Raw genomic sequence first — 112,708 nt, 5'->3', positions numbered from 1 at the left:
AAGATGTGGATGGGTGTCACCCGAACTGGAACAGGTCAGATGTGGTTCCGGATCGCTGACGACGCCCCGGTGAAGACCGGTCAGCGCACTGACGAACACGGGCATCGGTATCAGACCATCGGTAACTCGGCATGGTTCACCAACCTCGACCACGCCAAGCGTCACGAGGAGATCATTCTCTACAAGACGTACAGCCCTGAGGACTACCCGAGCTACGTCAATTTCGACGGCATCGAAGTCTCCAAGGTGGTTGACATCCCGATGGACTACCCGGGCGTGATGGGTGTGCCGATCACGTTCCTTGGGAAGTACAACCCAGACCAGTTCGAGATCCTCGGTACCAGCCTCGTACTGGCCTCTCCGATGTCGGAGTTCGCACCGAAGGGTAGCTACCCGCAGGGCGGCCCGAACTTCTACCTCAGCAACGGTGACGGTACATATCGTCGCACCTACGAGCGTCTCGCGATCAGGAACAAGCAACTATGAAGATCGAGCTTCAGCGCATCAAGGTCCGCGACTTGATCGAGGGCTATGAAGACAACGACGAGCTGGGCGTCCGCGCTTGCGGGGGCAAGCTCGACGTGCGTCCGCCTTACCAGCGGGAGTTCGTCTACAAGGACAAGCAGCGTGACGCCGTCCTGGAGACGCTGCGCCGGGACTTCCCGTTGAACGTCATGTACTGGGCCGTGATCGATGAGCCGGGCGACGATGGCGTCGAGTACGAGATCATCGACGGCCAGCAGCGAACCATCTCGATTTGCCAGTACGTCGAGGGTGACTTCTCCATCGAAATCGACGGTCACCAGCTCGCCTTCCACAACCTTCAGAGCGACCAGCAGGACCAGATCCTCGACTACGAGCTCATGGTCTACCTCTGCGAGGGCACCGATTCCGAGAAGCTCGACTGGTTCAAGACGATCAACATCGCCGGCGAGAAGCTCACAGACCAGGAGCTCCGCAACGCCGTCTACCACGGGCCATGGGTGACCGCTGCCAAGAAGTATTTCAGCAAGAACGGCTGCCCTGCCTACGGCATCGCCTCGGACTACATGTCCGGAACGCCAATTCGCCAGGACTACCTAGAGACGGCCATCGAGTGGCTCAACGACGGCAAGATCGATGAATACATGGCTGCCCACCAGCACGACAAGAATGCCAACGAGTTGTGGCTGTACTTCAAGGGCGTCATCGACTGGGTTGAGACGACGTTCCCCAAGAAGCGCGCGCCAATGAAATCGGTCAAGTGGGGTCCGCTGCACAAGCAGTTCAAGGATGGCAGTTACGATCCTGCCGATCTGGAGCTGCGGATCGCCGAGCTCATGGGCGACGTCGACGTCAAGAACAAGCGCGGGATCTATGAGTTCGTCCTAGGTGGCGAGGTCGAGACTAAGCTGCTCGAAGTTCGTGTCTTCGATGAGAGGACCAAGCTGGCTGCCTACGAGAAGCAGACCAAGCAGGCAGAAGACGCGGGAGTCTCGAACTGCCCCATGTGCGCCAGCGGCACGAACAACAACGCCACGCGCATCTACAGCTACGGCGAGATGGACGCGGATCACGTCACGGCATGGTCCAAGCATGGACCCACCAATCTCGGAAACTGCGAGATGCTCTGCGTTCCCCACAACCGCTCCAAGGGCAACAGGTAGCACTGTGGCGGACGCGGCAGAGGCCACCCAGAGAAACGCGATCAGCGTCGAGGTCTCCCGGATCCACGAGAGCGCCATCTACTCGGCCCAGGGCCAGCTGGAGGCGGCGAAGTTCTGGCGGGGGTTGCATTGGACGCTCGGTGCTCTCGCTGCAGCCTTGAGCACTGCCGCTGCTGTGATCACGTTCGCTGCAGCGGGCCAGGTGGCCTCCGGGGTCTTGGCTGTTCTGGCGGCGATCACCGCTGCGTTGATGACTGGTGCCCGCCCTGACAGGCTCGCAGAGCGTGCCCAGAGCAGCGGCAACGACTACACCTCTCTTCGCAACGATGCCCGTCGGCTGCGCGACATTCAGATGCCCGTGGATGCTCTGCCCGAGCTTCGCAACTCCCTCGCACAGCTTGCTGAACGGGAGTCCGATCTGAACCACGCCGCCGATCCGATCCCGCGTCTGGCGTATCTGCTCGCCAAGCGGAACATCGAACGTGATGGCGGACAGCGATTCAAGGTCGATGCTGCATGACCGAAGCAACAGCGCAGTCGACGCTGGCGTCGATCATCAAGGCCATGACGCCCGACGAGGACGCACGGGTCGCAGCTGCCAGCCATCGGTCTTCCATCGAGGCGTGGCTTGAGTCGGATCTCAAGATCGTCCGGATGCGCGAGACCGGCTCGTGGCACCACGGCACTGCCATCAGCAATAGCAGCGATGTCGATTACTTCGTGACGATGCCAGGGCTGAGGCCGACGAACTCTTGGGATGCGTTGGAGCAGCTACGGGCATCGTTGGCTCGGGGGCTGCCAGATTGCCTCGTCCATATCGATCGTCCAGCAGTTCGGATCACCTACTTCGACGGCACGCCCGCGGTGGAGATCACGCCGGCCTACTTCAGGGAAACCGACGACTATGACATCCCCGATCCCAGCGGAACCGGCTGGATCCGCAGTAACCCTGCCGTCCACCTTGACTATGTGAACAAGGCTCAGAAGGCGACCGATGGCCGGGCGAAGAGCTTGATCCGCCTCGTAAAGACCTGGAAGGCCTGGAACTCTGTCCCGCTCGCCTCGTTCTATCTGGAGATGCGTACGGCTCAATACGCGCTGAGCAACTCGATCATCATCTATGACTGGGACCTGAGGGACTTCTTCAAGGGTCTCACGGGTGATGGCCTTCGCGATATGAATGACCCCACCAACTACGGGCGTCGGATCGTGACCGGGACGAGCAGCTTGGCCGAGTCGATCATGGCGAAGTACGCAATCGAAGAGGCGGCACGCCTAGCAGCGCTGGCGAAGGACGCCTCCGACGTGGGCGATCATGCCAGCGCCGTTGCCCACTACGTCCGGCTGTTCAATGTGCAGGGGTAAGTGACTGTCTCGCGAAAACTCGCCAGCTCAGCTCTTGTCGTCGCTGAGGATCAGCGGCGTGAAGCCGCCCAGGGCTTCCGGCGACGCGCACACCATGTATACCGGCAGTCCGAAGCCCAGGCACTGCAGAAGCTCGTCTCGGTCGTGCCCGGTGTTCCAGTCCCCAGTCAGCTCGTCGCGCCCGGGCAGAGCGCCGCAGTAGGGCACCAGATCTACTGCCGGGCCGTTCGGGTACAGGTGGTGGACGACGTCGGCTGTCCTGGCTGCGCCTGTGCTCATGCCAGCCATCCTGCCAGCAGCCTCCGACACTAGATCACCGTTGGCCTGCCTGCGCTGCATGCTCCTGGGCATCCAGCACCGCCTGGCGGGCATGCTCCGCCCGGTCGTCGATGAAGCTCTGGCACGCCGCCTTCATCGCTGCCGTGTCCTCGATCTGCAGGATCCCCCAGACCTTGGCCTGGCCGATGCGGATGTGGCGCACGAAGCCCTGCGGGGTGCTCACCTCGATGTAGACCTCTTCGCGGCCGGAGTCCTCCGTGCGCAGCACCAGCTTCATCTCAGCCGGCGCATCCTCGGCAATGGGCCTGGAAGCAGCCCGCATGGCCGCATGGCCGATGTTGGTCGCGTTGACGCTGAAGAACCCGCCGATCATCGTCGCCTCTCCTCCTCGAACGGGTCGCCGATGCTCTGCACGCCGTGCCTCGGGCAGACGAATGCGATGCGCACGCCCAGCCCATCGGAGCCGACGCTGGGATCCGGCTCGCAGTCGCCGCCGCACTCGGCGCAGGTGCGGTAGCCCTGATCCTTGGGCGTGCGGATCGGTACGCCGTCCAGATCGCCGAGCTCGTCGTACTCCATGGTCATGACTCTATGCGTCTTCCCTTTCGCAGTGCCGGACTCGCACTCGCTCAATACACCGGCAGGCGGGCAGGTCGCGATGAGCGGCGTCTCCCGATCACGTCTGCTTGTGCTTCTTGTCCTCCACCACCTGGATCCCGTTGGACCTGAGCTTGGCTACGACTTGCACGAAGAGCTTCTGGTACTCGGCCGCGGCGTAGTGCTGCAGCCTGATCCGGACCGTGTGCTTGCCGTCCTTCGACGCGGCCCCCGGGACGTCCCGCGGTTCCTTGACCCGCAGCACCAGCGCCCGGTTCAGATGCTTTCCGTCCCACAAGAGCTGCGCCTTGGCGCTATTGATGTACTGGACCGCAGTAGCACCCTTGATCATTGCCCACGGGATCACGTGGCCGCCGCGGACGATGACGCCATCCTGGCCGAGCTCCAGGTCGATCGCGTCGTCGCCGGTGCGCATCGCCGCGGGGATGCTGGTCACCAGGCCGTACGCGCCGAAGACCAGGCCCACGGCCCCGAGGATCAGCGGCCCGGCGCTGAACCAGATCTCGGCCTTGCGCACCGTCATCTCAGGCAGGTCGTTGACCACCAGGTAGATCCCCAGCACGAGCAGCGGCACGCCCAGGAGCACCAGGATCGCGCTTCGCCGAATCCTCGGCCGGTGGTGCGCGCTCGTGCTGATGAAGATCTGTACCTGCGCCCGGTGCGACGTGAAGTCCGTCATCTGGTCAATGCCTTCTGGTCGGTTCCATGAACCGGCAATTCTACGGAGCCCGGACGCCGGGCCGTGGTCGCGATGTCAGCTCCTGACCCGTCGGCGGCTGTGCGCCATCCGCTGTCGTGTTGGCTCTAGGAGCCCACCGGAAACAACGGATTCGGAGGACGCTTCGAGTCCTTCGGATACTTCTCTGCGTATTCCCGCTGGATCTCCGGCGGCAGCTCGAGCCACAGGATGGCCACGGCTTCCCAGAACTGCTTCCAGCACTCCGCCTCGGTCGGTCGTTCGTTGCGGTCGCCATCTCGTCCTGATCCCCGTTCAAGGGCTCGACTCTACGTCGAAGGACGGACGATTATCGGGGCTCCGTGTGGTCTGTGAGGCCCTCGAGATCGCCGGCGTAGGCCCGATGCACGTGCCACCAGCCCTCGGCTTTATGTACGTCGACCACCAGCGATCGGCCTTCCTCGTCGGTGCCTTAGTGCTCTTCAGCGCCAACAGAGCTGTCGGCGCTCTGCTGGCGCAGTGATTCGGTTGGCCAGGGATAGCAAGGAACCTATGGATGATCCACGCTGTTCGCGGCTCGGAATAGCGACGTCTCGTCAACCTCCGTTGCGGCCCTGGCAAGGGTACGTTGAGGTCATGGCAATCGGGGTTCCTAATGGATGACGGGCAGACCACATTCGGCTTTGCACTGACGGCCGAGCAGTGGCAGGACGAAGCCGACGAACTCATCTTCCGCATGACTACCGGAGCGGCCACGATCGCTGAACTGAAGCGATTGCAACAGTTGCTTGAATACCGGATGCATGCCCTGCGCACTGGACATCACGTTGCCGAGCAAGCTCCATCGGTCACGAACCTTCCGCCTCGGCTGAATGAGCTGATCGGTGAGGTCGTGATCTGCTGCGCTGTCGCCGAGGAACATGCGAGCGAGTTGCTACAACTACGCAGTGGCGACCTCGACAAGGCCGTCGATGGGTTCGGATCTACTAGCACCAGGCTGCTCAGAAAGCTCAAGGGCAAGATCCCCGACGAGTTGCACGAGCGCTTCACGGATGCATTGGACTTCCGTCATTACATCGTCCACGGCGTCTACGTCGACGCGAAGTTCCTACTGGGGAAGCAGAACGCCTTCTCGCAGGATGGATACGTCGCGATGAAACAATCGTTCGGCAATGATGTCCCCGGATATACCGTCCGGTACATCAACGAGGCCGAGCTGGTCGGACTGCGAGATCGGCTCACGAGCATCAGTGCTGAGCTGTCAACGCTGATCTCGCAGGCGATGGATGGCTTTGGCGGGGTCGGCCCAGAACGCGCCGCCCAGTAGACGCTCGATCGAGCACGCCGCCACCTGCGGGCGGGACTTCAGGTGTGCGGAGTAACCGCGAGGGATTTGCAGCCTGCCTGCAATTGCTCATCACCGGGGTCACTCGATGCGTCGAGGTTCACGCCCAGCCCCCTTCGATTGGCGTTGTGCTTGTTTGCGGCGTGACTACAACCTGTCACCTACCCCTGCAGCAGTCCCGTTTTCCTCGCGTCGAAGTGAGCTGCCAGCATTTCGTGCCACGCGCTCGCGGGTACAGTTCAGGTGTGTCTGAGTTCTGGTCCTTTGCGCTACCCGCCCTGTCGGCGCTGGTCGGTGTCGTCGTGACTCAGGGGGCGAATATCGCCTTGGAGCGGCGTCGGGGCAAGAATGACGCTGAACAGCATGCGCGAGACGAGGCCTCGCAAGTAGCCCGCGAGGAGCGCGAGGAGCAGCGAGCCGAGATTCGCGAGCTAATGGATCTATTCACCCGGTTTCGCGAAGTGGCGATCGGCGCGAGTGGCGAAGATGCTGTCTACGAGTCGATCTGGCAGCGCGAGTACGCGTCAAAGGTCGCTGGCGCGGTCGTGCGCATTCGCGACTACGCGGCCGCTGTGGGAATCAACACAGCTTCGCGCGCCTTGGCGAACGCGTCTGCAATCGCGCGATTTCGGCGTGAGTACACCCAGGACAGTGCGGAAGGCGCTCTCGGGGTCGTGTTTGAAGCAGTTGACCTCGCGCTCGACAGCATGCACGGCGCCTACCATGGCATCAACTTCGCGGCTGGAGCTGTTGAGGGGCGTGCGCATTCGCTGAGCAATGACGAGACTCGTGCTGCGCTGACATATCGAAGGTCGTGAGGAGCGTCGGTGTACGCGATGCGGGCGTGGTTGCGCGCGATCCGTGAGGAGCGCGGGCTGAGCCTCCAGGAACTGTCTGAACGGTCCGGCGTGGGCATTGCGACGCTTAGACACATGGAATCCGGGGAACGTGGCGACTGGGCGGACGGCCTGAGGGCGTGGCACCGCGTCGGCGGAGCGCTTGGATACGACGCAGCCGAGTGGTTCGGCCCGCTCGATGATTGATACACCTCACGCCGCGGTCGCGCGTTACGCTCCAGCCATGACGTTTGAGGGTGATTCGGAAATGGCACTTGCGATCTCGGTGGACATTCTGAGTAGCTTCCTTCCAGCCATATTCGGGGTGGTTGGAATCATGTTCGGGGGGTGGATGACCGCAAGAACTAGCCTTCGTTTGCGCCTCATCGAAGTGCAAGAGGATGAATCGAGCGAGTTTCGACAGTTTCGGGTCCGAACTATTACGGCGGTTAACGAGCTTGGCATAGCCACCAGCCGTCTGGTGCAAGACTGGGGCTCTGTTTTGGATCAGATCCGGCAAGCCTTGCCAGACGATTCATCGCCGGAAAGCATGCCGCAAGCCGTGAAAATTTCCATCAGATCGGCCTCCGATGCACTAAGCGAGCGAGTCAAGATTGCAACGGAAGCATGGCGAGTCACGCTCTCGGAGGCACAAGTTCACGCGGATGTAGAGGTCTCTAACAAGATAATTGAGATTGATAACACGCGCGCAAAAATTGTCGACGCGTTTAACTCGGTGCAGACAGATCAGAATTTGGAAGTCGCGCGTGCGGGTCTACGAAACGTGACCAAGCTAGATACGTATTTTCGTGAGGTCCTTATGCGTGAGCTCTATCGCGAAATGCAATTGCAGGATGCGAAATTCGTCGCGCGGCGATACCAGCTCGCGAGCACTCATCGAATCGGCGCCCTGACGCGCTACATCGCGAAGCAGAGCGTTAAGCGCGCTGAGGCAATTGCGAAGCGCCGTGACCGGGAACAGAGCGAACACCGTCAAGTGGTAGACGGCGGCTGACCGCAAGGCTAGGGCGGTCGGGCGCGATCCCTCAAAAATGCGCGCACGTGCGGAGGCCGACTACTACCTGCACACGGGGCTTTGGGCGATTTTGGGTAGGTGGGGGGGTGGGATCGACGACGATTACCCTGAGAATGTCATGACCGGGCTCGTCGTCGTGATCTGGGCCCTGGCTGGCCCGGCGCTCACGGGCGTCTTCGAGCAGGCCATCTCCCGCGTCACGGGCATGTGAGACGCATGCGGGACGAGCGCGGATCCGCGACGGTCGAGTTCCTCCTCGTGAGCGTGCTCCTCACCACGTTCACGCTGGGCGTGGTGCAGCTCGGCCTCGCCGCGTACGTCCGCAACGTCGTGCAGGACGCGGCGGTGGAGGCCGCCTTCCATGCCGCCCTCGCCGACGCGACCCCCGCCGAGGCGGAGGCCCGGGCGCGGGCGCTCGTGGAGAGGGCCGTAGGCCACGACGCCATCGACTCCGTCGCGTTCGAACGCGGCACATCGAGCGGCGTCGCGGTGATCACCGTGCGCATCGACGCGACGCTGCCGCTCGTGGGCTTCCTCGGGCCCGCGCGCGGGACGGAGGTGACCGCCCGTGCTCCCGCGGAGGTGTTCGGATGACGACGCGGAGCGCGGGAGCGCGTCCCTGGAGTTTCTCGTGGCGGGGCTCGTCCTCCTCGTGCCGCTCGTCTATCTTGTCGTCGCGCTGTCGGCCCTGCAGAACGCCGCCCTCGGCGCCGAGACGACGGCGCGCCTCGTCGCCCGGTCGGTCGCGAGCGGGGCGGCCGGGGCGCCCGAGGCGGTCCGCGTCGACGCGGCAGCCGCATACGGGTTGGATCCGCAGGCGGTGGACATGAGTGTCCAGTGCGAGAACGCGCGCGCCGCGTGCCCCGAGGCGGGCGCCATCGTCGTCGTCACGATCTCCACGCGCGTCGCGCTCCCGCTCGTGCCGGACGTGTGGGGGCTCCAGGACGCCGCGGCGGTTCCGATCGAGGCGCGCGCCGCCTTCCGCGTCGAGCGGGCGGCCGTGCCGTGAGGGCCCGCGACGACGACGGCAGCGTGCTCCCGCTCGTGGCCGGCTACGTCGCGCTCGCGCTGGCGCTCATCCTCGTGTGCGCGAACGCCACGTCGCTCTACCTCGCGCAGAAGCGGCTCGACGCGTCGGCCGATGCGGCCGCCCTCGCGGCGACGGAGGGGTTCGTCGTCGTGCCCTCGGGCGGCGGGGTGGGGATCCGCCTCGACGCGGAGCGCGCCCGGTCGCAGGCCGCCGACATCGTCGCGCTGTCCCCGGACGACGCCCGCATCGAGGCGCTCGACGTGACCGCGGGCGGGACCGCCCGCGTCGTCGTGGCCGCGCGCTGGGAGCCGTTCCTCGTCGCGGCGCTCGTGCCGGACGGCGTCTGGCTGTCGGCCACGGGCACGGGGCGCACGGCGCTGGCGGGCTAGCGCAACGCACCCGGCGGGCGCGAGCCGTGGCGCGGTACCCAGCGCCAGAATCCCACCGCTCCGGCGAGGCCGACGAGTCCCACGGCGCCGGTGGCGACGGGCAACGACGCGGCCGCCGTGAGCGCCGAGACGATTAGCGGCGTGAGGGCGGCGCCACCGTCGGTGAGGGTCCGCCACGCGCCGAGGAATCCCGCCGTGTTCTCGCGCGGGGCGACGTCGGCTCCGAGCGTCAAAAGCGCTCCAGAGGACAGCCCGTTGCCGACGCCGACGACGACCGCGAACACCCCGAACCACATCGCGGAGGTGCCGAGCTCGTGCGTGAAGGCCAGGCTGAAGAAGGCGGATCCCATCAAGACCTGGGAAGGAACCGTCGCCCAGATGCGTCCGAACCTGTCCATGACCTGGCCGCTCGCGTAGAACAGGGAGAACTCCACGGCGCCCGCGACGCCGACGATGAGCGCGGTGTTCGCGGAGTCGAGCCCGATCGAGAGGCCCCACAGCGGGAGGACGGCCTGCCGGCCCGCGCGCACCGCGGCGAGGGAGGCGGCCGCGAGCCCGAGGCGCGACAGCACGTGGCGGTGGCGCCAGATCGTGCGAAACAGCCCCGTGCGCTCGTCGGCGGGGATCGAGCCGGTCACCGGCTCGCCCGTGTCCTCCGCGTCGGCGTCGCGCGCAGCGAGGCGCTCTGCCGCCCGCGCCTTCTCCTCCGGATCGGGGCCGAAGGCGACGAGGAACGCGACCCCAAGGGTGCACGCGCCGAAGAACCAGAGCGTCGAGCGCTCGGATCCCGTCGCCCAGATGAGCGCGGCGGCGATGACGGGCCCCGTGAAGGTCCCCAAGCGAAAGGATCCCCCGACGAGGGCGAGCGCCCGCGCGCGCGACGCGAACGGCACGCGCGCCGTCATGAAGGCGTGCCGCGCGAGCGCGAACACCGAGGCGCAGCCGCCCACCACAAGCGCCCCGGCCGCCAGCACGGGCACGCCCGGGGCGAGGAGCATCGTGGCGATGCCGCCGAGTTCGACGAGCGCGGCCGCGATCATCGCGCGCCGCTCGCCCACGCGCGCGACGAGAGCGCCGGCGGGAATGTTGCCGACGAGCTGACCCACCACGAGCGCCGCGGCGACGAGGGCCGCGGTCGCGAGCGTGGCTCCGAGGTCTCCCGCGATCGTCGGGAGGACGGGGACGAGGGACCCCACCCCCATCGAATACAGCGCGGTCGGCGCGTAGATCATCGGCCAGTAGCGGCGGATCGCCTCGCGGGCTCCCGGCGCCTCATCGTCACTCATCGAGAGCCCACGCTAGCGCGCCGAGGCCCGGTCACAGCGGCGGCGCGATAAGCTTCGCTGGTCATGCTTGAACTTGATCTGTCCGCCGACATCCAGGCCCTGCGCACCACCTACGACACCATCTCCGAGGTGGTCGACGTCGAGACCCTGCGCGCCGAGGTCGCGCGGCTCGAGGAGCAGGCCGCCGACCCCGACCTCTGGAGCGATCAGGAGAACGCGCAGAAGGTCACGAGCGCGCTGAGCCACCGCAAGGCCGCCATTCGCAAGGTCTCGGGCGTCGGGCAGCGGCTCGACGATCTCGAGGTCATGGTCGATCTCGCGAACGAGATGGAGGACGAGGACGCCGCCGCCGAGGCGCGCGCCGAGCTCGCCTCCCTCGAGAAGGACGTCGCGGATCTCGAGGTGCAGACGCTCCTCGACGGCGAGTACGACGAGCGCTCCGCGGTCGTCACGATCCGGTCGGGCGCCGGCGGCGACGACGCGACCGACTTCGCCGAGATGCTTATGCGCATGTACCTGCGCTGGGCAGAGCGCCACGGCTACCCCGTGAAGGTCATGGACACCTCGTACGCCGAGGGCGCGGGCATCAAGTCGGCGACCTTCGAGGTCGACGCCCCCTACGCCTACGGCGTGCTGTCGGTGGAGGCGGGCACGCACCGCCTCGCGCGCATCAGTCCCTTCGGATCCGCCGACAAGCGGCAGACCAGCTTCGCGGCCGTCGAGGTCATCCCGCTCATGGAGGAGGCGAAGGAGGTCGACATCCCGGAGAACGACATCCGCGTCGACGTCTTCCGCTCCTCGGGCCCGGGCGGCCAGTCGGTCAACACGACCGACTCGGCGGTGCGCATCACGCACCTCCCGACGGGCATCGTCATCTCGATGCAGAACGAGAAGTCGCAGATTCAGAACCGCGCGGCCGCCATGCGGGTGCTCCAGACGCGCCTGCTGCTGCTCCAGAAGGAGCAGGAGGCGGCAAAGAAGAAGGAGCTCGCCGGCACGATCACGGCGAGCTGGGGCGACCAGATTCGCTCCTACTTCCTCTACGGGCAGCAGCTCGTGAAGGACCTGCGCACCGGCTTCGAGATGTCGCAGCCGGACCACGTGTTCGACGGCGACCTCGACGGCCTCATCAACGCCGGAATCCGCTGGCGCAAGCGGTCCGACGACGAGTGAGCCGGGCCCGTGGCGACCTCTGACGACGACGCCTTCACCTGGGAGGGCGACGACGACCCGACGCTGACGCCGACCGGGTCCGCGCGCGAACGCGCCGCCCGGCCGGCCCCGCCCGGCGCCGCGCTGGACGAGACCGGCGCGCACGAGCCGCTCGACGCGGAGGCCGAACCGGCCGCCGGCGGGATCGGCAACGTCGCCCTCGTCGCCTACGGCGTGCTCGGCGGGGTCTACGCGCTCTGGACGCTGGGATGGATCCTCGGCAGCTCGCGCCTGCGCGAATGGATCGAGCTCGCCACCGGCGGCGTCGCGGACGTGATCTTCCAGGGCAGCATGTATCTCGCGATGCTCGCGCCCCTCCTGTGGTTCGTCGCGGCGCTCGTGGCCACCCGCTCGCGCCCCGCATGGATCCGATTCGCGGCGCTTGTCGCGGGCGTGGTCGTCCTCGTGCCGTGGCCGTTCGTGATGGTGGGGGTGATCGGGCAGTGACCGAGGAACACACGCGCCGGAGCGGCACGCCCGGCTGGGTCGTGGCGACGATCAGCGGCATCGCGGGGCTGTTCTACGCCTACGCCATGTGGGCGGGCGTGTCCTACCTCGTCGTGATGGCCCAGACCGCGAGCGCGGCGGGGGGATCCCTCACGCCGTTCGCGTGGATCGCGATGGTCATGACGATCGCCCTGCCCGTGGCCCTGTTCGTCGTGGCTGTTCTGCTGGGCCGCCGCGCCGGGTGGTGGCGCCTCGCCCTCTACCTCGTCGTCGGCCTGGGCGTCGTCGCGGTCTTCTGGCTGAACGCGCAGGCGTACACGACCACGCAGGTGGTCTTCCAATAGCAGCCGTCCCGCCCGGCGCCCACGCGGCGCTAGGCTGGGGCCACGGTCGCGTGCCGCGCACGCGTGCCGTCCCATCGCAGCGTCACCCCCGAAGGATTCACCGTGTCGAAGCCCGTCGTCCTGCTCGCAGAACAGCTCTCACCCGCAACGATCGAGGCGCTCGGCCCCGATTTCGACGTGCGATCGGTTGACGGAACCGATCGCTCCGCGCTCTTCGAGGCGCTCGCCGAGGCGCACGCCGTGCTCATCCGCTCGGCGACGAAGATGGACGCCGAGGCGATCTCGCACGCGCCGCAGCTCAAGGTCATCGCCCGCGCGGGCGTCGGCCTCGACAACGTCGACATCAAGGCGGCGACGACGGCGGGTGTCATGGTCGTCAACGCCCCGACCTCGAACATCATCTCGGCCGCCGAGCTCACCTGCGGCCACATCATCAGCCTGGCCCGTCGGATTCCCGCCGCCCACGCGTCGCTCTCGGCGGGCGAGTGGAAGCGCAGCTCCTTCACGGGCACCGAGCTCTACGAGAAGACGCTCGGCGTCGTCGGCCTCGGCCGCATCGGCGCGCTCGTCGCGCAGCGCATGCAGGCCTTCGGGATGCGCGTCGTCGCCTACGACCCCTACGTCACGGCGGCGCGCGCGCAGCAGCTCGGCGTCGAGCTGCTGTCGCTCGAGGACCTCGTCCAGCAGATGGACTTCCTCACCATCCACATGCCGAAGACGCCCGAGACGACCGGCATGATCGGCGCCGCCGAGCTGAAGGCGATGAAGTCGACCGCCTACGTCGTGAACGTCGCGCGCGGCGGCCTCATCGACGAGGACGCCCTGGCCGCCGCCCTCGAGGCGGGCGAGATCGCCGGCGCCGGCATCGATGTCTTCACGAGCGAGCCGCCGGCTGACCGGTCGCTCACGAGCCAGGCGCGCGCCGTCGTGACCCCGCACCTCGGCGCCTCCACCGCGGAGGCGCAGGAGAAGGCGGGCGTGTCGGTCGCGCGTTCGGTCAAGCTCGCGCTCGAGGGCGACCTCGTGCCCGACGCCGTCAACGTCGCGGGCGGCGTCATCGACCCGTTCGTGCGGCCCGGCATCGCGCTCGTCGAGAAGCTCGGACAGGTCTTCAGTGGCCTCGCCCACGGCGCGCTCACGAGCCTCGAGATCGACGTGCGCGGCGAGCTCGCCGACTACGACGTGAGCGTGTACCGTCTGGCGGCGCTGAAGGGGATTCTCACGAGCGTCGTGAGTGAGAAGGTCTCCTACGTCAACGCGCCGGTCCTCGCCGAGCAGCGCGGCATCGAGTCGCGCCTGACGGTGGAGCACGACAGCCCCGAGTTCCGCAACCTCACGACGCTCACGGGAACCCTCGCCGACGGCACGGTCTTGAGCGTCGCGGGCACGCTCGCGGGCACGCGCATGGTGCAGAAGCTCGTCGGCATCAACGGCTACGAGCTCGACGTGCCGCTCGCGGACCACCACCTCGTGATGATCTACACGGACCGGCCCGGCATCGTCGCGGTGTACGCCGAGCAGTTCGGCGACAAGGGCATCAACATTGACGGCCTCCAGGTCGCGCGGAGCGCGAACGCCGAGGCGCTGTCGGTCGTCACGGTCGACTCGCGCGTGCCGGACGAGCTCGTCGCCGAGATCGGGCGCACGATCGACGCGCGCGTGATCCGCCAGATCGAGATCGTCGAAGACTAAGGACGCACACCCCGCAGGAAACGCCCCGCTCGCGTCCGGCGAGCGGGGCGTTTTCTGCCGGGGCGAGGGCCGCACGAGAGTACACAAGGAGCAGGACAATGACGATGCCGACGCCGACGGATCAGATCGCGACCGACGGCCCGCGCGCCGACTGGCGCGGCTGGGCGGCGCTCGTCGTGCTCATGCTGCCGGTGCTGCTCGTGTCGATGGACAACACGATCCTCAACTTCGCGCTCCCGGCGATCGCCCGCGACCTGGAGCCGTCGAGCATCGAGCAGCTCTGGATCATCGACGCGTATTCGCTCGTGCTGGCCGGGCTGCTCGTGACGGCCGGCAGCCTGGGCGACCGTCTCGGCCGACGACGGATCCTCCTCATCGGCGCGATCGGTTTCACGCTCGTCTCGGTCGCGGCGGTGTTCGCACCGACCGCGGGGTGGCTCATCGCCGCCCGCGCCGGCATGGGCGTCTTCGGCGCGGCGCTCATGCCGTCGACGATGTCTCTCCTCCGGTCGACCTTCCGGCAGCGCGATCAGCGCCGCGTCGCGATCGCCGCCTGGTCCGGCATGTTCGCCGCGGGCGGCGCGCTCGGCCCCATCGTCGGTGGGATCCTCATCGAGCACTTCCCGTGGCAGAGCGTCTTCCTCCTGGCCGTGCCGATCCTCGCGCTCATGCTGATCCTCGCGCCGGTCTTCGTGAAGGAGAGCAGGGATCCGCGGCCCGGCCCGATCGACGGGTGGGGGATCCTGCTGTCCATGCTCGCGCTCGCGCCGTTGGCCTACGGCATCAAGGAGGTCGCGGTCGCGGGCTGGGTCGGCGCCGCACCGCTCGCCGTCGGGCTGGTGTTCGGGTGGCTCTTCATCCGCCGGCAGCGGCGGATCCTGCACCCCATGCTCGACATGTCGCTCTTCCGCCGCCCGAAGTTCTCCGGGTCCCTCGCCGTGAACCTGTGCTGCATCATGGCGTACATCGGGTTCCTCTACTTCGTCTCGCAGCACCTCCAGATGGTCGTCGGACTCACCCCGATGTGGGCGGGCATCGCGCTCATCCCGGGCGCCGTGATGTCGATCGCGAGCGGATTCATCGTGACGCCCATCGCCCGTCGATTCCCGGCCTCGCGCGTCGTGCCGGCCACCCTCGTGCTGGCGGTCGCGGGTCTCGTGCTCGTCGCGGTCGCCGGCGCCCACGACCTGACCGCGCTCGTCGTGGCGTTCGTCCTGATGGGGGCGGGGACCGGCGCGGCGCAGACGGTGTCCGGCGAGCTGATCATCTCGTCCGCCCCGCCCGAGAAGGCGGGCGCGGCGAGCGCCATTAGCGAGACGGCGTACGAGTTCGGGGCGGTGCTCGGAACGTCGATCCTCGGCGGGATCCTCACCGCGTGGTACCGGGCCGCGCTCGTCCTCCCCCCGGGCGTACCCGCCGACATCTCCGCCGAGGCCCAGGAGACGCTCGCGGGCGCCGTGAACGGCGCGGAGGAGATCGGGGGAGCCCTCGGCGACGCGCTGCGCCAGGCGGCCACCTCGGCGTTCGACGGGGGCGTCGTCGTCACCTCGCTCATCGGGGCGGCCCTGCTCGTCATCGCGAGCGTCGTCGCGGCGGCTACGCTGGGACGGAGCCGGTCGCAGGCGTCCCGGTGATGGACGCCGTCGGCTCGCCCTCACCAGAGCAAGGAGAAGCATGTCGCGCGTCGTGAAACTGGCCGTCGTCCCCGGCGATGGGATCGGTCCCGAGGTAGTCGCCGAGGCCGAGAAGGTCCTCGACGCCGTCACCGCGGGCACCGACGTGGCGTTCGAAAAGACGCGGTTCTCGCTCGGCGCCGACCGCTTCCTCGCGACGGGTGATGTCCTCACCGACGCCGACCTCGCCTCTCTTGCCGCCCACGACGCGATTCTGCTCGGCGCCGTCGGCGGCGTGCCGAACGACCCGCGCCTCGTTGGCGCGAACATCGAGCGCGGCCTGCTGCTCGGTTTGCGGTTCGCGCTCGACCACCACGTGAACCTTCGCCCGACGCGGCTATTCCCGTCGGTGCCGGGCCCGCTGCGGGACCCGGGCGAGGTCGACTTCGTGGTGGTGCGCGAGGGTACCGAGGGCGCGTACGTCGGAAACGGCGGCACGCTCCGCGCGGGGACCCGCCACGAGGTGGCCAACGAGCTCAGCGTCAACACGGACCACGGCGTGCGGCGCGTGGTCGAGTACGCGTTCGACCTGGCCGAGAAACGCCGCGGCCGCCTGACGCTCGTTCACAAGACGAACGTGCTCGTGAACGCGGGCGCGCTGTGGCGGCGCGTCGTGGACGAGGTCGCGGGGGAGCACCCCGAGGTCGGCGTAGACTACATGCACATCGACGCGGCGACGATCCACCTGGTCGAGAACCCCAGCCGCTTCGACGTCATCGTCACCGACAACCTCTTCGGAGACATCCTCACCGACCTCGCCGGGGCGATCACCGGCGGCATCGGTCTCGCCGCCTCGGGCAACCTCAATCCGTCCGGCGAGTTTCCGTCGATGTTCGAGCCCGTTCACGGCTCGGCCCCGGACATCGCGGGCCTCCAGAAGGCCGATCCCACCGCGGCGATCGGCTCGGTCGCCCTCCTGCTCGATCACCTCGGGCTCGCGGCCGAGGCGCAGCGCGTGACGCGCGCCATCGAGGAGGACATCGCCGCTCGCACCGGCGCGGCCCGCACGACGGCCGAGATCGGCGACGCCATCGCGGCGCGCCTCACCGCCTGATTTCTTCTTTCCCGCGCCCCGCGCAGACAGGACACGTCATGACCCTTCCCGGATCCCTCCCGCTCGCCGCCCCCGATCGCCTCGCCTTCCAGGTGACCCGCAACTCCGCCGCCCGCTCGGCGGACGAGCGGGAGGCGCTCCTGCAGGACCCGGGCTTCGGCACCGTGTTCACCGACCACATGGTCGACGTCTGCTGGTCCGAGCGCGGCGGGTGGCACCGCCCGCGCGTCCAGGCCTACGGCCCCATCTCGCTGGACCCGGCCGCGGCCGTGCTGCACTACGCGCAGGAGGTCTTCGAGGGGATGAAGGCGTACCGCCACGCCGACGGCGGCATCTACACCTTCCGCCCCGAGCAGAACGCGCGCCGGTTCAACCGGAGCGCGAAGCGCATGTCCATGCCGGAGCTGCCGGAGCGCTTCTTCCTGCAGGCCCTCCACGAGCTCATTGCGGTCGACGGCGACTGGGTGCCCTCGGGTGCCGACCAGACGCTGTACCTGCGCCCGTTCATGTTCGCGAAGGAGGCGTTCCTCGGCGTGCGGCCGGCGAAGAAGTATGGCTTCTACCTGATCGGCAGCCCCTCCGGCTCCTACTTCACGGGCGGCGTGACGCCCGTGACGATCTGGCTGAGCGAGCGCTACGCCCGCGCGGCCGAGGGCGGCACGGGCGCGGCGAAGACGGGCGGGAACTACGCCGCCAGCCTGCTCCCGCAGGCGGAGGCCGCCGAGAAGGGCTGCGACCAAGTCGTCTTCCTCGACCAGCGCGGCAACGTCGAGGAGCTCGGCGGGATGAACATCGTGTTCGTGAAGAAGGACGGCACGCTCGTCACGCCCGACTCGGGGAGCATCCTCGACGGGATCACGCGCAACTCCATCCTCGAGCTCGCGGCGGATCGCGGGCACGCGGTCGAGCGCCGCGGCGTCTCGCTCGCGGAGTGGCGGGACGGCGTCGCCTCGGGCGACATCGTGGAGGCGTTCGCGTGCGGCACGGCCGCGGTCGTCACGCCGATCGGGCGGCTCATGGGCGAGGGCTTCTCGGACGACCAGCCGCAGGGATCCCTCGGGCTGTCGCTGCGCGAGGAACTCACGGACATCCAGTACGGGCGGCGCGAGGACACGCGCGGCTGGCTGCGACGCCTCGACGCGTAAGCGGAGCGCGGGCCGGGGCGGATGCCCCGGCCCGCAGCCGTCGCTAGGCTGATCGGGTGAAGATCGCCAGGTTCAGCCACAAGGACGCCATCCGATTCGGCATCGTCGACGGGACCGAGCTCGTCGTCCTCGCGGGGGATCCGATGCTCGCCGGCTTCGACACGACGGGCGAGCGGGTCTCGCTCGGCGACGTCGCTCTGCTGGCTCCCGTCATCCCGCGCTCGAAGGTCGTGTGCGTGGGGCGCAACTACCGCGCGCACGCGGAGGAGCTGGGCAACGACGTCCCCGCCGAGCCGCTGCTGTTCTTCAAGCCCAACACGTCGGTCATCGGCCCGGGCGACTCGATCGTCCGGCCCCCGCAGACGAGCGACACGCAGTGGGAGGGCGAGCTGGCCGTCGTCATCGGCTCTATCGCGAAGAACGTTCCTGCGGCCGACGCACATCAGGTGATCTTCGGCTACACGGTGGCGAACGACGTCACGGCGCGCGACCTCCAGGGGCCGGATCGGCAGTGGGCACGGGCGAAGGGCATGGACACGTTCTGCCCGCTCGGCCCGGCGATCGAGACCGATCTCGATCTCGCCTCGGAGCAGATCATCACGCGCGTGAACGGCGAGGAGCGCCAGCGCGGATCCTTCACGGACCTGATCTTCTCGATCCCCGAGATCATCGAGTATGTCAGCGCCGCGTTCACCCTGCTCCCGGGCGACGTGATCCTCACGGGCACGCCGGAGGGCGTGGGGCCGTTCGTCGCGGGCGATGTTGTCGAGGTCGAGGTGCCGGGCATCGGCGTTCTGCGCAATTCCGCGCGCGACGCGTGAGCGTGCCGGGCGGCGACCTCGCCGCCGTTCAGCGCCGCACGGTCCTTGTCCTGTCCGTCGGGCAGGTGCTCGGCGGCATCGCGACCGGCGTCACGATCTCGCTCGGGGCCCTGCTGGCGGCCGAGGTCTCCGGATCCGAGGCCCTGTCGGGCCTGTCGACGGCGGGCATGACCCTCGGTGCGGCGATCGTGGCGGTGCCGCTCGCGAGCCTCGCTCGCCGGGCGGGCCGGCGCCTGTCTCTCGCGACGGGGATGATCGTGGCGCTCGTCGGGATCCTCACCGTCGTCGCGGCGACTGCGATCGGCGCGTTCGTCCTGCTGCTCGCCGGTTTCGCGCTCATCGGTGCGGGGCAGGCGGCAAACCTCCAGTCGCGGTTCGCCGCCGCCGATCTCGCGACCGAGCGCACGCGCGGGCGCGATCTGTCGCTGGTCGTCTGGGCGACGACGGTGGGCTCCGTGCTCGGTCCGAACCTCACCGGGCCGGGGGAGTCGATCGGGCGCGCGCTCGGCATGCCGGAGCTGACCGGCCCGTACGTGTTCTCGATCGCCGCGCAGCTCGCGGCGCTCGCGCTGTACCTCGTTTTCCTGCGGCCGGATCCGCTGCGCCTTGCCGCTCAGCTCGCGCGCGAGGCGAGCGGGCAGGCGCGGGCGCGGCGCCCGGACCGTCCCGTCGCCGCGCGCTTCGCGATCCTCGCCGTGGCGGGCTCGCACGCGGTCATGGTCGCCGTGATGGCGATGACGCCCGTGCACCTCGCCAGCCACGGCGCGGCCCTCCACATCATCGGGCTGACGATCAGCCTCCACATCGCCGGGATGTACGCGCTGTCGCCCGTGTTCGGGCTGCTCGCCGACCGCGTGGGCCGTGTCGCCACGATTCTCCTCGGGCAGGGGATCCTTGCCGCCTCGCTCGTGATCGCCGCGCTCGGGCAGGACAACGCGCTCGCCGTGACGATCGCCCTCGTGCTCCTCGGCCTGGGGTGGAGTGCGGCGACCGTGGCCGGGGCATCCCTCCTGACCGAGGCCTCCGCGCCGGAGGTGCGGGTCGCGCGTCAGGGGCGTAGCGACCTCACCATGAATCTCGTCGGCGGCATCGGCGCCGTCGCCGCGGGCGGCGTGCTCGCGCTCATCGGGTACGGAGGGCTGGCGCTCGCTTCCCTCGCGATCGTGGCCGTTATCGCGGCGGCCTCTCCGCTCGGTCGCAGGTGAGGGGGCGCAGAGCGAACTAGGATCGAGTCGATGTCTTCTGCACCCGATCCCCGCACCACGACGGCCACCGGCAGCGACGTTCGCGTCCGATTCTGCCCGTCGCCGACCGGCCTGCCGCACGTCGGCCTCATCCGCACCGCGCTGTTCAACTGGGGCTTCGCCCGGCACCACGGCGGCAAGCTCGTGTTCCGCATCGAGGACACGGACGCGAACCGTGACAGCGAGGAGAGCTACCAGCAGCTCCTCGAGGCGCTGCGTTGGCTCGAGATCGACTGGGACGAGGGCGTCGAGGTGGGCGGCCCGCACGCGCCGTATCGCCAGAGCGAGCGCCACGACCTCCACCGCGAGGTGCTCGCCTCGCTCATCGAGAAGGGGCTCGTCTACGAGAGCTACTCGACCGCGGAAGAGATCGACCAGCGCAACGAGGCGGCCGGCCGCGCGAAGCAGCAGGGGTACGACAACTTCGATCGCGACCTCACCGACGAGCAGCGCGCGGCGTTCCGCGCCGAGGGCCGCCAGCCCGCGCTGCGCCTCAAGGTTCCCGACGAGGACATCACGTACGACGACCTCGTGCGCGGCGAGGTCACGTTCCCGGCGGGGTCCTTCTCCGACTTCGTCATCGTCCGCCCCAACGGCGTGCCGCTGTACACCTTCGTTAACCCCGTCGACGACGCGCTGATGGGGATCACGCACGTGCTGCGCGGCGAGGACCTCATGCCGTCGACGCCGCGCCAGATCGTGCTCTACCGGGCGCTCATCGAGGCCGGCGTGGCGACCTTCATCCCGCGCTTCGGGCACATGCCGCTCGTGCTCGGAGACGGCACGAAGAAGCTGTCCAAGCGCGACCCGCGCGCCGACCTGTTCCTGCAGCGCGACAAGGGCTTCGTGCGCGAGGGTCTGCTGAACTATCTCGCGCTCCTCGGCTGGTCCATCGCGCCCGACCGCGACGTGTTCGGTCTCGACGAGTTCGTCGCGGCGTTCGACATCACCGACGTCAACCCGAACCCCGCGCGCTTCGACCAGAAGAAGGCCGAGTCGATCAACGGCGACCACATCCGGCTGCTCGGCGAGGCCGACTTCGCCGAGCGCCTCGTGCCGTACCTGCAGCAGGGCGGCGTGCTGGGGGAGGAGCCTTCCGAGGCCGAGCTCGCCCTCGTGGCGGCCGCGGCGCCGCTCGTGCAGTCGCGCCTCCAGCTCCTCGGCGACGCCGCGGGCATGCTGGGCTTCCTCTTCGCCGACGAGGTCGACTACGACGAGCAGGCCGTCTCGAAGCTGAAGGACGACGCCCCCGCCGTGCTCGTGGCGTCCGCCGATGCGCTCGCGTCGCTCGAGGAGTTCACGACCGAGCGGATCCAGGAGGCGCTGTCGGCCGCCCTGATCGACGGCATGGGGCTCAAGCCCCGCGTCGCGTACGGCCCGCCGCGCGTGGCCGTCTCGGGTCGCCAGGTCTCGCCGCCGCTGTTCGAGTCGATGGAGCTGCTCGGCCGCGAGCGCACCGTCGCGCGGCTGCGCGACCTTGCCGCCCGGCTTACCGCCTGAGAGACGCGCGGATCCGGGTGCGACACGCCCCGGATCCGCGCCCGGTTTGGCCCCCTCGCGCCGGATCGGGTAAGCTGGTCACTTGTGACGGCGAGAGCCGGAACGCCCTTGGGGTATGGTGTAATTGGCAACACGGCTGATTCTGGTTCAGTTGTTCTTGGTTCGAGTCCAGGTACCCCAGCCACTTTTTCGGCGCCTTTCTCTCATTCGAGACAGAGGTATCGAACGGCCCTCGCGGAAACCGCGGGGGCTTTTTGCGTAGTCTCCGCCTGCGAGCGGATCTGTCGGTCGCGCCGCCCGCAGGCGAAATATCCCTTGTAGCCGCGGGGCCGCGCCGGCCATATGCTGATCGCAGAATGAGCGAGAGGACCCCACCATGGGCGCAGTACGTGCAGAGTCGCGCGGTTCGAGTACCGCGACCGGATCGCGGGTGAGCTGACCCATGCAGGACGTCCTCACGATCATCGCCCAGGTCGGGATCCTCACCTTCGTCGTCGCGGGAATGGCGGGGCTCGGCCTGAACCTCACCCTGTCCCAGGTTCTCGCCCCGCTGAAGAGCGCGCGCCTGGTCGTGCTCACCCTCCTGGCCAACTTCGTCGTCGTGCCCGCGATCGCCATCCTCGCCGCGCGGATCCTGCCGGTCGATGACGCGGTCGGGGCGGCGATCATCCTCATCGGATGCTGCGCCGGAGCCCCGTTCCTGCCGACGCTCGCGAAGCTATCCAAGGGCGACCCGGGGCTATCCGTCGGGGTCATGGTCCTGCTCATGGTCGTGACGGTGGCCTTCGCGCCGATCGTCGTCCCCCTCGCCATTGAGGGCGCGGAGGTCTCCACGTGGGACATCGCCCAGTCGCTGATCCTGTTTATGCTCCTCCCGCTCGCGATCGGGCTCGTCGTGAAGTGGCGGTACCCCGACGCGGCCGACGCGGTCGTGGGGGGATTCACCAAGGCCTCGACGACGGGGCTCGCGCTCGGCGTCGTGGCGGGCGTGCTGCTGACGTGGCGCGAGATCTTCGCGTCGATCGGATCCTGGATCTTCCTCGGCACCGCGATCGTCATCCTTGCGGGTCTCGGGGCGGGGTGGGTCTCGGGATGGGGGCGCTCGTCCGGCGACAAGATCGTGCTCGCGCTCGGCGCGGCCCAGCGCAACATCGCGGCCGCCCTCGTGATCGCGTCCTCGCTCGGCAGCGACACCGTCGTGTCCACGCTTGTCGCCGCCCTCGTGCTCCCGATCGTCCTCATCCTCCTCGCGTCGGAGATCGGCCGGCACCGCGCGGGGGCCAACGCGGGCTGACACGGCCTGTCGACACGGAGCCGCTGGCGCGAGCCGGACCGGATCCGTGGCAGGATCCGTCTCATGAGCGCACACCCGCCGATCGGCGTCGTCTTCAACCCCGCGAAGGGCGACCGCGATCGCCTCGAGCATGCGCTCGCGAGCGCCCCCGACGGGACGGTCGTGAGCTGGCACGAGACCACGGTAAAGGACCCGGGCCGGTCGGCCTGCCGCGACGCGATCGCCGCCGGCGCGGAGCTCGTCATCTCCGCGGGAGGCGACGGGACCGTCCGCGCCGTGGCCGAGGAGCTCGCGGACTCCGGCGCGCAGGTCGACCTCGCGATCGTGCCGTTCGGGACGGGGAACCTGCTTGCCCGAAACCTCGGTGTGCCGCTGACGGGCCCCGCGGCCGCGATCCGCCACGCGCTGCGCGCTCAGCCCCGCGTCGTCGACGTCGGCTGGGCGGAGCTCGAGAGCGCGGGCGGGCCCGCGCGGTACGCCTTCACCGTGATGGCCGGCTTCGGCATCGACGCCCACATGATCACGGAGACCGACGAGGACCTCAAAAAGCGCGCGGGGTGGCTCGCCTACGTCGAGTCGCTCGGGCGGGCCGTGTCGGCCAGCGAGGTCATCGGGTTCACGGCGCGCATCGACGGGCAGGAGGCCCGCGAGGCCCGCGCGCACACGCTGATCGTGGGAAACTGCGGCACGCTCCAGGGCGGGATTGCCCTGCTCCCGGACGCCGACTTCGGGGACGGCCGACTCGACTTGGTCGCCGTCGACGCGGACGGCGTGGTCGGCTGGCTGGACGCCTTCCGCAACCTCGTCTGGAACAGCGGGATCGGGCGCTTCCTGCCGGGCGAGGCCCGCAACAGCGAGAGCGTGTCCTACGGATCGTTCGAGTCGCTGGACCTGGAGCTCTCCGAACCCCGCCACTTCGAGGTCGACGGGGACGAGGTCGGCGAGGTGTCCCGCGTCCGGCTGACGGTGCAGCCCGGCGCCCTGCGCGTGCGCTAGCTTGCCCAGGCCGGTTCCGCGGCGCCGTATCCGCCCACGGGGCGCTCGATCGAGAGCCGGTCGATGAGGAGCGGCGGCGGCACGGCGAGGAGGCGGCCGTGCGGCGAGTCGATCCCCACGACGGGAACGCCGAGCGTGAGCTCGGGCCGCGTCGGATCCGCCGGTCTGCCCTGCAGCGCCGTCGCCGCGCCGAGGAGGGACGCGCGGATCCGGCCGCCGCGGCCGCCCGCGACGAGCCGCATGACCGCCGCCGCCAGCCGCATGCCCGTCGCGTAGTCGAGCGCCTGCACCGGCAACGCCCCCGGCGTCCCGTCCGGGTGGCGCATTGCGTCGGCGATCCCGGTCGCGGCCTGCACGATCGAGTCGAACCCGGCGCGGTCGCCCCACGGGCCCCGGTCGCCCCACGCGCTGAGCGTCGCGACGACGAGGTGGGGGAAGTCCTCCCGGAGCGCGTCGGCCCCGAACCCGTGGCGCTCGAGCGAGCCCGGCCGGTACCCGAGCACGACGACGTCCGCGCCCGCCGCGAGCTCGCGGGCCGCGGCGCCCTCGGTGCGGAGATCGAGGGCGGCGGAACGCTTTCCCATGCCGGTCGCGAGATGCTGATCGAGGATCTCCGGCATTCCGGGTGGATCGATGCGCAGGACGTCGGCGCCGAGGCAGGCGAGCAGCTGCGAGCACGAGGGGCCGGCCAGCACGCGGGTGAGGTCCAGGACCCGCAGACCCGCGAGGGGGCCGGATCCGTCCCGCCGCGGGCGCGCCGCCTCGCCCGGCTCGGCGTCGATCCACGGCTCGTCCCGCGTCGCCGACGCGTGCGGATGCGCGTCCCACTCGGCGCGCGTGCGCACGCGCGTCGCGATGCCGCCCGCGGCCACGATCGCGTGGGCGATGTCGTCCGCGCGGGCCGCCCGCGCGGCGCCCTCGAGGTCGGCGCGTTCGCGTGCTCCCGTGGCCCGCGCGATCGCCTCGGCGTGGTGCGGGTAGTTGCCGTGGGTGCGGATCCACCCGTCCGCGGTGCGAAAGAATCCCGACAGCGGTGCCCAGGGGGACGGGGTCCGTCCGTCCACGCGGAGGTGCTCCAGCGCGGCGAACGACGCCGCGACGAGCTCGGACGTCGTCTCCGCGTGCACGTGCCGGCCCGCGCTGGCGGCCGCAGCCATGGCCGCGGAGCCGGCATCCTCGACCGCGTCGATGGCGAAGCCTTCGACGTCGAACGGCCCGCGCCACCACCGGCGCACCCTCACGCTCATGGCGACAGGCTACGCCCGCGCCGCGGGGCCGTGGGGTCAGATCTCGAGTGCGTCGCCCGCGTCGAGCCGGGCGAATTCCCCGCCGCCCTGGCGCGCGGCCCACTCCAGGCGATCGCGGTGCATCGCGAGGCCCGGCGCCGCCAGCGTCGCGTCGTGCGTGCCGAACGCGCGCCGCGGCGCGACGGCGAGCACGAAGTCCATCGCCTCGCCGATCTTCAGCCACGGCGCGCCGATCGGCGCCGCGAGCACCTCGACGTCGACCCCGCCCGGCACGGCATACGAGTCGCCCGGATAGTAGAGCGCGTCGTTGACGAGCACCCCCACGTTGTCGATGAGCGGAATCGACGAATGGATCTCGCTGTGGGTGCCGCCGAAGAACCGCAACCGGAAGGCGCCTGCGCGGACCTCGTCGCCCGGCGCGACGACCGTCATGTCGACCGGCGAGGCGCTCGCCGTCGCGGCCGTGGTGAACATGGGCACCTCGGGGAAGCGGGCGCGAATCCCGCGAAGGTGGTCGGCGGCCCAGTGGTCGGGGTGCTCGTGCGTGACGACGACGGCGGTGACGTTCGCGGGATCGCCCAGGGACGGCGCGAAGGCGCCCGGGTCGATGACGAGCGTCTCGCCCCCGTGCTCGATGGTGAGAAAGGCATGTTCGTGTTTGACAACGCGCATGGCTCCGACAATGCCACGGCACGGGGGTTCCCCGGGCCGCGCCCGCCGGATAGGGTGTGCGGCAGGAGACACGCCCGGGCGGCGCGCCGAGGGCGCCTCGATTTTGTCGTGCGCGCTCGGTCAGGTTATGGTTATCTAGTTGCCGCGAGCGGGAACAAGATAACAACACAGATGCGGCCCCATCGTATAGCGGCCTAGTACGCTGGCCTCTCACGCCGGTAACGCGGGTTCGAATCCCGCTGGGGTCACCGCACAGAACGCCCGGATCTTCCGATCCGGGCGTTCTGCTTTTCCCCCCGCGCGGGCACCGCGTACGATGAGAGGCGCGAGAGGGAGTATCCCGTTCTTGCGCGCATCGTCAGTACGGGCCCCATTCGTCAGCGGCCCCGGGCGCGCACCGCCGGAAGGCGGGGGAGAGACTTTCGTCCTCCGTCGCACCCGAAAGGACCCCGCGTGGGCATTCCCGTCTGGTTCGAGGTCGGCTCGCTCGCCGTCCTCGTCGTCATCCTGGTCGCCGATCTGCTGCTGATCCTCAAGCGCCCGCACATCCCCTCCACGCGCGAGTCGTCGCTGTGGGTCGTGTTCTACGTCGCGCTCGCGCTCGTGTTCGCGGTCGTGCTGTGGCTCATCGGCGACGCGGACCACGCGGTCGAGTTCGTGAGCGGCTGGCTCACCGAGTACAGCCTGTCGATCGACAACCTCTTCGTCTTCGTGCTGATCATGGCGCAGTTCGGGGTGCCGCGCCGCTATCAGCAGGAGGTGCTGATGGTCGGCATCCTCATCGCCCTCGTGCTACGCGCCGCCTTCATCCTCGCGGGCGCGGCCCTCATCGAGAACTTCAGCTGGATCTTCTACATCTTCGGCGCCTTCCTCGTCTACACGGCCGCGTGCCAGGCGTTCGAGCGGGAGGCAGAGGAGAGCGACGCCCAGACCGAGACCTTCATCGTCCGGGTGCTGCGCCGCTTCATCCCGATTCACGACAGCTACGACGGCGCCAAGCTCCGCACGGTCGTCGACGGCAAGAAGGTCCTCACGCCCATGATCATCGTGTTCGTGTCGATCGGCGTGACGGACCTCGTCTTCGCGATCGACTCGATCCCGGCGATCTTCGGGATCACGCAGGATCCATTCCTCGTCTTCGCGGCCAACCTGTTCGCGCTCATGGGGCTGCGCCAGCTCTATTTCCTCCTCGGCGATCTCCTCGAGAAGCTGCGCTTCCTGAAGTACGGCGTCGCGTTCATCCTGGCGTTCATCGGCGCGAAGCTGTTCTTCCACGCCCTGCACGTCAACGAGCTGCCGTTCATCAACGGGGGCGAGCACGTCGAGTGGGCGCCCGAAATCAGCAACTGGGTCTCACTCGGCGTGATCCTCGGATCCCTCCTCGTGGCCACGCTCGCGAGCCTCGTGCCGGCGCGGGGTGCCGCCGAGGTCACCTCGGAGGCGTCCACGCGCCAGAAGTGACGGCTCGCACCCTGCCGGGGTGCGCATTGTGCCCAGGCCCGGCCGCTCGCGCGCGGCCGGGCCTGGGCATTCTGCTACTGTCGTGTCGTGCGGTGCTTCCGGCTTCTCCTTAGCTGCCGCGACGGGCTCTCCTCGTAGGCCTTTCCCGTCGCGGAGTTTGTCGATGGCCGACACCGACGACGTGAAGGAGCACGAGACCAGCATGACCGCCGATATCCGGATCCCGGACCACCCCCGCACCCTGGCCGAGAAGCTGTGGGACGACCACGTCGTCGTCCGCGGCGAGGACGGCCAGCCCGACCTGATCTACATCGACCTGCACCTCGTGCACGAGGTCACGAGCCCGCAGGCGTTCGATGGCCTCCGCGCCGAGGGTCGCACCCCCCGGCGGCTGGACCTCACGATCGGGACCGAGGACCACAACACCCCGACGCTCGACATCGACAAGCCGATCGCCGACCTCACGAGCCGCACGCAGGTGGACACTCTGCGCCGGAACGCCGAGGAGTTCGGCCTGCGCCTGCACTCGCTGGGCGACGCGGAGCAGGGCATCGTGCACGTCGTCGGCCCGCAGCTGGGGCTCACGATGCCGGGCCTGACGGTCGTGTGCGGCGACAGTCACACCTCGACGCACGGCGCCTTCGGCGCGCTCGCGTTCGGGATCGGGACGAGCGAGGTTGAGCACGTCATGGCGACCCAGACGCTGCCGCTGAAGCCGTTCAAGACCATGGCGATCACGGTGGAGGGCGAGTTGAAGCCGGGTGTGACGGCGAAGGACATCATCCTCGCCGTCATCGCGAAGATCGGCACGGGCGGCGGCCAGGGCTACGTGCTCGAGTACCGCGGCAGCGCGATCCGCGCCCTCTCGATGGAGGGGCGCATGACGATCTGCAACATGTCGATCGAGGCGGGCGCGCGCGCCGGCATGGTCGCGCCGGACGAGACTACCTTCGACTACGTGAAGGGCCGCCCGCACGCGCCGCAGGGCGAGGACTGGGACGCCGCGGTGGCGTACTGGAAGACGCTGCCGACCGACGAGGGCGCCGCGTTCGACGCCGAGGTCTTCATCGACGCGAACGAGCTCGAGCCGTTCGTGACGTGGGGCACGAACCCGGGCCAGGGGGTCTCGCTCAGCGACGCCGTGCCGCGGCCGGAGACCTTCGCCGACCCCAACGAGCGGGCGGCGGCGGAGCGCGCGTGCGAGTACATGGACCTCGCGCCCGGGACGCCCATGAAGGAGATCCCGGTCGACGCCGTGTTCATGGGGTCGTGCACCAATAGCCGGATCGAGGACCTGCGCGCTTTCGCGTCGATCATTGCCGGCCGCACCAAGGCGGAGGGCGTCCGCGTCATGGTGGTGCCCGGGTCCGCCCGCGTGCGCCTCGAGGCCGAGGCCGAGGGAATCGACAAGATCGTCGAGGCGTTCGGCGCCGAATGGCGTTTCGCGGGGTGCTCGATGTGCCTCGGCATGAACCCGGACCAGCTCGAGCCGGGGGAGCGATGCGCGTCGACGAGTAACCGTAACTTCGAGGGGCGCCAGGGCAAGGGGGGCCGCACGCACCTCGTGTCGCCCCTGGTGGCCGCCGCGACCGCCGTGCGCGGGACGCTCTCGAGCCCGTCCGACCTGGAACCGATCGATGAGCCCGCGATGACGGGAGCGGAGGCCTGACATGGAAAAGTTCACGACCCACACGGGCGTAGCCGCGCCGCTGAAGCGCTCGAACGTCGACACCGACCAGATCATCCCCGCCGTGTTCCTCAAGCGGGTGACGAAGACGGGCTTCGACGACGCCCTGTTCTACAGCTGGCGCCAGGACGAGGATTTCGTCCTCAACCAGCCGTCTTTCGCGGGCGCGTCGATCCTCGTGGCGGGATCCGACTTCGGCACGGGATCCAGCCGCGAGCACGCCGTGTGGGCGCTTCGCGACTTCGGCTTCCGGGTGGTGCTCTCGCCGCGCTTCGCGGACATCTTCCGGGGCAACTCGGGCAAGCAGGGCCTCGTCGCGGGCGTCATTGCCGAGGACGACCTGGCGAAGATCTGGGCCGCGATCGACGCGCAGCCGGGCACCTCCATGACCGTCGACCTCGTGGCGCGAACCGCCACGATCGGCGACTTCACGGCCGCGTTCGAGATCGACGATTACACTAGGTGGCGGCTCCTCGAAGGGCTCGACGACATCGGTTTGACCCTGCGTCACCAGGACGAGATCGCGCAGTTCGAGGCCCGCCGCGAGGCGTGGCGGCCACGGACCCTCCCGGTTCCGTGAGCTGAGGATCCGCCCCATCCCGGGCGCGGACGGTTCGCCGGAAGTAAGTGAGGCTCCACACGCATGACTCTCGTAGGTAACGCTCAGTCGACGACTCCCGCGGTGTCGGGCGACGTGCTCGAGATCCGGGGCGGCCGCCCGCTCACGGGCCAGGTGGACGTCAAGGGCGCGAAGAACCTCGCGACGAAAGCCATGGTCGCCTCGCTCCTCGGCGAGACGCCGTCCACGCTGCGCGACGTCCCCGAGATCCGCGACGTGGAGGTCGTGCGTTCGCTCCTCGAGGTGCACGGTGTGGCCGTGTCCGAGGGCGAGGAGCCGGGATCGCTCATCCTCGACCCGGCCGGCGCGAAGTCGGCCGGGTTCGAGGAGATCGACGCGCACGCGGGGTCGAGTCGGATCCCGATCCTCTTCTGCGGTCCGCTCCTGCACCTGCTCGGCCAGGCGTTCATTCCCGACCTCGGGGGGTGCCGGATCGGCGATCGTCCCATCGACTTCCACCTCGAGGCGCTGCGGAAGTTCGGCGCCATCGTCGACAAGCAGCCGAACGGGATCCGCCTGTCGGCGCCGGAGGGCCTCCACGGCGCGAACATCGAGTTGCCCTACCCGAGCGTCGGCGCGACGGAGCAGGTGCTGCTCACGGCCGTGCGCGCGAAGGGCGTGACGGAGCTGCGCAACGCGGCCATCGAGCCCGAGATCATGGACCTGATCGGCGTCCTCCAGAAGATGGGCGCGATCATCTCCTACGAGCCGAACCGCGTCATCTTCATCGAGGGCGTCGACGAGCTCCACGGCTACGACCACCGCAGCCTCTTCGACCGCAACGAGGCCGCGTCCTGGGCCTGCGCCGCGCTCGCGACCGACGGCGAGATCTTCGTCAAGGGCGCGCGCCAGTACGAGATGCTCACCTTCCTCAACGTCTTCCGGAAGGTCGGCGGATCCTTCGACATCACCGACGACGGGATCTACTTCCGCCGCGCGGCGACGCCGCTCAAGCCCGTGACCGTCGAGACCGACGTGCATCCCGGGTTCATGACCGACTGGCAGCAGCCGCTCATCGTCGCGCTCACGCAGGCCGAGGGCACCTCCGTCGTCCACGAGACGGTGTACGAGAACCGCCTCGGCTTCACCCACGCCCTCAACCAGATGGGCGCCGACATCGTCGTGCACCCCGAGGGGCTGGAGGGGGAGTACCGCCGCGTTCCGCGCCGCGAGCTCGAGCAGGCCGCCGTGATCACGGGACCGACTCCGCTGACGGGCGCCGAGATCGTCGTTCCCGACCTGCGCGGCGGCTACGCGTACGTGATCGCGGCCCTCGCGGCCGAGGGCACCTCCCGCGTGTCGAACGTCGGCATCATCCGCCGCGGCTACGAGAAGTTCTTCGACAAGCTCGAGGCTCTCGGCGCCGACTTCGACGTCGTGGGCTGAGCGTGGCGCAGGCCTCGCGGGAGAAGTCCCGTCCGAGCATCTTCTGGCCGCTCGCCGCGGTCATCGTGCCCGTCGTGGGCGCGCTCGCGCGGATCGAGATCCGCGGCGCGGAGAACCTCCCGCGCGAGGGCGCGTACGTCCTGGCGCCCAACCACCACAGCGAGATCGACCCCCTGACGGTCGCGGTCGCCGTGTGGAAGATGGGGCGGGCGCCGCGCTTCATGGCGAAGGAGAGCCTCTTCCGCGTGCCCGTGCTCGGGTCCGCCCTACGCGCGACCGGCATGGTGCCCGTCGCGCGGTCGGGCCGCGGCCCGGGCGGCGCCTCGCAGTCGATCGAGCAGGCGCGCGGCCTCGTCGAGCGCGCCAGCGGGGTGATCGTCTATCCCGAGGGCACGCTCACGCGCGACCCCGACCTGTGGCCGATGCGCGGCAAGTCCGGCGCGGCGCGGCTCGCGCTCGCGGGCGACATCCCCGTCATCCCCCTCGCGCACTGGGGCGAGCAGCAGATCATGCCGCGCTACGGCAGGCTCCGCCTCTTCCCGCCGCGCCGCCGCATCACGGTCGTCGTCGGCGAGCCCGTCGACCTGTCCGACCTCGTGGGCCGCGAGCACGAGCGCGGCGTCCTCACCGAGGCGACGAGCCGCATCATGGGCGACATCGCCCGGCTCCTCGGCGGCATTCGCGGCGAGCAGCCCCCGGCCGAGCTGTGGGACCCGGCGAAGAACGGCCAGGCCGAGACGGGGCGTCTGTGAGCGCGCGAGTCGCGGTCCTCGGGGCAGGGAGCTGGGGGACGACCTTCGGCAAGATCCTCGCGGACGGCGGATCCGATGTCGTGATGTGGGCGCGCCGACCGGAACTCGCGCGCGAGATCACCGAGGCGCGGCGCAACTCGCGCTACCTGCCGGGCATCAACCTCCCGCGCAGCATGCGCGCGACGCCGGACCTGGCCGCGGCCCTCGACGGGGCCGACCAGGTGTTCGTCTCGGTGCCGAGCTCGTCCGCGCGGGACACGCTGAAGTCGGCTCGAAAGGCGCTCTCGGGATCCGAGGTACCTGTCGTGAGCCTCATGAAGGGCGTCGAGAAGCGCTCGGGGCTGCGCATGAGCGAGGTGATCCGGGAGGCGCTCGCGTGCGATCCCGCGCGTATCGCGGTCGCGAGCGGCCCGAACCTCGCGCTCGAGATCGCCCGCGAGCAGCCGACGGCCGCCGTCGTCTCGTCCGTAAACGGCGACACCGCCGCGGCCATTGCCCGCACGGCGTCGACCCGGTATTTCCGCACCTTCGTGAACAGCGATGTTGCCGGGACGGAGTTCGGCGGCGTGCTGAAGAACCTCATTGCCGTCGCGATCGGCATCGTGGACGGCGTCGGGTACGGCGAGAACACGAAGGCGTCGATCATCACCCGCGGCCTCGTGGAGATGACCGACTTCGCGGTCGCCTACGGGGCGCAGCCGGAAACGATGCAGGGGCTCGCGGGCCTCGGCGACCTCATCGCGACCTGCCAGTCGCCGCTGAGCCGGAACAACACGGCCGGGCGCCTGCTCGGACAGGGGTATTCGCTCCCCGACGTCGTCTCGCACATGGAGCAGACGGCGGAGGGGCTCAGCTCGGTGGCGCCGATCCTCGAGCTCGCGAAGGCGCGCGGCGTGGACATGCCGATCGTGGAGCAGGTGCGCATGGTGCTGGATGGCACGATGGATCCTCGGGACATCGCCCCGCACCTCACAACGGACGACGACACTCCCCAGGAGGAGACGCAGTATGGCACAGGCGACCGTGGCGGTCCTCTTCGGAGGGCGCTCGAGCGAGCACGCGATCTCTTCCGCGACGGCGGGCGGGGTTCTCGGGGCGATTGATCGCGACCGGTTCCGCGTGATCCCCGTGGGAATCACGCGCGACGGGGTGTTCGTGCTCGAGGAGGACGACCCGGAGCGCTTCCGGCTCGACGCGGCGCAGCTCCCCGAGGTGACGGACAACGGCACGCGCGTGCTGTGGCCGATGCCGGGGGGCGCGCGCGAGCTGCGGGTCCGTCACGCGGACGGCCGGGTGGACAGCCTCGGCGAGGTCGATGTCGTGCTGCCGATCCTGCATGGGATCCACGGCGAGGACGGCACGATGCAGGGGTTCCTCGACGTGCTCGAGATCCCGTACGCCGGCGGGCGCGTGCTGGATTCCGCCGTCTGCATGGACAAGCACTTCATGAAGGTCGCGCTCCAGGCGGCGGGCATCGCCGTGGCGCCGTGGGTCACGGTGCGAGCGCGGCAGTGGGCCTCGGACGAGGAGGCCGTGCGGTCCGCCGTCGACGGCCTGGGCTACCCGGTCTTCGTCAAGCCGTCCCGCGCCGGTTCGAGCGTGGGCGTGTCGAAGGCGCACGACGCGTCGGAGCTCGCCGAGGCGATGCGCGTGGCGTTCGCGGAGGACGACAAGGTGCTCGTCGAGACCGCGATCGTCGGGCGCGAGATCGAGGTTGCGGTGCTCGAGGGGCGCGCCGCGGGCGAGACCCGCGCGTCCCTTCCGGGCGAGATCGTTCTGACGACGCGCGAGTTCTACGACTTCGAGGGCAAGTACCTCGGGGGAGACGGCGCCGACATCGTGTGCCCCGCGCAGCTGTCGGACGAGGAGACCGCGCGGATCCGCGAGATCGGCGCGCGCGCCTTCGACGCCGTGGACGGCCGCGGGCTGGCCCGCGTGGACGTGTTCCTCACCGCCGCGGGCGAGATCGTCGTGAACGAGCTCAACACGATGCCGGGCTTCACGCCGATCTCGATGTACCCGAAGTGTTGGATCGCGACGGGCCTGAGCTACGCCGACCTGATCACGGAGCTCGTGGAGCTCGGGCTCGCGGCGTAGCGGCTCAGCCGGCGACCGTGGCGTCGTCGGGGACGGGCTCGGCCTCGTCTGCGGCCACGCACTCGGACTCCTTCGGGAGCGATCCGGCGGCGCTGGAGAGGGCCGCGAGCACGTCGTTGCTGCTGACCTCTTCCGTGTCGACGTACACCTGCGCCGCGGGCGCGCGTCCGTAGGTCGTGAGCCGCAGGTTCGGGAAGTCGGTCTCGTCGACGATCCAGTCCACGCCGGAGACGGTCACGCACTGGAGGGTCGTCGGCGCCGGCGGCTCGAGCCCGCACGTGAACAGCACGACGGAGGGGTCGCCCCATGCCGCGGTGGCCTGCGCGTCAGTCCAGACGCGCGACAGGTCGCCGATCTGCTCGGGCACGCGTACGCTCACGTCCGCGCACACCGGTTCGTTCGCCCGCGGGGCCGGCTCCATGTGGACGGTGGGCGTGCAACCGGAGAGGGCGACGCCGGCGGCGAGCGCGGCGGCGGCGGCGAGGCGACGAATCACCCGACCAGCCTAGGCGCCCTACGCTGAAGGGATGCAGCAACCGACCCTCGTGCGCGAGCTCACCGAATCCGACATCCTGGCGCGGATCCTCGCCCGCACGGGGCGAGCGAGCGCGGCCCGCGTCGGCCCCGGCGACGACGCCGCGGTCGTTCAGACCTCCGGCTCGGTGGTCGTGACAACGGACACTCTCATCGAGGGGCCGGACTTTCGGCGGGCATGGTCCTCCGGGTACGACCTGGGCTGGAAGGCGTGCGCCGTCAACCTCGCCGACGTGGCGGCCATGGGTGCGCGGCCCACCGCGCTCGTCGTGGCGCTCGGCCTGCCCGGTGACCTGCCGATCGCCGACGTCGAGGCCATGGCGGACGGGTTCCGCGAGGCCTGCGAGGCGCTGGCTCCCGGGTGCGCCGTCGTCGGGGGAGACCTCACGCAGTCGGCCGCGCTCACGATCGCCGTCACGGCGCTCGGCGACACGGAGGGGCGTGAGCCCGTGCTCCGCTCGGGAGCCGCCGCGGGGGAGGTCGTCGCGCTCGCGGGCGAGATGGGCCAGGCCGCCGCGGGGCTGCGCGTCCTCTTCTCCCGCTTCTGCGATGAGGCCGGCCGCGCGACGCCCCTCGACCGCGCGGAGCTTGCCTCCGAGGAGGATCGTCTCGTCGCGGCCCAGCTGCGACCGCAGCCGCCCGTCGGGCTCGGGCCCTTCGCGGCGCGCGGCGGCGCGACCGCGATGATGGACGTCTCCGATGGGCTGGCGCGCGACGCGGGCCGGCTCGCGCGTGCCTCGGGCGTCGCGCTCGACCTCGACGCCCGCGCGCTGGGGCCGGATCCGCAGGCCGCGCTCGCGGGCGGCGAGGACCACGCGCTGCTGGCGACGTTCCCGGAGGGGGCGCTCCCGCCCGGGTTTCGCGCGATCGGGCGGGTCGTGGCCGCCGGGGCGAGCGAGGTGCTCGTCGACGGTCAGCCGCACGCGGGCGGATCCGGGTGGGATCCCTATCGCGACTGGGCGTCTGGGGCGGCCCCGGCCTGATCGGCCTGCCGCGGCTCGCCCCACCAGAGCGCGGTATCGCCGTAGGCGCGATCGCGGAACGCCGCGAGACCCGCCGCGGCCCAGTCGGGGGCGCCCGAGCGCGTCGCCCGCTCGACGACGACGAGCGCGTCGGGAGCGAGGAGCGGGGCGAGGGCGCGGAGGTCGGCCTGCAGCTTCTCGGCGCCGAGGTCGTAGGGCGGGTCGAGGAAGACGAGATCGTAGGGGCCGCGGGCGGAGCGGAGGAAGGGCTGCACGCCGCTCGCGTGCACGCGGGCTGAGGCGCCCGCCGCCTCGGCGACGCGCCGGGCGTTGCGCTCGGCGATCCGCGCGGCCGGCGCCGCGCGCTCGACGAGATCGCACCGCGCCGCGCCGCGGCTGATCGCCTCCAGCCCGAGCGCGCCGGATCCGGCGTAGAGGTCGAGCACCGCCGTGCCGTCGAGAAGGCCCGTGGGCTCGAGGGCGCCGAAGAGCGACTCGCGCACCCGCTCGCTCGTCGGGCGCGTCCCGGAGGACGGGACGTCGAGCCGGGTGCCACCGGCGCGGCCCGCGATGATCCTCGTCACCGCTCCACCCTAACGGCCGGCGCGGGGAATGTCGGGGGCCGAACCTATGATCGAGGGATGAGCTTCACGCTGGATACCCCGCTCGCGGAGGCCGTGGGGGTCACGCCCGCCAAGGCCCTCGGGCGCGCGTTCGGCATGGAGTCGGTCGGCGACCTCGTCACGCACTATCCGCGCCGGTACGCCAAGCGCGGGGACCTCACCCCGATCCTCGAACTGCCGGTGGGGCAGCCCGCCACGATCGTCGCGGAGGTGCGCAAGACCCAGGTGCGCCCCATGCGCCAGCGCCGCGGGAAGCTCGTCGAGGTCGTCATCGGCGACGGCATCGGGGAAATGTCGCTCACCTTCTTCGGGCAGGAGTGGCGGGCGAACGAGCTCGTGCCCGGCGCGCGCGGAATCTTTTCGGGCAAGGTCGGCGTGTACCGCGAGCAGTTGCAGTTCGCCCATCCGGAGTACCGGCTCTTCGCGGACGAGGCGGAGGCGCGCGAGAACGCGGAGCGGTTCGCCGAGATCCCGCTTCCGATCTACGCCGCGACCTCGATCCTGCCGACGTGGAAGATCGAGGACCTCGTGACGATCGCGCTCGACGGGCTGGGCGAGGTTCCGGATCCGCTCACGGCCGAGGCGCGCCAAGCGCAGAAGGCCCTGCCCGCCCGTGAGGCGCTCCAGCGCGTTCACCGGCCGGAGACGGACGCGGACGTGCACCGCGCGCGGCACACGCTGCGCTTGCATGAGGCCTTCGTGATGCAGACCGCCCTCGTGCAGCAGCGGGTGGCGGTGCGCGCGCTCGACGCGACGCCGCGCCCCGCGCGGGCGGGCGGCCTCGTCGGTCGGTTCGACGACGCCCTCGGATTCACGCTGACCCCGGATCAGGAGACCGTGGGCATCGACATCGCGGCGGAACTCGCCGAGACGCACCCCATGAACCGCCTGGTACAGGGCGAGGTGGGGTCGGGGAAGACCCTTGTGGCGCTGCGGGCCATGCTGCAGGTCGCCGAGTCCGGCGGGCAGAGCGCGCTCATCGCGCCGACGGAGGTGCTGGCGGCCCAGCACCTGCGGTCGATCACGCGCATGCTGGGGCCGGAGCTTTCGGCCGAGCTCGTCCCGACGCTCGTGACGGGGAGCATGGGCGCGGCGGAGCGCCGCCGGGCGGCGCTCCGCGTCGCGGCCGGGCAGGCCCGCATCGTCGTCGGCACGCACGCGCTGCTGAGCGACACGACGACCTTCGCCGACCTCGGCCTCGTCGTCGTCGACGAGCAGCACCGGTTCGGCGTCGACCAGCGCGAGGCGCTCCGGGCGAAGGGCCAAAACCCCCACGTCCTCGTCCTTACGGCCACGCCGATCCCGCGCACGGTGGCGATGACCGTGTTCGGCGACCTCGACGTGTCCACGATCCGCACGATGCCGGCGGGGCGCGCGGGCATCCAGACCTTCGTGGCGCCGATCGCCGAGAAACCGGGCTGGTTCGCCCGCGTCTGGCAGCGCGCGGCGGAGGAGGTTGCGAAGGGGCACCAGGTGTTCGTCGTCTGCGCCGCGATCGACACGGAGGCGACGACCGCCGCGGCGCGCCTCGACGACGTGGACGACGCCCCGGCGCTCGAAGGCGAGGACGGCGCGAAGGGGCCGCGATTCGGCGTGCTCCAGGTGGCCGACACGCTCTCCCGGCAGCCCGATACTCAGGCGCTCCGGATCCGCGCCCTCCACGGCAAGCTTCCCGCCGACGACAAGGATGCCGTGATGCGCGCGTTCGCCGCCGGGGAGATCGACGTGGTGGTCGCGACGACCGTCATCGAGGTGGGCGTCGACGTGCCGAACGCGTCGACGATGATCATTCTCGACGCCGATCGATTCGGCGTCTCGCAGCTGCATCAGCTGCGCGGGCGGGTGGGCCGCGGCGGCGTTCCGGGCCTGTGCCTCCTCGTGACCGAGGCGCTCGAGGGCACGCCCGCCCGCGAGCGCGTGGAGGCGGTCGCCGCGACGCTCGACGGGTTCGAGCTCGCGGAGGCCGACCTCGGGCTTCGCGGCGAGGGCGATGTCCTGGGAGACGCGCAGTCCGGCACGCGCTCCTCGCTGAAGCTCCTGCGCGTCATCAAGGACGCCGGGCTCATTGACCGGGCCCGCACGATGGCGATCGACGTGCTGCGCGACGACCCCCAGCTCGAGCGACACGCGGGGCTGCGCGCGATGGTCGCGGCGCAGGTCGGCGAGGTCGAGCGCGCCGCGATGCGGAAGAACTGACGGTTCGCGCGGCGCGCTCGCTACTCTTTCCCCATGAGCAATCGCGTCGCCGTCGTCCCGGGATCGTTCGACCCGCCCACGCTGGGGCACCTCGATATCGTGCGCCGCGCGGCGGCGTTGTACGACGAGACGCACGTCCTCGTCGTCCACAACCCCGACAAGGAGGGGATGCTCCCCATCGCCCTCAGGATGCAGCTGCTCGAGCAGGCGATCGCGGAGGCGGGGATCACGGGGCGCGTGATCGTCGGCTCGTGGAGCGTCGGCCTCCTCGTCGACTACGCGCAGGAGGTCGGGGCGGGCGTCCTCGTGAAGGGGATCCGCTCGCAGCAGGACGTGGCCTACGAGACACCCATGGCGGTCGTGAACAATCACCTCGCGGGGGTGGAGACCGTCTTCCTGCTCGCGGATCCGGCGAACTCCGTCGTGTCGAGCTCGCTCGTGCGTCAGGTCGCGAGCCTCGGCGGCGACGTTTCGCCCTATGTCCCCGGCGCGGTATCGCAGTACCTCAAGGGCGCGACGCCAAGCGAATTCTGAGCCGCGCCGCGTGCCCCGGGGCGGCGGCGGCACGTACGCTGGAGGGGTGAAGAACCGACTCTCCGGACCCTTCGTCCTCCCGGCGCGCGACATCGTGCGCAAGCCGGGCGAGATGCGCGAGCATTCCCTCACGATCCCCGCGCCCGAGCGTTGGGGAGAGGGGATCGTCTCCGTCGAACAGGGGCGCGAACTCGAGCTTGAGGTGCGCCTCGAATCCGTGCACGAGGGGATCCTCGCCTCCGGCACGGTGGACACGATCTACGACGGCGTCTGCGGGCGGTGCCTGCGAGACATCTCCCAGCCTGTCGAAGTCGAGTTCCAGGAGCTTTTCGAGTACCCTGGTCAGGAAACATCTGACTTTGAGCTTCAAGACGACCACGTGGATCTTGAAACTCTGGTCAGGGATGCGATCGTTCTGTCGCTTCCGTTTCAGCCGGTTTGTTCGCCGGATTGCCCGGGTCTTGATCCCGCCACGGGCGATCGTCGGTCCGAATCTTCCGGCGAGGCGCCGGCCCCCGTTGACCCGCGATGGGCCGCGCTCCAGGAACTCACACACACCGAGTCGGCGCCCGGCGCCGTCCAGAGCAGAGAAGAGAGTTAGCCATGGCAGGTAACCCCCCGAAGCGCCGGGTATCCCGCTCCAACACGCGTTCGCGTCGTTCGCAGTGGAAGGCGGAGGCCCCGGCCCTCGTCAAGACGGTGGAGAACGGCAAGGTCGTCTACAGCCGCCCCCACCAGGCGAAGGTTGTCACGGACTCGCAGGGCACCGAGCTGTTCCTCGAGTACAAGGGCCGCAAGGTCGCCGACGTCTGACGTCGACATGACCCTGCGCTCTGACGAAAGTGCGCAGCCCACACTTCCCGAGAAGCTCGGCGTCGAGATCGACGCCGAGCTTCTCGCTTTGGCGCTGACGCACCGTTCGTTCGCCTACGAAAACGGCGGCATCCCCCACAACGAACGCCTGGAGTTCCTCGGCGACTCCGTCCTCGGCCTGGCCGTGACCGCGATGCTCTACGACCGGTTCCCGGACGTCTCGGAGGGCGAGCTCGCCAAGCGCCGTGCCGGTCTTGTCTCGACGGTCGCGCTCGCGGGCGTCGCGCGCGGCATCGGCCTCGGCGCGCACCTGCGGCTCGGGCGCGGCGAGGAGCAGACCGGCGGGCGCGACAAGGACTCGCTCCTCGCGGACGCGACGGAGGCGGTGCTGGGCGCGGCCTTCCTCTCGGCGGGGCGCGCCGCGGCGGACGCGCTCGTGCTCCGGTTGATCACGCCGCTCCTCGACGATCCGTCGCGTTTCGGCGCGGCGACGGATCCGAAGACCGCGATCCAGGAGCTCGCCTCGCGGCTCGGCGTGGCGGCGCCGACGTACGAGATCTCGAGCACGGGGCCGGATCACGACCGCCGTTTCCGCGCCGTCGTGCGCGTCGGCCCGCACACCGCGAGCGGCGAGGGCACGAGCAAGAAGCAGGCCGAGATGGCCGCGGCGCTGACGCTGTGGCGCGCGGCGGGCGAGAGCGCGGGTGCCTGAGCTCCCCGAGGTCGAGGTCGTGCGCGCCGGTCTCGCGCCGGCGCTGGTAGGGTCGCGCGTCGCGGACGTCGAGGTGCTCGACGCGCGCGCCCTCACGCGGCACGCGGCGTTCGGCCCGGACCCCGCGGGCGACTTCGCCGCGCGCCTCGCCGGCCAGGGCATCCTGTCGGCGGTGCGGCGCGGCAAGTTCCTCTGGTTCCCGCTGTCGTCGCCCGCGGGCGAGTGCGTCGTGGGCCACCTCGGCATGAGCGGGCAGATGCTGCTGCGCGCCCCCGGCGCCCCGCGCGAGCGGCACGAGCGCATCCGGATCCTCGTAGAGCACCCGTCCCACGGCCTTGTCGCGTGGGTCTTCGCGGACCAGCGCACGTTCGGCTCGCTCGCGATCGATCCGCTCGTCGCGACGGGGGATGGGGCCCCGGGAGGATTCGGCGACGACCGAGCCCTCGTCGCGTCGCAGGCGGCGCACATCGCGCGGGATCCGCTCGACCCCGCCTTCGATGACCTCGCGCTGCGTCGCGCGCTGGCGCGCACGTCCTCGGCGGTCAAGCGTGTGCTCCTCGATCAGCGCGTCGTCAGCGGCGTCGGCAACATCTACGCGGACGAGGCGCTCTGGGCCGCGCGGGTGCACCCGGAGACGCCGGCGCGTGCCCTCTCCACGCGCGCCGCGAACCGGATCCTCGCCGAGGTGCGCGCCGTGCTGACCCGCGCGCTGGCGGAGGGCGGGACGAGCTTCGACGCGCAGTACGTCAACGTGAACGGGCAGGCGGGGTACTTCGCGCGCTCCCTGCAGGCCTATGGGCGGACCGGCGAGCCATGCCCGCGGTGCGGACGGCCGATCCGCCGTGCGGCATTCGCGAACCGGTCGAGCCACTTCTGCCCCGCGTGTCAGCGGGCGCCTCGCGTGGCCTGACCCCGGCAGCTATCCGGCGATCTTGCGCGCGAGATCGAGCGCGTCGCGGGCGACCTGCGCCCGCGCGTCGTCATCCGTGAGCCACAGCGGGACCGCGCGGGCGGCGATGCCTTCCTCCGCCAGCGCGGGCACGGCGTCGGCGTCGACGTCGTCGACGAGCCACCCGTCCAGGAGGCCGCCCGCCGCGCGGGCGCCGTAGTGCTGGGCCACCGCGCGCGCGGAGGTCTCGACGCCGACCGCGGCGAGGCAGGCGTCGGCCATGCCGCGCACGACGGATCCGCCGATGATCCCGGACACGCCCACGACGGGCGCGGCGGATCCGTGCATGAGCTCGCGCATGCCGGGGACCGCGAGCACGGGCCCGATCGAGACGACGGGGTTGGACGGGGCGAGGAGAATGACGTCCGCCCCGCGGATCGCGGCGGCCGCGCCCTCGGAGGGGCGGGCGCGCGCGATCGCGCTCTGGCGGAACCCGCGCGCGGGGAGCGCGGCGCGGTGGCGGACCCACCACTCCTGGAAGTGCATGTCGCCCTCGTCGGTCTCGACGATCGTGTCGATCTCGTCGTCGGTCGCGGGGTGGAGGCGGGCCCCGAGCGGCCAGCGCGCGCCGAGCCGCGCGTACACCTCGCTCACGCTTGCGCCGCCCCGCAACCAGGCGGTCCGCGCGATGTGGGTGCCGAGATCCAGGTCGCCGAGGGTGAACCACTCCGGGGAGGTGCCCCAGGCGGCGAGCTCCGCGGACACCCGCTCCGACTCGCCCGCCCGACCCCAGCCGCGCTCGGCATCGTTCACCCCGGCGAGCGCGTAGAGGAGGCTGTCGTGGTCGGGGGCGATCCGGAGGCCGGAGAGCCACCAGTCGTCGCCGGTATTGACGACGACGTCGATCCGGTCGCCCGCGGCCGCCCGACGCACCTGTTCGCGAAGGCCCAGAACAAACCGCGCGCAGCCCACGCCGCCGCCGATCACCACAATGCGCATACTCACGAGCGTATGGGTTCGGGCGGCGGCGGGCGCTGCACTCCGGTTATGTCGACTCGCCCGCGTCCGTCGCCCCGGCCGACCGGGGAAGCCTGACGGGCGTGACGAGCGGCGCGCTACGGATCCTCTCCGCACCGGCGCTCATCGGCCGAAGGGATGGGTCGGGGCGCCGTGGAGGAGCGCGTGCCGGGCGAGCGCGGAATCGGCGGCGTGCGGCGCGTAGACCGCGCCGCCCGGCCGGTAGCCGGACACATCTGGTCCCGGCGCCACACGCGGGCGCGGCGGGCGGGTGCCGTAGACGATGAGCGCGAGGCCGAGCCGCATGGCGAGCCGGTCGAGCGCACGCGGGCGCGGGGCCCGACGGGCGGTCTCGGCGGACGCGGCGTGGACGTGCGGATCCGGACAGGGCGGATGAGTGGGAACGGTGACGTTCACGATGATCTCCAAGGTGGGGAGGAGGATGGCGGCGAGTGCCGCGGAACGCCGGGGCCGTCGCGGCCCCGACGGGGAAGGGGCTCGGCGCCAGGCGCGGAGCAGGTGGCGCGGCGGGATGCCGAGCGCAGGCGCCGGTCTCCTCGCGGGGAACGGCTGCGGGCGAAGCCTCGCTAGTGGCGCGAGCCGTTCGCGGCGAACGCGCGGAGAGCGCGCAGAGCGGGGACGGAAGTCCACGGGCGACGTCGAATGGTCATCATGGGCTTCCTCCTCTCGGACCTCTGCGGCGGGGCGCCCCGGGAATGTCCGGGTGCAGAGGAAACCTACGCATAGCCCGGGCGTGTCGTCAAGGATCCCGGCGTTTCCTCGGCGTGTCCCGCGTCGTCACGGGGATCGCGGGGGCGCCGCGCGTAGGGTTGTCGGAGCGTTTTCGGCCGCGCGAGGAGAGCGAAGGAGGCCCCGTTCGATGCACCTGAAGAGCCTCACCGTCAAGGGCTTCAAGTCCTTCGCGCAGCCGACGACCTTCGCGCTCGAGCCCGGCGTGACCGCGATCGTCGGCCCGAACGGATCCGGCAAGTCCAATGTCGTGGATGCGCTCGCGTGGGTCATGGGCGAGCAGGGCGCCAAGAGCCTGCGCGGCGGGAAGATGGAGGACGTCATCTTCGCCGGGACCGCCACGCGCGGGCCGCTGGGCCGCGCGGAGGTGCAGCTGACGATCGACAATGCCGACGGCGCGCTCCCGATCGACTACAGCGAGGTGTCGATCCGGCGCACGCTGTTCCGGAGCGGCCAGAGCGAGTACGCCATCAACGGCGAATCCTGCCGCCTCCTCGACGTGCAGGAGCTGCTGAGCGATTCGGGACTCGGCCGGGAGATGCACGTGATCGTCGGCCAGGGGCGGCTCGACACGGTGCTGCGGGCGACGCCCGAGGAACGGCGCGGCTTCGTCGAGGAGGCCGCGGGGATCCTGAAGCACCGCCGCCGCAAGGAGAAGACGCTCCGCAAGCTCGAGGCGATGGAGCAGAACCTCGCTCGGCTCAGTGATCTCGCCGGCGAGCTGCGGCGCCAGCTGAAGCCGCTCGGTCGCCAGGCCGAGATCGCGCGCCAGGCCCAGTCCATCGCCGCGATCGTGCGCGACGCCAAGGCTCGCCTGTACGCGGACGACCTCGTGCAGCTGCGCGAGGCGCTGGCCGAGCACGCGCGCGGGGAGCGCGAGCGACACACCGAGCGCCTCGCGCTCGAGGAGCAGGCTTCGGGGGCCAGGGCCCGGATCTCCGAGCTCGAGCGCGCCCACACCGCCCAGGCGGTCGACGCGGCACAGAAGACGCTCTTCGGCCTGGAACAGGCGCAGGAGCGCCTGCGCGGGCTGTTCACGCTCGCCGGGCAGCGGCTGACGCTCCTGGCCGCCGACGACGCGCCCGCCGCGGCGGTGACCGTGTCGCAGCAGGTGATCGACGCCGCCGCGGAGGAGGTCGAACGCCTGTCCGACGCCGTCGGGGACGCGGAGGACCAGGTGCAGGTGGCCGCGCGCACCCTGCTCGAGGCGCGCGGGGACCTGGACGCGCTCGACGCCGACATCGCGGCGCAGAGCGCGCTGGTCTCCGAGTACGACATGCGCCTGAACACCCTCTCCGGGCGGAGCGCCGCGGCCCAGCAGACGCGGGAGGCGGTGCGCGCGGCCGTCGCGCGTCAGCGCGAGGCCCTCGAGGCCGCCGAGGAGCGGCGCGCCGAGGCGCGCGAGGCGGTGGACGCGACCGAGCCCGCCGCGGCCGTGGAGGAGCAGGCGGCCCAGTTGCAGGCGGCTTACGACGAGGCGCAGGCCGCGGCGCAGGCGGCCGAGCGCGCGCTCGAGGATGTGCGCGCCGCCCACCGTGCGGCCGAGCGCGAGGCGGACGGCCTGCGCGCGACCGAGCGCGCGCTGGGCGCCGCGCTGGACCTCGAGAACGTCGCGGCGGACATCGTCGCCCGCGGATCCGCGGGGATCCGGGGCCTCGTCAGTGAGGCGATGCAGGTCGAGCCGGGGTACGAGCGGGCGATCGAATCGGCGCTCGGGCCGCTCGCGGAGGGCGTGCTCGCCGAGGACGCCGACGCCGCCTACGCGGTCGCGGCGGACGTCGGCGACGCCGGCGTCGTCGACGTCGCCATCGCGGCGGCCGGGCCGTCCGCGCCGGCTGCGCTGCCCGCGGGCGCACGGGCGGCCGGCGAGGTGGTGGTGGCCCCGGACGGGATCCTCGCGCTGCTCGACGGGGTCGCGATCGCGGACGATCTTGCCGCCGCGCGCGCTCTCGCCGCCTCGGCGCCCGCGCCCCGCGCGATCGTGACGCTCGCGGGCGAGGTCGTCACGGCCTTCACCGTTCGCGCCGGGTCGGGCGGCGGCCGGTCCCGCCTCGCGCTCCAGGCGGAGCGCGACGGCGCCGCGACGCGGCTCGCCGCCGTGGAGGCGGACGTCGAGCGGCTGGACGCGCGCCGGGGCGAGCAGGCCGAGCGGCTGCGCGCGGCCCGGGCCGCGCAGAAGGACGCGCTCGCGGGCCTCCGCGCCCACGACGCCGACCTCGCCCGCCGGGCCGAGGAGGTCAACCGCGTCACCGTCCGGTACGAGTCCGCCGCCGCGGAGTGCGAGCGGCTGACGGAGGCGCTCGCGAGCGCCCAGGCCCAGGTGGGCGAGGCGGATCGCGCGTTCGACCGCGCCGAGGACGAGCTGCGGCGCGCGCGGGAGGAGCCCCGTCCGATCCTCGACGCTTCGGCGCGCGAGGGGCTCGCCGCGGCGCTCGAGCTTGCGCGCGAGGCCGAGATGACGGCCCGCCTGGAGGTCGAGACGACGCGGGAGCGCGTCCGGGCGGCGCGCGCGCACGCCGACGGCCTCGTCCGCCAGCGCGAGCGGGAGCAGGCCGCGGCCGACGAGGCCGCCCGCCGGGCGGTGCTGCGCCGCCGCCAGCGCGAGATTGCCCAGGGGGTGGCCGACGAGCTGCCCGCCGTGCTCGACTCGGTCGATCGATCCGTCGCCGAGGCGCGGCAGGCGCTGCACGAGGCGGAGCAGGCGCGCCGCGCCGTCTCGGGGGAGCTCCGCGAGCTCCGCGAGCGCGACGCGCGGATCCGCGAGCGGCTCGCGGCGCTCACCGCGAGCGTCCACGGGCTCGAGATGCAGATCCACGAGAAGAAGCTGCACCTCGCGAATCTCATCGAGCGCGCGCAGTCCGAGCTCGGGATGGGGGAGGACATCCTCGTCGCGGAATACGGGCCCGACCAGCCGGTTCCGGCCGACCCCGCGGACGACGAGGGCGAGGGGGAGCCGGCTGACGACGCCCCGTACGACCGCACGGGGCAGGAGAAGCGCCTCCGCGCCGCGGAGCGGCGGCTCGCGCAGCTCGGCCGCGTCAACCCGCTCGCGCTCGAGGAGTTCTCCGCCCTCGAGCAGCGCCACCGGTTCCTCACCGAGCAGCTCGACGATCTCGTGCAGACGCGCGCCGACCTGCGCACGATCATCGCCGATCTCGACGAGCGCATGCAGACGATCTTCGCCTCGGCGTTCGAGGACACTCGCGCCGCGTTCGACGAGATGTTCCCGATCCTGTTCCCGGGCGGGCAGGGCGCGCTCACCCTGACGAACCCGGACGACCTGCTCACGACGGGCATCGACGTCGCGGTGCGCCCGGCGGGCAAGAAGATCGAGCGCCTCTCGCTGCTGTCGGGCGGCGAGCGCTCCCTCGCCGCCGTGGCGCTGCTGACGGCGATTTTCAAGGCCCGCCCCAGCCCGTTCTACATCCTGGACGAGGTCGAGGCCGCCCTCGACGACGCGAACCTCGGGCGGTTGCTCGGGGTCTTCGAGAAGCTGCGGGAGAACAGCCAGCTCCTCGTGATCACCCATCAGAAGCGGACGATGGAGATCGCGGACGCGCTGTACGGGGTCTCCATGCGGCAGGACGGTGTGTCCGCCGTCGTCGGGCAGCGCATCGTGGAGCGGCAGGGCGCGTGAGGGGTCCTTCGCCGGCGGAGGCCTTCGACGCCCTCGCGCCCCGGCTCGATCGGTGGCCAGACGCGCCCGCGCACGACCTCGTCGCGGCCGATCGGAGCGATCGGGTGCTCCTCGAGGCGGCGGGCGCCGCCTCGGATGCCGTCGTGATCGGCGATCGGTACGGGGCGATCGCGTTGAGCCTCCTCGCCGCGAACCCCGGCGCGCGGATCCGGGCGCATCAGGATCCGCTCACGGGCGAGCGCGCGCTCGCCGAGAACGCGCGCCGCGCGGGCATCGCGCTGGACGGCCTGACCTGGCACGGCCTCGAACCCGGCCTCGCCGCGGGCGCGCGCCGCGTGCTCCTGCAGCTGCCGCGCGGGCTCGACGCCCTCGACGAGATCGCGCGCGTCGTGGCGGGCGCCGCGGACCCGGAGGTCGAGCTCATCGCCGTGGGGCGGACGAAGCACATGACGCCGCGAATGAACTCCGTGCTCGGGCGACACTTTCGCACGGTGACCGCCGATCGCGCGGTCGGGAAATCCCGCGTGCTGCGGGCCCGCACGCCGCAGCCCGGGATGGGCGCCGGGTGGCCGCGCGCCGCCCGCGACGACGAGCTGGGGCTGGACATCCGCGCGCACGGCGCCGCCTTCGCGGGCGCCGCCGTCGACATCGGCACGCGGTTTCTCCTGGGCCACCTCGCGGAGATGCCGCATGCGGAATCCGCAATGGACCTGGGGTGCGGGACCGGGATCCTCGCGTCGGCCTACGCGACCGCCAGGCCCGAAGCGCGCGTCGTCGCGTCAGACCGATCATGGGCGGCCGTGGAGTCCGCGCGGGCGACCGTGCGCGCTAACGCGCTGGATGATCGCGTCGAGGTCGTGCGCGACGTCGGCGCGGGCGCCCAGGCCGACGCCGCCTTCGGGCTCGTGCTGCTGAACCCGCCGTTCCACTCGGGGGCCGCGGTCACCGACGCGATCGCGCCCGAGCTCTTCCGCGACGCCGCCCGGATCCTCGCCCCCGGCGGGGAGCTGTGGGCCGTGTGGAACTCGCACATGCGGTACCGCCCGCAGCTCGAGCGCATCGTCGGCCCGACGCGCGAGGTCGCGCGCGATGCGACGTTTACCGTGACCGCGTCCACCCGGCGGGGCGGCTAGGCTGGAACCCATGGCGGAGAAGTGGTCCCTCGGTCGCGCCCTGCGCGGCATGTTCGTGAAAGAGACGATCGACGAGAACACCTGGGACGACCTCGAGGCGGCGCTCATCACGGCGGACTTCGGCCCCGATATCACGGAGCGGATCGTCGAGGATCTCCGCGACAAGGTGGACCGCTACGGGACGACCGACCCGAAGGACCTCAAGCGGATGCTCGTCGAGAGCCTCGAGGAGCGCTTCGAGAGGTTCGACACGACCCTGAAGCTCACCGAGCGCCCGGCCGTCGTGCTCGTCGTCGGGATCAACGGCGTGGGCAAGACGACGACGATCGGCAAGTTCGCGCACTTCCTCGGCCGGTACGGCCGGTCCATCGTCGTGGGCGCTGCCGACACCTTTCGCGCGGCCGCCGTGGAGCAGCTGGCGACGTGGGCCGAGCGGGGCGGCGCCGCGATCGTGCGTCCCGAGCGGGAGGGGCAGGATCCGGCCTCGGTCGCGTTCCAGACGATCGAGTACGCCCAGCGCACCGGCACGGAGATCGTGCTCGTCGACACGGCCGGCCGCCTGCACACGAAGGCCGGCCTGATGGACGAGCTGACGAAGGTGCGCCGCGTCATCGAGAAGCAGGCCCCCATCAGCGAGGTGCTGCTCGTCCTCGACGCGACGACGGGACAAAACGGCGTCCTGCAGGCCGAGGCGTTCCTCGAGCACGCCGGCGTGACGGGCCTCGTCATCAGCAAGCTCGACGGATCCGCGAAGGGCGGATTCGTCCTGGCGGTGCAGGAGCGCACGGGCATTCCCGTGAAGCTGCTGGGCGAGGGCGAGGGCATCGGGGACCTCACCGGCTTCGCGCCCCACGCATTCGCCGCGCAACTCGTCGGTTAGCGGCGGCCCCCGCCCACGAGCGCCCCCTCTCGTGGTTGAGTAGGGGCATGGCGATCGAACACGACTACTTCGGGCTGCTCGAGTCGGGCCCTGACGGGGCGATTTTCTGGTCGGAGAACGTCGACCTCGGGGACATGCGCGTGACGGTCGACCTGACGGCGCCCGACCAGGACGACGTCACGCTCGACGCGCTCGACGCGGCGGCCTCGCTCGTCACGGCGCTCGACGAGATCGATCGCCGCGCGCGCGACGCGATGCTCGCGGAGGTCGACAACCGGGCGAGCGACGTCACGGAGTTCATCCTCATGATGACCGACCGCTACGGTGACGAGATCGAGGACATCCTCGTCGACGTGTCGGGCGACGCCCCCGTCGACATCATCCGCTCGCTTGAGCTCATGAGCATGACGATCCTCGCCGACGAGCACGGGGGATCCGACCCGTTCGCGGTGCTCGAGTACGCGCTGGATCCCGACGAGACGGACGACGTTCTCCTCGTGAACTTCGCGAGCGACGGCACGGTGCAGTCGGTCACGAGCGCCGACTGAGCGCCGCTACACGGAGGCCGCGATCAGCGCACGCGTGAACGCGTCGCGCGGGTGCGCGTAGACCTCCTCGACGTCGCCCTCCTCGACGACGCGGCCGCTTTGCAGGACCGCGACGCGGTCGGCGACGCGCCGTACGACGGCCAGGTCGTGCGAGATGAAGACGATCCCGACGCCCTCCGCGCGCGCGAGGTCGACGAGCAGGTCGAGGATGCCGGCCTGCGTCGTGACATCGAGCGCGGACACCGGCTCGTCGCAGACGAGCACGCGGGGGCGCGCCGCGAGAGCCCGGGCGATCGCGACGCGCTGGCGCTGGCCGCCGGACAGCTGGGCGGGTCGCCGGGCGAGGACGGCGGCGGGGAGCCCCACGCGCGCGAGCAGCCGTTCCGGCGTCTCCGCCCCCTCCCGCCGCGCGGAGGAGAGGATCCGTCCCACGCGGAGGCGCGGGTCGAACGAGCCCAGCGGATCCTGCGGCACGAGCCGCAAGGGCTCAGCGATCCGCCGCACGCGCCCCCCGTCGGGGCGCTCGGCGCCGATCAGCACGCGCGCGAGGGTCGACTTGCCCGAGCCGGATTCCCCGACGAGGCCGACGACCTCGCCCGAGTGGAGGTCGAGGTCGACCCCGTCGAGCGCCGCGACCGGCCCGTAGCGCCGGCGGAGGGCGCTGCCGGACAGGACGATCCCGCCGCGCGGCCGCGCCGCGCCGCGGGGCGCAGGCTTCGGCCCGCGCGGCACGGCCGCGACGAGCGCGGCCGTCGCGGGGCGCCGCGGCGCGCCGAGCACGGTCGCCGTCGGGCCGGCCTCGACGATGCGCCCGTCGTCGATGACGGCGACGCGGTCGGCGAAGCGCTCGGCCTGGCGCATGTCGTGCGTGATGAGGAGGATCCCGGCGCCGGCGGCCCGCTGGGCGTCGAGGAGCTCGAGGACCCGCGCGGCCGTCGTGGCATCGAGCGCCGTCGTCGGCTCGTCCGCGATGATGAGGCGCGCGCCGCCGACGACGGCGGACGCGATCAACGCGCGCTGGCGCATCCCTCCCGAGAGCTCGCCGGAGCGGCGCCGGGCGATCGCCCGCGGGTCCGCGAGCCCCGCGTCGGAGAGGGCCCGCTCGACGCGGGGCCCGCGCGCCCGCCGCGGGACGCCCGCGGCGGCAAGCGTTTCGCCGACCTCCGCTCCGATCGTGCGGAGCGGGTCGAGCGACTGGAGCGCGTCCTGCAGGACGAGCGCGACGCGCGATCCGCGGATCCGCCGCCAGTGGCGGGCGTTCGCGCGGCGGAGGTCGGATCCGTCGATCTGGAGGCGCTCGGCGTCCACCCGCGCGCCGGGCTCGGACTGCGTGAGCCCCAGCAGGGTGCGCGCGAGCACCGACTTTCCCGCGCCCGACGCGCCCACGAGCGCGACGATCTCCCCGGCGGCGACGTCGAGGTCGACCCCGTCGAGCACGCTCCCGGCCCCGGCGAGCCGCACGCTGAGGCCGCGCACGCTGGCGAGCGCGCTCACGCGCGGCCCCCCGTCGTGAGGGCGCGCCCGAGGACGGTCAGGGCGGTCGCGGCGCACACGATCGCGAGCCCGGGGAAGAGCGTCATCCACCAGGCGGTGCCGATGTAGGGGCGTCCCGCGTTCAGCATCGCGCCCCACTCGGGGCTCGGAGGTGCCTGGCCGAGCCCAAGGAAGCTGAGCGCCGCGACCCAGACGATCGCCTGGCCGACGCCCAGCGTGATCATGGCCACGAGGGGGCCCAGCGTATTGGGGAGCACGTGGCGCCCGAACCTCCGCGGCGCGGAGAGTCCTTCGTGCCGCGCGTACGCGACGTACTCGCTCTGCGCCACCACGCGCACGCGGGCCCGGACGATGCGGGCGTATCCGGGCGCGGTGGCCAGGCCGATCGCGAGGACGGAGCTGCCGGTACCGGCGCCGAGCACGGCGACGAAGAGGAGGGCGATCACGAGGGTGGGGAGCGCGTAGAGGACCTCGACGACGCGGGTGAGCGCGCGGTCGATCGCCCCGGGGCCGAGCCCGGAGGCGAAGCCGATCGCGGCGCCGAGGCCGACGCCGAGCGCCGTCGCGGCCAGGCCGATCCCGACGGACGCGCGGGCGCCGTGCACGACGCGCGTGAACACGTCGCGCCCAGACTCGTCGGTGCCGAACGGGTGCGACGCGTCGGGTGGCCCGAAGCCCTGGGTCGGGGCGATCGCGAGCGGATCCCCGGGCGCCACGAGGCCCGGCCAGACCGCGGCGACGGCCACGACCGCCGTGACGAGGGCCGCGATGATCCCCGCCGCCGGGGGACGCGCGCGCGTCACTGGCCGACCCCCGCCGCGACCTCGGGCGTCGGGGCGTGGCGGCCGCCGAGGCGCGGATCCAGCCAGGCCTCGGCGAGGTCCGTCACGGTCACGACGACGACGTACACGAGCGCCACGACGATCACCGTCCCGATCACGACCGGCACGTCGCGCTGTAGCGCCGCCTCCTGCAGGAGGCGTCCGAGGCCGGGCCGGGCGAAGAGCACCTCGACGACGACCGCGCCCGACAGGAGGCTGCCGAGCGCCCAGCCCGACAGGGCGAGGCCGGGCAGCGCGGCGTGCCGCAGCGTGTGGGCGAGCAGAACGCGCGCCTCGCCCGCGCCGCGGGCGCGCGCGCTCGTCGCGAACGGCGCCGCGTCGGCGTCCGCGAGGGCGTCGCTCGTGACCTGCGCGAGGAACCCCGCGATCGGGACGGCCAGCGTCACGACCGGGAGGACGAGCGCGGCGGCGCCACCGCCCGCGCTCGTCGCCGGAAGCCACCCGAGCGAGGTGGCGAAGACCATGATGAGGACCGCGCCGAGCCAGAACTGCGGCGTGACGGCGGCGATCACCTCGAGCCCGCTGAGCGCCGCCTGGGCGGCGCGCCCGGCGGGTCCGCGGGAGAACGCCCGGACGAAGGATCCGGCGAGGGTGAGGATCCATGCGAGGGTGAACGAGAGCGCGGCGAGCACGAGCGTGGGCCCGAGGTTCTCGAGAATGAGGTCGGCCACGGGGACGCGGCGCGCGTACGAGTCGCCGAGGTTCAGGGTGGCGACGTCGCGCAGCTGCATCAGGTACTGCGTCCAGAGCGGCTCGTCGAGGCCGTAGCGTTCGGTCGCCGCCCGCACGGCGTCCGGGCCCGCCTGCGATCCCGGCCCGCCGAGGATCGCCTCGAGCGGATCGCCCGTCGCGCGCAGAGCGAAGAACACGACGGTGGCGACGACCCACACGACGAGCAGGGCGGATCCGACGCGCCCCGCCACGACGCCGGCGATCCGACGCGGCGCGGTCATTCGGTCAGGCGCGCGTTGACGAACGTGGGCGTCGAGATCGTGTGGATCGTGCCGACGCCCTCGACGCCGCGCGTGAGGAAGTGGTTCTGCTGGTCGTACAGCGGGAGCACGGTGTGGCTGTCGAGGATGATGCGCTGCGCCGCCGTGTACAGCTCGGCGCGCTCGTCGGGGGCCGTCGTCGCCATCGCCTCGTCGAGCAGCGCGTCGAGGTCGGGGTTGGACAGCTGGGCGTGGTTCGCGAAGTACCCGGACGGGGTCGGCGTGATCCCGTCGGAGTGATACAGGATCCGGAGCACGTCGGGCCCGACGGTCGTGTACGGCGCCGACACGGCGTCGTAGGCGTTCTCGGCGAGCGCGCCGTACCACGCGGACAGGTCCACCGGATCGAGCTCGACGTCGAATCCGACGGCGCGCGCGTTCGCCTGGATCTGCTCGAACAGCGACTGCTCGGCGGGGGTGGACTGGTTCGTCGAGACGGGGAAACGCACGACCAGGCGCTCGCCGTCCCGGGTGCGGATGCCGCCCTCGTCGGCGCGCACCCAGCCCGCCTCGTCGAGGAGCTCGGCGGCCCGTTCCGGGTCCGTCGGGAAGGCGTCCGGATCCGACAGCGCGAGCGGCTCCGCGCTCGAGAGCACGGCGTACGAGCGCGAGGTCGTCCCCGCGAAGAGGGTCTCAATGCCGGGGGAGGGGTCCGCGACGAGCAGGAACGCCTCGCGTACCCGGTCGTCGTCGAACGGCGCCTGCGAGGCGTTCAGCTCGATGCGGTTCGACGCCGCGGGGCGCGGCTGGTCGATGTGTCCGAAGCCCTGGGCCTCGGCCGCGGCGATGTCGGTCGGCAGGGGGTTGTCGATGACGTGCACCTCGCCGGAGGCGAGAGCGGCCTGGCGCGTGGCGGCGTCGGGCACGAACCGCCATTCGATCCCGTCGAGGTGCGCCGCGCCCTCGTGATCCGCCTCGGGATTAGTCGCGACGTAGTCGTCGTTGCGCGCGAGCGTGACCGACTGCTGCGGGGTCCAGCTCTCCACGACGAAGGGGCCGGTGCCGATGGGCGCCTGGCAGTTCGCCTCCATCCCGCGCGCGATCCCGGCCGGAGACTCCATGGCCGCCCACTGCTGGCTGAGGACCTCGAGCATGGCCGACTTCGGCGTCGACAGGTGCAGGCGGACGTGTGTGGCGTCGACGACCTCCACGCGCTCGACCTGCTCCACCGCGAGGTATCCCGTGGACGACCCGGTGTCCGGATCCTGCAGGTGCGCGATGTTCGCGGCGACCGCGTCGGCGTCGAAGGGCGTCCCGTCGGTGAACGAGATGTCGTCGCGCAGGGTGATGTCCCAGGTGAGGCCGTCGTCCGACGGCTCGCCCGACTCCGCGAGCCACGGGACGATCGCGCCGTCGGCGTCGCGGCCGAACAGCGGCTCGAGGAACTGGGTGGACAGCAGCCCCTGGGGGTAGTTGCCGCCGACATGCGGATCGAGGCACGTCGGCTCCGCGTCGCCGGTCGCGTAGACGAGCGTCCCCCCGTCGATCGCCTCCGGGGCGTCGGAGGACGGATCCGCGGCGCAGGCGCTGACGGCGAGCGCGGCCAGGGCCACGAGGGCCGCGGACAGGGGGCGGAGGGGAGGGCGCATGGAAACTCTCTGGCGATGTCGGACGCGGTCCAAGAAATGAACCGCGTCCGATCCTATCCCCGCCGGGCGCGCTCTCAGACCGCCTGCGCGAAGTCGGCCGACGCGTCGTCCGCGATGTGCGCGAGGTGGGGTGGGATCTCCCGCCCCTTCCGGCGCATCGAGCGCGCCCAGAGGCGCCCGGCCCGATAGGACGATCGCACCAGGGGGCCGGCGAGGACGCCGAGGAAGCCGAGGCGCTCCGCCGTCTCGCGGAGCTCGACGAACTGCTCCGGGTGGATCCAGCGGTCCACCGGCAGGTGGCGTGGCGACGGCCGGAGGTACTGGGTGAGCGTGAGGATGTCGCAGCCGGCGTCGCGGAGGTCGCGCATCGCGGGCTCGATCTCGTCGTCCCGCTCGCCCATCCCGAGGATCAGGTTCGACTTCGTGATGAGCCCCGCCTCGTGTCCCTGACGGACCACGCCCAGCGAGCGCTCGTACGCGAACGCGGGCCGGATCCGCCGGAACACGCGGGGCACGGTCTCGACGTTGTGGGCGAAGACCTCGGGGCGCGCCGCGAAGATCTCGCCGAGGTGGTCGGGGTTCCCGCCGTGGTCGTTGGCGAGCAGCTCGACGCCCGTGGTGGGGTTGCGCTCGTGGATCTGGCGCACGGTCTCGGCGTTCAGCCACGCGCCCGTGTCGGCCAGGTCGTCGCGGGCCACGGAGGTGACGGTCGCGTATCGCAGGCCCATGCGGGACACGGACTCGGCGACGCGGCGCGGCTCGTCGGTGTCGTAGGCGGCGGGCCGGCCGGTGTCGATCTGGCAGAAGTCGCACCGCCGGGTGCACTGCGATCCGCCGATGAGGAAGGTCGCCTCCTTGTCCTCCCAACACTCGAAGATGTTGGGGCATCCCGCCTCCTGGCAGACAGTGTGCAGGTCCTCGCCCTTCACCAGCTCCTGGAGCCCCCGATACTCGGGCCCCTGGCGCACACGGGTCTTGATCCACGGCGGCTTCTTCTCGATCGGCGTCTGCGCGTTGCGCACCTCGAGCCGGAGGAGGCGCCGGCCCTCGGGCGCGGCGCTCATGCGCCCACCCCCGCGAGCTCGGCCGCGACGGCGTCCGCGGCGGCCGACGCGAGGCGCTCGGGCCACAGCTCTCGGCCCGTCTCCCGCGCGATCGTCGTGACCCCGGCGTCCGCGATCCCGCACGGCACGATCTCGGCGAACGGCGCGAGGGCGTTCGTGCAGTTGAGCGCGAACCCGTGGAGCGTGACGCCGCGCTCGACGCGGACGCCGATCGCGGCGATCTTGGCGGGCCGGTCGGCTCCGTCGACCCAGACCCCTGTACGGCCCGGGATCCGTCGTCCCGCGATGCCGAGGTCGCCGACGAGTGCGAGGAGGGCGCGCTCGAGCCGGCGGACGTGACTGACGACCTCGCGGGGACCGCCGACGCGCACGATGGGATACCCGACGAGCTGACCCGGTCCGTGCCAGGTAATCCGACCGCCGCGGTCGACCTCGACGACGGGCGTGGCGGTCTCCCGCGGGCGATCGGCCGGCTCCGTGCGCGATCCGGCGGTGAAGACCGCCTCGTGCTCCAGCAGAACGAGCGTGTCGTCCCGGATCCCCGACACGACGTCGGCGTGGATCCGACGCTGGAGATCCCACCCGTCCCGGTAGTCGACTGCCCGCGGGGCGAACCCCGCCTCGATGATCTCCACGATGCGCCTCCCTCAATTGTTGGACGGCATCCAACAATAGGGCACGCGGGCCCCGCGGCGCGCCATAGGCTAGGGGCATGAAGAGCGCACCCACCGGCCGACCGGGGCGCCCGCGCGCCATCTCGCGCGGCATGCTGGCGGAGGCGGCGTGCGAGCTCTTCCTCGAGCGCGGTTACGACGCCACCACGGTGGGCGACATCGCGTCCCGCGCGGGCATCGGTCGATCGAGCTTTTTCAACTACGCCGCCGGCAAGGCCGAGCTCGTGTGGGGAGCGCTCGACGAGCGCATCGCCGGCGTCGAGGCCGCCGTGGATCGCGGCGAGACGGTCTCCGAGGCGCTCCGGGGCCTGTCCGACGACTTCCATCCCGACCAGCTGGCCCTCGTCCTCGCGCAGGCCGACGCGATGCGGATGGCGGACCACGTCGACCTTGAGTCGGCCGTGCGCGGGTGCCGCATTGCGCGGGCCGTGGCGCGGGCGCTACGCGCCGCGGGGGAGGACTCCCTCGGGGCCGAGGTGCGCGGCGGGGCGTACGGTGCGGCGGTCCTTGCCGCCCTGCGGGAGTGGGCGCACGACGGCGCGGGCACCTCGGCGTTCGCCACGCACCTCGCGCGTGCGACGGCCTACGTGCCGACGCGGTAAAATCGGGGCATCATGGCTACTTTCGGCAACCTCTCTGAGCGCCTCACCGAGACCTTCAAGAACCTTCGCACGAAGGGCAAGCTGTCGGCGGCCGACGTCGACGGCACCGTGCGGGAGATCCGGCGCGCGCTCCTCGACGCCGACGTGGCGCTGCCCGTGGTCAAGGCCTTCACGGCCCGGGTGCGCGAACGCGCCCTGGGCGATGAGGTCAACCGGGCGCTGAACCCCGCCCAGCAGGTCGTGCAGATCGTCAACGAGGAGCTCGTCGAGATCCTCGGCGGTCAGCAGCGGCCGCTGCAGTTCGCGAAGACCGCGCCCACGGTCATCATGCTCGCGGGCCTGCAGGGATCGGGTAAGACGACCTTCGCGGGGAAGCTCGCGCGTCGCCTCCAGCGCGACGGCCACACGCCGCTTCTCGTCGCGGCGGACCTGCAGCGCCCGAACGCCGTGAACCAGCTCCAGGTCGTCGGCGAGCGCGCGGGCGCCGTCGTCTTCGCGCCGGAGCCCGGAAACGGCGTCGGAGACGCCGTGAAGGTGTCGAAGGCGGGCGTCGAGTACGCGCGGCAGAAGCAGCACGACGTCGTCATCATTGACACGGCGGGCCGCCTCGGCGTGGACGAGGCGCTCATGAAGGAGGCGGCGCAGGTCCGCCGCGCCACGCAGCCCGACGAGGTGCTGTTCGTGATCGACGCGATGATCGGTCAGGACGCGGTCGCCACGGCGAAGGCCTTCCAGGAGGGCGTCGACTTCACCGGCGTCGTCCTCTCGAAGCTCGACGGCGACGCGCGCGGTGGCGCCGCGCTGTCGGTCGCCTCGCTGACGGAGCGCCCCATCATCTTCGCCTCGACGGGAGAGGGGCTCGACGACCTCGAGGAGTTCCACCCGGACCGCATGGCGAGCCGGATCCTCGACCTCGGCGACATCCTCACGCTCATTGAGCAGGCGCAGCAGGCCTTCGACGAGGAGGAGGCGCGAAAGGTCGCCGAGAAGCTCGCGACCGAGGCCTTCACGCTCGACGACTTCCTCGAGCAGATGCAGCAGCTCAAGAAAATGGGGTCGATGAAGAAGATGCTCGGCATGCTGCCGGGCATGGGCGGCCAGATGAAGCAGCAGCTGCAGGACTTCGACGACAGCGAGATCGGCCGCACGGAGGCGATCATTCGGTCGATGACGCCCGGCGAGCGCCACAACACGAAGGTGCTCAACGGCTCGCGTCGCGCCCGCATCGCGCGCGGATCCGGCGTCACGGTAACCGAGGTGAACCAGCTCGTCAACCGCTTCGAGCAGGCGGCGAAGATGATGAAGAAGGTCGCGCGGGGCGAGAGCGCGGGCATCCCCGGCATGGGCGCGATGCCCGGCCAGAAGCCCGGCGCGTCGACGAAGCGCCAGAAGAAGGGCAAGAAGCGCTACCAGGCGCCGCAGTCCGGCAACCCGGCCAAGCGCGCCGTGGAGCCGGCGCCCGCCGCGGCGCCCACGGGATCGGGCTTCGGCCTGGGCGCCCCCCAGGGCGCGCCGAGCGAGTCGGAGCTGGCGGAGATCCAGAAGCTCTTCGGGAAGAACTAACGACGCGCACGACAGCGGGGCGGGGCCATCAGGCCCCGCCCCGCTGTCGTTCTCGGCTCGACTACTTCACGTCGTCGTCGACCCAGTCCATCGACTTCGTGACGGCCTTGCGCCACAGGCGGACCTGCCGCTCGCGCTCGTCCTCGGCCATCGCGGGCTCCCAGCGCGAGTCCTCCTGCCAGTTGTCCTGGACCTCCTCGAGGCTCGACCAGAAGCCGACCGCGAGGCCGGCCGCGTACGCTGCTCCGAGGGCCGTGGTCTCGGCCACGACGGGACGCACAACCGGCACGCCGATGACGTCCGCCTGGAACTGCATCAGGGTGTCGTTCGCCACCATGCCGCCGTCGACGCGGAGCTCGCTGAGCTCGACGCCCGCGTCCGCGTTCACCGCGTCGAGGACGTCCCGCGTCTGGAAGGCGACGGCCTCGAGCGCGGCGCGCGCGATGTGGTGCTTGTTGGCGTACCGCGTCAGCCCCACGATCGCGCCGCGCGCGTCGGGGCGCCAGTACGGCGCGTACAGGCCCGAGAACGCGGGCACGAAGTACACGCCCCCGTTGTCCTCGGTGCCGCGGGCGAGTTCCTCGACCTCGGGCGCCGACGAGATGATCCCCAGCTGGTCGCGGAGCCACTGGATGAGGGATCCCGTCACGGCGATGGATCCCTCGAGCGCGTACTGCGCGGGCTGGTCGCCGAGCTTGTAGCCGACGGTCGTGAGCAGCCCGTTCTCCGAGCGCACGATCTCGTCGCCCGTGTTGAAGATGAGGAAGTTGCCCGTGCCGTAGGTGTTCTTGCTCTCACCCTTCGCGAACGCCGCCTGGCCGAACGTGGCCGCCTGCTGGTCGCCGAGGATGCCCGCGATGGGCGTCTCGCGCAGCAGCGAGGAGTCCTCGGCGTAGCCGTACACCTCGGAGGACGAGCGAATCTCCGGCATCATCGAGCGCGGCACGCCGAAGTCCGCGAGGATGTCGTCGCGCCACTCGAGCGTCTCGAGGTCCATGAACAGCGTGCGCGAGGCGTTGGTGACGTCCGTGACGTGCACGCCCCCGTCGGTGCCGCCTGTCAGGTTCCAGAGCACCCACGTGTCGGTCGTGCCGAACAGGAGGTCGCCCGCCTCGGCGCGCTCACGGGCGCCGTCGACGTTGTCGAGGATCCAGGCGATCTTCGTGCCGGCGAAGTAGGTGGCCAGCGGCAGGCCCACGATCGAGGCGTATCGGTCCACGCCCTCGTCGCCCGCGAGGCGGTCGACGATCGCCTGCGTGCGCGTGTCCTGCCACACGATCGCGTGGTACACGGGCTCGCCCGTGCGGCGGTCCCACACGACCGCGGTCTCGCGCTGGTTCGTGATGCCTACGGCCTCGATGTGGTGGCGCGTGAGGTCCGCGCGGCTGAGGGCGAGGCCGATGACTTCCTGCACGTTGCGCCAGATCTCGACGGCGTCGTGCTCGACCCAGCCCGGCCGCGGGAAGATCTGCTCGTGCTCCTTCTGGCCGACCGAGACGATCGACCCCTTCTTGTCGAAAACGATGGCTCGGCTCGAGGTCGTGCCCTGGTCGATGGCGAGGATGTAGTCGCCCATAGTTTCTCCTTTGAACGCGGTTGGTGACGGTATCAGGCGGCGAGGCCCAGCAGAAGCGGGGCCGCGAGGGCGGCGAGGGCGCCGCCGGCGAGCGGACCCACGACGGGGATCCAGGCGTAGCCCCAGTCGCTCGACCCCTTGCCGGCGATGGGGAGGAGGGCGTGCGCGATGCGCGGGCCCAGGTCGCGCGCCGGGTTGATGGCGTATCCCGTGGGCCCGCCCAGCGACGCGCCGATGCCGACGACGAGGAGGGCGACGGGCAGGCCGGTGAGTGGCCCGAGGCCTCCCGGGACGCCGACGGAGATGTCGCCATAGTCCGCGAACGCGAAGATCACGAACACGAGGACGAAGGTCGCGATGATCTCGGTCACGAGGTTGAAGCCCGCGCCGCGAATGGCGGGACCCGTTGAGAAGACGCCGAGCTTGTTCGCGGCGTCCGGCTCCGCGTCGAAGTGCTTCTTATAGGAGACCCAGCACAGCACGGCTCCGACGATACCGCCGAGCACCTCGGCGACGGTCGCGAGCGCGAACATCCACGGCGTGATCGTTCCCGCGATCATGAGCCCGAGGCCGACGGCGGGGTTCAGGACCGCGCCCGAGTATGCGGAGACGAGGAATCCGGCGAACACGCCGAGCCCCCATCCCCAGTTGATCATGAGGGTGCCTCCCGCGAAGCCCTTCGTCTGCGCGAGCACGACGTTGGCGACGACCCCGCATCCGAGGAGGACGAGCATCGCCGTCCCGACGAATTCGGAGAGGAAGTACAGCCCGGGATCCAGTTCTGTCATGTGTCTTCTTTGACCTTCCGGGCACGCCAGACGTCGGCGCGCCGATGGGGATGGGTGAAACGCCGCCGTTCGCGCCCCCGCGGGGGCGCCGCGCCGCGGCCGCGCGCGTCTTAGGCGCTGACGCGACCGCGGCCGTCGCGCTGCGCGACGTGCTGATGCACCTCGTCGACCTCGGCGTCGCGCGTGAGCGCGTCCCAGCCGAGGAGGTCGGCGAGGGCGCCGGCGATGCCCGTCAGCGCGTCGTCCGAGGCGTGACCCGTGAACGCGAGGCTGGTGCGGCGGAGCACGACGTCCGTGAGGTGGACCACGTGCTCCTCGCGGACCATCCACTCGAGCTCGCGGGTCGAGATGTCGCCATCCGCGAGCGGGGCGTCCTCGCCCTCCGAGACGAAGCCCCAGACATCGGCCGCGCGCGTGCCGTAGCGCGCGAGCAGGCGCGCGGCGCGGTCGCCGGCGCCGGGCAGGTGGCGCTCCACCCACGCGTCGCGTTCGGCGTCCGTCGTCGGGAACTCGCGCCCGCCGCCGATCGGCACCTCCGTCGTGTCGACGCCGCGCTCGCGCCCGAGCAGCCCGAGCACGCGCGTCGCGAGCGTCTCGCCGAGGGCGCGGAAGGTCGTCCACTTTCCGCCGACCAGGCTGAGGAACGGCACCGCGCCGGAATCGTCGACCTCAACGCGGTAGTCGCGCGAGACGAAGCCGGGCGCCGTGTCCTCGTGACGGGGCAGGGGGCGGATCCCGGAGAAGCGATACACGATCTGCGAACGCTCGACGGCGATCGTCGGGAAGACGTGGCGGATGAGGTCGAAGAAGTAGTCGACCTCCTCCTCCGTGCACACGGCGGGCTCGGCCGGATCCGCATCGATGTCGGTTGTGCCGACGAGGACGCGCCCCTTCAGCGGGTAAATCAGGACGATGCGGCCGTCGGAGTGCTCGAAGAAGATCTCGCGCCCGCGCGTCGCGGCGAGCAGCTCGGGGTGGTCGAGCACGATGTGCGAGCCCTTCGTCCCGCCCATATAGCGGGTGGGCGTGCCGAACGCCTCGTTCGTGAGGTCGGTCCAGGGGCCGGAGGCGTTGACGACGACGTCCGCCTCGATGTCGAAGGTCGTCCCGGTCTCGCGGTCGCGCACCGTGACGCCGCGGGGCGTCCGGCCGACGGCCTCGACGTAGTTCAGCGCGCGGGCGCCGTCGTGGGCGCGCACGCCGTCGAGCAGGACGTCGAGCGCGAGGCGCTCGGGGTCGTGCATGGAGGCGTCGAAGTAGGTCGCCGTGTAGGCGATCTTGTCGTCGAGCCGGGGGAGCTCCGACAGGGCACGCTCGCGCCGCAGGAAGCGGTGTCGGGGCACGCTCCCGCCGTCGCGCGAGAAGGTGTCGTAGATCATGAGGCCGAGCTTGATGAGCGCGGCGCCGCGCTCCTGCGGCTTGCCCGAGCGGTGCGTGAGGAAGCGCAGCGGCGCGGACAGGATTCCGGAGAAGGTCGAGTAGATCGGGATGGTCGTCTCGAGCGGCTTGACGAAGTGCGGCGCGAGCTTCAGGAGGCGATTGCGCTCCTGAACCGACTCCTTGACGAGGCGGAACTCGCCGTTCTCGAGATAGCGGATCCCGCCGTGCACCATGTGGCTCGACGCCGACGAGGCCCCCGAGGCGAAGTCGCCGCGCTCCACGAGGACGACGTCCACGCCCTGCAGTGCCAGGTCGCGGAAGGTGGAGATCCCGTTGATGCCGCCGCCGACGACGACGACGGAGGCTCGCCCGGCCTCGCGCACGGCGCGGACGGAGGGGCGTTCGGGGGACGAAGCGACGCGTGACATGACACAACCTTTCCAGCGGGTTCCTCTAGCCTGATCTTCCAGAGAACGAACGAGCAACTCGGCTGCACATATGTGCACTTCGGGGTGTCGCGTGCCGGGAGGGGCCGCTCATGACGAATAATCCGTCGCCGTCGCGCACCGAGCAGGCGCTCACGGCCGCCCAGCTGTACTACCTGCAGGACCGCACGATGGAGGCGATCGCGCGGGAGATGCGCGTGTCGCGGTCCTCGGTCTCGCGGCTGCTCGCGCACGCCCGAGAGACCGGCATCGTGGACATCCGCATCGCCTCGCCGCTCGCGCTCGACGGTCACCTCGAGCAGCGCCTGCACGATCGTTTCGGCGCCGCCGCGCACGTCGTGCCGGTCCCGCGGGGCGTGAGCGAGGCGGACCGCCTCGAGCGCGTATCGATGACCTCGGCCCGCGTGCTGTCACAGTTCGTCGAATCGAACATGATCGTCGGGGTCGCGTGGGGGTCGACCCTCAGCGTCGTGAGCAGACACCTCCCGCTCAAGCCGACCCGCGGAACGACGATCGTGCAGCTCAACGGGGCCGGGAACACGCACTCGACCGGTGTGGAGTACTCGAGCGAGATCCTTGAGAGGTTCGGCGCGGCGTTTGCTGCGACCGTGCAGCGGTTCCCCGTGCCCGCGTTTTTCGACGACCCCGCGACGCGCGACGCGATGTGGCGCGAGCGCATGACGCGGCGCGTGCTCAACATGCAGGCGCGCATGGACGTGGTGGTCTTCAGCGTCGGCTCGCCCGCCGCCGACGTCCCGAGCCACGTCTACGTCGGCGGCTACCTCGAGCGCTCGGACTATCGCAGCCTCGCGGAGGACAGGGCGGTCGGCGACATCGCTACCGTGTTCTATCGCGCCGACGGATCCTGGCGCGACATCGTCCTCAACGCGCGCGCGACGGGGCCGGAGCTCGACCGGCTCGCCCGGGTACCCCGGCGCGTCTGCGTCGCCGCGGGAGAGCACAAGCTCCCGAGCCTGCGCGCCGCCCTCGGCGCGGGTTACGTCACGGACGTCGTGCTGGACGAGGACCTCGCGACGCGCCTCCTCGAGACCTAAGGCCTGTCTTCCCCGCCCTAGTCGTTCTCCGAGCGGCCGAGGCGCCAATAGCCCATGAAGGCGACGGCGCGGCGATCGACGCCGACGGTGCGCACGAGATGGCGGCGGATCTCCTTCACCGCGCTCGCCTCGCCCGCCACCCAGGCGTAGAGCGGGGCGCTCTTGAGCGCGGCCCCGCCCTTGGCCGTGCGGGGGACCTCCCAGAGGAGGTCGGCGTCGACGTCGATCTCCTCGACGTCGGCGCCGCGGCCGTCGGGGCAGAGCTCGCTGGCGTGCGCCGCGACCGCGTCGAGGAGGTGGCTATGCCGCGCGCCGGGGGCCCGGCCCGCGGCGGCCACGCGGAACCCCGGGTGCGGCGGCAGGTACGCGACGTCGCGGTCGTCGGGCACCTCGAGCACGACGACGCCCGTCGCGTCCCGCGGCAACTGCTCGAGGATCGCGGCGATCGCAGGGGCGGCCGTCTCGTCGCCGACGAGGAGGATGTTCTCCGTCCGGGCCGGCGGCACGAAGTCGATCCCGAGGCTCACGCCCGTGTGGTGGACCGTCGGCGCGAGGACGAGGAGCTCGTCGCCCGGCTGCGCCCTGTCGATCCACGCCGAGGCGGGTCCGTCGACCTCGTGCGCGACCATGTCGATGTCGACCTCGCGCGCCTCGGGGCGGACGGCGCGGGTCGTGTAGGTCCGGAACGGGGGGCGAGCGGCGGGCGGCAGCTCCCGCCACGCGGTGTACCAGTCGTCGTGCGTGGGCATCGCGTCGATCGCGAGGGCGGGGGTCGGGAAGACGACCTTCACGCGCTGGTCGTAGCCCGGATCCCCGTACGCGTCGAGGTCGTCGCCGGTCAGTGTGATGCGCCGAAAGCTCGGCGTCAGGGCCTCGACGCGTGCGACCCGCGTGCGGAAGAAGCGCATCGGGCGGGTGTCGGTGACGGTGGTGGTGCTCATGCGGTGGCTCCTGAGGGATCGGCGGCGCGTACGTGGTGGCGGCCGCGGGGGAGGACGAGGGGCGTGCCCGAGACGGGATCCTCGATGACCTGCGCGTCGAGAGAGAACACGTCGCGGATGAGGTTTGCGTCGACGATGTCCGCCGGCGCGCCGCTGGCGAGGATTCGGCCCGCGCGCATCGCGAACAGGTGGTCGGCGTAGCGGGCCGCGAGGTTGATGTCGTGCAGCACCATGACGATCGTGGTCCCGCGCTCGCGGTTGAGGTCGGTGAGGAGGTCGAGGACCTCGACCTGGTGGGTGAGGTCGAGGAAGGTCGTGGGTTCGTCGAGCAGGAGGAGGTCCGTCTCCTGCGCGAGGGCCATGGCGATCCACACCCGCTGCCGCTGCCCCCCGGAGAGCTCGTCGACCGAGCGGTCGGCGAGGTGGGCGATGCCGGTCGACTCGAGCGCGGCGGTCACGGCGCGTTCGTCCTCGCCGGACCAGGTGCGAAACAGCTTCTGATGGGGGTGCCGTCCGCGGCCCACGAGGTCGGCGACCGCGATCCCCTCGGGCGCGATGGGCTGCTGCGGGAGCAGGCCGAGAGACTGCGCGAGCTGCTTGGTGGGAATCGAATCGATCTGCGCGCCATCGAGGAGCACGCGACCCTCGCGGGCGGGGAGCAGCCGCGCGAGCGCCTTGAGCAGGGTCGACTTGCCACACGCGTTCGCGCCGACGATGACGCTGATCTGTCCGGGCGGGAGCGACAGGTCGACGCCGTCGACGACGACGCGGCCGCCGTAGCCCGCGCGCAGGGCGTGCGCTTCCAGGCTGTGGTGCGTGGTCATGAGGAGCCTCCGAGGCGGCTGGTGCGGACGAGGAGAAACAGAAGGTAGGGCGCTCCCACGATGCCCGTGATGACGCCCACGGGGAACGAGGTGTCGAACGCGAACTGGCCGAGCAGATCGGCGGCCAGCACGAGGGCGGCGCCCACGAGCGCCGACGGGATGACGAGCGATCCGCTCGCGCCGACGATGCGCCGCGCGATCGGGCCCGCGAGGAACGCGACGAAGGCGATGGGGCCGGTCGTGGCCGTCGCGAAGCACGCGAGCGCGACCGCGACGATGACAAGGCCGATGCGCGCACGATCGACGCGCACGCCGAGCGCGATTGCGGAGGCGTCGCCGAGCTCGAGCGCGGACAGGTCGCGCGCCAGGAGCGCGGCGACAGGGACGAGAACCACCACCGCGACCGCGAGCGGCCAGACGTCCTCCATGCGCGAGCCGTTGAGGCTTCCCGTGAGCCACCGCATCGCCACGGCCACGTCCCATTCGGCCGCCTTCTGGATGACGAAGGAGACGACGGCGTCGAGCATCGCGCCCACCCCGATCCCGATGAGGATGAGGCGACCTCCCGTCGATTCGCCCCCGCGCGCCGCGAGCGCGATGACCGCCGCGGTGGCCACGCCGAACACGAGCGCGAGGATCATCGCGGCGCCCGTCGAGAGGTGCAGGACCACGAGGGCGACGATGGCCGCCACGCTCGCGCCCGAGGTAATGCCGATGACGTCGGGGCTCGCGAGGGGGTTGCGCAGGAGCGTCTGGAAGGTGGATCCGGCCACGCCAAAGGCGAGGCCCGCGAGCAGGCCCGTGAGAGCGCGGGGGAGTCTCAGACTGCCGACGGTGAAGCTCGCGCCGGGCACCTGCTCGCCGCGGAGAACCGCCCACACGTCCGAGATCGGGTAGAGCGTTTGGCCGAGCAGCAGCATGGCGACGACGAGAGCGGCGACGACGACGGCGAGGATCGCGATCCCGGCGAGGCGCCGGCGGTGACGCCGCCGGCGCCCGGCGAGCAGCGCCTCGCGCGGCGAACTCATCACGACGGCGGCCATCACAGCGCCCGCATCCGGGTGCGTCGCGCGATGACGACGAGGACGGGCGCGCCGAGGAACGCCGTGACAATGCCGGCCTCGACCTCTCCCGGAGCGCCCAGGACGCGCCCGATCGTGTCGGCGAGGGTGAGGAGCACGGCGCCGCCGACCGCGGAGAGCGGGAGTATCCAGCGTTGGTCGGGGCCGGACAGGAGGCGGACGGCGTGGGGCACCATGAGCCCCACGAAGGCGATGGGGCCCGCGAGCGCCGTCACGGCGCCGCACAGCGCGACGCCGGCCGCCGCCGCGATCAGGCGCGTGCGCCCGACGCTCACGCCGAGGCCGGACGCGACCTCGTCGCCGAGCGCGAGCGCGTTGAGCGCGGGGGTGGCGGCGACGCCGGCGACGGCGGCGATCGCCAGGAGCGGGGCGACCGTCCCGAGCGTGTCCCACTCGGCGCCGCCGACGCCGCCCACCTGCCAGTAGCGGAATTCGTTCATGGCCTGAGCGCGGGGCAGGAGCACGGCGCTGACGAGCGAGGACAGCGCGGCGGTCGTCGCGGCGCCGGCGAGCGCGAGCTTGATCGGCGTGGCGCCGCCGGCCCCGACCGATCCGACCGCGTACACGAAGACGGCCGCGAGCGCGGCCCCGGCGAGCGCGAGGCCGAGGTACTCGAAGACGCTGGAGATGCCGAGAAACGCGATGCCGCAGACGACGAACAGCGCGGCGCCCGTGTTGACGCCGAGGATCCCGGGGTCCGCGACGGGGTTGCGCGTGATCGCCTGCATGAGCGCCCCGGACATCGCGAGCGCGGCGCCCGCGACGAGCGCGAGGACCGTGCGGGGGATCCGCTCGAAGACCGCGATCGCGCCGATCTCGCCCGGAACCTCCCCCCGGAGGAAGGATCCGAGCCCATCCGCGACCTCCGACAACGTCACGGACCGCGAGCCAAACGCGAGCGACGCGGCGATCGCCAGGGTCACCGCGAGGATCGAGGCCCCGACGAGCAGGGAGCGCCGCCGCGCGGCCGCCCGAGGGGCGGCCGCGCGGCGGGATGGGGCGATGCGGGTCACTCGGAGGCCGCGACAGCCTCGTCGAGCATCGCGACGTAGTCGTCCAGCACCCACGGGATCGACAGGACGGAGGGCGACACGGCGCTGGAGGTCGCGTTCCCGTCGCCGACCACGACGACGGCGCCGTTCTGGACGGCGGGCACCGTGCTCCACAGCTCGTCGCTCTGCAACGCGTCGAGGAGGGCGTCGTCGCCGTAGGTCACGATGACGTCGACATCGTCGAGCTGGTCCGCGTTCTCCGCGCTGATGTCGGCGTAGAACGCGCCGTCCTCGCCCGCGGCGACCGCGATCTCCGGGAAGTCGAAACCGAGGTCCCCGAGGAACGCGGTCCGCGAGTCGCCCTCGGCGTAGACCGACACGGTCGAGAGGTCCGCGGCGGACATGTAGAAGAAGGCCGCGGTCTTGCCGGCGAAGTCCGAGTCGGCCGTGGCGTCGGCGATCTGCTGGTCGACGTCGGCGACGAGCTGCTCGCCCTCCTCCGCCATGCCGAGCGCGGCGGCGTCGAGGGTGGCTGCGTCGCGCCACGGCGTGTACCAGGGGATGTCGGGGTACGCCACGGTCGGCGCGATCTCCGTCAGGGTGGCGTAGTCCTCCTCCGTGAGGCCGGACTGCGCGGCGAGGATGACGTCGGGTGCCGAGTCCGCGATCGCCTCGAAGTCGATGCCGTCGGTCGTGTCGAAGATGACGGGCTCGTCGGCGCCCAGCTCGGCGTACGCGTCGAGCGACCACTCGTAGAGGCCGAGGCCGTCGCTGCCGTCGGCCGACCAGGTCTGGTCGTCGACGCCGACCGGCGCCACGCCGAGGGCGAGCGCGACGTCGTGGTTGCCCCAGCCGATCGCCGCGACGCGCTCCGGCGTCCCCTCGATCGTCGTCTCGCCGAGCGCGTGCTCGATCACGATCGCGTCGCCGGGCGCGTCCGCCGGCGCGGCCGCGTCATCGGAGCCCGAGGCGCACGACGCGAGAACTAGGCCCGTCGTCGCGAGAGCCGCGGTGGCGAGAAGGGGGCGTACGGACATGGCATGCCTTTCGACAGGGGGTCGGCCGGGGATTCGACCGAGGAAAGGCTTACCTAAATCAACCGGAATTGCAACTCGAGGGCCGCGACGCGCGGTGCTCCAGGTTCGCGCTCTCCGACAGGATCTGGCAGAATAGATCGCTGGAGCGCGCGCTCGACCCTCTATCCGGCGTCGCGATCCACCCTTTGAGCTTCCGCCAGCGTGCATCACCCCACGCGCAGGGCGACTGGTTCGTTCATCTCTGTCAACACCACAGGAGAATCGTGGCTGTCAAGATCCGTCTCAAGCGCCTGGGCAAGATCCGTGCCCCTTACTACCGCATCGTCGTCGCCGACTCGCGCACTAAGCGCGACGGTCGCGTGATCGAGGAGATCGGCAAGTACCACCCGACCGAGGAGCCCTCGTTCATCGAGGTTGACTCGGAGCGCGCGCAGTACTGGCTGTCCGTCGGCGCGCAGCCGACCGACCAGGTCCGCGCCATTCTGAAGATCACCGGCGACTGGGGCACGTTCCAGGGCGACAAGGACGCCGTGAGCACGCTCCGCGTCGCCGACGAGAAGAAGGCCTACGAGGCCGACTCCTCGAAGAAGTCCGTCGTCAAGCCCGTCGCGAAGAAGGCCGCCCCGGCCGACGAGGCGCCCGCCGAGGCGTCGGACGCGGCAGCGGAGTAATCCCTCGTGCTTTCCGCCGCGCTCGAACACGTCGTCAAGGGAATCGTCGACCACCCGGATGAGGTCCGGATCGACGAGTCCACCGGTCCCCGCGGGGACGTGCTGGAAGTGCACGTCGCCGAGGGTGACCGCGGGCGCGTGATCGGGCGCGGCGGACGCACGGCGAAGGCCCTGCGGACCGTGGTGTCCGCGCTGGCCAACGGGCGACGCGTGCGCGTCGACGTGGCTGACGACTGATGTCCGCCGCACCCCAGACCCCTCGAAATCAGCTCCGCGTCGGCCGCATCCTCAAAGCGCACGGCCTCAAGGGCGCGCTCAAGCTCGAGCTGTACACGGACGACCCCGACGGGCGTTTCCGCGCCGGCGCGTCGTTCACGCTGCAGGTGCCGGAACACTCGAAGTGGCACCGCGAGACGATCACGGTGCGCGAGTTCCGCTGGATGAACCAGAGCCCCGTGGTGTTCTTCGAAGGCATTGACGACCGCACGGAGGCCGAGAGCCTCGTGCGCGCGATCCTGTGGGTAGACCACGACGAGACCGCCGTCCAGCCCGAGGACGACGCCTGGTATGACCACCAGCTCGTCGGCCTCGACGCCGTGCGCGACGGCGAGGTCGTCGGCCGCGTCGCTCGCGTGGACCACTTCCCGTCGCAGGACCTCCTCATCGTCGAGGTGGGCGAGCGCGAGGTCATGGTCCCCTTCGTGTCGGCGATCGTTCCGGAGGTGGACCTTGCCGCGGGCCGCGTCGTGATGACCCCGCCCGCAGGACTGTTCGAGGATGTCGCCGAGGAGGACTGACCGCGCGGCGGATCCGTCCGCGCGCGGGCTTCCGCTGTGGGCCGCGGCGCTGGCGGCCGCGGCCGGTGGATTCGCCCTCGATCTGTCCTTCCCCTCCGCAGGGATCTGGCCGCTCGCGTTCGTCGCGGTGGCGCTGTCGCTGGCGTCCCTCATCGGCCGCACCTATGGATCCGCGATCCTCGTCGGCGCCCTCTTCGGCGCGACCTTCTACTTCCCCCACATCGACTGGGCGGCCCACTTCCTGGGCGACAACCCCCTCGCCTGGGTGCCGTGGGCGGCCCTCGCGGGCATCGAAACGCTGTTCATGGCGCTCGGTGCCCTGGCCATCGCGGCGGCGTACCGCTGGCTCCCGCGTGTCACCTCTCCCGGCCCGTTACGACACATCTTGACAGCGCTCCTCGTCGCAGGGGTATGGACGGCGCGCGAGATTGTCATGGGCTCGTGGCCCTACGGGGGCTTTCCCTGGGGCCGTATCGGGATGAGTCAGTCCGAGAGCCCCCTCGCCCCCGTCGCGTCGTGGGTCTCTGTCTCGGGCCTGTCCTTCCTCATCGTCCTGCTTGCCGCCGCCCTCGTGGAAGCCGTGCGCGTCGCCTTGCGGCACGGCCCGCGCGCGCCGCGCTCCTGGAGCGCGCTCGCGATCCCCGCGCTCGCCGGCGTCGCCCTGGCGCTCGTCCCCGCGTTTCCGACGACCGCCGCGGGAGAGATGTCGATCGCGGCCGTGCAGGGGAACGGCCCCGCCGCGTACCTCGACGCGCGCGGCCCCTACGACGTCCTCGACGCGCAGATCGCGGCGACGGCGCCGGTCGCGGGGCAGGACGTCGACCTCGTCGTCTGGCCCGAGGGCGGTGTCGACGCGGATCCGCTCAGGGACCCCGCGGCCGCGGCCCAGCTCGACGCACAGGTAGCGGCGCTCGACGCGCCGCTCCTCATGAACGCGGCGATTGACGACGGCGACCTCGTGTACAACCGATCGCTGCTGTGGACGGCCGATGGCCCCGCGGCGGACCACTCCAAGAGGTACCCCGTGCCGTTCGGCGAGTATGTTCCCCAGCGCGAGCTCTACGAGCGCCTGGCCCCGTCGCTCGTCGGGATGATCGGCCGCGAATACACGCCGGGCACCGACGCGCCGAACATGGTGGTCGACGGCGTGGGGATCGGCCTGGCCATCTGCTTCGACGTCCTGTTCGATGACCTCGTGTTCGAGAGCATCGACGGGGGAGCCCAGGTGCTCGCATTTCAGACGAACAATGCCGACTTCCGCGGGACGGACGAGAATCTCCAGCAGCTCGCGGTCGCGCGCATGCGCGCCATCGAGACCGGGCGGAGCGTCGTGAACGTCTCGACGGTCGGCACGAGCCAGGTCATCGCCCCCGACGGCACGACGGTCGTCTCCCTGGCGGCGGACGAGGCGGGCGCGATCGTCGCGGACGTGGAGCTGCGCGACGGCACCACGCCCGCCGTGGCCGCGGGCGGTGGGATCCGCGCCGCGCTGACGTGGTTCCCGATCGCGGGGCTCGCGATCGCGGGCGCGCTCGCCGATCGGCTGCGCCGCTTGGGTGCCGCGGCGCGGCCGGGGGCGTAGCCTGTGGGCATGGCCGACAGCTACTGGTACAACCTCAAGACCGGTGAGGTCGAGTATGGCCCGCAGTCGCCGGGCGCGGATCGGGCGGGGCCCTTCGACACAGCGGAGGAGGCCGGGCGCGCGCCCGAGATCCTCCGCGAGCGCTCGCGCGCGTGGGACGACGACGACGCGCGCGAAGCCGAGTGGCGCGAAGGCGGTGCCTGACGGCGTGTTCCCTGCGCCCCAGCCACTAGGCTGAGGGCCATGGACAAGCAGCAGGATTTCGTGCTCCGCACGATCGAGGAACGTGGCGTCAAGTTCGTCCGACTGTGGTTCACGGACGTCATCGGGACGCTGAAGTCTGTGGCGATCGCCCCCGCCGAGGTCGAGGGCGCCTTCAGCGAGGGCATCGGGTTCGACGGATCCGCCATCGAGGGCCTCACGCGTATTCACGAGAGCGACCTGCTCGCTCATCCGGACCCCACGACCTTCCAGCTGCTGCCGTGGCGCGGCGACGTGGATCCGACGGCGCGGATGTTCTGCGACCTGACGACCCCCGACGGTCAGCCCGGCGTGTCCGACCCGCGCTACGTGCTCAAGCGCGCCATGTCGAAGGCGGCCGACGCCGGGTTCACGTTCTACACCCACCCCGAGATGGAGTTCTATCTCTTCCAGCCCGGGCGGCGTGGCGAGACCCCGGTCCCCGTGGATTCGGCCGGCTACTTCGACAACGTGCCCGGCGGGACGGCCCACGACTTCCGCCGGCGCGCCGTGCGGATGCTCGAGGACCTCGGCATCTCTGTCGAGTTCAGCCACCACGAGGGCGGCCCGGGCCAGAACGAGATTGACCTGCGCTACGCCGACGGGCTGACGATGGCCGACAACATCATGACCTTCCGCACGGTGATCAAGGAGGTCGCGATCGAGCAGGGCGTGCACGCGTCGTTCATGCCCAAGCCGCTCGCGGGACAGCCGGGCAGCGGCATGCACACCCACATGTCCCTGTTCGAGGGCGACCGCAATGCCTTCTACGAGGAGAGCAACCCGCATCAGCTGTCGGCCGTGGGCCGGCACTTCATCGCGGGACTGCTGCGGCACTCCGAGGAGATGTCCCTCGTGCTGAACCAGTTTGTGAACTCGTACAAGCGCGTGTGGGGCGGCGACGAGGCGCCGAGCTATATCGCGTGGGGGCACAACAACCGTTCGGCGCTCATCCGCGTGCCCATGTACAAGCCGGGCAAGAGCCAGTCGGCGCGCATCGAGCACCGCGGCATCGACTCCGCCGCGAACCCCTACCTCGCGTACGCGCTGCTCCTGGCCGCGGGCCTGAAGGGCATCGAGAACGAGTACGAGCTCCCGGCCGAGGCCGAGGAGAACATCTGGGCGCTGAGCGAGGCGGAGCGCCGCGCGCTCGGCTACCGCCCGCTGCCGTCGAGCCTCGACCACGCCATCGCGCGGATGGAGGATAGCGAGCTCGTTGCCGAGACGCTCGGCGAGCAGGTGTTCCGCTACGTCCTCGACAACAAGCGTCGCGAGTTCGAGCAGTACCGCGCCCAGGTGACCTCGCTCGAACTGGCGAACACGCTCGACATCATCTGACGGATCCGTGACGCCTCTCGCTCGGGCCTCGCGCCGCTCCGTTCTCGCCCGCGCCGGGTTCGCGGACCTCTCGGGCTCGTCCGATGCGCTCGACGAGCTCGCGGCTCTCACGCACGCCGATCGCGACGCATTAATCGCGGGCGCGGCGCGCGCCGCGGATCCCGACGCCGCCGTGCGGGGGATCCTCCAGGTGGCGCGCCGGGACGCGGCTCCCGTCGCGGAGATGCTTGCGGAGGCGCGGCCCGCGGCGCACCTGTGGCGCGTCACCGGCGCGTCGCAGGGGCTGGCCGAATTCTTGCTGCGCCACCCCGACGCGGTCCGTGAGCTCCGCGACGCCGGATCCCGGCTCCCCACCCGCGACGAGATGACCTCCGACCTCCGGGCGGCCGTCGGGTGGGACGACCACGTGGCCTCCCGTGACGGCGAGGAGGCCTGGGTCGCGCTTCGCGTCGCGTATCGGCGCGCGCTCCTGCGCATCGCGGCCTACGACCTGGCCGCGCCCGACCCCGTCGAGGTCGTGGCCGAGGTCTCGGCCGCGCTCGCGGACGCGGCGGGTGCCGCGCTCGACGCGGCGCTGGCGGTGGCGCGGGCCCGCGTGTCGGAGGGCGTCGGAGCCCGCGGCCTATTCCCCGCGGGCGAAGTGGCGCAGACCCGGTTGGCGATCATCGGCATGGGGAAGGCCGGCGCGCGCGAGCTCAACTATGTCTCGGACGTGGACGTGATCTTCGTCGCCGGCGTGGCGGACGACGCGAGCCTGTCCGAGTCGCGCGCCATCGACATCGCGACGCGGCTGGCCGTGCAGACGATGCGGGGGATCAGCTCGTTCGAGACGGAGCCGCCCCTGTGGGAGGTCGACGCGAACCTCCGCCCGGAGGGCAAGCAGGGGGCTCTCGTCCGCACGCTCGACTCGCACCTCGCCTACTACGGCCGCTGGGCCCACTCGTGGGAGTTCCAGGCGCTCCTCAAGGCTCGCCCGCTCGCGGGCGACCCCGCGCTCGCGCGGGCCTACGTCGAGGCCGTGGCGCCCCTGGTGTGGGCCAGCTCCTCGCGCGACGGCTTCGTCGGGAGCGTGCAGGCGATGCGCCAGCGGGTGAGCGACAACATCGCCCCCGGCGAGGTCGACCGGCAACTGAAGCTCGGACCGGGCGGCCTCCGCGACATCGAGTTCACCGTTCAGCTCCTGCAGCTCGTGCACGGCGCCTCCGACTCCTCGGTGCGGGCCGGCGGCACGCTCGCGGCGCTGGACCAGCTCGTGGACGGCGGGTACATCGGACGGGCCGACGCGGCCGCATTCGCGACCGACTACCGGATCCTCCGGGTCCTGGAGCACCGCCTGCAGCTCCAGCAGCTCCGCCGCACGCACCTCATGCCGGAGGGCGACGAGCACCTGCGGGTCCTGGCGCGCGCGACGGCGTTCTACGACCCCGCCGCGGGGGTCGCCGGGGGCACGGCGGTCGACGTCCGCGCGACGTGGGAACGCGTGCGGAGCGAGGTGCGCGACATCCACGTGCGGCTCTTCTACCGCCCGTTGTTGTCGGCCGTCGCCGCGACAGAGTACGACGCGCGCGCCCTGACGGGGACCGAAGCGCACGATCGCCTCGCCGCGATCGGCTTTCGCGACGCGGGCAGCGCCCTGCGCCACATCGCCGCGCTCACGCGCGGCGTGAGCCGCAAGGCCACCGTGCAGCGCACGCTCATGCCCGTCATGCTGCGCTGGTTCGCCGAGGGCGTCGACCCGGACTACGGTCTCGTCGCCTTCCGGCGCGTGAGCGAGCGCCTCGGCACGAGCCCGTGGTTCCTCCGCATGCTGCGCGATTCCTCGGGTGCGGCCGAGTCGCTCACGACGCTGCTCAGCGGCTCGCGGTACGTCGGCGAGCTGATGGAGTGGATCCCCGAGTCCGTCGCGTGGCTGGACGGCGGCGAGCAGCTCCGCCCGCGCGCGTACGAGGTCCTGGATCAGGAGGCGCGCGCGATCCAGTCCCGTCGCACGTCCTTCGACGACGCCATGCGCGCGGTCCGGGGGATCCGCCGGCGCGAGCTCCTCCGCACCGCCATGGGATCCATGACGGGCGACCTCACGATCAAGGACGTTACGACGGCGCTCACGACGATCACCGACGTCGCGCTGCAGGCGACCCTGCGCGCGGTGAGACGGGAGGTCGTGCCGGAGGAACACCAGCACTTTGAGTTCTCCATCATCGGCATGGGGCGGTACGGCGGCGCGGAGGTCGGGTTCGGCTCCGACGCCGACGTCTTGTTCGTCTACCGCGCGCCGGACATCGACCCTCAGGTCGCGGATCGATACGCGCGCAAGATCGTGTCGACGCTCCGCGACGCCGCCGAGGACCACCGGGTGCCCCTCGAGCTCGACGCGGACCTGCGCCCGGAAGGCCGGAACGGACCGATCGTCCGGACGCTCGACGCGTATCGCGCCTACTACGCCCGGTGGTCGGTGTCGTGGGAGGCCCAGGCGCTCCTGCGGGCGCGGGCGGTTGCTGGCACGCGGGCGCTCTGCGCCGACTTCATGGCGATGGTCGACGCCGTCAGGTACCCCGCCCAGGTGCGACCCGAGGACGTGCGGGAGATCAAGCGGATCAAGGCGCGCGTCGAGAACGAGCGCATGCCCAAGGGCGTGGATCCGTCGCGCCACCTCAAGCTGGGTCCCGGTGGGCTCAGCGACGTGGAGTGGCTCGTGCAGCTCATCCAGCTCGAGCACGGCCATCGCGTTGAGGGGCTCCGGACCCCACGCACGCTCCACGCGCTGCAGGCCGCCTACGACGCCGGGCTCCTCGCGGAGGAGCACGCGCAGCAGCTCGGCGCGTCGTGGCGGCTCGCGACGCGGTTGAGGTCCGCGCACACCCTCCTCACCGGCGCGACGAGCGACGCGCTCCCCACCGATTACGGCGAACTCGACGGGATCGGCCGGATCCTGGAGTACCCGCCCGGTTCCGGCCCGCTCGTCGAGGAGACGTGGCTCCGCACGGCCCGGCGCGCGCGGCGCACCTACGAGCGCGTGTTCTACGACCTCTAGGCGGCTGCGCGCCCTCCGCGCTACGCCGCCGATCCGCGCGTACGGGGGGCGTGGGCCACGGCGTGCCACAGCGCGGCATACGCGCGCCCGGCCGGGGAGCCCGGTGCGTAGTCGCCGAGCGCGGCGTGACGCTCGGCCATGCGCTCGACGACGACGGAGGCGGGAACGATGATGTCGCTGATCGCGCGTGTCCGGCCGGGCAGCGCGTCGGCCGCCTCGCGATGGCTCTTCTTGCGACGATCGACGAGGTTGAGGAACGCAATCACGGGCGTTCCGGGCGCCGACTCCTCGACGAAGGCGCCGACCTGCTCGTGCGCCCGGAGCGAGAGGAGCGCGGGGGACAGCGGGGAGACGACGACGTCGGCCGTGCGCACGGCGTTTTCGGCGACCAGCGAGGATCCCGGCGGGCAGTCCAGCACGATCAGGTCGTAGTCGTCGCGCAGCGGCTTGAGGGCCCGCGCGACACGGCTCGACGACTTCTTCGCCCCGTCGAGCGTGATGTCGAGGTCTCGGTAGGTGCCGTCGCCCGGCAGGACATCGAGCCCCGCGATGGACGAGGACCGGATGGCCTTGGCGATCGACTTGTCACCGACGATGATCGCCTCGGCGCCCCCGCGGACCTTCTGGCGCACGTCGAGCAGCCAGGTCGCACCGGCCTGGGGATCCAAGTCCCAGAGCAGCGTCCGGTTCCCGTCCGCCGCCGCCAGCCAGGCGAGGTTCACGGCGGTCGTCGTTTTCCCGACGCCGCCCTTCGTGCTGTAGACCGTGATGATCCGCGCGCTCATGCGAGGATCCTGCCAGATACGCGGCGCGCGCCCCGGGAGAAACCCCGGGGCGCGCGACGAATGCGTGGGCGCGGATCAGACGCCGTAGTACAGCTCGAACTCGAACGGGTGCGGTCGCTGGGCCAGCGGGATGATCTCGTTCTCGTACTTGTAGTCGATCCAGGTGTCGATGAGCTCCTGCGTGAAGACGCCGCCCTCGAGGAGGAACGCGTGGTCCTCGCGGAGCGCCTCGAGCGCCTCGGCGAGCGTGCCGGGCACCTGCGGGATGTCCTTGGCCTCCTCCGGCGGAAGCTCGTAGAGGTCCTTGTCAACCGGCTCGTGCGGCTCGATGCGGTTCTTAATGCCGTCGATGCCCGCCATCAGCTGCGCGGCGAAGGCGAGGTAGGGGTTACCCGAGGAGTCGGGGGCGCGGAACTCGAGGCGCTTCGCCTTCGGGTTCGAGCCCGTGATCGGGATGCGGATCGCCGCGGAGCGGTTGCCGGCCGAGTAGACGAGGTTGACGGGTGCCTCGAAGCCCTTGATCAGGCGGTGGTACGAGTTGATCGTGGGGTTCGTGAACGCGAGGACCGCGGGCGCGTGCTTCAGCAGGCCGCCGATGTACCAGCGGGCGACGTCCGAGAGCTGGCCGTAGCCCTGCTCGTCGAAGAAGAGCGGCTTGCCGTCGGCCCACAGCGACTGGTGGGTGTGCATGCCCGAGCCGTTGTCGCCGAAGATCGGCTTCGGCATGAAGGTGGCGGTCTTGCCCCACTCCTCGGCCGTGTTCTTGACGATGTACTTGAACTTCAGGATGTCGTCCGCGGCGTGGACCATCGTGTCGAACTTGTAGTTGATCTCGGCCTGGCCGGCCGTGCCCACCTCGTGGTGCGCGCGCTCGAGCTCGAGGCCCGCCTCGATGAGCTTCAGCGAGATGTCGTCGCGCAGGTCGGCCTGCTTGTCGACGGGGGAGACGGGGAAGTAGCCGCCCTTGTAGGGCGTCTTGTTGCCGAGGTTTCCGCCCTCCTCCTCGCGGCCGGTGTTCCACGCGGCCTCCTCGGAGTCCACCGAGTAGAAGCTCTTGCCCTGCGAGACCTCGTAGCGCACGTCGTCGAAGATGTAGAACTCGGCCTCGGGGGCGAAGAACGCGGTGTCCGCGATGCCGGTCGAGGCGAGGTACTTCTCCGCCTTCTTGGCGACCTGGCGCGGGTCCTTCGAGTAGATCTCGCCGTTGCGGGGGTTGTAGATGTCGAACACCATGACGAGCGTCTTGTGCTCGCGGAACGGGTCGAGGTACGCCGTCGTCACGTCCGGGATGAGCTGCATGTCGGACTCGTTGATGTTCGCGAAGCCGCGAATCGAGGAGCCATCGAAGAGCTGGCCGACGGTGAAGAAGTCCTCGTCGACGGTCGATGCCGGGATGTTGAAGTGCTGCTGGACACCGGGGAGATCCGTGAACCGGATGTCGAGGAACTTGACGTCCTCGTCCTTGATGAAAGCGAGCACCTCAGATGAATCAGTGAACATGGAGGCTCCAGGTAGTGGGACTTCGGGTCGCCGCCCGCGGAGGGGATGACCCCTCGAAACTATCCCTGCGGGATTGCCCGAGAATGTCTCGAATGTTTCCTGGAGGTTACGTGGGCATCGTGCCGCGACACAAACCGACGCGCGCCTAGGCTGATCGGGTGACTTCTTCTTCGCGCGATGACCACCCCGGCAAAAGCCTGGGCCTTCCGGCCACCGGCCCGGGCAGCATCGCCCCGCTCTCGCGCCGCGTCGGCGCCTTCGTGACCGATTGGGCGGCCGTTGTCCTCCTGTCCGTGGCGTTCTTCGACTACGCGTGGTGGTCGACGCTCGCGATCTTCGTCGTCATCCAGGCGCTCTTCGTGCCGACGGCCGGCGGAAGCCCGGGGCATCGGATCTGGGGGCTGCGGGTCGTGCGCCGCGGCGGGGGATGGGTGGGCCCCTGGCGGCCACTGGTTCGGGCCGCGCTGATCGCCCTCGTGATCCCCGCCGCCATCTGGGATGAGAACCGTCTCGGGCTCCACGATCTACTCGCCGGCACCGCCATCGTCCGGGCGTAAACCGAGAGGGGCCGGCGCATCGCACCGGTCCCCTGTCTCGTGTCGCGCTTCTAGCGCGGCTTTGGAGCGCGCACCTTCGTCGGGTCGATGCCCTTCGGGATTGGGAGGGACGCCGCGCCGCCGCGCGAGATCGACTCGGTGCGGGCGCTGAGCTGCTCCATGCCGGCCCGGTTGACCACCTTCGGCAGCTTCTTGATCTCGCGCGCCAGGCGGTCGACTGGCACCTCGTCCTCGCCGTGTCCGACATACAGGACGGTCACGGGAACGGATCCGTGCGTGATGCGCAGCGAGGTGGTCTTCTCCTTCTTGACGAGGCGCTCGAGGCGACTCCGCGTGCCCTCGCCGATGAGGACGACGCCGCCGCGACCCACGGCGCGGTACACCGCGTCCTGAGTCTTCGCGTTGACGGCGACCGGCATGTCCTCGCCGCGCCAGTTGCGCCCGAGCATGTTCGCGACGACGTGCCCCGCCCCGCCCGGCATCCCGTCGATCTTCTTGTACATCGCGGACGTCGCCAACCGGTTCATGAGCAGCATCGCGCCGATGAGGCCGAGCATGATGCCGAAGACGACCCAGAGGATGTAGCCCCACCAGGGCTGGGCGGTCACCAGCGCGATGACCACGCCGACCGCGACGCCCGCCACCAGGACGAGGGGGAGCACCCAGGCCACCCACGGGTATTCCCCGTGCGTGAACGTGAACAGGTTCTTAATCGTCGCGAAGAACCCGGGGCGCTTCTCGGGCGTGGTCGTGCGTGCTGCCATAGTCACCAGCCTACCGGTCGCTCGTGCCGCGCACCTGCGCGCCAGCGCGTCCACACCCCGGGACCCGCCCGCGCCCGTCCCCAATCCGCCGCGCGCCGGCGCCTCGGAGGTCTCCGGCGCGGCACCCTGGGCCCATGACCACGACACGGGACGCGCGGACGGCGCCGCGCGAGGCGGAGGCGTTCCTGCCCGCGCGGCGGGTGCGCCGCACGGTGGCGGGCGAACACCCACTTCCCGCGGCGCTCGTACAGAGGGGCGAGGGCACCTGGGCCGTCGTCGACGCGGCAGACCTCGACGGCTGGTCCGGATGGCGATGGGCCGACGCGCCGCACGTGCTCGCGCCGCGCGAGATCCTGCGTCGCGCGGGAGGCCACGACGTGGTGGTACCGTCCGTCGCCTCGTCCGTCGAGAATCTCCTCGGCGCGCGTGCCCAGAGCGGGCCCGCCTGGGACCGCGGCGAGGCGGTGACCCTGGCCGTCGCCGTGATGCGCGCGGCGGCCGCCGTGGATCCGGAGACCGTCGGGAGCTGGTGGCTCGATGAGGACGGCATGCCGCTGTTTTGCCCCCGCGCGGGCGATGCCGAGGACGGCGACGCGATCCCCGACGCCTCCGCGCGCATTCTCGAGCGCCTCGAGCGCGCCACGGACGACCGGGTCCTCGCCCGTGCACTGGCGGAGGCCCGCGACGCGCTCGCGACGCCGCGCAGCCTGGCCGCCTCGCTCGAGGGGATCGAGGCCGCACTGTTCGACGCGGCGTCTGCCCGGCCGATCCGGTCCGCGGCGGCGGCCGGGGCGCGCGCCGGGATCGACCGACACCTCGCCGCCGACGACGCCGACGAGGGGACGGGGCTCGCCGCGTGGCTGGCGCGCGCCGCGGGGATGTGGGACGCGGGCCTCGCCGGGATCCTGGCGCGCCTGTCGCCCGCGGAGCGGTCGGAGCAGGCCGGCCCCGGGCGCGCGCACCCCAGGGACAGGGCACGTCCCGCGAAGACGGCGCGTCGCCCCGGGCGGCGGCGGGCTCCGATCGTGGTGGCCCTCGGTGCCGCGGCGGTCATCGTCGGCGTCGGCCTCGTCTGGCCCGCCGGCGACCCGCCGCGCGCCTCAGGCGCCATCGCGAATCGCGAGGGGTCGACCCCAGGGGGCGACGTCGTGGCCTCCGCGCCGTCGCATCCGGGCCTTGCGGGGGAGGATCCGGCCCTTGCGGGGGAGGATCCGGCGGCCGCCGGCGCGGCGCTCGTGGCGCTCTGGCAGGACTGCGCCGGCACGTGCGACCAGGTGCCGAGCGAGGCCGTCGGCGGATCCGCGGCGCACCCCGACGTGCGGGTTTCCCTCGTGGAGGACTACGGTCAGGTCGCCGTCGTGGCCGCCGAGGCTCCCGGATCCGCGCGGCAGCTCATCGTGATCGAGCGCGCGGGCGAGACCTGGCGCATTCGAGACGCGTACGACGCGGCGACCGGAACGGCAGCGCGCAACACAGAGGGGGCCGCGCCGTAACGGCGCGGCCCCCTCTGTGTTGCAATCGAGACGTTAGATCCCGAGATCGGCCTGGAAGTCGGCCTCCTCGAGGCGTGCCTTGACGGCGCTGAGGTAGCGCGCCGCGTCGGCACCGTCGATCGTGCGGTGGTCGTACGACAGCGCGAGGTAGACGTAGGACCGGACGCCGATCGAGTCCTGCCCGTCGACCGTCACCACGCCGGGGCGCTTGAACACGATGCCCGTGCCGAGGATCGCCGACTGCGGCAGGAACACGACCGGGGTGTCGAACAGCGCTCCACGCGAACCCGTGTTGGTGAGCGTGAACGTGCCGCCGGCGAGGTCATCGGGCTTCAGCCCGCCCTCGCGCGTGCGCTTCGCGAGATCCGCGATGCCGCCCGCGATCTCCGAGAGGTTCTTCGACGCCGCGTCCCGGAGCACGGGCGTGTACAGCCCCTTTTCGGTGTCGACCGCGATCGAGAGGTTCTCGGTGTCGGGGTAGACGATGTTCTCGCCGTCGAGCGTCGAGTTGATGATCGGGAACGCGCGGAGCGCCTCGGTCGCCGCGAGCGCGAAGAACGGCAGGAACGACAGCTTGCTGCCGGTCTTCTCGTGGAACTCGGCCTTGACGCCGTCGCGGAAGGACGACAGGCGCGTCACGTCGACCTCGACGACCGTCGTGAGCTGCGCGGTCGAGGTCATCGACTCCACGGCGCGCTTCGCGAGCACCTTACGCAGCCGGGTCATTGGCTGAGTCGTTCCGCGCAGCTCGCTCGTCTCGAGCGCGGCCTTCGCCGGCTTCGCCGACGGGGCGGCCAGCGTGGGCGACGAGGAGGTCGAGGCCGCGGGCTTGACGGCTGCGAGCACGTCCTCCTTGCGGATCCGGCCGCCGACCCCCGAGCCCTGGATGCTCGACAGGTCCACGCCATGCTGCGCGGCGAGCTTGCGCACGAGCGGGGTGACGTAGATCGAGTCGTTCGAGGCCGGGGCGGCGGGCTTCTCGGCCGGCGCGGGCGTGGCCTCGGCCTTCTGCGGTGCCGGGGCGGGCTCGGCGGCGTTCTCCTCCGGCGCCGGGGCGGCGGGCTTCTCGGCCGCCGCGGGCTGTCCGGATCCGACGCGCGCGAGGACGGAGCCGACCTCGACCGTGTCGTCCTCGCCCGCGAGGAGCTCGAGGACGGTGCCGGCGACGGGCGAGGGGACCTCGGTGTCGACCTTGTCCGTCGAGATCTCGAGCAGCGGCTCGTCGACCTCGACCGAGTCGCCGACCTGCTTCAGCCAGCGGGTGACGGTGCCCTCGGTGACGCTTTCGCCGAGCTCGGGAAGCACGACGTCGGTCGCGTCCGCGGAGGAGTCGGCCGGCGCGGGCGTGGCCTCGGCCTTCTGCGGTGCCGGGGCGGGCTCGGCGGCGTTCTCCTCCGGCGCCGGGGCGGCGGGCTTCTCGGCCGCCGCGGGCTGTCCGGATCCGACGCGCGCGAGGACGGAGCCGACCTCGACCGTGTCGTCCTCGCCCGCGAGGAGCTCGAGGACGGTGCCGGCGACGGGCGAGGGGACCTCGGTGTCGACCTTGTCCGTCGAGATCTCGAGCAGCGGCTCGTCGACCTCGACCGAGTCGCCGACCTGCTTCAGCCAGCGGGTGACGGTGCCCTCGGTGACGCTTTCGCCGAGCTCGGGAAGCACGACGTCGGTCGCGTCCGCGGAGGACTCGGCCGGCGCGGGCGTGGCCTCGGCCTTCTGCGGTGCCGGGGCGGGCTCGGCGGCCTTCTCCTCCGGCGCCGGGGCGGCGGGGGCGGACTCGGTGGCATCGGCGCCGTCGCCGACCGTCGCGAGCTCTGCGCCGACCTCGGCCGTCTCGTCCTCCTGCACGAGGATCGCCTCGAGCACGCCCGCCACGGGCGACGGGATCTCGGTGTCGACCTTGTCGGTAGACACCTCGAGCAGCGGCTCATCGACCGCGACGGTATCGCCGACCTGCTTCAGCCAGCGGGTGACCGTTCCCTCGGTGACGCTCTCTCCGAGAGCGGGGAGGACAACGGAAGTGCTCATATTCGAGTCTCCTTGCAGAAGGTGTGAATGCGGTTATCAGCTTAGGGGATGGGGTCCGGCCCCGCCCCGGAACCGGCGGGGCGTGCCGCGCGGTCACATGGTGTGTAGCGGCGAGCCCGCGAGGGCGAGGAAGGCCTCGCCGAGGGCCTCGGACTGGGTCGGGTGGGCGTGCACGAGCGGGGCGATGTCTTCCGGATGCGCCTCCCAAGCGACGGCGAGCTGACCCTCCGTGATCAGCTCGCCCACGCGCTCGCCCACGAGATGCACCCCGAGGACGGGCCCGCCCGCGAGGCGAACGACCTTCGCGAAGCCGGGCCGCGCGGGGGAGCCGGCGGCCACGATCTCGCTCTTCGCGTTGCCGGCGAGGGAAACCTCGGTCGACGCGATCGCGTCTGCGCCGTGGATCTCGATCGCGGCGCGCTCCGTCAGGCCCACGGATGCGACCTCGGGCGACGAGTACGTGACGCGCGGCACGAGCGCGTCGTCGAGCGGCGCGGTGCGTCGGCCGGCGATCCGCTCGGCGACCGCGATGCCGTGCCGGAATCCGCGGTGGGCGAGCTGGGGGCCGGCGACGATGTCGCCGACGGCCCACACGCCCTCCGCGCCCGTGCGCAGTTCGGGGTCGACGTCTACGAACCCGCGGGTGAGCGAGATCCCGGCCTCCTCGAAGCCGAGGCCCGCAGTGGAGGGCGCGCGGCCGACAGCCACGAGCACCACGTCGGCCGACAGGTCCTCGCCCACGCCCTCGCGTTCTACCGAGACGACGACGCCGCCGTCGCCGTCGACCACGCCGGCCACGCGGGCGCCGAGGCGGAGGTCGATGCCGCGGCGCGTGAACGCCTTCGCCAGCGCCGACTGCGATGCCGCTTCCTCGCCCGCGATGAGCGTGTCCTGCGCCTCGACGATCGTGACCTCGGTGCCGAGTGAGCGCCAGGCGCTGGCGAACTCCACGCCGATGACCCCGCCGCCGATGACCACGGCGCGCTCGGGGATTTCCGCGCGCGACAGCGCCCGTTCCGCGTCCAGCACGCGAGCCGAGAACTCCACCCCCGGCAGGGCGCGCGTCGACGCGCCCGTGGCGAGGACGACGTGGCGTCCCGCGTACAGGTCGTCGCCGACCCGCACCGCGGGAACGCCATCGTGGCGCGTGAGGGATCCGGATCCGGTCACCACCTGCACGCCGCGCGCCGCGAGGAGCGACGTCAGCCCGCGGAACTTGCCGTCGACGATCTTCTGGCGCCACGCCAGCGCCGCGGGGCCGTCCACGCCCTCGAGGGAAGCCGCGACGCCGGCGGCCGCCGCGTGCCGCACGGTGTCGGCGACCTCCGCGGTGTGCAACAGGGCCTTCGTCGGGACGCACCCGCGGTGGAGGCACGTGCCCCCGACGCGGTCGCGCTCGATGAGCGTCACGGAGAGGTCGAGTTCGCGGGCGCGCAGCGCCGTCGCGTACCCGCCGCTCCCGCCGCCGAGAACGACGACGTCCGAGGTGTGGACGGTCACGGGAGGCCTCAGCGAACCTCGCCGCCGGCGGCGACGAAGTCGATCAGCGCCCGGGTGGAGGCCCCGGTCGGCCCGCGATCGGTGAACCCGAACGCGCTCGCCGTGCTCATCGCGGATCCGGCGATGTCCAGGTGCACCCACGGGATCCGGGGCGCATCCGCCGCGCCGTCCCGGCGGCCCACGAAGCGCTGCAGGAAGAGCCCGGCGTACATCGATCCGCCCGCGCGGTTACCCATGTTCGCGTTCTGGAGATCGGCGACGCGCGAGTCGAGCTGCTCCTCCATGTGCTCCGGGAGCGGGAACGGCCACGCGAGCTCGCCCGTGCGGTCCGCGGACCGCAGGAACGCGTCGACCGCGTCGGACTCGCCCATGACGCCCGTGTGGCGGGTGCCGAGCGCGACGACCATCGCGCCCGTGAGGGTCGCCACATCGACGATCACGTCGGGGTTCTCGCGGCTGGCGGCCACGAGGCCGTCGGCCATCACCAGGCGACCCTCCGCGTCCGTGTTTGTGACCTCGACCGTGGTGCCGTCGGCCATCACGAGGACGTCGCCCGGACGCGTCGCGCGCCCCGAGGGCATGTTGTCGGCGATGCAGAGCCAGCCCGTCACCCGGACGGGGAGCTCCAGCTGGGCGGCGGCGCGCACGACCGCGAGCACCTCGGCCGCGCCCGTCATGTCCTCCTGCATGCCGACCATCGACGCGGCGGGCTTCAGCGAGAGCCCGCCCGTGTCGAACGTGATGCCCTTGCCGACGAGCGCGACGTGACGCGTCGCGCCCTGCGGGGCGTAGTCGAGGCGCACGAGGCGCGGGGGCCGGTCGGAGCCCTGACCGACGCCGAGGATGCCGCCGAACCCGCCCTCGGCGAGGGCCTTCTCATCCCAGACCGTCGCCTGGATCGGGAGCTCGGCGGTCGCCGCCGCGGCCGTGTCGGCCAGCTGCTCGGGGCTCTGACGATCGGCCGGCGTCGAGACGAGGTCCTTGACGAGCGCGACGGCCTCGCCCGAGACGCGCGCGGCGGCCAGGTCGCCGTCCGTCACCGCCTCGGGCGCGTGCACGAGGATCCGGGCGGCGCGGCGGGAACGCTCCGCGGCGTCGTCCGCGACGTTCTTGTAGCCGTCGAACGCGTACCCACCCAGGACGGCTCCCTCGGCCGCGGCGCGCCACGCGTCGGGCACGTCCGCCGCGACCGCCACGGCGATCGTGGAAAAGCCCGTCAGCTGGCGCACGCCCGCCCCGATGCTGTCGCGCACCGTGTCGATCGACGGGTCGGCGCCGAGGCCGACGACCGCGAGCGGGAGCGCGGTGTACTCCGGCGCGTGCACCCGAGCGTAGGCACCCTTCTTCCCGGTGAAGCCGATCGCCTCGAGGGCGGGCGTGAGGCCGTCGATGGGGTCGGAACCGGCCAGGGCCGGAACCGCGAGGACGAGGGCGTCGGCGTCGTGGGCCGGGACGGGGGCGTGGGTGATCGCAATATCGGGAAGAGGCATGCCTCCATCCTAGGTATCGCTCGCGCCGGAGGGGCCCGCCCGCCCCGCGGCCCTCGTAGCATGGAGGGATGGCCCGCATCCCCGAGTTCTTCGAGCGCGTCGCGAACGCGCCGGCTGTGACGCCCCAGCTTCCGCTCGTCGTCCTGCTCACGGGCTTCACCGACGCGGGCGGGACGGTCTCGGCGGTGGTCGATTTCGCGCGCGAGGATCTTCGCCCCGAGCCCGTCGCCGTCTTCGACAACGACGCGCTCCTGGACTATCGGGCGCGACGCCCGATCGTCACCTTCGATCGCGACCACTTGTCGGACTACCGCCCGCCGCGGCTCGAGCTCTCCCTGGCCCACGACGCGCTCGGGCAGCCGTTCCTCCTCCTGATGGGGTACGAGCCGGACTTCGCCTGGGACGGATTCGTGGCCGCCGTGCTGGCGCTGGCGGACGAGTTCGAGGTGTCGACGATGACGTGGGTCCACGCGATCGCGATGCCGGTGCCCCACACGCGCGCGCTCACGACCACGGTGAGCGGGTCGCGTCACGACCTCATCCAGGCGCACTCGGTGTGGAAGCCGCACACGGAGGCCCCCGCCACGGCTGGCCACCTGCTCGAGATGCGAATGTCGGAGGACGGGTTCCCCGTCGCCGGCTTCGTCATGCTCGTGCCGCACTACCTTGCGGAGACCGTCTATCCGGGGGCCGCGATCGCGGCGCTGGATCAGCTCATGACGGCGACCGGTCTCGTGTTCGGCCTCGACTCCCTCCGCGAGGACAACCGGGCCTATCTCGAGCGGGTGGGCGAGCAGATCGATCGCAACGACGAGCTCGCCCAGATGGTGCAGGCGTTGGAGCGCCGCTTCGATGCGTACATGGCGGGCGAGCGCGACGGCACGCCGCGCGCGGGCGGCTTCGCCGAGGGTGACCTCCCGAGCGCCGACGAGCTCGCGGCCGAGCTCGAGCGGTTCCTCGCCGACCGTCCGGCCGACGACGAGCGCGGCGCGTAGCGGATCCGCTGAGGGCCGGGAATAGCTCCCGCACCCGCGTCGTTATTGCCCGGTGACGCGTCCGCGGTGTGGTTCATGACGCCCCCGACGTATGAGAGAATAAGAATCCGGACCCGTTGTCACCGACACCGTCAGGCGTCAGGACTTGACAAGGGTCTTCATCGTGCTCGAACACACCCGGGGCGCTGGCGCGCGGTGGCCCTGGGGAAAGGCGAAACGTGACTCCTGCCACGAACACCACCCCGACCGACGAGGTCGACGAGAAGGCGACCGCCGCTTCGAAGAAGCCGGCGGCCAAGAAGAGCACCGCGAAGAAGGCGCCCGCGGCGAAGAAGCCCGCCGCCAAGAAGCCCGCGGCCGCCGACGCCCCTAAGAAGGGCGGGCGCAAGAAGGCGGACGTGGTCGACGAGATCATCGGCGAGGACGCGCCGGAGGTCGACGAGTCCGCCGAGGACGGCAAGCCCGCCGCCAAGGAGGCCGCGGAGCCGCTCCCGACGGGCGCCATCGTCATCACCCAGTCCGAGGAAGAGGAAGTCCCGGTCTACTCCACCCAGATCACGGGTGCGACCGCGGATCCCGTCAAGGACTACCTCAAGCAGATCGGTAAGGTCCCGCTCCTCAACGCCGCCGAGGAGGTCGACCTCGCCATGCGCATCGAGGCGGGCCTGTTCGCCGAGGAGAAGCTGTCGGCGATGTCGGCGGCCGAAAAGTCGAGCCAGCTGGGCCTGGACCTGCAGTGGGTCGCGCGTGACGGTGCGCGCGCGAAGAGCCACCTGCTCGGCGCGAACCTCCGCCTCGTCGTCTCGCTCGCCAAGCGCTACACGGGTCGCGGTATGCAGTTCCTGGACCTGATCCAGGAGGGCAACCTGGGCCTCATCCGCGCCGTCGAGAAGTTCGACTACACGAAGGGCTTCAAGTTCTCGACCTACGCGACGTGGTGGATCCGCCAGGCGATCACGCGCGCCATGGCCGACCAGGCCCGCACGATCCGCATCCCCGTGCACATGGTCGAGGTCATCAACAAGCTGGCCCGCGTCCAGCGGCAGATGCTCCAGGACCTCGGCCGCGAACCGACGCCCGAGGAGCTCGCCAAGGAGCTCGACATGACGCCCGAGAAGGTCGTCGAGGTGCAGAAGTACGGCCGCGAGCCGATCTCGCTGCACACCCCGCTCGGCGAGGACGGCGACAGCGAGTTCGGCGACCTCATCGAGGACACGGAGGCCGTCGTTCCGGCCGATGCGGTCGGGTTCACGATGCTGCAGCGCCAGCTGGAGAGCCTCCTCGACTCGCTCTCGGAGCGTGAGGCGGGCGTCATCCGGATGCGCTTCGGCCTCGGCGACGGTCAGCCGAAGACGCTCGACCAGATCGGCGACACCTTCGGGGTGACGCGCGAGCGGATCCGCCAGATCGAGTCGAAGACGATGGCCAAGCTGCGCCACCCGAGCCGCTCGCAGTCGCTGCGGGACTACCTCGAATGATGGCGGACGCGAACGAGGGCAAGGCCCTCGAGGTCGAGATCGACGGCGCGCGCTACCTGCGGATCCCGCTCCGCACCCGCGTCATCATGCCGGGCGATCAGCTTCCCGAGGTCGTGCGGGAGTACGCCAACGACGCGGTGGAGGACGGCGACACGCTCTTCATCACGGAGAAGATCGTGGCGATCATGCAGGGCCGCTCCTACATGATGAGTGAGATTCAGCCGCGTCCGCTCGCGCGTTTCCTCTCGCGCTACGTCACGAAGACGGCGTACGGCATCGGCCTCGGCATTCCCGAGACGATGGAGTTTGCGCTCCGCGAGGTGGGCACGCCGCGGATCCTGTTCGCGTCCGCGGTCGCCGCCGTGACGAAGCTCTTCGGCCGCCGCGGGGACTTCTACCGCATCGCGGGGGACAAGGCCCGCGCGATCGACGGACCGACCCCGAACACGATCCCGCCCTACAACGACGCGGTCGTGCTGGGGCCCGAACGACCGCGCGAGGTCGCTGCGGAGATGAAGCGACTCGTTGGGTGCGATGTGGCCGTCGTCGACATCAACGACATCGGGGGCAACATCCTCGGCTCGACCCTCGACAAGGCGGCTGAGCGCACGCTCGTGCGCATCTTGCGCGACAACCCGCTCGGGCAGGGGCACCAGTCCACACCGCTCGGCATCATTCGACGCGCCGCGTAGCGCGCTCCGACGACGTGAGGAGCCCGGCCCCCTCGGGGGCCGGGCTCCTCACGTCGTTCGCGCGTCAGAACCCGATCGCGGCGCGGTAGCGCGGCTTGTGGCCGGTGCGCACACCGGACACGCTCGGCTTGTTCTCGTAGACGCCGGCGCCCCAGTTGCCCTCGACGAGGACGGGACCGTCGTTCGTCGCGACGACGTCCCACCCGGCGTACTGGACCTCCGGCACCTCGCGCGCGGCGCGATCGATCAGCGCGACGGCCTCCTCGAAACGGGGCAGCTGGAACTCGGCGATCGGGAAGCCCGTGTCGGGGTGCGTCTCGTGCACGTTCTCGTGCGAGTCGTAGCCCGCGCTCATCGCGTGACCCGTGTCGGGGTCGAGCATCGTATAGAAGCCGCCGTACGACATCTGGTCGCTCACCTCGCCGCGCCCGAACTTCTGCGCCACCGCAAGGATGTGCACGTCTTCGCCGTCGAAGAATGCCGTGATGCGCGTCGTGTTGACGGTGCCGGGGCACACGGCCGCGAGGTCGTCGTGCTGCGCGATGACGTCCTCCAGGAGCAGCTCGCCCGCGTCGAGCAGCCGGCGGTGGAACGCGGACCAGTCGTCGACGTCGGCGGCGTGGTAGCGACGCACGCCGAGGCCCATGTGGCTCACGGGAACCTTGGCGATGACGGTGCCGCGCTCTTCCACGAAGCGTCGCACCTCGTCCGCGCCGTCGGGCGTGACCACGAGGTACGGGCGATGGAGGTATGCCTCGAAGCGCCGGTTGAACGCGATCTTGTCCTCGAAGATGGCGCGGCCCGCGGGCTGGGAAAAGCGCTGCGCCAGCTGTGCCGAGACGGGGTGCGTCATGAACGTCGCCCGCTCCTCGGCCGTCAGGATCGCGAAGTCGAAGTCCACGTAGTCCTGGAACGCCACGTCCTTGCGGGCGGCGGACCACAGCATGTCGGCGACCACGGCGGGCACCGCCTTGCCGTGGTGCGCGTGCACCTCCCGCGCGCGGGAGACGACGGATCCGATGTCGATGCGTCGGGCGCGCTCGGTGAGGTAGCGCAGCTTGGGTCCGAGGGCGAGGCCGTTGGCGGGCATGTGTCCTCCGTGTCGGCGGAAAGGGGCGTGCCTCCCGGCGGCGCGCTCGGCGCGCGATCAGGCGGGCGCGGCCTAGTCTAGGTCGGATGAGTGCGACGACTCTGAGCATCAGCGCCCCGCGCGTGCGTGTCTCCCGCGCGGCGCTCGCCCGCGGGATCCGCGCGGCCCGCGACGCGAACCCCGACGGGGCGATCGACCTGCGTCGCGACGCGTGCGGTCACGGGGCGGACCTCGTGGCCGAGGTGGCCGCGGCCGCGGGCGTGCGCCACGCCATCACGGACGGCGGCGACGCGCCGCGCGGCCTGGCCGTCGCCCCGGAGGCGGATGCGCTGGACCCCGCGACCGTCTTCGGGCTCGCCGGTGGAACGCCCGCCATGACCGCCGCGGGCGCCGTCCTCCAGACGAAGCCCCTCGAGCCGGGCGACGGTGTCTCCTACGGGTATCTTCACCGCGCCACCGCGCGCACGCGCGTTGCGCTCGTGGTCGGCGGATACGCCCAGGGCATCGCCCGCGCCATCGGCGGGCGAACGTTCGTCCTCCTGGGCGGCGAGCGGTGCCCCATCGTGGGCCGCGTGGCGATGGACGTGTGCGTCGTCGACATCGGCGCGCTGCCGGTGGCGCCCGGCGACGAGGCGGTGTTCTTCGGATCCGGCGCGCCCGACTTGCTCCCGGCGTGGTGCGAGGCGACGGGCTGGTCGCCGCTCGAGGTGGTGGCGGCGGTGGGCCTCGGCGGCGCCAGGGAGGTCGTCGCATGATCGCGGGGGAGCTGCGCGTCGATCGCGCGCGCCTCGTCGCGAACATCCGGGCGGTCCGCGCGCGCATGGCCCCGGCCGAGGCGCTCGTCGTGATCAAGGACGACGCGTACGCGCTCGGCGTCGACGAGGTGGTGGCCGCGGGCCTCGCGGCGGGCGCGCGCTGGTTCGGGGGTATCGACGTTCCGAGCGCGTTGCGCGCGGCGCGGGCAGCCGGCGGGCGGGCGCGCGTGATCGCCTGGATGACGGTCCCGGAAGACGAGGCGCGGCGCGCCGTCGCGTGCGGTCTCGAGCTGGGTGTCGGCGATGAGGACTACCTCGAGCGCGTCGCCGCGGCGGCGCGGGCGGCTGGCGTGACGGCGCGCGTGCACCTGAAGATCGACACGGGGCTCCACCGCAACGGGGTGCGCCCCGAGCGGTGGCGGGCCTTTTGCGCGCGCGCTGCCGAGTGGGAGTCCACCGGCGCGGTGTGCGTCGCCGGGATCTGGAGTCACATCGCGGAGGCCTCCGACGCGGAGGACGACGCGTCGCGCTCGGCGTTCGACGCGGCCGTCGCGGTCGCGCGTGCGGAGGGCCTCCGCCCGGAGGTGCGCCACCTCGCCGCCAGCGCGGCGGCGTGGGCGCGGCCGGAATTTCGCTACGAGCTCGTGCGCGTCGGGGCGTTCTGCTACGGGATCCGTTCCGCCGATGGCCCGGAGATCGCCGGCATCGCCCCCGCGGCGTCGCTCGTCGCGCGCGTCACCGAGGTACGCGACACGGGCGTCATGGTGGGCGTCGGATTCGTCGACGGTTATCCGTCCACGGCCGCGGGCCGGGCCGCGGCGGGGACGCCGGTCGGACCGCGGGCCGTCGAGGCGGTCGACGCGTTCGCCACGCGCATCGCGTCGTGGACCGGCGCGGCGGTCGGCGACGAGGTCGTGCTGTTCGGCACGGGTGTGCACGGGGAGCCGACCCCCACCGACCTGGGCGAGGCGATCGGCACGGTCGGCGAGGAGCCGCTACTCCGGGTCTCCCGCCTCGTGCCGCGCGTCTACGTGGGCGACGCCGCGGCCGAGTAGCCGAGGCCCAGACGACGATGGCGCCGTTTCCCGCGCTCTGCGGGAAACGGCGCCAGTGCCCTGAGGGGCGTCAGCTGGCCGCTTCTGCGGCGAGCCGGTCGGTCTCGTCGTGCCATGCCGTGGCCACGGCACGCAGCTTCTCTTCAAACTTGCGTCCGTGGTGCGCGCAGTACAGCAGCTCGCTGCCGCCCACCTCGGCTGCAATATAGGCCTGGGCGCCGCAGGCGTCGCAGCGGTCTGCGGCGGTCAGGCGGTGCGTGACGGGTGCGTCGGCGGTTGTCGCAGTCATCGTGCTGCCTCCTTAGTCGTATGCCCATCCGTGTGCGTCTTGCGCTACATACAACCACGGCCCGCCGGGAAATCATCCCGAATGCCCCCGCATTCGGCCGGGTTTCGCCAGCGGCGTACGCGGGGGCGGCGGTCAGGGTGTCGACCGCCGCGGGAGGACGTTCTCGAAGATAGAATCGAACGCTGTGACCGCTGAGTACTCCGCCCACCATCTCCAGGTGCTTGAGGGCCTGGAGGCCGTTCGCAAGCGCCCCGGGATGTACATCGGGTCGAACGGCTCGCCCGGTCTCATGCACTGCCTCTGGGAGATCATCGACAACTCGGTCGACGAGGCCGTCGCCGGCAATGGGGACCGCATCGTCGTCGTGCTGCGCGCGGACGGCAGTGTCGAGGTGCAGGACCGCGGGCGCGGCGTGCCGATCGACGTCGAGCCCCGCACGGGGCTGACCGGCGTCGAGGTCGTGTTCACCAAGCTCCACGCGGGCGGAAAGTTCGGCGGCGGTTCGTACGCCGCCTCGGGCGGGCTCCACGGCGTGGGCGCCTCCGTCGTGAACGCGCTCAGCGAGCGCCTCGACGTCGAGGTCGACCGCGGCGGGCGGACGTACGCGATGTCGTTCCGGCGCGGCGAGCCGGGCGTCTTCGACGATGACGGCGACCCGCGGCCGGACGCGCCGTTCCGCCCCTTCGACAACGGCAGCGAGCTGCGCGTGATCGGGAAGGCCGCGCGCGGGGTGACGGGGACCCGCGTGCGGTACTGGGCGGACCGCCAGATCTTCACGCGCGACGCCGCGTTCCAGTACGACGATCTGGTCACGCGCGCGCGTCAGACGGCATTCCTCCTGCCGGGGCTCGAGATCGTTCTGCGCGATGAGCGCCAGACGGCGGAGACTGAGGGCGACGTCGCGGAGACCGCGTATCGGTTCGACGGCGGGATCTCCGAGTTCGTCGAGTTTTTGTCGACGGACGCGCCCGTCACCGACACGTGGCGCCTCGAGGGGACCGGGACCTTCACGGAGACGGTGCCGACGCTCCAGGCCGACGGATCCCTGCGTTCGCAGGAGGTCGAGCGCGAGTGCGCGGTGGACGTGGCGTTGCGCTGGGGGACCGGATACGACACGATCACCCGCTCGTTCGTGAACATCATCGCGACACCCAAGGGCGGCACGCACCAGCAGGGCTTCGAGCAGGAGCTCACGAAGCAGCTGCGCGCCGAGGTCGAGAAGAACGCGCGCCGGCTCAAGGTGGGGTCGGACAAGCTCGAGAAGGACGACGTGCTCGCGGGCCTGACCGCGGTGCTGACCGTCTCGGTGCCCGAACCGCAGTTCGAGGGTCAGACGAAGGAGGTGCTCGGCACCCCCGCCGTGCGCTCGATCGTCGCGAAGGTCGTGCGGGAGGGCATGAAGGCCCGCTTCGCGTCCGCGAAGCGCGACGACAAGAACCAGGTCTCGATGCTGCTCGACAAGGTCGTCAGCGAGATGAAGGCGCGGGTCTCGGCGCGGGCGCATAAGGAGACGCAGCGGCGCAAGAACGCGCTGGAATCCTCCTCGCTCCCGGCGAAGCTCATCGACTGTCGGTCGAACGACGTCTCAAACTCGGAGCTGTTCATCGTGGAGGGCGACTCGGCGCTCGGGACCGCGCGAAAGGCTCGCGACAGCGAGTACCAGGCGCTGTTCCCGATCCGGGGCAAGATCCTCAACACGCAGAAGGCCTCGATCGGCGACATGCTCTCCAACGCGGAGTGTGCCGCGCTGATCCAGGTGGTGGGAGCGGGATCCGGTCGCACCTTCGACATCGATGCGGCCCGCTACGGCAAGGTCATCATGATGAGCGACGCGGACGTCGACGGGGCACACATCCGCACGCTTCTGCTCACGCTGTTCTATCGATACATGCGCCCGCTGATCGAGCACGGGCGGGTCTACGCCGCCGTCCCGCCGTTGCATCGCGTGATCGTGGTGAACCCGGGATCACGGCCGAACGAGACGATCTACACGTACAGCGACCGCGAGCTGAACGCCCTCCTCGCGCGCCTGCGTAAGCAGAACAAGCGCTGGCTCGAGCCGATTCAGCGCTACAAGGGCCTCGGCGAGATGGACGCCGACCAGCTCGCCGACACGACGATGTCGCGCGACGGGCGCCTGCTCCGGCGGGTGCGCATGGAGGACGCCGAGGCCGCGGGTCACGTGTTCGAGATGCTGATGGGGAACGAGGTGGCGCCGCGGCGCGACTTCATCGTGCGCGGCGCCGCCCAGCTGGACAAGGACGCGATCGACGCGTAGGCCGCGTCCTCACACGCGCAGCCGGCGGCGCGGCGCGGCGCGGTCCGGAGCGCCGCCGCGCACTCCCAGCGTGACGGCGGCGCTCGCGACGACGACGAGCGTGATCGCCGCGGCGCGCAACCACGTCATGCCCTGCGCCAGCAGGGCCCAGCCCACGATCGCCGCGAAGACGGGCTCGAGGCTGAGGAGGACGCCGAAGACGCGCTCGGGCAGGCGCCGCAAGGCGACCAGTTCGAGGGAGTAGGGGAGCACCGACGCGAACACCGCGGTGGCGAGAGCCAGCGGGATCAGGCTCGGTTCGAGGGCCAGGCGTGCCATGGCAGGGGCGCCGAAAGGGATGAGGACGATCGACGCGATGGCGAGGCCGGCGGCGAGCCCTCCCATCCCGGGCACCCGCGCGGCGACCTGGGCGCCGGACCGGATGTATCCGGCCCACAGCGCGGCCGCGATGAGGACGAGGGCGACGCCGATCGGATCCAGGGGATCCGCTCCGAGGATCCCGTCGAGTGCGAGCAAGCCCATTCCCGCGAGCGCCACGCCGACGAGCGCGAGGTCCCGCGCGCGCCGGGACAGCGCCGCCGCGAGGGCGAGCGGGCCGAGGAACTCGATGGCGACGGCCGGGCCGAGCGGCAGGCGCTCGATGGCGGCGTAGAAGAACGCGTTCATGCCGCCGAGCGTGACGCCGTAGATCGCGACTGCCCGCCATTGCTGGCGATCCCACGCCACGATCGCCGGCCGCGCGACCGCGCAGAGGATGACGGCGGCGACCGTGAGCCGCACCGCCGTCACGCCCCACGGTCCGAGGGCCGGGAAGAGCTGCATCGCCATCGCCGCGCCGACCTGCAGGGAGAGACAGGATCCCATGACGGCGAGGATCCCGATGCGGGGCGAGGGTGCGGGCATGGATCCAGTGTGCGCGAGGTACTAGCATCACACCAGCACATGTTTCTTATGCAGAAAAGTGAGTTCTTCTTATGCTGAGCCTCCCGCGCCTGCGCCTCCTGAGCGAGCTGTCGCGGCGCGGCACGATCGCCGCGGTCGCCGACGCGCTCCGCTACACGCCCTCCGCCGTCTCGCAGCAGCTCGCGCTCCTCGAGCGCGAGACGGGGGTCGCGCTGCTCGAGCGCACGGGCCGCAGCGTGCGGCTCACCCCGGCCGCGGAACGCCTCGTGGAACGGGCGGACGGAGCGCTGGCCGAGCTGGAGCGCGCGGAGGTCGAGCTCGTCCGCGGCGAGGGGCCCGTGACGGGCCGCCTGCACGCCGCGTCCTTCCAGAGCGTGGTGCTGGCGCTGGCGCCCGCCGCGCTGGACATCCTCGCCCGCCGCCACCCGGACCTCGAGGTCGAGATCACCCAGCGCGAGCACGCGCGCGCCTACGGCGGCCTGCTCTCGCACGCGTTCGACCTCATCCTGGGGGAGGAGTACCCGGGGATTCCCGAACAGGTGCGCCCGGGCGTGGACCGCTCCGACCTGCTCTCGGATCCGCTTTGCCTCGTCCTCCCGCCCGACGGGTCGTTGGGCCGCCGGCCGCGCCGCCTGGCCGATCTCGCGGACGTGCCCTGGGTCCTCGACCCCGAGGACACGGCGACGGGGCGCTGGGCGCGGGGCGTGTGTCGGCGCGCGGGGTTCGAGCCGCGGGTCCGATTCGAGAGCCCCGACCTCCTGCTCCACGCGCACCTCGTGCGCACCGGTCACGCCGCGGCGTTCATCCCCGCGCTCCTCGCCACCCCGCACCTGGACGGGCTCTCGCTCGTCGGCCTCCCGGGTGACCCGCACCGCGTGCTCTACACGGCGGTGCGGGCGGGCCGATCGGAGCACCCCGCCGTCGCCGCCTTCCGCGCCGCACTCGGCGAGGCGCTGGAGGCCGCGCACCCCGGGCCTCCCGCCTGGACGGTGCGGTTCGAGGCGTGACCCCGCCTACGGAATGTCGACGGCGAGAGACCGCCCGATCGCGTCGACGGACGCCTCGAGCGGCTGGCCGGATCCGTCGCGCTTGGAGAGCGTGAGGGGAAGGCGTCGCACGGATCCCTTCGCGTCGACCGCGTAGGCGGGGTCGGGCCCGACCCACGCGACCCGCAGGCGGTCCTCGCCCTTCAGGAACGCGTGCGCCCGCACGCCGCCGGTCGCCCGCCCCTTGGAGGGGAACTCGCCGAAGTCCGAGATCTTCGCGCGGCCGGCGTCCGTGCCGTCGAGCGTTCCCTCCGCGGCCGACACGGTGACGACGACGCTCCCGTCGCCGCCCGCCGAGCCGAAGAACAGCACCTCCGCGCCGGGCGCGAGCTTGATGCCGGCCATGCCGCCCGCGGTCGCGCCCTGGGGGCGCACGAGGCTCGCGCCGAAGCGCAGCAGGCGGGCGTCGGTCGTGACGAAGATGAGGTCGGCCTCGTCGCCGGCCAGGGTCGACCCCACCACGCGATCGCCCGGCTTCAGCGCGATCACGCTCGTCTCCGGCTTCGGAGAAACGGCGGCGGGGACGAACCGCTTGACGGTGCCGAGCGCGGTGCCGATGGCGACCGGCGTCTCGCCGGCCAGCTCGACGAGCGAGACGATGGTCTCGGCGCGGTCGGTCAGCCCGATGTAGTCGCGAAGGAGCACCCCGGCGCTGAGCGAGATCGAGGCCGGTGGGACCGACGGGAGGTCGATGGGGTGGAAGCGCACGAGGCGCCCGAGCGACGTGAGCGCGCCGAGCTCGCCGCGGACCGTGCCGCGCGCCGTGGCCGCGATCGCGTCGTGCTTGGCCCGGCGCGCGGGCGCGCGCACCGCCTCGCCCTCCGGCGTGTCGATCCGCACGGCGCGCCCCGTCGTCGAGAGCGCGACGAGCGTTGGCCCGTCGGCAATCTGCAGATCGGCGTCTCCCTTCGCCGACGGGCGCTTCGCCGCGGGCCGGGCGTTCAGGAGCACCGTGCGTCGGGGCGTACCCAGCTCGTCCGCGACCTCCGCGAGCTCGGCGGCGACCTGCGCGCGGATCCGCTCGTCGGAGGCCAGCAGCTCCTCCAGGGCGGCGATCTCGGCGAGGAGCTCGTCGCGCTCCTTCTCGAGCTCGAGTCGCGAGAACTTCGTGAGCCGGCGCAGGCGGAGCTCGAGGATGTACTCGGCCTGCACCTCCGAGAGGTCGAAGACCTGTTGCAAGCGGGTGCGTGCCTCCTCCGTGGTCTCGGAGGAGCGGATGACCTGAATGACCTCGTCGATATCGAGGATCGCGATGAGCAGTCCGTCGACGAGGTGCAGGCGCTCTTGCCGGCGGGCGAGACGGAACCGCGAGCGCCTCGTGACGACATCGATGCGGTGGTTGACGTACACCACGAGCATCTCGCGGAGGCCGAGCGTCGAGGGCTGGCCGTCGACAAGCGCGACGTTGTTGAAGCCGAAGGAATCCTCGAGCGGCGTCAGGCGATAAAGGCGCTCGAGAACCGCCTCGGGATCGAATCCCGTCTTCACGCCGATCACGAGCCGCAGCCCGTGATGGCGGTCGCTCAGGTCGTTGACGTCGCTGACGCCCTGCAGCTTCTTCGACTGCACCGCGTCCTTGAGCTTCTCGATCACGCGCTCCGGGCCGACCATGTACGGCAGCTCGGTCACGACGATGCCGGTGCGCCGCGGCCCGATCTGCTCGATCTGGGCTCGCGCGCGCACCTTGACCGATCCGCGGCCGCGCTCGTAGGCGTCGCGGACGCCGTCGAGCCCCATGAGGATGCCGCCCGAGGGGAAGTCCGGCCCCGGGACGAACTCCATGAGCTCCTGGGTCGTGGCGTCGGGGTGGTCGAGCAGGTGCGTCGCGGCCGCGACGACCTCGCCGAGGTTGTGCGGCGCCATGTTGGTCGCCATGCCGACGGCGATGCCGGTGGCGCCGTTGACGAGCAGGTTCGGATACGCCGAGGAGAGGACCTCCGGCTGCATGAACTGACCGTCGTAGTTCGGCACGAAGTCCACGACGTCCTCGTCGAGGTGCTCCGTCATGCGCATGGCGGGGCGGGCGAGGCGCGCCTCCGTGTACCGCGCCGCCGCGGGGCCGTCGTCGAGGGATCCGAAGTTCCCGTGGCCGTCGACCAGCGGCACCCGCATCGCGAAGTCTTGGGACAGGCGCACGAGCGCGTCATAGATCGCGCTGTCGCCGTGCGGATGGAGCTTTCCCATGACCTCGCCGACCACGCGGGCGCTCTTGACGTGACCGCGTTCAGGGCGCAGCCCCATGTCGGCCATCTGATAGAGAATGCGGCGTTGGACGGGCTTGAGCCCGTCGCGCGCGTCCGGGAGCGCGCGCGAGTAGATCACGGAGTACGCGTATTCGAGGTACGACCCCTGCATCTCGGACTCGAGCGGGACGTCCTCGATGCGCTCGTTCACGGGTTCGGCGGGTGCCTGCTTGCGCGCCATGCAGACCTCTCTGTGCGGTCGGGTGAGCGGGCCGTGCGCGTCGGCGGGCGGAGCGCGGTTGCCGACGCCCGGAAGACCCGCTGTGGGAGACTGGCCCGGATGCACTCGATCCTACCGGCGGGCCCCGAGCGGGCCCCCAGCCTCACCGGAGTGGCGCCCGAGATGATCCGCACGCTCTCGGGAGGCGGCACGTGGCTGGGCCCCGTGCGATCGGCCGTCCTCGTCGTGGTCGACGGGTTGGGGGCGATTCCCCTCCGCGCCCACCGGGCGCACGCGCGGCGCCTGGCCCAGGCCATGCCGCGCTCGCACGTGGCGCGCACCGTGTTCCCGTCGACGACGGCCGCGGCCCTGACGAGCATCCTCACGGGCGCCGTGCCCGGCATCCACGGACTCGTCGGGTACCGCGTGCTCGACCCCGACGCGGATCGCCTGGTCAATCAGCTCTCGGGCTTCGACTCGGGGCTCATCGATCCGCACGCGTGGCAACGAAGCGCCACGGTCTTCGAATCGGCGCCCGGGCCGCGCTACGCCGTCGGCATGAGCACGTACCGCGCAACTGGCCTGACCGCCGCGATCCTGCGCGGCGCCGAGTACGTCTCGGAGGATGATCTCGCGCAGCGCGTGCGCGTGGCGATCGCCCTCGCGAGCGCCGAACCCGGGGCGTTTGTCTACTGCTATGTCCCGGAGCTCGACCAGGCCGGACACCGATTCGGCGTCGACTCTCCCGAGTGGCGCGCGTCGCTCGAGGCGATCGATCAGGCGCTCGCGCCGCTGTTCGCGATGCCGCGCGAGGTCGGGGCGATCGTCACGGCGGACCACGGCATGGTGGACGTGCCGCGCCACCGGCACGTCCTGCTTCGCGCGGGCGACCGTCGCCTCGCCGGCGTCCGCCACATCGGCGGGGAGCCGCGCCTCCTCCACCTCTACGCGGAACCCGGGGCGGATCCGGCGGACATCGCGCGCGCGTGGGCCGAGGACTCGGGGCCCGCGGCCGACGTGTCTCTCGGATCGGCGGCGGTCGACGCGGGCCTGTTCGGCCCGGTCGCTCCGGGCGTGCGCGGGCGCATCGGCGACGTGCTCGTGGCCGCGCGCGGCGCGTGGGCGTTCTACGACGATCGTCTGGAGGACAAGCGCCCGCAGCGGATGATCGGCCAGCACGGGTCGACCACTCCGGAGGAGATGACCGTCCCTCTCATTCGCGCGGGCGGCTACGCCGACTGAGCCTCAGTCGTCCGTGCGTGCGCCGAAGACGATCTCGTCCCAGGACGGCATCGCGGGGCGGCCGCGACGACGGGTGCCGTCGTGCCCGGGCCCCGCCTCGGGCTCGGGGGCGTCCTCGTTCGCCTCGTCGCTCATCGGCTCCTCGGGCGCGGTATCGGTCGGCGGCGTCGCCGGCTGCCCGAGGACCGCCACCGGGCGCGCGTCGCGCAGCTCGTCGTCCTGGGGCGTGGGCGGCGCCTCGCGCTGACCGCGCCGCCGCCGCAGCGCCTCCAGGAGGTCGGCCGTGTCGGCGGTGGGCTGCTCCTCGGGCTCGGGAGCGGCTTGCTCCTCCTGGAACGCCTCGGCGTCGAAGGAGGACGCGTCCTTGCCCTCGACGACGTCGAGGGCGCGGAGGCGGGGGATAAGGCCCTCGGGCATGCGCCCCTGGCGGGAGAGCTGGGCCGCATCGTCGTTCGCGGGGGCGAGTGCGCTCCGGCGCGGCTCGTAGGACCAGCGCGCGTCGTGCTCGACGCCGGCGGACGCGAAGACGAGCTTGACGACCCAGCCGTCGTCTTCCTTCCAGCTCGTCCACCGCTCGCCCGTCGCCGCGAGCTCCGCAAGCTTCTGTCGGATCGCCGTCCCGAATGTGGGGTTCTCGTCCTGGTCGAGCTGGATCCCCGTCAGCACGGGCATCGCGAGCGCGCGCCCGACGATGTGCTCGCGCTCGGCCAGGACCGGCCCTTCGAAGAGGCGCACGCGCTCGACGGGGCAACTCAGGAGTTCGGCAACGTCCTCCGCGGCGAGGCCGCGCCGAATGTGCGCCTGGATCTCGCGGGGGCTCGGGCCGGCGTCGCGTGGCTTCGGATCGGCGGCGGTCTGAGCGCGGCGAATCTCGGAGCGCAACATGTCGTCGATGTCGAGAGTGAAGCGCTGTCCGTGTTCCGTGGCCAGGACGAGACGCTGTCCCTCGGTGCCCACGATGGTCAGGTGTTCCATCCTGCTCCTCTCCGCCTGCGCGCCCCGCGCGGGGACGACCGGAGCAATGGTGTCACGACCCGGCGCCGAATCCGGGAATAGCGCGCGCGTGGCGCGCGTTTGTCGCGGTGAGGGATCCGGCGCGCCCCGCGATCGCGTTCATTTGCGATTATCGCGCGACTCGTGCAAACTATGGCCGCCGCGGACGCGACGCCCGATCATCGTCCCATCCTATCGACGCAGATCGACGCGCCCGGCCCTCCCGCTCGCGCCTGGCGCGACGCGGACGCTCCACCCCACAGACCACGAAAGAAGTGACGCGCCCACGATGGCTACCGATTACGACGCACCGCGTAAGAACGAGGACGAAGGCAACGAGTCGATCGAGGCCCTGAAGGCCGCGCGCTCGACGCAGACCACCTCGATCGAGAGCGAGGACTCCGACAATCCCAGCTTCGTGCTGGGTGGCAACGACCTCTCGAACGTCGAGCTCGACGTGGTCGTGCTTCCCCCGCAGCAGGACGAGTTCACCTGCATGAGCTGCTTCCTCGTGAAGCACCGTTCGCAGCTGGACCACGCCGAGGCCGTCGGGCCGATCTGCACCGACTGCGCGGCCTGACCCGGTCAGACTCCCCGCGCACGCCGGATCGCCGCTGCCAGGCGATCCGGCGTTCGCGTCGAGAGGGTCCAGGTCCGCACCGGGTCGTCGGGGTCGGTGATCGGCACGATCACGACGCCGCCGATCCCGCCGCGGAGGAGATACCACCCGCGCGGATCCAGACCGGCTCCGCGTGCGTGAGCCGCGTCGGATCCCGTCAGGGCGATGGGCTCTCCCAGGAACGCCAGATCGATGTGCGCGCGACCGGCGCGCAGTTCCCCGCCCTCGACGCGCACGACGGGCGCCGCCCAGATCAGCGCGGCGACGAGCAACACCGCGGTGGCGATTCCGAGCGCGAGCGCGGCGATCGCGCTGTACTGCACGAACACGAGCGCGACCATTGGCGCCACGATCGCGGCTCCCGCGAGGACCTTCAGGGACGGCGTGAGGCGCTCGCGGTACGAGCGCGGCGCGCGGGGGGCGGGGGAAAAGATCTGCATTACCCTCGATGCGTGAGTGATTGTGTAGACGTCCCCATTGTCGCATCCGAGATCCCCCGCTACGCCCATTCGGGCGACGCCGGGGCAGACCTCGTGGCGGCGGAGGGGCTCACGCTCGCCCCGGGCTCGCGTGCGCTCGTGTCGACGGGTGTGCGGATCGCCGTGCCCGACGGCTACGCCGCGTTTGTCATGCCGCGGAGCGGGCTCGCCGCTCGCCACGGCGTCACGGTGGTCAACGCGCCTGGCGTGGTCGACGCGGGCTACCGCGGCGAGGTCAAGGTGGCACTGATCAACACCGATCGCGACGCGCCCTACGACATCGCGGTGGGCGACCGGATCGCGCAGCTGGTCGTCATGCCCGTCGCGCGCGCCACCTTCCACCCCGTGCACGACCTCGACGGCTCCTCGCGCGGTGTCGGCGGTTTCGGATCCTCCGGCTACGCCACGCGCGCACACGACACGACAGAGAAGACGACACCCCATGACTGATTCCCCCGCGGAGCTTCCCTCCGCACGCAAGTCGGCCCCCGAGGACCGCCCGCAGGCGGGCCCCTTCGACGAGTCGGAGGCGAACCCGGTTCGTCCCTACATCGATCTCGGCGGGATCAAGATCCTCCCGCGCGAGGGTCTCAACCTGCGCCTCGAGGTCGAGGAGAAGACCCAGCGCATCGTCGCGGTCGGGCTCGACTACGCCGACTCCACCCTGCAGGTGCAGCCGTTCGCCGCACCGCGTTCGGCCGGCCTCTGGCACGAGACCCGAGACCAGATTCGCGCGCAGGTGTCCCAGCAGGGCGGGCGCGTCGAGGAGCGCGAGGGCGCCCTCGGGCCGGAGCTTCTCGCCGAGGTCCCCGTGAGCCCGGCGGAGGGATCCGGGCGTCGCCTGGCGCGCTTCGTCGGCGTAGATGGACCGCGCTGGTTCCTGCGCGGCGTGATCGGCGGGAAGGCCGCGAGCGACCCGGAGGCGGCGGCCGAGGTTGAGGACCTGTTCCGCTCGATCGTCGTGGTCCGTGGCGGATCACCCATGCCGCCGCGCGACCTGATCCCGCTCTCGATGCCGTCGACCCCCGGTTCGTGATGCGCCAGGCGGAGCCGGAGCGGCCCGAGGACGAGCACGCGGCGCCGTCCGCGATCAGCGCGGCGCTCGGCGGGGCGGCGCGCCGCGCGGGCCTGGATCCGGCGACGTCCGCGTCGACCGGCCACGTCGTGTGGGCGGCCATGGGAGGCGTGCGGGGCATATTCGAGTCGGTTGTGCCGCTCGTGGTGTTCCTCGTCAGCCTCACGGTGTGGCGCGACCAGCTCTGGCTCGCCGTCGGGTGCTCCGTGGGTGCGGCGGCCGTGTTCACCGTCATTCGGCTCGCGCAGCGGCAGCCGCCCTCCGCCGCGCTCGGCGGCCTTATCGCCGTCGGCGTCGCGGGCGCGCTCGTTCTCTTCACGGGCCGCGCCGAGGACAACTTCATCCCCGGCTTCGTGACGAACATCCTCTACGGATCCGCGTTCCTCATCTCCGCGCTCGCGCGCTGGTCGCTCATCGGCCTCGCGGTGGGATTCCTCATGGACGAGGGCACGGCCTGGCGGCGCGATCGCCGCAAGCGGCGGGCGTTCCGGTGGCTCGCGATCATGTGGGCGGCGCTGTTCTTCGGTCGCTTCGCCGTGCAGTTCCCGATGTGGCTCGCGGGCGTCGATGTCCAGACGCTCGGCATGGTGAAGCTCGTGATGGGTATTCCGCTGTTCGCGCCGCTCGTCGCGGTCACCTGGCTGTCCGTTCGCGCGCTGTACCCGCGCGGCGGGGGAGGCGCGCGCGCCGACACGCCCACCTCCTGAGGCGGCCGGACGGATTCGGTCCGTCGTGTACGATTTATCTTGACATCAAGATAAATTGCGCCGACGGGCCCGAACCGTCTCCCCGCGCTCCCGTGTTAGGACGGCCTTGGTAGCCGTGCGCGCGAGGGGGGAGCAATATGGGAGGCGCAATGCCGCGGTCGACCAGGAGGAGACAACCGTGTCCACGGTGAACAGCTTCGGTGCCAAGAGCACCCTGAAGGTCGGGAATACCGACTACGAGATCTACCGCATTGACGCGGTCGAGGGCTACGAGAAGCTTCCGTACAGCCTCAAGGTTCTCCTCGAGAACCTCCTGCGCACGGAGGACGGCGCGAACGTCACGGATGGGCAGATCCGTGCGCTCGGCTCCTGGGACGCCCAGGCGGATCCCGACACGGAGATCCAGTTCACGCCCGCCCGCGTCGTGATGCAGGACTTCACGGGCGTTCCTTGCATCGTCGACCTGGCGACCATGCGTGAGGCCGTCGCGACTCTCGGCGGCGACCCCAACAAGATCAACCCGCTCGCGCCCGCCGAGATGGTCATCGACCACTCGGTGATCGCGGACCTCTTCGGCCGCGCCGACGCCTTCGAGCGCAACACGGAGATCGAGTACGAGCGCAACGGCGAGCGCTACCAGTTCCTGCGCTGGGGCCAGACGGCGTTCGATGACTTCAAGGTCGTCCCGCCCGGAACGGGCATCGTCCACCAGGTCAACATCGAGTATCTGGCGCGCACGACCTTTACGCGCGAGGTGGGCGGCGCGCTGCAGGCCTACCCCGACACCTGCGTCGGCACCGACTCGCACACGACGATGGTCAACGGCCTCGGCGTGCTCGGGTGGGGCGTGGGCGGCATCGAGGCTGAGGCCGCGATGCTCGGTCAGCCGGTTTCGATGCTGATCCCCAAGGTGGTGGGCTTCAAGCTCACGGGGGAGATCCCGATGGGCGTGACCGCGACCGACGTCGTGCTCACGATTACCGACATGCTCCGCCAGCACGGCGTCGTCGGCAAGTTCGTCGAGTTCTACGGCGAGGGCGTGGCCCAGGTTCCGCTCGCGAACCGCGCCACGATCGGCAACATGAGCCCCGAGTTCGGGTCGACCGCCGCCATGTTCCCCGTCGACGACGTCACGATCGACTACCTGCGCCTGACCGGCCGCAGCGACGAGCAGCTCGCTCTCGTCGAGGCGTATGCCAAGGAGCAGCACATGTGGCACGACCCGTCGGTCGAGCCCACGTTCAGCGAGTACCTCGAGCTCGACCTCTCGACGGTCGTTCCCTCGATCGCCGGCCCGAAGCGGCCGCAGGACCGTATCGAGCTCACCCACGCGAAGGAGCAGTTCGGCGTGGACCTCGCGAACTACGCGGCCGCGCCGACGAACGTCGACGAGGCGGTCGCCGAGTCGTTCCCCGCCTCCGACGCCCCCGCGCTGACCCCCGAGAGCGACGAGGAGCGCGTCGAGCACGTGCCGTTCGTGGCCTCGGCCCCGGCGAACATCTCCAAGCCGAGCAAGGTGTCGGGCCCGAGCGGTGACTACACGCTCGACCACGGCGCGGTGACCATCGCGGCCATCACCTCGTGCACGAACACGTCGAACCCCTCGGTGATGCTTGCGGCGGGTCTGCTGGCGCGCAACGCGGCGCAGAAGGGGCTGACCTCCAAGCCCTGGGTGAAGACCACGATGGCGCCCGGCTCCAAGGTGGTCACGGACTACTACGAGAAGGCCGGCCTCAACGAGGATCTCGAGGCCCTCGGCTTCTACACCGTCGGCTACGGCTGCACCACCTGCATCGGCAACTCGGGTCCGCTGATTGACGAGGTCTCGCAGGCGATCAACGACAACGATCTCGCCGTGACCGCGGTGCTCTCGGGCAACCGCAACTTCGAGGGGCGCATTAACCCCGACGTCAAGATGAACTACCTCGCGTCGCCGCCGCTCGTCATCGCCTACGCGCTGGCCGGATCGATGAACTTCGACTTCGACAACGACGCGCTCGGCACGGATCAGGACGGCAACGAGGTGTTCCTCAAGGACATCTGGCCGTCGGCCGACGAGGTGCAGGCGACGATCGATTCGTCGATCAACACCGAGATGTTCGACCGCCAGTACGCCGGCGTCTTCGAGGGCGACGAGCGCTGGAAGAGCCTGCCCACGCCGACCGGCTCCACGTTTGAGTGGGCGGAGGAGTCGACGTACGTGCGGAAGCCGCCGTACTTCGACGGCATGACGCTGGACCTCACGCCGGTGGCAGACATCGAGGGCGCACGCGTGCTCGCGAAGCTCGGCGACTCGGTCACGACCGACCACATCTCGCCGGCCGGCGCGATCAAGGCCGACAGCCCCGCGGGCCAGTACCTCACCGAGCACGGAATCGACCGCAAGGACTTCAACTCGTACGGGTCCCGTCGCGGCAACCACGAGGTCATGATCCGCGGCACCTTCGCGAACATCCGCCTCAAGAACCAGCTCCTCGACGGCGTCGAGGGCGGGTTCACGCGCGACTTCACGCAGGAGGGCGGCCCGCAGTCGTTCATCTACGACGCGGCCCAGAACTACGCCCGCGAGGAGACGCCGCTCGTCATCCTTGGCGGCAAGGAGTACGGATCCGGCTCCTCGCGCGACTGGGCGGCGAAGGGCACGAGCCTCCTGGGCGTGAAGGCGGTCATCACGGAGAGCTTCGAGCGCATCCACCGCTCGAACCTCATCGGCATGGGCGTCGTGCCGCTGCAGTTCCCCGAGGGGCAGTCGATCGAGTCGCTCGGGCTCGACGGCACCGAGGTGTTCTCGATCGCGGGCCTCGCGCAGCTGAACGAGGGCGTCACGCCGAAGACCGTGCGCGTGACGGCGCAGCCGAGCGAGCACTCGCCCGCGGGCAAGCAGACGATCGAGTTCGACGCGGTCGTGCGCATCGACACCCCCGGCGAGGCGGACTACTACCGCAACGGCGGCATCCTGCAGTACGTGCTGCGGAGCCTCGTCTAAGCCGAACCCGCGTTGCGCCGCGGCCGGGCCCCGAAAGGGCGCCCGGCCGCGGCGTTTGCTGTATCTCCCAGTGCGAACGCGTAGTGTCGAGGCATGAGTCTGCTGGATGGGATCGACGGCCCGGACGACCTCGCGCGCCTGTCTCCGCGCGAGCTGCGCGACCTCGCCGCCGAGGTGCGCACCTTTCTGATCGAGAACGTGGCGCGCACCGGCGGGCACCTCGGCCCCAACCTCGGCGTCGTCGAGCTGACGATCGCGTTGCATCGCGTGTTCGACTCCCCGTCGGATCCCATCGTGTGGGATACGGGGCACCAGTCGTACGTGCACAAGCTGCTCACGGGCCGCAAGGACTTCGCCGGCCTGCGAACGCGCGATGGCCTCGCCGGGTACCCGCAGCGCGCGGAGAGCCCGCACGACGTCGTCGAGTCGTCCCACGCCTCGAGCTCTCTCAGCTGGGCCGACGGCATCTCGCGCGCGTTCTCGCGCACGGGCCGCGGCGATCGGCATGTCGTGGCCGTCGTCGGCGACGGCGCGCTCACGGGCGGGATGACGTGGGAGGCGCTCAACAACATCACCGACGACAACGACCGGAACCTCGTCATCGTCGTCAACGACAACGGCCGCTCGTACGCGCCCACGATCGGCGGCATGGCGCGGTACCTCAACCGCGTGCGCACCGCGGCGACATACCGCGACCTCGACGCGAAGTCCGGCAAGCTCGCGCGGCGGCTCGGCAAGGCGGGGCGCGCGCTGTATCGTGGCGTCCGCGGGGGCACGCACGGATTCCTGTCGCGGCTGACGAACAACTCCGCGCTCTACGCGCAGCTCGACATCAAATACCTCGGGCCCGTTGATGGGCACGACATCCCGACGCTCATCGAGACGCTCGAGCTCGCGAAGTCGTACAGCGCGCCCGTGATCGTGCACGCCATCACCGAGAAGGGGCGCGGATACGACCCGGCCCGCCTCGACGAGGCCGACCAGTTCCACGCGGTGGGCAAGATCGATCCGATCACGGGGGAGGCGCTGGGCTCCAGCGGCGTCGGGTGGACCGACGTGTTCGCGGAGCGCCTCGTCGAGATCGGCGAGCGCCGTGATGACGTCATCGCCATGACGGCCGCCATGCTGCGCCCCACGGGGCTCGCGCCGTTCGCCGAGCGCTACCCCGAGCGCGTGTACGACGTGGGCATCGCCGAGCAGCACGCCGTCGCGTCCGCGGCGGGCCTCGCGTACGGGGGCCTGCACCCCGTCGTGGCGCTGTACTCAACGTTTGTCAACCGCGCCTTCGATCAGGTCCTCATGGACGTAGCGCTCCACGGCGCGGGGGTGACGTTCGTCCTCGATCGCTCGGGCGTGACGGGGCCCGACGGCCCGAGCCACCACGGCATGTGGGACCTGGCGTTGCTCCACATCGTTCCCCACGTGCGGATCGCGGCCCCACGCGACGCCGAGCGGCTGCGCGAGGCTCTGGACGAGGCCGTCGCCGTCGCGGACGCGCCGACGGTCGTGCGCTTTCCGAAGGGCGAGGTGCCCGAGTCGATCCCGGCCCTGGAGCGCACCGCCGACGGCGTCGACGTGCTCGCGCGGGACGGCGCGGAGGACGTGCTCCTCGTCGGCATCGGCCCGTTCGCGCACCTCGCGCTGGACGTGGCCGCGCGCCTGCGCGCGCAGGGGATCGGCGCGACGGTCGTCGACCCCCGCTGGGCCGTCCCGGTGGCCTCCTCACTCGTCGACCTCGCCGCCCGCCACCGCCTGGTCATCACGATCGAGGACGGGATCCGCGTCGGCGGCATCGGCACGCGGATCCGCCAGGTGCTCCGCGAGGCCGGCGTCGACACCGCCGTCGACGAGCTGGGCCTGCCCGACGCGTTCATCGACCACGCCTCGCGCGACCAGATCCTCGAGGACGCGGGCCTCACGCCCGCGCGGATCGCCCAGGACGTCGTGGCGCAGGTCCTGGGCACGCGCGTCCCCGTCGCCCGCCAGGACGTCCGCTCGCGCGACCCGCGTGTGGAGGCGCCGTCGCAGCAGGGGCGCTCGGGCCGGTAGCGCGCACGTGCGAGGGGGCGGGAACCGCAACCGGTTCCTGCCCCCTCGCGCGATGCCTCAGTCGCGCAGCCCGCGGATCGGGGGCGTGTGGAATGTGCCCCCGGCCGCGCGATCCGATGCCCCGGTCCGGTCCAGGTAGGGGGTCGCGCCCCCGTCGATGAAGGGCCAGCCGGCCCCGAGGATGAGGGCGAGGTCGATGTCCTGCACCTCCGGGACGACCCCCTCGTCGAGCATGATCCGAATCTCGCGCGCCAGCTCGTCCTGCACGCGGCGGAGGATCTCCTCGGCCGGCGCGGGTGTCGACGCGGTGCGCACCATCTGCCGGGCGGCCTTCGACCAGCCCGTCACGCGGCCCTTCCGGTCGCGCTCCAGCGGATCCGTCACGTCGGCGAGGCGGTGCAGGTTCTCGGACGCATGGAACCGGTCGGGGAAGTGCCGGGCCATCGTGTCCTGCACGTGCGCCGCGACCTTCCATCCGACGAGGTCGATGAGCTCGAACGGACCCATGGGAAGCCCGAGCGGGGCGAAGGCACCCTCCACCTCCGACAGCGGCGTGCCCTCGTCGACGGCGCGCGCCGCCTCGCCCATGACCTTGGCGAGGAGCCGGTTGACGATGAAGCCCGGGCGGTCGGCGGATCCGATCGCGTTCTTCTTCAGCGCCTTCGCCGTCACGAACGCGGTCGAGAGCGCGGCCGGGCTGGTGTCGGGCGTGTGCACGATCTCGACGAGCGGCATCACGGCGACCGGGTTGAAGAAGTGGAAGCCCACGAGACGCTCGGGATGCGCGAGCACGCTCCCGATCTCTTGCACGGACAGCGACGAGGTGTTCGTCGCAAGAATCGCCTCGGGGTCGAGGTGGCGCTCGACGTCGCGGAAGACCTGCTGCTTGACCGTCGTCTCCTCGAACACGGCCTCGATGACGAAGTCGCACCCCGCGAAGTCCGCCGTATCCACCGTGCCGGAGATGAGCGAGCGGAGGCGATTGGCGGTGTCCTCGTCGAGCCGTCCCTTCGCCTGGAGCGCGCCGATCTCCTCGCGGATGCCTGCGAGCCCGCGCTCCACCCGCTCGGCGGAGACGTCCGTGATGATTACGGGGACCTGGAGGCGCCGCAGGAAGAGGAGGGCGAACTGGCTCGCCATGAGACCCGCGCCGATGACGCCGACGCGCGTGACCGGCCGCGCGAGCGCGGCGTCCGGAGCGCCCACGGGGCGCTTGGCGCGCTTCTGCACGAGGTCGAACGCGTACATCGAGGCGGCGAATTGATCGCCCGTGATGAGGTCGGCGAGTGCCTCGTCCTCTCGCTGGAACCCCTCCTGGGTCGTGCCCTTCGCGGCTTTCTCGAGCAGCTCGAGCGCGCGATACGGGGAGCGGGGGACGAGCCCGATGCGCTGCTCCAGCGTCGAGCGCGCGACGCGGATCGCGATCGGCCACTTCGTCGCGCGCTCGATGCGGCCGGGCGCGTGCGGGCGCTCCACGACGATCTCGCCGCCGAGGACGCCGTCGGCCCAGGCCAGCGAATCCTCGAGGAAGCGGGCGGGGGAGAAGATGGCGTCGAACATCCCCATGTCCGCAGCCTGCTGCGGCTTCAGCGTGCGGTTCTGCTTCAAGGGGTTGGAGACGACGACCTCGAGCGCGTTTTCGATCCCGATGAGGTTCGGCAGGAGCGTCGACCCGCCCCAGCCCGGAATAATCCCGAGGAAGACCTCGGGGAGTCCGATGGCCGCGGCGGACGCGTCGATCGTGCGATACGTCGCGTTCAGGGCGATCTCGACGCCACCGCCGAGCGCCAGCCCATTGACGAACGCGAAGGTCGGGACGGGCAGCGCCCCGAGCTGGCCGAGCACCTGGTGTCCGCGCTGCGCGATCCGGAGCGCGTTCTCGGGGTCTGTCAGCGCCTGGATCTGCGAGAGATCGGCTCCGGCCGCGAAGATGTACGGCTTGCCCGTGATGCCGACCGCGTCGATCTCGCCGCGCTCCGCCCGCTCGCGGAGCCCGCCGAGCGTGTCGTGCAGCTCGCGCAGGGTGAGCGGCCCGATCGTATTCGGGCGCTTGTGGTCGAGGCCGTTGTGGAGCGTGATGAGGGCGAGCGTGCGGCCGCTGGCGAGCGGAACGTCACGCACCAGGGCGTGCGTAATGACCTCGTCCGCCGAGGCGGCCTCCAGGCCGGAAAAGTCGATCGCGTCGTAGTCGGTCATCTCGCCGGTCACTTCCTCTTCGCCTTCTTGCCGGTGTAGTGAGGGTTCTCCCACACCACGCTTCCGCCCTGTCCCAGCCCCACGCACATCGCCGTCAGGCCATAGCGAACGTCGGGGCGCAGCGCGAACTGCGCCGCGAGCTGGATCATGAGGCGCACGCCGCTCGCCGCGAGCGGGTGACCGAGGGCGATCGCGCCGCCCCACGGATTGACGCGCGGGTCGTCGTCCGCGATGCCGAAGTGGTCCAGGAAGCTCAGCACCTGCACGGCGAAGGCCTCGTTGAGCTCGAACAGGCCGATGTCATCGATCGTGAGGCCCGCCTTCGCGAGGGCCTTTTCGGTCGAGGGGATCGGCCCGATGCCCATGACCTCGGGCTGCACACCGCTGAAGCCGAACGACACCATCTTCATCTTGGGGCGCAGGCCGAGCTCCTTGACGGCATCCGCGCCGGCGAGGAGGCTCACGGTGGCGCCGTCCGTCAGGGGCGAGGAGGTCCCCGCCGTGACCCGGCCGTGCGGGCGGAACGGCGTCTTCAGGCCCGCCAGGTCGGCCATGGTCGTGCCGGGGCGACGCCCCTCGTCCACCGTGGCGAGGCCCTGCGCGCCGGCCGCGTCCGTCACGGCGACCGGGATGAGGTCGGGTTGGATGTGGCCGACGTCGTAGGCGGCCTGGACCTTCTGCTGGCTCTGCATGCCGAACCGATCGGCGCGCTCCTTCGTGAGCTGCGGGAACCGGTCGTGCAGCCGTTCTGCCGTCACGCCCATGTTGAGGGCCTGCGGATCCACGAGCCGCTCGGCGACGAACCGCGGGTTCGGGTCTGCGTTCGAGCCGATGGGGTGGCGCCCCATGTGCTCCACACCGCCCGCGATCGCGAGGTCGTACATGCCGTACCCGATCGAGGCGCCCATCGTCGTCACGGCCGTCATCGCCCCGGCGCACATGCGCTCGATGGCGAGCCCGGGCACGGACTGCGGCAGCCCGGCCAGCATCGCCGCGGTGCGTCCCAGGGTGAGCCCCTGGTCGCCGGTCTGCGAGGTCGCCGAGATCGCGACGTCGTCGATGCGATCGGGCGGCACCTGCGCGTTGCGCTCCATGAGCCCGATGAGGGCTCCCACGACCAGGTCATCCGCGCGAGTGTGCGCGTACATGCCCTTCTCGCCGGCGCGCCCGAACGGGGTGCGTACGCCGTCGACGAAATAGACATCCGTCAGCTGGGCCACTTTGCCTCCTGAAGTTTGGTGTGCGTCGCCAGCCTATGGCGTTCCCACATCCCGGAGGCGAAGTGGTTGGGGTGTTCCTACGAACCCGCCTCCGACGCGTCCGTTTCGGCTTGCGCCGCTCGCACAAAGGCGCGTGCGATGACCGGGGCGGCCTGCGCCACCTGCCATGGCCGCGCTCCCAGCGCCGCGAGCGCGGCAGCGATCGCCTCAGCGGAGGCCGCTTGCGGCGGCTCCCACGCGACGCGGCGCAGGAGCTCGGGGGTGAGGAGGTTTTCCGTCGGGATCGACAGGAACTCGGCGTGGGCCTCGACGGCCGGGCGAGCGGTCTTGAGGCGCGCGTCCGCCTCGGGGCGCCGCCCCGCCCACGCTT

General features: G+C 71.3%; 107 protein-coding genes and 2 tRNA genes (2 of these 109 running past the window's edge). 69 read left to right on the top strand and 40 right to left on the bottom strand.

All coding sequences use genetic code 11. The annotated features are described in order from the left end of the window. The 4 genes in view from G8E01_RS08765 to G8E01_RS08750 are tightly spaced (at most 4 nt apart) and all read left to right on the top strand, a layout consistent with a single transcriptional unit that may run on beyond the window. Positions 1-486: the 3' end of an adenine-specific methyltransferase EcoRI family protein gene (locus G8E01_RS08765; RefSeq protein WP_166318618.1), read on the top strand. 543 nt of this gene lie to the left of the window's left edge; only the last 486 of its 1,029 coding nucleotides appear in the window; its start codon lies beyond the left edge, outside the window; the stop codon is at positions 484-486. Further along, positions 483-1,646: a DUF262 domain-containing protein gene (locus tag G8E01_RS08760; RefSeq protein WP_166318615.1), complete on the top strand. Its 1,164-nt coding sequence runs from the start codon at positions 483-485 to the stop codon at positions 1,644-1,646. Before G8E01_RS08765 ends, G8E01_RS08760 begins: the two co-directional genes overlap by 4 nt. 4 nt (positions 1,647-1,650) lie before the next feature. Beyond that, positions 1,651-2,166, top strand: a complete 516-nt coding sequence (locus G8E01_RS08755) for an SLATT domain-containing protein (protein ID WP_166318612.1) — start codon at positions 1,651-1,653, stop codon at positions 2,164-2,166. Next, positions 2,163-3,011 carry a nucleotidyltransferase domain-containing protein gene (locus G8E01_RS08750; RefSeq protein WP_166318609.1) on the top strand — a complete coding sequence of 283 codons (849 nt, stop codon included), beginning with the start codon at positions 2,163-2,165 and terminating at the stop codon, positions 3,009-3,011. Before G8E01_RS08755 ends, G8E01_RS08750 begins: the two co-directional genes overlap by 4 nt. A 27-nt stretch (positions 3,012-3,038) precedes the next feature. Here G8E01_RS08750 and G8E01_RS08745 read toward each other — a convergent pair whose 3' ends face one another. From G8E01_RS08745 to G8E01_RS08730, 4 genes are all read right to left on the bottom strand, one after another. After that, positions 3,039-3,290: a hypothetical protein gene (locus G8E01_RS08745; RefSeq protein WP_166318606.1), complete on the bottom strand. Its 252-nt coding sequence runs from the start codon at positions 3,288-3,290 to the stop codon at positions 3,039-3,041. Positions 3,291-3,324: 34 nt separating this feature from the next. Further along, positions 3,325-3,663 (bottom strand): hypothetical protein, encoded by a 339-nt coding sequence (locus G8E01_RS08740; RefSeq protein WP_166318603.1) that lies wholly within the window; start codon positions 3,661-3,663, stop codon positions 3,325-3,327. Further along, complete coding sequence (locus tag G8E01_RS08735) at positions 3,660-3,869, bottom strand: hypothetical protein (protein WP_166318601.1); 210 nt, start codon at positions 3,867-3,869, stop codon at positions 3,660-3,662. Before G8E01_RS08735 ends, G8E01_RS08740 begins: the two co-directional genes overlap by 4 nt. A gap of 97 nt (positions 3,870-3,966) precedes the next feature. After that, positions 3,967-4,587 (bottom strand): hypothetical protein, encoded by a 621-nt coding sequence (locus G8E01_RS08730; protein WP_166318598.1) that lies wholly within the window; start codon positions 4,585-4,587, stop codon positions 3,967-3,969. Positions 4,588-5,239: 652 nt separating this feature from the next. Here G8E01_RS08730 and G8E01_RS08725 point away from each other — a divergent pair. From G8E01_RS08725 to G8E01_RS08695, 7 genes are all read left to right on the top strand, one after another. Then, positions 5,240-5,911, top strand: a complete 672-nt coding sequence (locus tag G8E01_RS08725; RefSeq protein WP_166318595.1) for a hypothetical protein — start codon at positions 5,240-5,242, stop codon at positions 5,909-5,911. A 263-nt stretch (positions 5,912-6,174) separates the two neighbouring features. Further along, complete coding sequence (locus tag G8E01_RS08720; protein WP_166318592.1) at positions 6,175-6,747, top strand: hypothetical protein; 573 nt, start codon at positions 6,175-6,177, stop codon at positions 6,745-6,747. Between the two features lie 18 nt (positions 6,748-6,765). After that, positions 6,766-6,972, top strand: coding sequence for a helix-turn-helix domain-containing protein (locus G8E01_RS13125; RefSeq protein ID WP_420826123.1), 207 nt, complete (start codon positions 6,766-6,768; stop codon positions 6,970-6,972). A 37-nt stretch (positions 6,973-7,009) separates the two neighbouring features. Continuing rightward, positions 7,010-7,780, top strand: coding sequence for a hypothetical protein (locus tag G8E01_RS08710; RefSeq protein ID WP_166318586.1), 771 nt, complete (start codon positions 7,010-7,012; stop codon positions 7,778-7,780). Positions 7,781-8,017: 237 nt separating this feature from the next. Then, a complete protein-coding gene (locus tag G8E01_RS08705; protein ID WP_205827256.1) occupies positions 8,018-8,395 on the top strand; it encodes a TadE/TadG family type IV pilus assembly protein in 378 nt (125 codons plus the stop codon). Then, complete coding sequence (locus G8E01_RS08700) at positions 8,370-8,810, top strand: TadE family protein (RefSeq protein ID WP_166318580.1); 441 nt, start codon at positions 8,370-8,372, stop codon at positions 8,808-8,810. The genes G8E01_RS08705 and G8E01_RS08700 overlap by 26 nt, the downstream gene beginning before the upstream one ends. Then, on the top strand, positions 8,807-9,220 hold the full coding sequence (locus G8E01_RS08695) for a pilus assembly protein TadG-related protein (protein WP_166318577.1): 414 nt from the start codon (positions 8,807-8,809) through the stop codon (positions 9,218-9,220). Before G8E01_RS08700 ends, G8E01_RS08695 begins: the two co-directional genes overlap by 4 nt. Here G8E01_RS08695 and G8E01_RS08690 read toward each other — a convergent pair. Beyond that, positions 9,217-10,506, bottom strand: coding sequence for an MFS transporter (locus G8E01_RS08690; protein WP_166318574.1), 1,290 nt, complete (start codon positions 10,504-10,506; stop codon positions 9,217-9,219). The genes G8E01_RS08695 and G8E01_RS08690 overlap by 4 nt on opposite strands. A gap of 63 nt (positions 10,507-10,569) precedes the next feature. On the opposite strand from G8E01_RS08690, the gene prfB reads away from it, so the two are divergent. The 13 genes from prfB to G8E01_RS08625 all read left to right on the top strand — a co-directional run bounded on the left by prfB (position 10,570) and on the right by G8E01_RS08625 (position 23,928). Continuing rightward, positions 10,570-11,679 (top strand): peptide chain release factor 2, encoded by a 1,110-nt coding sequence (prfB, locus tag G8E01_RS08685; RefSeq protein WP_166318571.1) that lies wholly within the window; start codon positions 10,570-10,572, stop codon positions 11,677-11,679. A 9-nt stretch (positions 11,680-11,688) separates the two neighbouring features. After that, positions 11,689-12,165: a DNA polymerase III subunit gamma/tau gene (locus G8E01_RS08680; protein ID WP_166318569.1), complete on the top strand. Its 477-nt coding sequence runs from the start codon at positions 11,689-11,691 to the stop codon at positions 12,163-12,165. Then, on the top strand, positions 12,162-12,509 hold the full coding sequence (locus G8E01_RS08675; protein ID WP_166318567.1) for a hypothetical protein: 348 nt from the start codon (positions 12,162-12,164) through the stop codon (positions 12,507-12,509). Before G8E01_RS08680 ends, G8E01_RS08675 begins: the two co-directional genes overlap by 4 nt. Positions 12,510-12,611: 102 nt before the next feature. Beyond that, a complete protein-coding gene (serA, locus tag G8E01_RS08670) occupies positions 12,612-14,201 on the top strand; it encodes a phosphoglycerate dehydrogenase (RefSeq protein WP_166318564.1) in 1,590 nt (529 codons plus the stop codon). A 98-nt stretch (positions 14,202-14,299) separates the two neighbouring features. After that, positions 14,300-15,835 (top strand): MFS transporter, encoded by a 1,536-nt coding sequence (locus tag G8E01_RS08665; RefSeq protein WP_166318561.1) that lies wholly within the window; start codon positions 14,300-14,302, stop codon positions 15,833-15,835. A gap of 40 nt (positions 15,836-15,875) precedes the next feature. After that, on the top strand, positions 15,876-16,928 hold the full coding sequence (locus G8E01_RS08660) for a 3-isopropylmalate dehydrogenase (RefSeq protein WP_166318558.1): 1,053 nt from the start codon (positions 15,876-15,878) through the stop codon (positions 16,926-16,928). 38 nt (positions 16,929-16,966) lie between these two features. Then, on the top strand, positions 16,967-18,073 hold the full coding sequence (locus tag G8E01_RS08655) for a branched-chain amino acid aminotransferase (protein ID WP_166318555.1): 1,107 nt from the start codon (positions 16,967-16,969) through the stop codon (positions 18,071-18,073). Between the two features lie 56 nt (positions 18,074-18,129). Beyond that, a complete protein-coding gene (locus G8E01_RS08650; RefSeq protein WP_166318552.1) occupies positions 18,130-18,894 on the top strand; it encodes a fumarylacetoacetate hydrolase family protein in 765 nt (254 codons plus the stop codon). A 2-nt stretch (positions 18,895-18,896) separates the two neighbouring features. After that, positions 18,897-20,099, top strand: coding sequence for an MFS transporter (locus G8E01_RS08645; RefSeq protein WP_420826122.1), 1,203 nt, complete (start codon positions 18,897-18,899; stop codon positions 20,097-20,099). 30 nt (positions 20,100-20,129) lie between these two features. Beyond that, positions 20,130-21,638, top strand: coding sequence for a glutamate--tRNA ligase (gltX, locus tag G8E01_RS08640; RefSeq protein ID WP_166318546.1), 1,509 nt, complete (start codon positions 20,130-20,132; stop codon positions 21,636-21,638). A 109-nt stretch (positions 21,639-21,747) separates the two neighbouring features. Then, positions 21,748-21,822 (top strand) — tRNA-Gln (locus tag G8E01_RS08635). Between the two features lie 258 nt (positions 21,823-22,080). Further along, positions 22,081-22,932: a bile acid:sodium symporter family protein gene (locus G8E01_RS08630; RefSeq protein WP_166318543.1), complete on the top strand. Its 852-nt coding sequence runs from the start codon at positions 22,081-22,083 to the stop codon at positions 22,930-22,932. 63 nt (positions 22,933-22,995) lie between these two features. Next, positions 22,996-23,928, top strand: a complete 933-nt coding sequence (locus G8E01_RS08625) for a diacylglycerol/lipid kinase family protein (RefSeq protein WP_166318540.1) — start codon at positions 22,996-22,998, stop codon at positions 23,926-23,928. On the opposite strand, the gene G8E01_RS08620 is transcribed toward G8E01_RS08625, so the two are convergent. Next, positions 23,925-25,175 carry a CoA transferase gene (locus G8E01_RS08620; protein WP_166318538.1) on the bottom strand — a complete coding sequence of 417 codons (1,251 nt, stop codon included), beginning with the start codon at positions 25,173-25,175 and terminating at the stop codon, positions 23,925-23,927. The two genes, G8E01_RS08625 and G8E01_RS08620, sit on opposite strands and share 4 nt — an antisense overlap. A gap of 36 nt (positions 25,176-25,211) precedes the next feature. After that, the gene (locus G8E01_RS08615; RefSeq protein WP_166318536.1) at positions 25,212-25,847 is read right to left on the bottom strand and encodes an MBL fold metallo-hydrolase; all 636 of its coding nucleotides are present in this window, start codon (positions 25,845-25,847) and stop codon (positions 25,212-25,214) included. Between the two features lie 175 nt (positions 25,848-26,022). Here G8E01_RS08615 and G8E01_RS08610 point away from each other — a divergent pair. The 8 genes from G8E01_RS08610 to G8E01_RS08575 all read left to right on the top strand — a co-directional run bounded on the left by G8E01_RS08610 (position 26,023) and on the right by G8E01_RS08575 (position 33,849). Further along, positions 26,023-26,095 (top strand) — tRNA-Glu (locus G8E01_RS08610). Between the two features lie 205 nt (positions 26,096-26,300). Next, positions 26,301-27,308 (top strand): TerC/Alx family metal homeostasis membrane protein, encoded by a 1,008-nt coding sequence (locus tag G8E01_RS08605; RefSeq protein ID WP_166318534.1) that lies wholly within the window; start codon positions 26,301-26,303, stop codon positions 27,306-27,308. A 202-nt stretch (positions 27,309-27,510) separates the two neighbouring features. Beyond that, a complete protein-coding gene (leuC, locus tag G8E01_RS08600; protein WP_166319820.1) occupies positions 27,511-28,977 on the top strand; it encodes a 3-isopropylmalate dehydratase large subunit in 1,467 nt (488 codons plus the stop codon). A 1-nt stretch (position 28,978) separates the two neighbouring features. After that, entirely contained in the window at positions 28,979-29,575 is a 597-nt protein-coding gene (gene leuD / locus G8E01_RS08595; RefSeq protein WP_166318532.1) for a 3-isopropylmalate dehydratase small subunit, read from the top strand. Between the two features lie 63 nt (positions 29,576-29,638). Next, positions 29,639-31,000 (top strand): UDP-N-acetylglucosamine 1-carboxyvinyltransferase, encoded by a 1,362-nt coding sequence (murA, locus tag G8E01_RS08590; RefSeq protein WP_166318530.1) that lies wholly within the window; start codon positions 29,639-29,641, stop codon positions 30,998-31,000. Beyond that, positions 30,997-31,752, top strand: a complete 756-nt coding sequence (locus G8E01_RS12775; protein WP_240921392.1) for a lysophospholipid acyltransferase family protein — start codon at positions 30,997-30,999, stop codon at positions 31,750-31,752. The genes murA and G8E01_RS12775 overlap by 4 nt, the downstream gene beginning before the upstream one ends. Beyond that, entirely contained in the window at positions 31,749-32,855 is a 1,107-nt protein-coding gene (locus tag G8E01_RS08580) for an NAD(P)H-dependent glycerol-3-phosphate dehydrogenase (protein ID WP_166318526.1), read from the top strand. Before G8E01_RS12775 ends, G8E01_RS08580 begins: the two co-directional genes overlap by 4 nt. Further along, positions 32,761-33,849 carry a D-alanine--D-alanine ligase family protein gene (locus G8E01_RS08575; protein ID WP_166318523.1) on the top strand — a complete coding sequence of 363 codons (1,089 nt, stop codon included), beginning with the start codon at positions 32,761-32,763 and terminating at the stop codon, positions 33,847-33,849. The genes G8E01_RS08580 and G8E01_RS08575 overlap by 95 nt, the downstream gene beginning before the upstream one ends. A gap of 4 nt (positions 33,850-33,853) precedes the next feature. Here the strand turns inward: G8E01_RS08575 and G8E01_RS08570 are convergent, their stop codons facing one another. Beyond that, a complete protein-coding gene (locus G8E01_RS08570) occupies positions 33,854-34,345 on the bottom strand; it encodes a DUF3515 family protein (RefSeq protein WP_166318520.1) in 492 nt (163 codons plus the stop codon). 31 nt (positions 34,346-34,376) lie between these two features. Here G8E01_RS08570 and thiL point away from each other — a divergent pair, with 31 nt between their 5' ends. After that, positions 34,377-35,366, top strand: a complete 990-nt coding sequence (gene thiL, locus G8E01_RS08565; protein ID WP_166318517.1) for a thiamine-phosphate kinase — start codon at positions 34,377-34,379, stop codon at positions 35,364-35,366. On the opposite strand, the gene rsmD is transcribed toward thiL, so the two are convergent. After that, positions 35,330-35,929, bottom strand: coding sequence for a 16S rRNA (guanine(966)-N(2))-methyltransferase RsmD (gene rsmD / locus G8E01_RS08560; protein WP_166318514.1), 600 nt, complete (start codon positions 35,927-35,929; stop codon positions 35,330-35,332). The two genes, thiL and rsmD, sit on opposite strands and share 37 nt — an antisense overlap. A gap of 57 nt (positions 35,930-35,986) precedes the next feature. On the opposite strand from rsmD, the gene G8E01_RS08555 reads away from it, so the two are divergent. From G8E01_RS08555 to mutM, 6 genes are all read left to right on the top strand, one after another. After that, a complete protein-coding gene (locus tag G8E01_RS08555) occupies positions 35,987-38,164 on the top strand; it encodes an ATP-dependent DNA helicase RecG (protein WP_166318511.1) in 2,178 nt (725 codons plus the stop codon). Positions 38,165-38,197: 33 nt separating this feature from the next. Continuing rightward, entirely contained in the window at positions 38,198-38,698 is a 501-nt protein-coding gene (gene coaD / locus G8E01_RS08550) for a pantetheine-phosphate adenylyltransferase (RefSeq protein WP_166318508.1), read from the top strand. A 112-nt stretch (positions 38,699-38,810) separates the two neighbouring features. Continuing rightward, on the top strand, positions 38,811-39,299 hold the full coding sequence (locus tag G8E01_RS08545; protein WP_205827501.1) for a YceD family protein: 489 nt from the start codon (positions 38,811-38,813) through the stop codon (positions 39,297-39,299). 2 nt (positions 39,300-39,301) lie between these two features. After that, positions 39,302-39,511 carry a 50S ribosomal protein L32 gene (gene rpmF, locus G8E01_RS08540; RefSeq protein ID WP_155049392.1) on the top strand — a complete coding sequence of 70 codons (210 nt, stop codon included), beginning with the start codon at positions 39,302-39,304 and terminating at the stop codon, positions 39,509-39,511. Positions 39,512-39,518: 7 nt separating this feature from the next. Further along, positions 39,519-40,223, top strand: a complete 705-nt coding sequence (gene rnc / locus G8E01_RS08535) for a ribonuclease III (RefSeq protein ID WP_166318502.1) — start codon at positions 39,519-39,521, stop codon at positions 40,221-40,223. Further along, positions 40,216-41,133, top strand: a complete 918-nt coding sequence (gene mutM / locus G8E01_RS08530; protein ID WP_166318499.1) for a bifunctional DNA-formamidopyrimidine glycosylase/DNA-(apurinic or apyrimidinic site) lyase — start codon at positions 40,216-40,218, stop codon at positions 41,131-41,133. Before rnc ends, mutM begins: the two co-directional genes overlap by 8 nt. A 9-nt stretch (positions 41,134-41,142) precedes the next feature. Here mutM and cofD read toward each other — a convergent pair whose 3' ends face one another. Both cofD and G8E01_RS08520 read right to left on the bottom strand, forming a co-directional pair. Next, positions 41,143-42,111, bottom strand: a complete 969-nt coding sequence (gene cofD, locus G8E01_RS08525; RefSeq protein WP_166318496.1) for a 2-phospho-L-lactate transferase — start codon at positions 42,109-42,111, stop codon at positions 41,143-41,145. Positions 42,112-42,252: 141 nt separating this feature from the next. Beyond that, the gene (locus G8E01_RS08520; RefSeq protein ID WP_166318493.1) at positions 42,253-42,546 is read right to left on the bottom strand and encodes a hypothetical protein; all 294 of its coding nucleotides are present in this window, start codon (positions 42,544-42,546) and stop codon (positions 42,253-42,255) included. A gap of 463 nt (positions 42,547-43,009) precedes the next feature. On the opposite strand from G8E01_RS08520, the gene smc reads away from it, so the two are divergent. The 4 genes from smc to G8E01_RS08500 are packed head-to-tail and all read left to right on the top strand — an operon-like array spanning position 43,010 to position 49,077. Next, on the top strand, positions 43,010-46,516 hold the full coding sequence (gene smc, locus G8E01_RS08515) for a chromosome segregation protein SMC (protein WP_166318490.1): 3,507 nt from the start codon (positions 43,010-43,012) through the stop codon (positions 46,514-46,516). Then, on the top strand, positions 46,513-47,649 hold the full coding sequence (locus G8E01_RS08510; protein WP_166318487.1) for a methyltransferase: 1,137 nt from the start codon (positions 46,513-46,515) through the stop codon (positions 47,647-47,649). The genes smc and G8E01_RS08510 overlap by 4 nt, the downstream gene beginning before the upstream one ends. Positions 47,650-47,659: 10 nt before the next feature. Then, complete coding sequence (gene ftsY / locus G8E01_RS08505) at positions 47,660-48,529, top strand: signal recognition particle-docking protein FtsY (protein ID WP_166318484.1); 870 nt, start codon at positions 47,660-47,662, stop codon at positions 48,527-48,529. Positions 48,530-48,576: 47 nt separating this feature from the next. Then, positions 48,577-49,077 carry a DUF2004 domain-containing protein gene (locus G8E01_RS08500; protein WP_205827255.1) on the top strand — a complete coding sequence of 167 codons (501 nt, stop codon included), beginning with the start codon at positions 48,577-48,579 and terminating at the stop codon, positions 49,075-49,077. Positions 49,078-49,083: 6 nt separating this feature from the next. Here the strand turns inward: G8E01_RS08500 and G8E01_RS08495 are convergent, their stop codons facing one another. The 6 genes from G8E01_RS08495 to lipB all read right to left on the bottom strand — a co-directional run bounded on the left by G8E01_RS08495 (position 49,084) and on the right by lipB (position 55,696). After that, on the bottom strand, positions 49,084-50,571 hold the full coding sequence (locus G8E01_RS08495; protein WP_166318478.1) for an ATP-binding cassette domain-containing protein: 1,488 nt from the start codon (positions 50,569-50,571) through the stop codon (positions 49,084-49,086). Then, positions 50,568-51,374, bottom strand: coding sequence for an ABC transporter permease subunit (locus tag G8E01_RS08490; protein WP_166318475.1), 807 nt, complete (start codon positions 51,372-51,374; stop codon positions 50,568-50,570). Before G8E01_RS08490 ends, G8E01_RS08495 begins: the two co-directional genes overlap by 4 nt. After that, positions 51,371-52,366, bottom strand: coding sequence for an ABC transporter permease (locus G8E01_RS08485; protein WP_166318472.1), 996 nt, complete (start codon positions 52,364-52,366; stop codon positions 51,371-51,373). Before G8E01_RS08485 ends, G8E01_RS08490 begins: the two co-directional genes overlap by 4 nt. Beyond that, positions 52,363-53,994 (bottom strand): ABC transporter substrate-binding protein, encoded by a 1,632-nt coding sequence (locus G8E01_RS08480; RefSeq protein WP_166318469.1) that lies wholly within the window; start codon positions 53,992-53,994, stop codon positions 52,363-52,365. Before G8E01_RS08480 ends, G8E01_RS08485 begins: the two co-directional genes overlap by 4 nt. 74 nt (positions 53,995-54,068) lie before the next feature. Then, positions 54,069-55,058: a lipoyl synthase gene (gene lipA / locus G8E01_RS08475; protein ID WP_166318466.1), complete on the bottom strand. Its 990-nt coding sequence runs from the start codon at positions 55,056-55,058 to the stop codon at positions 54,069-54,071. Then, the gene (lipB, locus tag G8E01_RS08470; protein ID WP_166319818.1) at positions 55,055-55,696 is read right to left on the bottom strand and encodes a lipoyl(octanoyl) transferase LipB; all 642 of its coding nucleotides are present in this window, start codon (positions 55,694-55,696) and stop codon (positions 55,055-55,057) included. The genes lipA and lipB overlap by 4 nt, the downstream gene beginning before the upstream one ends. A gap of 74 nt (positions 55,697-55,770) precedes the next feature. Between lipB and G8E01_RS08465 the strand changes: the two genes are divergently transcribed. Both G8E01_RS08465 and ffh read left to right on the top strand, forming a co-directional pair. After that, positions 55,771-56,334: a TetR/AcrR family transcriptional regulator gene (locus G8E01_RS08465; RefSeq protein ID WP_166318463.1), complete on the top strand. Its 564-nt coding sequence runs from the start codon at positions 55,771-55,773 to the stop codon at positions 56,332-56,334. Positions 56,335-56,346: 12 nt separating this feature from the next. Further along, entirely contained in the window at positions 56,347-57,897 is a 1,551-nt protein-coding gene (gene ffh / locus G8E01_RS08460) for a signal recognition particle protein (protein WP_166318460.1), read from the top strand. Positions 57,898-57,958: 61 nt separating this feature from the next. Here the strand turns inward: ffh and glpK are convergent, their stop codons facing one another. The 3 genes from glpK to G8E01_RS08445 all read right to left on the bottom strand — a co-directional run bounded on the left by glpK (position 57,959) and on the right by G8E01_RS08445 (position 62,069). Then, a complete protein-coding gene (gene glpK, locus G8E01_RS08455) occupies positions 57,959-59,473 on the bottom strand; it encodes a glycerol kinase GlpK (RefSeq protein ID WP_166318457.1) in 1,515 nt (504 codons plus the stop codon). Positions 59,474-59,505: 32 nt separating this feature from the next. Continuing rightward, positions 59,506-60,261, bottom strand: coding sequence for an MIP/aquaporin family protein (locus G8E01_RS08450; RefSeq protein ID WP_166318454.1), 756 nt, complete (start codon positions 60,259-60,261; stop codon positions 59,506-59,508). 110 nt (positions 60,262-60,371) lie between these two features. Beyond that, entirely contained in the window at positions 60,372-62,069 is a 1,698-nt protein-coding gene (locus G8E01_RS08445; RefSeq protein ID WP_166318452.1) for a glycerol-3-phosphate dehydrogenase/oxidase, read from the bottom strand. Positions 62,070-62,179: 110 nt separating this feature from the next. On the opposite strand from G8E01_RS08445, the gene G8E01_RS08440 reads away from it, so the two are divergent. Beyond that, the gene (locus G8E01_RS08440) at positions 62,180-63,142 is read left to right on the top strand and encodes a sugar-binding transcriptional regulator (protein ID WP_166318449.1); all 963 of its coding nucleotides are present in this window, start codon (positions 62,180-62,182) and stop codon (positions 63,140-63,142) included. Positions 63,143-63,159: 17 nt separating this feature from the next. Here the strand turns inward: G8E01_RS08440 and G8E01_RS08435 are convergent, their stop codons facing one another. Genes G8E01_RS08435 through G8E01_RS08415 form a run of 5 tightly spaced genes read right to left on the bottom strand, consistent with a single transcriptional unit; the run spans position 63,160 to position 68,018 of the window. Beyond that, positions 63,160-64,083 carry a siderophore-interacting protein gene (locus tag G8E01_RS08435; RefSeq protein WP_240921233.1) on the bottom strand — a complete coding sequence of 308 codons (924 nt, stop codon included), beginning with the start codon at positions 64,081-64,083 and terminating at the stop codon, positions 63,160-63,162. Next, positions 64,080-64,907: an ABC transporter ATP-binding protein gene (locus tag G8E01_RS08430; protein WP_166318446.1), complete on the bottom strand. Its 828-nt coding sequence runs from the start codon at positions 64,905-64,907 to the stop codon at positions 64,080-64,082. Before G8E01_RS08430 ends, G8E01_RS08435 begins: the two co-directional genes overlap by 4 nt. Further along, complete coding sequence (locus tag G8E01_RS08425; protein ID WP_166318443.1) at positions 64,904-65,950, bottom strand: FecCD family ABC transporter permease; 1,047 nt, start codon at positions 65,948-65,950, stop codon at positions 64,904-64,906. The genes G8E01_RS08430 and G8E01_RS08425 overlap by 4 nt, the downstream gene beginning before the upstream one ends. After that, the gene (locus G8E01_RS08420; RefSeq protein WP_166318440.1) at positions 65,950-67,002 is read right to left on the bottom strand and encodes an iron chelate uptake ABC transporter family permease subunit; all 1,053 of its coding nucleotides are present in this window, start codon (positions 67,000-67,002) and stop codon (positions 65,950-65,952) included. The genes G8E01_RS08425 and G8E01_RS08420 overlap by 1 nt, the downstream gene beginning before the upstream one ends. Then, positions 66,999-68,018, bottom strand: coding sequence for an iron-siderophore ABC transporter substrate-binding protein (locus tag G8E01_RS08415; protein WP_166318437.1), 1,020 nt, complete (start codon positions 68,016-68,018; stop codon positions 66,999-67,001). The genes G8E01_RS08420 and G8E01_RS08415 overlap by 4 nt, the downstream gene beginning before the upstream one ends. Positions 68,019-68,281: 263 nt before the next feature. Here G8E01_RS08415 and rpsP point away from each other — a divergent pair, with 263 nt between their 5' ends. The 7 genes from rpsP to G8E01_RS08380 are packed head-to-tail and all read left to right on the top strand — an operon-like array spanning position 68,282 to position 75,677. Further along, positions 68,282-68,689, top strand: a complete 408-nt coding sequence (gene rpsP, locus G8E01_RS08410; protein ID WP_166318434.1) for a 30S ribosomal protein S16 — start codon at positions 68,282-68,284, stop codon at positions 68,687-68,689. 6 nt (positions 68,690-68,695) lie between these two features. Further along, positions 68,696-68,926 carry a KH domain-containing protein gene (locus tag G8E01_RS08405; protein WP_166318431.1) on the top strand — a complete coding sequence of 77 codons (231 nt, stop codon included), beginning with the start codon at positions 68,696-68,698 and terminating at the stop codon, positions 68,924-68,926. Continuing rightward, positions 68,926-69,486: a ribosome maturation factor RimM gene (gene rimM, locus G8E01_RS08400; protein WP_166318428.1), complete on the top strand. Its 561-nt coding sequence runs from the start codon at positions 68,926-68,928 to the stop codon at positions 69,484-69,486. The genes G8E01_RS08405 and rimM overlap by 1 nt, the downstream gene beginning before the upstream one ends. Next, complete coding sequence (lnt, locus tag G8E01_RS08395) at positions 69,467-71,068, top strand: apolipoprotein N-acyltransferase (RefSeq protein WP_166318425.1); 1,602 nt, start codon at positions 69,467-69,469, stop codon at positions 71,066-71,068. The genes rimM and lnt overlap by 20 nt, the downstream gene beginning before the upstream one ends. A 9-nt stretch (positions 71,069-71,077) precedes the next feature. Further along, positions 71,078-71,272: an SPOR domain-containing protein gene (locus G8E01_RS08390; RefSeq protein ID WP_166318422.1), complete on the top strand. Its 195-nt coding sequence runs from the start codon at positions 71,078-71,080 to the stop codon at positions 71,270-71,272. A gap of 39 nt (positions 71,273-71,311) precedes the next feature. Then, entirely contained in the window at positions 71,312-72,646 is a 1,335-nt protein-coding gene (locus tag G8E01_RS08385) for a glutamine synthetase family protein (protein WP_166318419.1), read from the top strand. Positions 72,647-72,653: 7 nt separating this feature from the next. Next, positions 72,654-75,677 carry a bifunctional [glutamine synthetase] adenylyltransferase/[glutamine synthetase]-adenylyl-L-tyrosine phosphorylase gene (locus tag G8E01_RS08380; RefSeq protein ID WP_166318416.1) on the top strand — a complete coding sequence of 1,008 codons (3,024 nt, stop codon included), beginning with the start codon at positions 72,654-72,656 and terminating at the stop codon, positions 75,675-75,677. Between the two features lie 20 nt (positions 75,678-75,697). Here the strand turns inward: G8E01_RS08380 and G8E01_RS08375 are convergent, their stop codons facing one another. Further along, positions 75,698-76,462 (bottom strand): ParA family protein, encoded by a 765-nt coding sequence (locus G8E01_RS08375; protein ID WP_166318413.1) that lies wholly within the window; start codon positions 76,460-76,462, stop codon positions 75,698-75,700. A gap of 75 nt (positions 76,463-76,537) precedes the next feature. Continuing rightward, a complete protein-coding gene (gene glnA, locus G8E01_RS08370; protein WP_166318410.1) occupies positions 76,538-77,962 on the bottom strand; it encodes a type I glutamate--ammonia ligase in 1,425 nt (474 codons plus the stop codon). Between the two features lie 158 nt (positions 77,963-78,120). Between glnA and G8E01_RS08365 the strand changes: the two genes are divergently transcribed. Then, complete coding sequence (locus G8E01_RS08365) at positions 78,121-78,519, top strand: RDD family protein (RefSeq protein ID WP_166318407.1); 399 nt, start codon at positions 78,121-78,123, stop codon at positions 78,517-78,519. Positions 78,520-78,569: 50 nt separating this feature from the next. Here G8E01_RS08365 and G8E01_RS08360 read toward each other — a convergent pair whose 3' ends face one another. After that, positions 78,570-79,283, bottom strand: a complete 714-nt coding sequence (locus G8E01_RS08360; protein WP_166318404.1) for a DUF4191 family protein — start codon at positions 79,281-79,283, stop codon at positions 78,570-78,572. A gap of 134 nt (positions 79,284-79,417) precedes the next feature. Between G8E01_RS08360 and G8E01_RS08355 the strand changes: the two genes are divergently transcribed. Beyond that, a complete protein-coding gene (locus G8E01_RS08355) occupies positions 79,418-80,776 on the top strand; it encodes a hypothetical protein (protein WP_166318401.1) in 1,359 nt (452 codons plus the stop codon). Between the two features lie 33 nt (positions 80,777-80,809). On the opposite strand, the gene sucB is transcribed toward G8E01_RS08355, so the two are convergent. The 3 genes from sucB to G8E01_RS08340 all read right to left on the bottom strand — a co-directional run bounded on the left by sucB (position 80,810) and on the right by G8E01_RS08340 (position 85,788). Then, complete coding sequence (gene sucB / locus G8E01_RS08350) at positions 80,810-82,798, bottom strand: 2-oxoglutarate dehydrogenase, E2 component, dihydrolipoamide succinyltransferase (RefSeq protein WP_166318398.1); 1,989 nt, start codon at positions 82,796-82,798, stop codon at positions 80,810-80,812. A gap of 93 nt (positions 82,799-82,891) precedes the next feature. Then, the gene (locus G8E01_RS08345; protein WP_166318395.1) at positions 82,892-84,298 is read right to left on the bottom strand and encodes an FAD-dependent oxidoreductase; all 1,407 of its coding nucleotides are present in this window, start codon (positions 84,296-84,298) and stop codon (positions 82,892-82,894) included. Between the two features lie 8 nt (positions 84,299-84,306). Beyond that, on the bottom strand, positions 84,307-85,788 hold the full coding sequence (locus tag G8E01_RS08340; RefSeq protein WP_166318392.1) for a leucyl aminopeptidase: 1,482 nt from the start codon (positions 85,786-85,788) through the stop codon (positions 84,307-84,309). 68 nt (positions 85,789-85,856) lie between these two features. On the opposite strand from G8E01_RS08340, the gene G8E01_RS08335 reads away from it, so the two are divergent. From G8E01_RS08335 to G8E01_RS08325, 3 genes are all read left to right on the top strand, one after another. After that, complete coding sequence (locus tag G8E01_RS08335) at positions 85,857-86,783, top strand: proteasome assembly chaperone family protein (protein ID WP_166318389.1); 927 nt, start codon at positions 85,857-85,859, stop codon at positions 86,781-86,783. Between the two features lie 218 nt (positions 86,784-87,001). Next, positions 87,002-88,261 carry an RNA polymerase sigma factor gene (locus G8E01_RS08330; RefSeq protein WP_166318386.1) on the top strand — a complete coding sequence of 420 codons (1,260 nt, stop codon included), beginning with the start codon at positions 87,002-87,004 and terminating at the stop codon, positions 88,259-88,261. Then, on the top strand, positions 88,261-88,953 hold the full coding sequence (locus tag G8E01_RS08325; protein WP_205827254.1) for a coenzyme F420-0:L-glutamate ligase: 693 nt from the start codon (positions 88,261-88,263) through the stop codon (positions 88,951-88,953). Before G8E01_RS08330 ends, G8E01_RS08325 begins: the two co-directional genes overlap by 1 nt. Before the next feature lie 64 nt (positions 88,954-89,017). Here the strand turns inward: G8E01_RS08325 and G8E01_RS08320 are convergent, their stop codons facing one another. Continuing rightward, positions 89,018-90,043 (bottom strand): sugar-transfer associated ATP-grasp domain-containing protein, encoded by a 1,026-nt coding sequence (locus G8E01_RS08320; protein ID WP_166318380.1) that lies wholly within the window; start codon positions 90,041-90,043, stop codon positions 89,018-89,020. Between the two features lie 86 nt (positions 90,044-90,129). Here G8E01_RS08320 and G8E01_RS08315 point away from each other — a divergent pair, with 86 nt between their 5' ends. Continuing rightward, positions 90,130-90,798 carry an alanine racemase C-terminal domain-containing protein gene (locus G8E01_RS08315; RefSeq protein ID WP_166318377.1) on the top strand — a complete coding sequence of 223 codons (669 nt, stop codon included), beginning with the start codon at positions 90,130-90,132 and terminating at the stop codon, positions 90,796-90,798. Next, positions 90,795-91,853, top strand: coding sequence for an alanine racemase (locus G8E01_RS08310; RefSeq protein ID WP_166318374.1), 1,059 nt, complete (start codon positions 90,795-90,797; stop codon positions 91,851-91,853). The genes G8E01_RS08315 and G8E01_RS08310 overlap by 4 nt, the downstream gene beginning before the upstream one ends. 70 nt (positions 91,854-91,923) lie before the next feature. Here the strand turns inward: G8E01_RS08310 and G8E01_RS08305 are convergent, their stop codons facing one another. Further along, positions 91,924-92,142 carry a DUF7455 domain-containing protein gene (locus G8E01_RS08305; protein WP_155048736.1) on the bottom strand — a complete coding sequence of 73 codons (219 nt, stop codon included), beginning with the start codon at positions 92,140-92,142 and terminating at the stop codon, positions 91,924-91,926. 184 nt (positions 92,143-92,326) lie between these two features. On the opposite strand from G8E01_RS08305, the gene G8E01_RS08300 reads away from it, so the two are divergent. Beyond that, the gene (locus G8E01_RS08300) at positions 92,327-94,420 is read left to right on the top strand and encodes a DNA gyrase/topoisomerase IV subunit B (protein WP_338100773.1); all 2,094 of its coding nucleotides are present in this window, start codon (positions 92,327-92,329) and stop codon (positions 94,418-94,420) included. Between the two features lie 9 nt (positions 94,421-94,429). Here G8E01_RS08300 and G8E01_RS08295 read toward each other — a convergent pair whose 3' ends face one another. Further along, positions 94,430-95,323 (bottom strand): EamA family transporter, encoded by an 894-nt coding sequence (locus G8E01_RS08295; protein ID WP_166318371.1) that lies wholly within the window; start codon positions 95,321-95,323, stop codon positions 94,430-94,432. Positions 95,324-95,394: 71 nt separating this feature from the next. On the opposite strand from G8E01_RS08295, the gene G8E01_RS08290 reads away from it, so the two are divergent. Then, positions 95,395-96,330 (top strand): LysR family transcriptional regulator, encoded by a 936-nt coding sequence (locus G8E01_RS08290; RefSeq protein WP_166318368.1) that lies wholly within the window; start codon positions 95,395-95,397, stop codon positions 96,328-96,330. Positions 96,331-96,336: 6 nt separating this feature from the next. Here the strand turns inward: G8E01_RS08290 and G8E01_RS08285 are convergent, their stop codons facing one another. Beyond that, positions 96,337-98,793 carry a DNA gyrase/topoisomerase IV subunit A gene (locus G8E01_RS08285; protein ID WP_166318365.1) on the bottom strand — a complete coding sequence of 819 codons (2,457 nt, stop codon included), beginning with the start codon at positions 98,791-98,793 and terminating at the stop codon, positions 96,337-96,339. A gap of 99 nt (positions 98,794-98,892) precedes the next feature. On the opposite strand from G8E01_RS08285, the gene G8E01_RS08280 reads away from it, so the two are divergent. Next, positions 98,893-100,014 (top strand): alkaline phosphatase family protein, encoded by a 1,122-nt coding sequence (locus tag G8E01_RS08280; protein WP_166318362.1) that lies wholly within the window; start codon positions 98,893-98,895, stop codon positions 100,012-100,014. Between the two features lie 3 nt (positions 100,015-100,017). On the opposite strand, the gene sepH is transcribed toward G8E01_RS08280, so the two are convergent. Then, a complete protein-coding gene (sepH, locus tag G8E01_RS08275; RefSeq protein WP_166318359.1) occupies positions 100,018-100,989 on the bottom strand; it encodes a septation protein SepH in 972 nt (323 codons plus the stop codon). A gap of 307 nt (positions 100,990-101,296) precedes the next feature. On the opposite strand from sepH, the gene G8E01_RS08270 reads away from it, so the two are divergent. Beyond that, complete coding sequence (locus G8E01_RS08270; protein ID WP_166318356.1) at positions 101,297-101,587, top strand: DUF4193 domain-containing protein; 291 nt, start codon at positions 101,297-101,299, stop codon at positions 101,585-101,587. A 5-nt stretch (positions 101,588-101,592) separates the two neighbouring features. On the opposite strand, the gene G8E01_RS08265 is transcribed toward G8E01_RS08270, so the two are convergent. Next, positions 101,593-102,066, bottom strand: a complete 474-nt coding sequence (locus G8E01_RS08265) for a DUF3093 domain-containing protein (RefSeq protein ID WP_166318353.1) — start codon at positions 102,064-102,066, stop codon at positions 101,593-101,595. Between the two features lie 12 nt (positions 102,067-102,078). Here G8E01_RS08265 and dut point away from each other — a divergent pair, with 12 nt between their 5' ends. The 5 genes from dut to dxs all read left to right on the top strand — a co-directional run bounded on the left by dut (position 102,079) and on the right by dxs (position 108,922). Beyond that, positions 102,079-102,555: a dUTP diphosphatase gene (gene dut / locus G8E01_RS08260; RefSeq protein WP_166318350.1), complete on the top strand. Its 477-nt coding sequence runs from the start codon at positions 102,079-102,081 to the stop codon at positions 102,553-102,555. After that, the gene (locus tag G8E01_RS08255; RefSeq protein WP_166318347.1) at positions 102,548-103,141 is read left to right on the top strand and encodes a DUF3710 domain-containing protein; all 594 of its coding nucleotides are present in this window, start codon (positions 102,548-102,550) and stop codon (positions 103,139-103,141) included. The genes dut and G8E01_RS08255 overlap by 8 nt, the downstream gene beginning before the upstream one ends. Then, positions 103,141-103,887, top strand: a complete 747-nt coding sequence (locus G8E01_RS08250) for a DUF3159 domain-containing protein (protein WP_166319812.1) — start codon at positions 103,141-103,143, stop codon at positions 103,885-103,887. The genes G8E01_RS08255 and G8E01_RS08250 overlap by 1 nt, the downstream gene beginning before the upstream one ends. 178 nt (positions 103,888-104,065) lie before the next feature. Beyond that, positions 104,066-106,873 (top strand): aconitate hydratase AcnA, encoded by a 2,808-nt coding sequence (gene acnA / locus G8E01_RS08245; protein ID WP_338100772.1) that lies wholly within the window; start codon positions 104,066-104,068, stop codon positions 106,871-106,873. Between the two features lie 93 nt (positions 106,874-106,966). After that, positions 106,967-108,922 (top strand): 1-deoxy-D-xylulose-5-phosphate synthase, encoded by a 1,956-nt coding sequence (gene dxs / locus G8E01_RS08240; RefSeq protein WP_166318342.1) that lies wholly within the window; start codon positions 106,967-106,969, stop codon positions 108,920-108,922. A 57-nt stretch (positions 108,923-108,979) separates the two neighbouring features. Here the strand turns inward: dxs and G8E01_RS08235 are convergent, their stop codons facing one another. The 3 genes from G8E01_RS08235 to G8E01_RS08225 form a co-directional block, all read right to left on the bottom strand. Further along, complete coding sequence (locus G8E01_RS08235; RefSeq protein ID WP_166319810.1) at positions 108,980-111,118, bottom strand: 3-hydroxyacyl-CoA dehydrogenase NAD-binding domain-containing protein; 2,139 nt, start codon at positions 111,116-111,118, stop codon at positions 108,980-108,982. Between the two features lie 8 nt (positions 111,119-111,126). After that, positions 111,127-112,338, bottom strand: coding sequence for an acetyl-CoA C-acyltransferase (locus G8E01_RS08230; RefSeq protein ID WP_166318339.1), 1,212 nt, complete (start codon positions 112,336-112,338; stop codon positions 111,127-111,129). A gap of 77 nt (positions 112,339-112,415) precedes the next feature. Then, on the bottom strand, positions 112,416-112,708 hold the final stretch of the coding sequence (locus tag G8E01_RS08225) for an HRDC domain-containing protein (protein WP_166318336.1). The gene runs 958 nt beyond the window's last position; 293 of the gene's 1,251 nt are visible here — the last part of the coding sequence; the start codon falls outside the window, past its right edge — the gene reads right to left on this strand; the stop codon is at positions 112,416-112,418.

Source organism: Microbacterium excoecariae, assembly GCF_011326725.1.
GTDB lineage: Bacteria > Actinomycetota > Actinomycetes > Actinomycetales > Microbacteriaceae > Microbacterium > Microbacterium excoecariae.
The sequence above is the reverse complement of the archived record's forward strand: the minus strand, read 5'-3'. Positions and strand labels throughout refer to the sequence as shown.

Bases quoted from the DNA above. Each gene is read 5' to 3' on its own strand.
- rnc (WP_166318502.1), top strand. From the start codon at position 39,519: ATGACCCTGCGCTCTGACGAAAGTGCGCAGCCCACACTTCCCGAGAAG.
- G8E01_RS08235 (WP_166319810.1), bottom strand. From the start codon at position 111,118: ATGACCGACTACGACGCGATCGACTTTTCCGGCCTGGAGGCCGCCTCG.
- lipA (WP_166318466.1), bottom strand. From the start codon at position 55,058: ATGAGCGCCGCGCCCGAGGGCCGGCGCCTCCTCCGGCTCGAGGTGCGC.
- G8E01_RS08320 (WP_166318380.1), bottom strand. From the start codon at position 90,043: ATGCCCGCCAACGGCCTCGCCCTCGGACCCAAGCTGCGCTACCTCACC.
- G8E01_RS08480 (WP_166318469.1), bottom strand. From the start codon at position 53,994: ATGCGCCCTCCCCTCCGCCCCCTGTCCGCGGCCCTCGTGGCCCTGGCC.
- G8E01_RS08285 (WP_166318365.1), bottom strand. From the start codon at position 98,793: ATGGCGCGCAAGCAGGCACCCGCCGAACCCGTGAACGAGCGCATCGAG.
- G8E01_RS08360 (WP_166318404.1), bottom strand. From the start codon at position 79,283: ATGGCAGCACGCACGACCACGCCCGAGAAGCGCCCCGGGTTCTTCGCG.
- leuC (WP_166319820.1), top strand. From the start codon at position 27,511: ATGACCGCCGATATCCGGATCCCGGACCACCCCCGCACCCTGGCCGAG.
- G8E01_RS13125 (WP_420826123.1), top strand. From the start codon at position 6,766: ATGCGGGCGTGGTTGCGCGCGATCCGTGAGGAGCGCGGGCTGAGCCTC.
- sucB (WP_166318398.1), bottom strand. From the start codon at position 82,798: ATGAGCACTTCCGTTGTCCTCCCCGCTCTCGGAGAGAGCGTCACCGAG.
- G8E01_RS08745 (WP_166318606.1), bottom strand. From the start codon at position 3,290: ATGAGCACAGGCGCAGCCAGGACAGCCGACGTCGTCCACCACCTGTAC.
- G8E01_RS08465 (WP_166318463.1), top strand. From the start codon at position 55,771: ATGAAGAGCGCACCCACCGGCCGACCGGGGCGCCCGCGCGCCATCTCG.
- G8E01_RS08315 (WP_166318377.1), top strand. From the start codon at position 90,130: ATGAGTGCGACGACTCTGAGCATCAGCGCCCCGCGCGTGCGTGTCTCC.
- G8E01_RS08425 (WP_166318443.1), bottom strand. From the start codon at position 65,950: ATGGCCGCCGTCGTGATGAGTTCGCCGCGCGAGGCGCTGCTCGCCGGG.
- G8E01_RS08270 (WP_166318356.1), top strand. From the start codon at position 101,297: ATGGCTACCGATTACGACGCACCGCGTAAGAACGAGGACGAAGGCAAC.
- gltX (WP_166318546.1), top strand. From the start codon at position 20,130: ATGTCTTCTGCACCCGATCCCCGCACCACGACGGCCACCGGCAGCGAC.
- G8E01_RS08655 (WP_166318555.1), top strand. From the start codon at position 16,967: ATGACCCTTCCCGGATCCCTCCCGCTCGCCGCCCCCGATCGCCTCGCC.
- G8E01_RS08555 (WP_166318511.1), top strand. From the start codon at position 35,987: ATGAGCTTCACGCTGGATACCCCGCTCGCGGAGGCCGTGGGGGTCACG.
- ftsY (WP_166318484.1), top strand. From the start codon at position 47,660: ATGGCGGAGAAGTGGTCCCTCGGTCGCGCCCTGCGCGGCATGTTCGTG.
- dxs (WP_166318342.1), top strand. From the start codon at position 106,967: ATGAGTCTGCTGGATGGGATCGACGGCCCGGACGACCTCGCGCGCCTG.
- G8E01_RS08295 (WP_166318371.1), bottom strand. From the start codon at position 95,323: ATGCCCGCACCCTCGCCCCGCATCGGGATCCTCGCCGTCATGGGATCC.
- glnA (WP_166318410.1), bottom strand. From the start codon at position 77,962: ATGTTCACTGATTCATCTGAGGTGCTCGCTTTCATCAAGGACGAGGAC.
- G8E01_RS08735 (WP_166318601.1), bottom strand. From the start codon at position 3,869: ATGGAGTACGACGAGCTCGGCGATCTGGACGGCGTACCGATCCGCACG.
- G8E01_RS08390 (WP_166318422.1), top strand. From the start codon at position 71,078: ATGGCCGACAGCTACTGGTACAACCTCAAGACCGGTGAGGTCGAGTAT.
- G8E01_RS08630 (WP_166318543.1), top strand. From the start codon at position 22,081: ATGCAGGACGTCCTCACGATCATCGCCCAGGTCGGGATCCTCACCTTC.
- G8E01_RS08760 (WP_166318615.1), top strand. From the start codon at position 483: ATGAAGATCGAGCTTCAGCGCATCAAGGTCCGCGACTTGATCGAGGGC.
- G8E01_RS08665 (WP_166318561.1), top strand. From the start codon at position 14,300: ATGACGATGCCGACGCCGACGGATCAGATCGCGACCGACGGCCCGCGC.
- leuD (WP_166318532.1), top strand. From the start codon at position 28,979: ATGGAAAAGTTCACGACCCACACGGGCGTAGCCGCGCCGCTGAAGCGC.
- G8E01_RS08690 (WP_166318574.1), bottom strand. From the start codon at position 10,506: ATGAGTGACGATGAGGCGCCGGGAGCCCGCGAGGCGATCCGCCGCTAC.
- G8E01_RS08730 (WP_166318598.1), bottom strand. From the start codon at position 4,587: ATGACGGACTTCACGTCGCACCGGGCGCAGGTACAGATCTTCATCAGC.
- G8E01_RS08725 (WP_166318595.1), top strand. From the start codon at position 5,240: ATGGATGACGGGCAGACCACATTCGGCTTTGCACTGACGGCCGAGCAG.
- thiL (WP_166318517.1), top strand. From the start codon at position 34,377: ATGCAGCAACCGACCCTCGTGCGCGAGCTCACCGAATCCGACATCCTG.
- lnt (WP_166318425.1), top strand. From the start codon at position 69,467: ATGTCGCCGAGGAGGACTGACCGCGCGGCGGATCCGTCCGCGCGCGGG.
- G8E01_RS08335 (WP_166318389.1), top strand. From the start codon at position 85,857: ATGGCCCGCATCCCCGAGTTCTTCGAGCGCGTCGCGAACGCGCCGGCT.
- G8E01_RS08625 (WP_166318540.1), top strand. From the start codon at position 22,996: ATGAGCGCACACCCGCCGATCGGCGTCGTCTTCAACCCCGCGAAGGGC.
- G8E01_RS08430 (WP_166318446.1), bottom strand. From the start codon at position 64,907: ATGACCACGCACCACAGCCTGGAAGCGCACGCCCTGCGCGCGGGCTAC.
- G8E01_RS08575 (WP_166318523.1), top strand. From the start codon at position 32,761: ATGGCACAGGCGACCGTGGCGGTCCTCTTCGGAGGGCGCTCGAGCGAG.
- rpmF (WP_155049392.1), top strand. From the start codon at position 39,302: ATGGCAGGTAACCCCCCGAAGCGCCGGGTATCCCGCTCCAACACGCGT.
- glpK (WP_166318457.1), bottom strand. From the start codon at position 59,473: ATGGGCGACTACATCCTCGCCATCGACCAGGGCACGACCTCGAGCCGA.
- G8E01_RS08355 (WP_166318401.1), top strand. From the start codon at position 79,418: ATGACCACGACACGGGACGCGCGGACGGCGCCGCGCGAGGCGGAGGCG.
- G8E01_RS08325 (WP_205827254.1), top strand. From the start codon at position 88,261: ATGGCGGACGCGAACGAGGGCAAGGCCCTCGAGGTCGAGATCGACGGC.
- G8E01_RS08740 (WP_166318603.1), bottom strand. From the start codon at position 3,663: ATGATCGGCGGGTTCTTCAGCGTCAACGCGACCAACATCGGCCATGCG.
- G8E01_RS08310 (WP_166318374.1), top strand. From the start codon at position 90,795: ATGATCGCGGGGGAGCTGCGCGTCGATCGCGCGCGCCTCGTCGCGAAC.
- G8E01_RS08750 (WP_166318609.1), top strand. From the start codon at position 2,163: ATGACCGAAGCAACAGCGCAGTCGACGCTGGCGTCGATCATCAAGGCC.
- G8E01_RS08265 (WP_166318353.1), bottom strand. From the start codon at position 102,066: ATGCAGATCTTTTCCCCCGCCCCCCGCGCGCCGCGCTCGTACCGCGAG.
- G8E01_RS08250 (WP_166319812.1), top strand. From the start codon at position 103,141: ATGCGCCAGGCGGAGCCGGAGCGGCCCGAGGACGAGCACGCGGCGCCG.
- sepH (WP_166318359.1), bottom strand. From the start codon at position 100,989: ATGGAACACCTGACCATCGTGGGCACCGAGGGACAGCGTCTCGTCCTG.
- G8E01_RS08485 (WP_166318472.1), bottom strand. From the start codon at position 52,366: ATGACCGCGCCGCGTCGGATCGCCGGCGTCGTGGCGGGGCGCGTCGGA.
- G8E01_RS08280 (WP_166318362.1), top strand. From the start codon at position 98,893: ATGCACTCGATCCTACCGGCGGGCCCCGAGCGGGCCCCCAGCCTCACC.
- G8E01_RS08450 (WP_166318454.1), bottom strand. From the start codon at position 60,261: ATGACAGAACTGGATCCCGGGCTGTACTTCCTCTCCGAATTCGTCGGG.
- G8E01_RS08435 (WP_240921233.1), bottom strand. From the start codon at position 64,083: ATGAGCACCACCACCGTCACCGACACCCGCCCGATGCGCTTCTTCCGC.
- murA (WP_166318530.1), top strand. From the start codon at position 29,639: ATGACTCTCGTAGGTAACGCTCAGTCGACGACTCCCGCGGTGTCGGGC.
- G8E01_RS08545 (WP_205827501.1), top strand. From the start codon at position 38,811: ATGCGCGAGCATTCCCTCACGATCCCCGCGCCCGAGCGTTGGGGAGAG.
- ffh (WP_166318460.1), top strand. From the start codon at position 56,347: ATGGCTACTTTCGGCAACCTCTCTGAGCGCCTCACCGAGACCTTCAAG.
- G8E01_RS08440 (WP_166318449.1), top strand. From the start codon at position 62,180: ATGACGAATAATCCGTCGCCGTCGCGCACCGAGCAGGCGCTCACGGCC.
- prfB (WP_166318571.1), top strand. From the start codon at position 10,570: ATGCTTGAACTTGATCTGTCCGCCGACATCCAGGCCCTGCGCACCACC.
- G8E01_RS08705 (WP_205827256.1), top strand. From the start codon at position 8,018: ATGCGGGACGAGCGCGGATCCGCGACGGTCGAGTTCCTCCTCGTGAGC.
- G8E01_RS08305 (WP_155048736.1), bottom strand. From the start codon at position 92,142: ATGACTGCGACAACCGCCGACGCACCCGTCACGCACCGCCTGACCGCC.
- G8E01_RS08445 (WP_166318452.1), bottom strand. From the start codon at position 62,069: ATGTCACGCGTCGCTTCGTCCCCCGAACGCCCCTCCGTCCGCGCCGTG.
- cofD (WP_166318496.1), bottom strand. From the start codon at position 42,111: ATGCGCATTGTGGTGATCGGCGGCGGCGTGGGCTGCGCGCGGTTTGTT.
- G8E01_RS08660 (WP_166318558.1), top strand. From the start codon at position 15,876: ATGTCGCGCGTCGTGAAACTGGCCGTCGTCCCCGGCGATGGGATCGGT.
- coaD (WP_166318508.1), top strand. From the start codon at position 38,198: ATGAGCAATCGCGTCGCCGTCGTCCCGGGATCGTTCGACCCGCCCACG.
- G8E01_RS08615 (WP_166318536.1), bottom strand. From the start codon at position 25,847: ATGCGCGTTGTCAAACACGAACATGCCTTTCTCACCATCGAGCACGGG.
- G8E01_RS08415 (WP_166318437.1), bottom strand. From the start codon at position 68,018: ATGTCCGTACGCCCCCTTCTCGCCACCGCGGCTCTCGCGACGACGGGC.
- G8E01_RS08340 (WP_166318392.1), bottom strand. From the start codon at position 85,788: ATGCCTCTTCCCGATATTGCGATCACCCACGCCCCCGTCCCGGCCCAC.
- G8E01_RS08290 (WP_166318368.1), top strand. From the start codon at position 95,395: ATGCTGAGCCTCCCGCGCCTGCGCCTCCTGAGCGAGCTGTCGCGGCGC.
- rimM (WP_166318428.1), top strand. From the start codon at position 68,926: ATGTCCGCCGCACCCCAGACCCCTCGAAATCAGCTCCGCGTCGGCCGC.
- G8E01_RS08375 (WP_166318413.1), bottom strand. From the start codon at position 76,462: ATGAGCGCGCGGATCATCACGGTCTACAGCACGAAGGGCGGCGTCGGG.
- G8E01_RS08620 (WP_166318538.1), bottom strand. From the start codon at position 25,175: ATGAGCGTGAGGGTGCGCCGGTGGTGGCGCGGGCCGTTCGACGTCGAA.
- smc (WP_166318490.1), top strand. From the start codon at position 43,010: ATGCACCTGAAGAGCCTCACCGTCAAGGGCTTCAAGTCCTTCGCGCAG.
- G8E01_RS08710 (WP_166318586.1), top strand. From the start codon at position 7,010: ATGACGTTTGAGGGTGATTCGGAAATGGCACTTGCGATCTCGGTGGAC.
- G8E01_RS08500 (WP_205827255.1), top strand. From the start codon at position 48,577: ATGGCGATCGAACACGACTACTTCGGGCTGCTCGAGTCGGGCCCTGAC.
- G8E01_RS08385 (WP_166318419.1), top strand. From the start codon at position 71,312: ATGGACAAGCAGCAGGATTTCGTGCTCCGCACGATCGAGGAACGTGGC.
- G8E01_RS08255 (WP_166318347.1), top strand. From the start codon at position 102,548: ATGACTGATTCCCCCGCGGAGCTTCCCTCCGCACGCAAGTCGGCCCCC.